Source organism: Candidatus Vicinibacter proximus (assembly GCA_016713905.1).
GTDB lineage: Bacteria > Bacteroidota > Bacteroidia > Chitinophagales > Saprospiraceae > Vicinibacter > Vicinibacter proximus.
Genome location: JADJOE010000003.1, coordinates 1,557,129 through 1,672,471 on the forward strand (window position 1 = coordinate 1,557,129; position 115,343 = coordinate 1,672,471).

Sequence of the window (115,343 nt, forward strand, 5' to 3'; positions counted from 1 at the left end):
ATCTACTTCTGGTCTGCAGCGTATTCTTACTTCCCAATTTCTATTTACCACATAACACACTTCAGGATTTGTACGAATCGTGTCATCGGTATACTTGAAAGTCAAGGAATCACAACCACACTTAACTGTTGGGTAGCCATTTAAAGAATCTGGTAAAAATGGTTTGGCGCAATCTGTAACCGTAAGATCAGGAGGTAGAACCAATTTCGGCCCAGTAGGGAATAAAACTTTGATCACCTGATTAAAATTGAAGGACTGTGCTTGTGCTCCAGTCTTACAGGTATTGCTTACCGTCCATTTACGTTGTACAATTTTACAAGTATCGTTGTTTGACTTCACAGAGTCCACATAAGTAATGCTCACATAACCACAGAAATCTTTCTTTAAGGTCGGAACATGATTCACTACAGATGTATCGATGTCACCGGTACAATTATCCACTACAAAGCTATCCGCAGGCCACATGATATCTGTGAGCTTTAAGTCAATGGACACAGCAATGCGTTGTGTTCCCATTAAGGTTCCTACTAAATCAGGTGGACAATTAAATACGGATGTCCATTTTCTATAAATGACATAACAGGTATTAGGTGTACCAAATCCAATAGAATCTTTGTAGCTATGTGTTACCATGGTACACGGACAATTTGACTTAGGATAACCATTCAAAGAATCCGGAAGTGTAGATTTTTTACAATCTGTGATGGTGATGTCATTAGGTACGATAAGTTTCGGACCATCAGGATATAAGATTTTAATCTTTTGGTCGAATTTATAAACCTGAGCCTGAGCACCGGTCTTACACACATTATTTACCCTCCATGTACGTTGTACAATTCTGCAGGTATCATTATTCAGTTTAATGGTATCTACATAGGATATGGTAACATATCCGCAGAAATCTTTTAGTAACATCGGCACATGATTCACTCTACCGGTGTCAATATTTCCACTGCAATTGTCCACCACAAAACTATCCGCAGGCCACTTGATGTCTGTAAGTTTTAGATCTATTGAAACTATAATTTTCTGAGTTCCTCTAAATGTGCCTACTACGTCCGGCGGACAGTTGTACGTAGAAGTCCACTTACGATAAATTACATAACAAGCGTTCTGCGTTCCGAATCCAATGGAATCAACATAACTGTGCTGTACAAAACTGCAAGGACAATTCGTCTTCGGATATCCATTTAATGAATCCGGGAGGATGGATTTCTTACAATCAGTCACAGTTACATCTGCCGGCACCGTGTATTTTACGCCGGTTGAATTTACCACTATCAGAGTCTGAACGAAGGTAAATGTCTGACTTCCATCTGTAACACACTTACTAAATGCAGTCCATGTTCTTTCATAAATACTGGTGTCTGCTGATTTAGAAATCAAGCGATCATTAAACATCAACATGACTTGTCCTTTATATCCACATACTGTAGGCACTTCTCCGATGTAAGCAGTATCTATAGAACCAAGACAATTATCCACAATGACGGTTTGGTTAGGCCAGGTAATATCGCTCTCTTTAAGATCAGTGGTAACCACTATCCTCTGTACAAATGAAAAATCATTGTTGTTACCCGGACATGTAAACTTAAGGAACCATGTTCTTTCAATTACGAAACATTCATTTTTACCACCACTGACTTTAACATCAGAATGTGTAATGTCTGCATCTGTACAACGACAGCTTCCTATCGTTGGATAAGAATTAAGATCACCCGGTTCGGTCAATTGCGCACAATTAGACACTGTGATATCAGAAGGCTGCTTAAAGCAATTGCAGTAATCGACATTGTTGTTGTCCTGAATGTCAATAAAAGTTTCGCAACAAGATTGCTGACCATTTGATGCAGTAACACAGAATAAAACTTCTCTCCTACCAAGGCTGTCACAGTTATAAGTGACAGATTTAATGGTAGTATCTCGTCCTATGGAATAAGTCAATGGATATCCGCAAGGATGATTACTTCCCTGATCAAAATCTTTAGCCCATATAGTAACCAATTCACCATCGATACGACCATCCCCATTCAAATCCATCGCCACCAATCCTGCAGCCAATCCTTTCAGGCAATAAGCTGTTGGTGTTTTCACATTGATGATTTCAAAATTTATTTCACAGACTTCCTTGTTTCCACACAGATCTTCCAAAACATATTTTACTCTGTGTTTACCCAAAGGATAGAATCCTGAAGCATCCACAATATTGCCAACGCCCAATCCACTTCTGTCCTCAATTCCATCCGAATTCAAGTCCACATGGAATTCATTTCTTAATTGGTTAGGTGGCGTACAATCATCATAACCTGTAGCAACCAAGTCTACCATCCTACCAAAACAAGATGTATCGTTTATCTCAAATCTTCTGTCTACACAACCACTTAAAAAGTTAGGCTTAACGGTATTGTATACTTTGATGATTTGTTCCTTCTCGTATATGATTGGTGCACCGGTAGGATTATAAAATCTACACCAGTTGATTACTTTCCATTTTCTGAGTACTTTGTAACAAGCATCATTTCCATTTACAATACGGAACACATGATCCTCATAATTAACACCTACCAGATCACATTTATCTTCGGTGATGATTGGATAACCAAAACCAAGAGGTAAATTTTTTGGATCAAGTATATCAGACGCACAAGAAGTCGTATCAAAATCTCTTGGCCAACGAATAGATTTTTCTGTGAATGGATTATTGTTGATAATAGTAATCCTCTGAACACATACATTCTGTCCAAATCCGTTTCCGGCGATAAAGATTCGATCAATATATCCTTCCCTGCATTGGTTGACGTAAAAACTATCTACTTCACGAACGGTAACATCACAATTGTCAGAAACTCTCGGTTGTCCGAACTCTGACAAATCATTTGGATTATAATGGTAATCACAATCAATGGTTACATCATGCGGACAGGATATCTGAGGAATGGTTTTATCCTGAACCTCCACTAATATCATGCATGTATTTGAGTTGCCTTCTGCATCGGTAACCTTAAACATTACCTGAACCAAATTACCGATATCAGCACAACAAAATCCAACCGAATCTGCATAAACATTAGGATTGTATTGGCATGGCACTCCGTTATCCATCCTTCTTGCCTGCATGGATGCTATGTGACAGTCGTCATAACTTCCGTCATCAAACACATGTGCCGGAATCCAGGCTTGTCCAAATCGGTCTAAGGTAACAACGGTTTCTTTATCGCATTGTACCACAGGTGCTGCCTGGTCTTTTACATAGACATTAAAACTGCATGTGCTTTCATTATGGCAATTGTCGTATGCTCTAAAAGTCAAAACGTTATTGCCTGCTGGCAATCTTAAAGTCCTTGAGGTAAAATTCTTAATGATGCCAACAGGTGAAACCAAATCAAGGGTAACCTGACTGCTGCAAGAATCGAAGACAACAGGATCAGGGATCCAGACATTTCCAAAACACTCATAAGAATTAGTGCTGGCCGTAATGTCATAAGGACACATAATTACCGGAGCAGTTGTATCCGTAATTTCGATCAACTGATTATACACTCTTTGCTCAAAAGTGGTGCAATACCAAATAATGAATCTCCAATTTCTTAAAATCTTTTGAGTACAACTCTTTCCGGTTGGAATTACAAAATCTTCATAGGAAGCGCCAAAATCACAGTATTTATTATCCTTGTTAGGCCAAATTGGTGCACCATGATACATTGGAACTCCGGTGTATGAAGTATGTGGTCTTCCTAAAGAATCTAAACCAAATGTTCCACACAACAAAGGATTGTTGGTAGCCAGACTTAAAGAATCCGGAAAAACAATTTCATCTAAATTTATTCTCTTTAAAAATATCTGTTGTGTACAGGTATCAGAAACATTACCGGAAGCATCCTTTGCTACATAATTACGGGTAACTATTTTTGAGTAAGCCTGATTGCAACGGGTATCTTCAATTCTTTCGTCAATGAGAATTTTCTGTGGTGCAGGATCACAATAATCATACACCAACGGACCCAGATATGACTGCATTCTGGTGCAATCAATTGTATCATTCAAACAAACAATTCTTGGTTTGATTTTATCTTCCACGGTAAGTGTAGCCCAGCAACTATTACCGTTGCATACATTCAACACTTTTGCCATAAGGGTTTTTCCTAAATGCTCATAAGTCAAAGTGGCATTCGGAACCAAAGACCCATCCTTATTCATGATCATCACGGCATAAGAATTGTAATCATACGGACCACCCAATAATAACATTTGCGGTGTTACCAAGGCTTCGCAGTCGACTCCTAAAGAAATCTGTGCAGCGCCAATGCAACTTACAGAACCAATCTGATCACCAATGGTCACTTCAAACCTTATTGGCTTCAAGCAAAGATCAGGATTACGCTCAATAACGGTTAAAAAATGCTTTGTTCCTACCGCACCATTCCAGGTAATATTTGCAGCATAAGTATTGGTCTGTGAAGTAAAAGAACCTCCGGAGCTTAAAATCCACTGATAAGTACTTCCGGGATGATAATCTACACTATAACGAACATTAGATCCAGTACACACGTTGTTTTGTGCTTCGATCAAGGTCGATTCATTATAATTACATCTTACATTTCCAAGACTTACTTTGTCTCCAAACTGGTTCTCCAAAACAATGTCAAATCCAACGCCATCCACATGTATTCCGCTCATCTCATAGACAGTCATTGCACCGTTAGAGATAACAGGTGACAAGAGGAATCCCATTGGTCCTGTAGTAAATGGAACGGGAAGTGCCGGAGGTGCAGGACTAGAGGTGTGATACAATCCGTTCACACTTCGGATAAACCAAATCTCTCCGGTTCTTGATTCTAATGTCAAGGTAGTGCTAAATTGACCATCATCAGGATTGCTTGCATTGTTGAGACACTCACATGCAGAGTTGACAATTTCCAACAAGATGGCACCTGCTACGTCTGAATCATCTTCATCCTGACCAGATGGATCTTCAGGACCTGCACTACCGGACTGATCTGAATCTTCAAATACCTGACCACCTTCATCATTGTCTACCACATCGTCCGGTGTTGAATCCTCATCCGGCTCTCCAAATTCATTGGATGCAGAATAAATTTCAGCTCTGTTCACCACCTGACCACTTGGCCTTGTTGGATCCACCTGAGTTTCTACAATGACTTGAATGCTCTCGCCTGGTTTCAAACCTTCTGCAGGCAATCTGCCATTTTTAATATTCATCAGGTAATAATATTTTCTCGGATCCGGATTTTGTGGATTTTGGTACCAATCTTTGCTGATCATTAATGTACCTGAAGGCAGATAGTCAAATAAAATAATTTCACTTGCAGTCACCGTGCCTTCGTTAGTAATTGTAATGGTCCATGGTACAATCTGTCCACGCACTACCGTTCTTACAGCAATTTCTTTTCTAAGTGCAAGATCAAAATTATTTGGGTTGGTGTTGGCAATATCATGATCATCCTCATCATTCTCTCCATGATCACTTACGTCGTGATTCGGTGTAGATTTATCATTGTTCTGAATGTCATCCGGCGTTGAGTCATAGTCGATCAATAGATTTCCTGCTGCATCTTTTGCCTTACTGATCTCACCGCAATTGAATATGGTCAAACCATTTTTCTTGGCTTTGATAATTAATTTGACATTGGTTTTAAATGATTCTCCCACGCCAATAGCCTGGTTGACATTAAAATAAATTTTATTGTCTGCTTTTATTTCCCAACCTGGATTTATTGCTAAAGAAAAAATAAAACTGGTATCTAGATAATCTACGATTTCGGAAGTAGATGCTACTACATTACCTTGATTCAAAACTTCAATCCGGAAGTTTACAGTATCTCCACTGTGGTAGATCAATTGTTTATTTTCCAATGTTTTTCTTAATGCCAGATCAAATACCGGCACGGTAGCAACATCATGATCATCCTCATCCTGAACCCCATGATCACTGATCATATCATCCGTGAGAGTACCTAATTCCGCACCAACATCATTTCCGGAGTTACCATCAGGAGTTGAATCAAAATCATAGGCACTAAAATTATCTCCTGCAACATTCTGCACAGATAAAACTTCTGCAAAATTTCTAACATCAAGAATGTTGGAAGTACCAAGATCTTTCAATTCGATAAACACAGATGCCGTACCTCCCGGTTGCAAAACAGAATTTGAAAGATACTCTGCAACGCCATTATTCATCACCCAGCCGGCAGCAACCGAAGCTGCACTTAGTTCAAAACCAAAAGGAATATAATCTGCGATACCGATATTTTTTACCGTAATATTTCCTTGATTGAATAATTCAATCTTAAAATTTACAACTCCTTTATACTTTAATACAGATCCTTCAACAAGAGTTTTTCTCAATGCTATATCCAATATATTCAATGCCTCCGGATCCGCATCATCTTCATCATCGATTCCATTTCCATCTAATTTATTATCCGTCACAGAACCAAAGATTCCACCTGCATCATTGCCTTCGATTTCATCCGGCTGCGAATCTGTATCTAAACCAGACATATCTATTCCGGAAGTATTCTCAGCAGACACTATTTCTGCTCGATTTAATAAATTTAATACTTGTGCATTTTCCTTTACTCTCAATTTAATTTCCTTCGTTGCACATTGACCAGGCTCTATATTGGATAAGATGCTGTTGTAGAATTTTCCACCTTTGAGCATCCATCCATTGTTGTCAAGAGGACTTAGTGCTAAACCTGCCGGGATGTAATCCGTAAAACTTACATTTTTGGCAGTGATATTTCCCTGATTACATATCCTGATCTGAAATAATACATCTTCGCCAATTTTTACCGGGGTAGTTTTTGTAGTAGTCAGGATCAGGGCAAGGTCAAAAATCTGTAGACCTGCAGGATCCTGATCATCCTCATCCAATTGTCCATCTCCGGAAATCAGGTTATCTGTTGCCGATCCCAGCAAACCTCCTGCATCATTTCCAGGATTATTGTCGGGTGTGCTGTCCCAGTCTTTGATGTCCGCATTATTCGCATCTTTCAAAGCACTAATTTCGGCAACATTTACCAATTGACGATAATCGGAAGATTTTACTTTTAATTTAATGGTTAGTGTTCTGGATTTACCCGGCTCTAGTGTTTGAATATCATGGAATGTTGCAATGCCATTAACATTTAACCAACCCGGATTTTCATTGGCTATAAATTCCAGTCCTGAAGGCAAATAATCTGAAATAGTATAATTACTAATGGCAATACTTCCCTGATTAAATATGGTAAGTTGAAAAGGAACTAAATCCCCAACTTTTACCGGATTAATATTTGTTGTTTGTTTAATTAATGCGAGGTCCGCAATAAAGACTGTTTCCCTGTCATGATCATCTTCATCCACAGTGCCATCCCCATCGAAAGCGTTATCGGTAACAGAACCAATTACTCCTCCTGCATCATTGGTAGAATTATTATCGGCTTTTGAATCACGATCCATGATTTCTACCCCTGCACTATTGGTCATACTTGAAATTTCAGCAGTGTTGATCAGTGTTTCTGCGGTAGCATTTTCTTTTATTTTTAAAACAATGTTTACTGTTTGAGTAGACCCTGTGGAAATTCCGGATGAATTGCCATAAACCGCACCTGCAGGAGTCAATGTCCATAATGGATTGGAAGCTGTTACAAACTCAAAACCTGTTGGAATGTAATCTGTAATTTCATAAGCTGCAATGTTGGTATTTCCTTGATTTTTTACCGTGATATTAAAAGTTACAAGATCACCTCTTTTAACAGGAGCTGTGCTTGCAGTAGTTTTAATTAATGCCAAATCATTTACAAAAAGTGCTTCTGCATCATGATCGTCTTCATCATCAGGATTATCCAATGTATTATCCGTTAATGAATTTGGAATACCGCCCCTGTCATTTCCCAAAATTTGATCCGGAGAAGAATCATGATCTTTCATAGGTTGCCCCTTGTCATCATACATCGCAGCAATTTCTGCCTGATTGATAATGTCTGACATGCTGACATCATTCAGCACTTTAAGTCTAATGTTAAAAATCTCTATCCCACCGGGTAGAATTGCACTTTTACTGTTGAGGTGTGCTATTGAACCTGTAATATTCCAATCTAAATTTTCTTCGGAAACAAACCCAAGTTCTGAAGGAATGTAATCCACAATTTCGAAGGATGCTACCGGAATGGTTCCCTGATTGTGCACCTCAATTGCAAACTCCACAAAATCATTTTTCCTCAAAGAGCCAAGGGTCTTAACCTTTTTAATGAGCGCAAGGTCAATGACATCTTCTTCAGGTGGTGCAGTTGAACTATCTGTTGCATATCTGAGTCCGATATCCAGATTAAATTTATTCTGACCATTATTGCCGGTGTGAATTTTGACTGCAGGTAAGCCTTTAAAAATTGAACATTGGTAAATAGGAAGAATTCTTGCATCATTGTCTCTTTGATCAGGAATACCTCCCGTAATTTGGTCAGCTATGGTAACAGACAAAGTATCATTGCCCAGGATAATAGTATTGTAATTTGTATTGTATCTTGGATCATCAATTACGATAAAATAATCTGCATCATATTCAAGACCATCCGGTGCACCATCTTTGTTTACATCTACATTTGTATTGTTGAATAAATATTCTCCATTGGTACCGGAGATAACACTTGCCACTTTGGTACAATTATTATCATACAAAGAAACTTGTACTCCACTGATTCCTTTCTCTTCTGCATCTTGAACGCCATTTTCATTTTGATCCAACCAAATTAAATTTCCGATCTCCAATGGGATGGCCTGGTTCATTACTTCAATGTCTCCAATTCCGGAAGCTTTTCCAAATACGCTGTTGGCTGGATTATAGATTTGTATGGCACCTAATTTTTTGCCATTTATGGTACTGTATCTATGCAAGCCACCTGCAAAGGATTCAAATATCGGATCAAAAACAGCGGCGATGACTTCATTCTTTTTTGCCACACTGGTCAAACCACCTAATGCAGTTTCCTGATGTAGTCCCGGACCAACAATCCAATAGTCTTCACCAAAAAACTCACCACCACCAGGACCTTCGTAATGACCCGCTCCGGTACCCAATCTTCCATTTACCACACCTCCACTCTCCAGTTGCCAGCCCTTGTCTGTCTTGAATGCCATTAATATATCACCGGTTTGATTGGTAAGTGGCTCTACATTTACACAATATGCATGACCTTTTCGGTCTGTAATGCCAAGTATCATTTCACCATTAATGGTAAAATCCAAATCCGTTAACCACTGTGAAATATTTTTTAAATCTCTCTGTTGTTTAGGCCAATAATTTTTGGCGAAATCTGTAGATAAGATTAAATTATAAACCCTGGTCAATAAATTCAATTCATATACATGAAAAACACAATCACTTTCTTTTTGACTGGTCTCTGCTGTACAGGTTACCCCAATGTATAATAGACCGTTATAGTATTTTAAAGCAGATACTGCATAATCTCCACCATTACACCCCGGATCTGGGATTTTTATTTCAATTACATTGGATTCATTTGGATTTTTAGTCGGAATAATTACCACGGATTTGTTGTGCAGATTGCTAACAAAAAGGAACTGGTCATCATCAGAGATATCGATATTACCGATTCCTACTTTGCCTACCAAATCTCCATATTTGCAATCAGAAACTGCCAATCCCTGAGTAGACCCTGTTTGGATTCCTACATCACTCAGATTAATAAAATTGGTAACGGCAGCTGCCTGCTTATTGAATACATAAATTCCTCCTGTTCCCAAAGGCCCTAAAACTGCACCCTGCTTTACAAATGCAGATGCATATAAAAGTTTTTGTGTACGGTTCCAGGCTAAGCCCCATACAGCACCGGTTTGACTCTTGGTCACAAGCTTATTTATGGGACTGATTGAATTAAAGCTTTCATCTAATTCTAGTATAGTCCTTTCTGTACCATTGATATCCAGGCTTGCACCGCCTACAAAATTGGCAACTGCCAATTTTGGATTTTCTTCCATCAAGGTCTCCACAGGCTTAAACAAACCAAAATTGGCGCTACAGGATGGAGCACGCATGGTACGAGTATCTCCAATCTGATCAAGACCCATTTTAGAATATTCATAATAAGAAGGCTTATTGATCTCAATGCTGTACATAGCATGATCGGCAAGACCACTTAGGCTGAATCCTCCGTTGAAATCGGTAAGTGCACTTGCCACCAAAAGACCTTCTCCGTTGAAAGCATTGATGGAAACAAATGCAACCCCGGGCTCCCCGGAATCCATGTTTCCATTATAGTTGCGGTCATTAAAAACACGGCCTCCAATCTTTCCAGATTCGGTGAGACATTGTGCAAAAACAGGAAAGGCTGCAGCGGAAAAGCATAAAGCAATCGCTAACCTCCCCAAACCTTCATAAAAGGATTTAAATGGGTTTTGAGCTTTGTGTGAAGCTCCAGTTTGTAAGAAACGTAGTTTCCTCATGTAACGCAGTTTTTATGTGTAGTTCGTTTTTCGGACTCGGTTCAAAACCAAAAGTCAGCCACTACGCATTGCGCTAAAGAGAAATTTACTTAATTCGGGAATAAACCGATAAAGGTTTACGGTGCAAACATATAACTAATATTTTAATATACAAAATAAATATATAGAAATATTTATATATGATTTTTTTATAAATACAAATGGCCGGCAAAAAGCCGGCCATTTTGTGTATGTAATTGGTTGTTAGTAGATTATGTTTTTAATGATGAAAAGGAACATCAATCCTTTAGGATCATTTTTCTTACTTTGGATCCCAAATGGGTCTCCAGTTTATACATGTATATCCCTGCCTGGCCAATTTCATGGCGATGCAGACTAATCTGATTCATACCCTTGTTCAGATAAAGTTCTTTCTTTTGAACCAACTGTCCTGTAGCATCAAATACACTCAACTGAGCTTTGCAGGATACCGACAGTTCAACCGGAATAAAGGTCTGCTCAGCGTATGGATTTGGAATATTCTGTCCCAGGGTAAAGTAATCTTCAGATATAATGCCTCGATTGCTTTTTAGGGCAATATCTAATACAGCCCCCTCTGCGGTATAAACTTCTGAGTGCATTCCATCAAGATCCAATTCTATTGAATTAAATGCATCTAAATCCTGCGCTTCCAAATAAAATAAAATCTGGGCCGAAGCCAATTTGATACTTTCGGTATGGTGCCAGCTGATCTTTAGATTGCCCTTTTCTAAATTATAATTATAGCTTTCTATCTTAATTGCTCCTGAAAGGGGAACAAGCTTATCCTTCGCCTGAATACTCATCTGAAATCCTTCCAATTGTATATCTTCTGTAGACTGAACCGGAATGAGGTAAGTTTGCGCATTAGGTATTGGTGTGCCAAGAATTAAACCAAAACTCTTACTCGATCTGGAAATGATTTGATTACTTAGATTGACATTTGCAGAATTGTCTACATCCCCTGTTTTTACCCCAACAAAATTCAACTTATCAAATTGATCGGAAAGATCTTTCATTTGCAATTGTTCTTTACCATCCCATGGCTCACTTTCGTCTGCAAAAGGATACTTGGTGGAGAAGAATCTCCATATCTTTTGATTAGGGAAATTATCTTTGATACCCAGCACAACCTTTCTCAAATCAGCAATGTCTCTTGCCGTAATCGTTTTGGTATTGTTTACATCCGCCGCCAGCAATTTGTAAGGAGTGTCCAATTCTTTCACACCTAAAATGTGTTTTTGGATCAGCAATATATCATGGGTGGACACTCCGTTACCGGCTTGATCCAAACGCTCCACTGCAAAATGTTCTGTTTCCTGAACCAATAAATCACTGAATGCATACTGACCATTTTGATTAGTGTTTACCAGTTTTAGCATTTGATTGTTCTTGTCAAAAGCAATGACTTCGGCAGCAGGTATGGATGTCTGATCAGCCCTGGAAATAGCACCACTTGCATTGGCAAAATTTCTTCCACAAACATTTTGATTGTCCTGTATCCTGATGCTTGTCTCGCAATAATCCTGATTACCTGCTTCATCTGTTACATACAATCTTACCGTAAAGATTACGAATGCCTGCTTATGAAGACTATCACAAGTATAAGTTATGGATTTATTGTTTACATCTTCACTGAATGAAAACCTAAGATTTTCTTTTTGTGTGCAGTTGTCAAAACTGTTTATATCCAAATCTTTAGCCCAAACAGTTATATTACCTGTGGTCGGCATAACAACCGTGTTTATGCCTGAATAACAATATGGTGATGGTTTTTTACAATCCTTCAAAATGAAAACTTGATCACAGCTGCTGTAATTGCCACACTGATCCGATACAATCCATTTTACTTTGTGGATCCCCACAGGCAATACTCCTGTCACTCTGTTACCATTGGCAAGGGGTTCGTAACTTCCATCATTACCTATATCTAATCTATATGACCATTTTAAATCTGATGTATTGGTGCAATCGTCGTCTGCAATTCCGGTGAGGTCATAATTCACCAAACAATTCTGATTTCTTGGATTATAATACGCTGAATTATCACATATCCTTGCTGTATCGCAAGTATAGATGGTAGGTGGCTCTGAATTAGAAATATAAATGATTTGATTGAATTCCCAAATTCCATCATTTTTATTTAGGTTAAACTGGCACCAATCTACCACTGTCCACTTTCTGAGAATTTTATAACATACACTGTCCAGCAAATTAAGCTTTGTGTCTGCATAATTTGCTGCAACTTGTGCACAATTTGTGTTGAGAAATTTTGGCGCACCGGTATTATTAGGATGCACAACTGCCGAACGACAAGAATTAATCGCTACAATAGTATCCGGCCATTTAATGTCTTGTATACTAAATGGTCTCGGATTCCAGACATAAATCCTCTGAGTATCTATCGATACAAAACCTTGCTTGTCTCTAGCTGTAAAAATTCTGTAAATGATACCCTGATTACAAACTAAATCATAGGTAGCCGTATCAGATACTGTCACCGAACAATTATCGTAAGCGTATCCGTCTATTCCAGCTTCATATTTTGGTGGACTGTAATAGTAATCTTTTATGATGATTGGTTTACGTTCTGCCTGACTGGTTCTAATAGTACCGAACACATTCAGATCGCTCCGATCAAATTCACAGGAGATGGTAATATCTGTTGGTGCAATAATAATTGGCGCTTCTTTTTCCTGCACAGTAGCTTCTACCATACAAGTATTTTTATTTCCATATGCATCTGTTACTTCCAATGCAATCATAACCACTTTTCCAACATCCAGGCAACAAAATTCTACATAAGGTCCAAAAAATATGTGTCCTGTTGTTGCAGGTACTGTCCATTCTCCTGACTTTGAATTCAAGAATTCCACAATTGTCGATGGACCCATCGTCAAATGTCTCTGCATAGGCTTTGGCCGTCCCATCAGAAGTTAGGGAAACTACTGTTTTCTGATCACATATTGCAATGGGTAACAAATCATCCACTACCCCGGCTTCTGTCTGGTGTTCTCTGGAGTTGCCGCACAAATCAGTCACCACATATGCAATCCAAATCCTCCCTTGAGGCGCTCCCCTCAGGTAATAACAACTGTCTTTTTTATTGAATACAATATAGTCTTTACTTTTTGGCAATGTGTCTCCAGTCTGTTCATCCATTAATTTCACATATACATCATACACCCAGTTGCCACAATCCGTGACAGAGTCTGGCCTTGGTAACTTATAATCTGTGACACAGGTATAAGGAGCCATCCCTATTGTAAAATCCTTAGGCGCCTTAAACTGAGGTGCTTCATCATCCACCACTTTGATAATCTGATTGTGTTCATAGATATCTCCGGAACACCAATCCAAAATTACCCAGCGGCGTAAAATTTTATAAGTATTTGGACAAATAGGAATTTTTAAATCTGAATAGGATGCATTCAATGTCGAACAAAACTTTGGCACAGGATGCCCGGTATAGGATGGATCCGGATTGCCATTAGGAAGTTTTGGAAAAACATCTCCACAATGAATGTAGGCATGATCAATTCCATCATAATCCCTAGGCAGGACAATGTCAATTGCGGTTGGTGTATATATACAAATTGTATCGACACAAGATATCTTATTCCCTACTGCATCGTGCGCATACCAGGTTCGATATATTTTCTTGAAGAAATTAACATTGCATCCATTTTCAATTAATTGGTCTTCATAGGATAAATATGCCAGACCACATCCATCCCAGCCAGATACTATGTAGGCATTTGGTTTGGACGGATCTTTTCCTATGAACACCAAGCCCGGTGCTACAATTGGAAAACCCAATGAATCAGGAGATATACTCCTTCCGCATCGGATGGTATCATTGCTGCAAAGTAAATTGGGCGGAAGTTTATCTTCTATTTTTACTTTCCCCAACAAGAATTCTTAGACGGGATGTGCCAGATCTTGTAATCATAAATCTTGTTAATGTCACTTGCTCCAAAAATAATATCTGGCTGTACCACACCTTTGGAGGACACCTCTATGTAATAGTCTGAAGGAACACCCTGCATATCCTCCAAAAGCATATCAGGGGATAAAGTAGCCCAACAGAGATCATCCAAGGAGACCTGTACAAGGTCATTACAAGCTAAAGGTGGCATAACCTCTAGATTCTTCAAATGTGGAGATTTCCCCGCTACTTGCTCAATAGAAGCAAAATAGAGAAAAAAGCTTAAAAAGGACAACATCCACTTAACTGGGGTAATTAATCGGTTCATGAATTAAGTTTTAAGATCATTGAGTAAACTACACGACGCACTAGTCGTCGCTCTCATGAATCAAATTATATACCAATTTTCTTTAATTTATTGATTTTCATCATATGTTTATGTAAATTTATAAACACATATCATTGATATACAACAATATACACTTTATAAAATAAAATATGTTAAAATAAATTTACATGATAAAAAATCGCCATATTTTGAATCCGGCAAGGAAAAAATGGGTATTTCAGATCATTAAACAACAGGTTTCCGCAGGATATAAAACGGTTAAAATGGGTTTAAAGGATGGACCGAATGTAAGCGGCCATCAGATCTACTCCTTTATTAAAGTGCAGGTTATTGTTAATGATCAGGTCCAAATCCTCCTGAAAAGGTTGGATGTACAATTGATATGCAGGGGCAACATGGTGTTGGTATCGATATAACACATCTTCCAAAGGATAATTCCGCTCCGCCTGGTCTCGCTTGATCCGTCGAATGATTCTGAGTTCATCTTTTGCATGGATCAGCACTTTAAGATCCAATAGCTTTCGGACCTCCTCCCTATAAAAAATAAAAAGTCCCTCTACGATGTAGATTTTTGCAGGAATGATTTGGATATCCCCGGCAGGGCCAAATCATTGTTGAAGACATATTCTTTTCGGGAAACAGATTCTTGCTTCAACAATCGATTGAGATCTCGGACAAAGGCCTCTTGATCAATGGCGTCAGGTATATCAAAATTAATTACCCCCCTTTCATCTTTTTGCTGTTGTTCTCTGGGCTTATAATAATTGTCTTCAGAAATTAACCCAAGTTCTTCTGGTCTAAAGAGTGTCCTAAGGGCATTGATAAATGCAGTTTTCCCTGACCCACTGCCCCCGGAAATACCTATCAATATGGATTGTCTGTCGCTCATTTCAAAAATCTTCGCAAATATTGAACTAATTGTTCTACTTTTCAAACTTAAAATAAGACCTGCAGATGTTAGACATTTTAAGAAGCTTACTTGGGATATTAGTCTTGGTACTGATCTGTTATGCCTTAAGTGCACATAGAAAAAAAATAGATTGGAAACTGGTTGGGACAGGATTGCTGTTACAATTAGTTTTTGCCATCCTGGTATTAAAGATCCCGATTGTAAAAAAACTATTCGAAGCGCTTGCCAGTATTTTTGTCGTATTTCTGGACTTCACAAAAGAGGGATCCCGTTTTTTATTCGGAAAGGAAATGATAGACAATATACCCGCCTATGGATATATTTTTGCCATTCAGGTCTTACCTACCGTTCTCTTCTTTTCGGCATTCACCTCCATGCTCTACTACCTGGGTGTTCTTCAAAAGATAGTTTACGGAATTGCCTGGATCATGAATCGCACGATGCGGCTTTCAGGCGCTGAGAGCCTTTCTGCGGCCGGAAACATCTTTCTGGGGCAAACAGAGGCACCATTACTTATAAAGCCCTATATAGAGCACATGACCCGGTCAGAAGTGCTCTGTGTGATGGTCGGAGGAATGGCCACCATTGCCGGAGGTGTTTTGGCTGCCTATGTAGGATTTCTGGGTGGAACGGATCCGGTCCAGCAACAAATCTATGCGACTCATCTGCTTTCTGCCTCTATCATGTCCGCTCCAGCTGCTCTGGTGGCATCAAAAATGCTGTTACCCGAAACAGAACCTGAAAAAATTAATACGGAAATACACATTTCTAAAGATAAAATTGGCGCCAATCTTTTAGAAGCCATCTCGAATGGAACATCCGATGGCCTGAGACTTGCTGTGAATGTGGGTGCCATGCTGATCGTATTTACAGCATTGATTTACATGGTAAATTTTGTACTTCAAAATTCCATTGGAGAGTGGTTCGGTCTGAATGATCTGGTGAAAGAATTTACAGCCGGAAAATATACACACTTTTCACTACAATTTATTCTAGGTATGATCTGCGCGCCGCTTGCCTGGTTGTTGGGTGTTCCATATGCGGATATGATGTATGCCGGACAGTTACTGGGAGAAAAAACTATTCTCAATGAGTTCTATGCGTATACGACTATGGGAAATTTTAAACTCAACGGACTTATGAGTGAAAGAGGTCTCATTATTTGTACATATGCTTTATGTGGATTCTCAAATTTTGCTTCGATAGGGATTCAGATCGGAGGCATTGGTGCGCTTGCGCCAAATCAGAAATCAACCCTTGCAGAACTTGGCATCAAAGCACTCATTGGAGGAACAGTAGCTTGTTTTTTCACCGCCGCAATTGCAGGTCTGATTATATAATTAAATTTTCCGGATTATAATAATTATCAAAGTTCGAGAATTCCCGAAGGCAAATTCATGTGCAGTATCTTTTTGGTTTCATCAAGATGTGTAATAAAGTTTTCGTGTATTGGTAATAATATTTCTTTATTCTGATACATTACTTTAGCCAGAATTTGAGAAGGAAATTCTTCAACAGATATTATTTTTAATTCCTTTTTTGAATTTTCATCCACGATGGTATATCCGTCCAATTCATTTAAGGCAGATTTAAAATGTTCTTTGTCTCGAATGTTGGATGGTAGGGATTTTTCATCGAGATAAATCGTAGTACCACTAATTTTTCTGGCATACTCAGGATCATTCACATCTTCAAACTTGAGAAAAAGTCTTCCTTCATCTCTATGGCTTTGTATAAAAAATGGAACCGGACAACCATCTACTTTGATAAAAACAACCCCGGCTTTAAAAACATACTTTTCAAGACCTTCATTAAGTTCGGCGAAAATTTCTCCCTTGACTCCATGTGCTTTGTAAGTCTGACCTACTGAAACAAATTTAATCATCTTATCAATTATGCTGGATGAGCGTTTGTCGTAAAATAAATCCTCTTTCGGCTTTTTGCTTCCAGCCAACTGAAGGATTGTCAATACTTGTTTTTAATAACCAAAATTCCCGGTATACCATGCCTACATTTTCGGCATACTTTGCAGTCGCATAAATATAATTATACAAATCATTATCGTAATTGATCTCCTCTACCTCGGCAACTTTTGCATATTGTTTTTCACCAACCAATACATTCTTCAATATGTTCTTATAATAATATGTGTTCCCATTCCAATATCTGAAGGGTTCAAATGGTTCCCCGTTTATAAACACGGAGTTGTTCTTTGCGATCAGAATATTTCCGTCCCATGATTTATTTTTTGAACTGGAAAAACCAAACGGATAAAATCCAAACCAAATTCCGTTTTACGCAAGTTAGATTTATTTCTGGTGATAAAACTATTGTCTATAAGTTCCCATACACCGCCAGTATCCCGTTGATGAAAAATATCAATTTCATAAACTTGTTCATTCTCTTTATTCAAAAAACTATCCCGCACCAATTCCATAATGTAAGAACTGGAGGAATCCACGACGACGCCTATGGTCTTTGAATAGTTTATAGAATCTACCTTGTAGATCCAGAATTTATCAATGGTCAGAGGATAATAAGCTGCTCCCAAAGCATTCGGATCAATAATTTCGGTTTCTTTTTTACAGGAATATAATGTGCAAAGGCAAATGCCAAAAATTATTAGATATACGCTATTTCTGATTTTTTTCATGCGCAATTCATTGAAAATGTTGATTTGCAAATAACGAATTCCGAATTATTCCACCACATATTACATCATCTCCCTCATACACGACAGCAGACTGCCCGGGTGCTATACCTTTAACTTTGGAATGAAAACTGACATTTATTTTATCTCCATCCATAATAATATTGGAAACATGTCCAGGGTCCTTATATCTCACTTTAGTCACCAGCTCAGTATCAGGAGAAACAGAATCGTATTTTAACCAGTTGATTCTGCTTACCTCCATGGCAGGCCTGGAAAGCTCTTCTTCTTCACCCAGAACCACGGTATTACTATCCGGAAATATATCCGTTACAAACATTGGTTTTCCAAATGCCATGCCAAGTCCTTTGCGCTGACCGATGGTGTAAAATGGATAGCCTTCGTGTTTTCCAAGAATTTTTCCCTGCTGATCTACAAAATTTCCTCCACTTACCTTAGTCTCTAAACCTTCTACTCTTCTTTTAAGAAAGCCTCGGTAATCGTTGTCAGGAACAAAACATATCTCATAACTCTCTGCTTTCTTGGCTAGATTATCATATCCCTGATCATGTGCCATTTGCCTGATCTCGGTTTTAAGGAACTCAGCCAGAGGAAATTTGCTGCGTCGGAGGGCATCCTGCTCCAAACCCCAGAGAACATAAGATTGATCTTTGACCAGATCTCTGGCTTTCGAAACATAGTAACGCCCCTCCAGCTGATTGATACGGGCATAGTGACCGGTCGCGATGAACTCACAATCCAGACCATCCGCACGCTTGAGTAAGGCATTCCATTTGATGTGTGTATTGCACAGGACACATGGATTAGGCGTGCGACCCGCCAAATATTCTTCCACAAAATTGTCAATCACTGCATCCCCAAACTCGTCTCTGATATCCAGAATAAAATGGTGAAAACCCATGTCCACAGACACTTTTCGGGCATCCTGCAGTGAATCAAGCGAACAGCAACCAGTTTCCTTCTTGGAGCCTCCCGACGAACTGTAATCCCAGGTCTTCATGGTAATGCCTACCACCTCATAGCCCTGTTCATGCAGCATCATAGCCGCCACCGTGCTGTCTATGCCACCACTCATCGCCACCAATATCTTTCCATGCTTGCTCATGTCCTGTAAATCACAAAGTTAATATATTAGTAATAAAATTAATATATAAATAAGCCACAAATATTTTGCCCAATTTTTAGAAAAAATTCAAGTCCGGTGTATATTTGCAATCCAATTCGGAAAACCGGTTAATGAATCGGTCGAAGAGGAACATCAAAATCCCCATTTTTGTTGAACTTTCAGCTTCACAATGGTCAAAATAGCTATTTTTTAGGCTATTTTCCTTTTGAAGAATCGGCATAGGGAATTATTATGTTAAAATTCACAAGAAAATATCACACTTTTTTTAAAACCAAGCGAAGTGACAAATGCCATACAAATCTATTAAATGAATATTATTCCAAGACAATAACTCTATATTGGGGGATTTGGTATCCCCAAATGATTGCTGAGTTGGGGACCATTCAAACCATTGAACAATTGAATCTAGATTCTTTTAAAAGAGGCTAATTTAAATTGCGGGAGTAGCTCAGTTGGTAGAGCACGACCTTGCCAAGGTCGGGGTCGCGGGTTCGAGTCTCGTCTCCCGCTCAAAGAAAATCCGCACCGCGGATTTTTTTTTGCCCAGGTGGTGGAATTGGTAGACACGCAGGACTTAAAATCCTGTGGGCAGTAATGTCCGTGCGGGTTCAAGTCCCGCCCCGGGTACAAGGTTCGGAGAAATCCGGACCTTTTTTATTTTACTCGGGTCGAACATAGGTCGAACAAATTAATTCCTTCTTTACCTTATTTATTTGCCTTAATTATTTTTTCGTATTTTTATCTCATGGAAGTCATTTGTCTTGAGGATGAAGCCTTTTATGCTTTGATAGATCGAGTAGTTTCCCGGATTAAAGAAAAAGAAGGCATCAAAGAAGATAGGTGGATTTCCACAGAAGAAGCCATGACTAAGCTTAGAATTAAAAGCAAAACTACCTTACAGAAATTGAGAGATGAAGGCAAAATCCGGTTCTCTCAACCTCAAAAAAAGATTATTCTTTACGATAATGATTCCCTTCTTGAATATTTGGAAAAGCATGTAAAACCAAGTTTATGAATAAAATTGATGAATTACGTTTCAAGGCCGGATTTAACGCCGGATATCTGCTTTCTGAATTTGAACCTGTAATGTTAAATATGATTTTGGCTAATATTCAAAATGATAATTCATTTACTTCTGGCATGCAATCAGGTCAACTAGAATACCAAACTTATTTATCTACCCAAGATTTAATTAAATTCAGAATTAATAAAAATAGAGATAAGGATATAAGAGAACTATAGACTTAAGATTTCAAATAATACCAAGTAATCGCCAATGATAATGCCTCAAATATTGGCATATGCCTACATTCGCTATCCCAAAGCTTTCGTTCCTTAGGTCTTTTAGGCTCAAGTTCAGTAAACTCTTGAATAAGAACCTGCGATATTTCATATTTGGTTGTTGCATTAAATTCCTTGAAAACATCCCGGATTTGATCGCGTGAATATTGCACATGTGTAAGATTTTCTGATTTTGCAAATTCCAGAACTTTTGAAATTAAATTTTTAGTTCGTCTGCCAGTTCTTGAAGAAATCCCTTCAGGGTCATTTAATATTAATATAGTAGGCCTGAAATATTTTAGGTCTTTAATAATTCGTGCCAATAATTTCCTATTTGAAATTGGGTTGATTCTTACAGAGCCATAGTCAATTAGTTTACGCGCATTTTCCATATACACGAATCCAAATCCTGTTGAATTAGGGTACACTGCATATACTAAGTTATTTATTGTGTTCATAATTATTTAAATGTTTAATCTTATAATAACTTCTTCAAGAAAATTAATTTTAGGGGTGTCCTTTAATGTTATTTGTTGCTTTTTTATTTCCTGAATTAATTCCTTTAAACGCGGTATCAATTTTTGCCTTACTTGCTCTGATTCTTGTGTGAAAAATGATTCAATTGGGCAGTTAAACAATAAATGATATGTGATCAATATTTCTATTGAAGGTTTTCTTTGTCCTTTTTCATATCTGGAGATATTTGAAATGTCCTTAATGTCAACAAGAAATCCCATATCGCTTTGTGTTAGAGGCGATTTCTTTCTATACATCCTTAAATAATTTGATGAGGGAGACATAAAATTAATAATTAGAAAATATTTAGTTTCCTAATGCCTTAATTCTATTCTTTATTGATTTGCGTCTGTAGAGGGCAGAAATTGCCAAATTGGCAATTTTTTTTGCCAGCTTCGATTTTAGTATGTAGTCCGAGTTTCCTATTAAAACATTCCTGGAAACTTATTGGGTTGTACTATGCCGATATTATATCACTTTCATTTCCATTTGAAATATGCATTTTGACGCAAATTTGAAAGGGATTGCTAAAAGCAATCCAATGGGATAAAAGGTTAGTATGGCGTGGATTTTAAAGCGTGTTTTGGAGTTAGGTATTAAATAACATAATATTGATAAATTGAGTTATCCACAGGTAGACAATAAATGTATCTGAACATTTGAATTGGTCTCATTAAGTAAAATTTATATGAAATGTCAGTAAATAATGACAATATGGCACAATAACAGGTCATAGTAATAAAATAACCTAAATGGCACACCTTTTGAGAGAAATACATTTACAAATTTATAATATAAGAAATGACAATTTGTACAAAATATGCCGGAAAGACTGGAATTCTTTATGGCATATTATTATGCTTTAATGGGCTTGTCACCCGATCTATTGCATACTAAATATTTCGTGGCGCAAAGGTATATAAATTTTTATATATCATGCACTAATTTTTTAAAAAAAGTTCCCGGCACCATTTTTATTATCCTGTCGATACGGGCGTTCCGAGGATATTCTAATTTTTAAATTAAAAATTATGGAAGTAAAATTTCCAAAGTATGTAATTGATTTTGCCAAAAACGGCGAGTTTATGTGGAATTTGTTTGCAACAAATGGGCAAATTATTCTTACAAGTAGTGAACAATACATTAGTAGGCAAAATTGCTTACTGAGTATTGATAAGAGTAAAAAGAATGTTGCTGACTCAGATTTTCAGCGGAAAACTGCAAGTAATGGTCAATTTTATTTCTTACAGCGAGCCGATAATTATGAAGATCTCGGAAGAAGTGAATATTATAATTCATTAATTACTCTTGAACAAGGAATTGAATCAGTAAAAAGGAATGCTCCTATTGCTAACATTGAAGACAAGACAAAGTAAGTTTATGGCAAAAAATGGAAAAAGTGGCGATGGCCACAGAAACGGCTCTGTAAAAGACAGAACTCAAGTTGAAAATCCTAAAACTGGATTATATGTCAAAAGAGACAAAGAAACAGGTCAATTTATTGATGTGAAAACAACAGGGGGGAAATTTAAAGGAGTCCGTGAAGAAAAAGATTAGCAATGATCTAGATACTATTGTTTGGCAAAATCCCGCCATGAAGTGGATATTATTCATTTAAAAGATTTCTATGAAAAATAAATACTATAGAAGTAGTTACAAATTGTGTAAAAATGAAAACTGCATCGAATTCCACGGAAAAGATGCATTTTCTAATTTACTAGGTTTTGCACTGTTAATGATTGTGATTTCTAAAATTACTTCATAAATCATTTTGCTTATTATTCATAGGGAGACATTAACTCCCTATGAATTTTTTAATCATGATAACTTATTTAAGTTAGACCTATTCACTATTTTACAAAATTAAATAACCCAAATGTTTGCAATTATATCCATTTTGTCAGATTTATTTAAAGCAAGTGAAGGTGTCCAATAAGTCACAAATGAAGTACTTGGACTTCCTCACTATATGTATATTTGTTGAAAATAATTTAATATGGCAAAAGTTACTTCAATCAAATTCAAACATGATATTCTTGAATATACAGCTGTATTTGAAGAATCAGAGATCAAAAATGAGTTTCTAATAAAGTTAGAATTCTTATTATCACAAGGAAGATTTTCTGATAATATTTGGACGGATATAGAAACATTATCTGTGATTCCTTCAGTTAAGGAATTTAGTAAAAAAATAAAAACGAATATTAATAATCCAAGTGGTTTTCAGGCTGAGCTAAAATTCAGAATTGAAATATATTCGGTAATTTCTTCTTTAGAGTCAGATAAATATACATATTAGAATAGAAGCTAAAATTGAAGTATATTTATTAATTCAAAGTATAAATTACAATTGAGTTTTTAATAATATTTGCTAAAACCTAGGATCAATCAATATTTCCCCAACTGACTTCAAAGAATTTGTCATAAAATGAGTTGAATTTAGTTTTGTTTCCTTTAGTTTAATATTAGTTTTGTTATAGGCACTTCCGTTCCCTAGTCTTGGATAACTTTGTTCCCTAGTTTCTGCCATTAAGTTCCCTGGATTTATGGAATATAGGAGAATGAATTTACCTTTCCGATCAGAGGAGTAAATTAAAGGTTTTAGGTTCTCATCACTTATTTGAATCAAACCTCGTTTAAGGAGAGAATTGAGCGTTTTAGACACTATCCTTGCCGACAATCCAGCTTTCATCATAAACTGAGTTCTAGTGATCCTATCTCGCAATTTCCTTCTTCCTGTATATCTATCAATCCAACCATAGGTTTGTCTGATAATTACTAGTAATATTTTTATCTCTGACTCTGTTAATATTGCTAACCACTTATCAAATACCTCATTTGGCACATGAGTTGTTTGTTTATATCCGAGCATAGATTTTTATTCATTGTTATCTTCTAATTCAATCTCATTTGGATATTGCTTGAAATACTCGCATACTCTTTCAACAAGTTCTGTCATTCGCTCTCGAACTTCATCTTTATCCACAGTATTTGCCTGAGTGGCAATTTCTGCTGTACATGTTCAAGGCTTAGCTTGGTCTTGTCCGTTAGGTTTGTCTAGAGGGAAGATAATACCATTGTGGCATGTTATTCAAATGAAGGTTATAAAATAAGGGTTATTTTCTTTAATTCAATTTTTTCTGAAAAGAACATAACGGAACCATTCTGAATTTCTTAAACTTATATTCTGTTCCTACCAGAACTTACTGCTAGAAAATATGAAAGAAACATGTTAAAATTTATCCATGAAGGATTTCGATTCTTGGAACAGAGAAAAGAAAAATTTGGAAAATATAGGTCATGCAACACTTTCATTTCACGAACGAGAAATTTGGTGGTGCTCAATTGGTCTCAATTTAGGGGATGAACAAGATGGAAAGAATGAATTATTTGAACGACCAGTGTTAATTATAAAAAAGTTTAACAACAAAATATGCTGGGTTTTGCCGATGACAACTAAACAAAAAGATGGAATTTATTACCATCAATTGGAACATGACGGCAAGATTTTCTCAGTTATTCTCTCCCAAATACGCTTAGTAAGTGTCAAACGGTTCCGACGGTTTATACGAAAGATTTCTCCACATCAATTTGAGAAGATCCAAAATAAACTTGCGAGTTTTTTAAAGAAAGAAGCCTAAAACGAACGAAACCCCCTTTCGGGGGCTTCTCGATTGGACTAATGTCCATTTGTATCTTTAGTATAGCAAAATGAATTTATAAGTCAAGTATCTATATTTATAATCATAATACATTGATATATAGGTATTTAATAAGACATTTAATTTATTTAAAAAAACTTATTATTAGGAAACTTAATATATAGTTGCTTTGTTAGTATAAATGATTTATACTATTTATACCTATGATTGAATTTTTAAGTAAAAATGACAAAAGAGTGTATTCCCTGATTAGGAACCGATTAATACATGGGTTAGAAAGTCCTAAATTAAGGGAAATAAACGAGATTTTAGGGAGATCATCTCCAAGGTCTGCTGTTTTAGCATTGATGCGGTTGGAAGAGGCAGGCTTAATCAGAAGAATGGAGGGTAATAAGATTCATTTGACTACCATATCCTTACAATCGGATTTATCAATCTCTACAGTTAAAGTTCCACTTGTTGGTTCCATTGCTGCCGGTAACCCAATCCTTGCTGAACAGGATATCACAGCTTATATTCCAATAACTTTTGCTATTGCTAAACCTGGTAATAAATATTTTTTATTACGAGTTGTTGGAGATTCAATGAATGAAGCAATAGTGAAGGGTGAAAAAATTGAGGAAGGATGTTTATTGCTTGTTCAACAACAATCAACCGCGGAGAACGGTCAAATAATAGTTGCTTTAATAAACGAGGAAGCAACCGTTAAAGTATTTGAAAGAAAAAATCAATTTGTATTTCTGAAGCCAAGATCAACTAATCCAATTCACAAGCCAATTGTATTATCAGAAAATTGTTTAATCCAAGGAGTTATAGTCGCTGTACTCCCAGCAGATCTTTATTAATAACTTTTAAAAAATTAAAATTATGTCTAAATCAAATCGTAATTCAGGAAAACCATGGACTTCACAAGAAGTTAAACAATTAAACTCACTTATAAAAGAAAATACTCCTACACGAGTGATTGGTTTGAAGCTTGGAAGAACAGAATCATCAATTTATACCAAGGCCAGCGATGAAAATATTTCTTTAAAACCGACAAATCAATCCCCCTACAATCGGAGTAAAAAATAAAATCATTTGTAATTATTAATTCAAACAAACTATGGTTACCCACACTACAGAAGATATCTCAGATAGAAATATTATTTTACCTCCCCTTGAATATGGCCCAATTAAACATTCTATAGGCCATATCCATCACGTTCTAGATATTGGAGGAACATACTTAATTACAGGTAATGAAGAAATACAAATTTCTTCACGTATAAAAGAAAACTTACTTCATTTATCTAATAGTTTGAAAGTTATTATTACAAAGCGAAAAAAACTCTTTCACCCTGATAGTGTCGATGGGATTATAAATATTAATGATAAAGGGCAACTAAAATGGTTATCTCATAAAAAACTTGAACAATTTAAACAGGATATCGAAACAAATGGGTTAACTTCTTTGGCAAAAGATATTTCTAATAGTTGGAAGGGACAGTTTAATTTTCAAGCAGAAGAAAAAATGCGAGTGGTGCCGTAATATCAAAAGGATTAAGACCTCCACAGATTGGTAGCTTGTATGCTATTGGATCGCATTGGAGCCTTTCTAATCTGTGCGCAACGATTGTGATGCCCACAGGTACCGGCAAGACAGAAACTATGCTGGCAACACTAGCGGCTTATTCTCCTGGGCCGATGCTTGTGGTTGTTCCGTCCAAAATATTGCGAGATCAAACAGCAAAAAAGTTTCTAACTTTTGGCCTATTACGCAGTTTAAACAACCTAGTGCCGAGTACAAGAAACCCTATAATTGGGGTAATAAAGAAAAGACCTCAATCAGAAAGTGATTTAGACATTTTTGAAGATTGCAACGTAGTTCTAGCAACAATGAGCGCATTAGGAGAAGAATCCGCTAGTAAGTTGACGGCTACTATTGCGAAAAAAGTCGGCGCTCTTATTGTTGATGAAGCACATCATATTGCTGCCGAAGGGTGGTCGGCTTTTAGAGAACATTTTAAAAATCAAAAAGTATTACAATTTACGGCTACTCCATTTCGTCGAGATGAAAAATTGGTTGACGGCAAAGTTATTTACGAATATCCGTTGTACATGGCTCAACAAGATGGATATTTTACAAAAATTTCTTTTGAACCTGTGTTTGAAATTGATCAAGAAAATGCAGATTTAAACATTGCATTAACAGCAATACAAAGACTCAAAGACGATCGTTCCAAAGAAAAAGATCATCTCATGATGGTACGGTGTTCAAATATAGCAAGAGCACATAAAATTCTAACAATTTACAAAGAAATTGCGCCTGAGTTTAATCCGGTCGTTATTCATTCTGAAGAATCTGATTCTTCAACGGCCTTGGAACAAATTAAATCACGCAAAAGTCGCATTGTCGTATGCGTTAATATGCTTGGGGAAGGATTTGACCTTCCGCAACTCAAAATAGCGGCTGTGCATGATACACACAAAAGCCTAGCTGTATTACTCCAATTCACCGGAAGATTTACTCGCACAGCAGATGATAATATTGGTGATGCAACGGTTATTGCAAATATTGCAGATCAGGATGTTTCTACAGCTTTAGAAAGGCTCTATAGCGAAGATGCTGATTGGAATTATTTGCTAAGCGAATATAGTTCAGAAGCGACTAGGGCTCATCAACAACTAATCGAATTTTTAAATAATTCTGAGAACCTGGATCACTCAAAAGATGATGAAAAGATTGAAATATCTCATCACCTATTGAGACCAACTTTTAATACTTTAATTTTTGAAGCAAATATATTTCAGCCAAAGAAATTCACTGAAGGAATTCAAAAAGGAGTTAATGTGCATCAAGTATGGTTGCATGAAGAATCAAACACTCTTTATTTTGTTACCCGATCAGAGCCAAATATTCGATGGACTAGATCCAAGAAGCTACGTGATAGAATATGGCATTTATTTGTATTGCATTACGATGCTGAGAGGAATTTATTATACCTGTCTTCCAGTGATAAATCTTCAAATCATGAGGCAATTGCAAAGGCAGTAGGTGCAACAAAAATGGTTTCCGGTGATATTATCTTTCGTGCGCTCGGTAGAATAAATCGTCTTATTTTTCAGAATGTAGGAGTTAAAAAACATGGACGTCGAAATCTTCGATTTGCTCTTTATACTGGATCTGATGTAGCAGAAGCATTAAGTATTTCCGAACGCGCGGGATCGGTCAAGTCAAATCTTAGTGGCACGGGATGGGAAAATGGAGATCACATAACAATTGGTTGTTCATATAAAGGTCGAGTTTGGGCAAGAGATCCTGGATCAATACCTGAACTTATAAAATGGTGTGAAGCAGTTGGAGATAAAATCAAAGATAATTCCATAGACACTGCCAAAATTATTGCCAACGTCTTAATTCCTGAAGAAGTAACTTCACTACCAGACAAAAAGATACTAAGTATCGAATGGCCAATTGAGTTATTAAGGCAATCAGAAGAAAAAGTTAATTTGCATAAAGGTGAAGAAGAATTACCGATCTCAATGTTTGATATAGAGATTGTTATAGTTGATGTAGAATCTAGTAATATAGAATTTTGCCTTAAAAATATTACAGAAGAACCCTGGGTGAAACTTGTATTGAACATTGGTGACCCTGACGGATTTAAAGTAACTAGAATTTCTGAACCAGAAGTCAGAGTTCAAGTCGGCAACTTAAATGTACCAATCCAGGACTATTTTTCAAACTATCCCCCAATGATACGATTTATTGACCTTTCAGAACTAGACGGAAATTTATTAATACGCCCTCAACATACTCAGGAATTAATTTTCCCTGATGAAAGATTTGAAGTATGGAATTGGGAAGGTGTTGATTTAACCAAAGAATCAATATGGAAGAACGGCGTTAAAAGAGACGATTCAATCCAAGCGCGCGTAGCGAAACAATTTGTTGAAAGTAACTTTGATATCGTATTCGATGATGATGCGCCAGGAGAATCAGCTGATCTAGTGTGTCTAAAGGAAGAAGAAGATTATATTAAATTAGTCTTGGTTCATTGCAAATTCACAAAAGGACAAACTGCGGGTGAACGTGTTAAGGATGTAGTTGAAGTTTCTTCACAAGCTGTTCGTTCAGCAAAATGGAAATGGAAGTTTAAAGACTTATGTCGGCATCTTTCAGAAAGAGAAAGAAGATTATCAACTGAATTTAGACCGACACGATTTTTATCAGGACAAGCATCAGAGGTAAATAAGTTTCTTAAATTGAGTCGATTCAAAGAAATTAAGTCGGAAATTATTATTGTTCAACCAGGTCTTTCAAAAGCAAATCATACTCCCGATCAAGTTGCGGTTTTGGCATCTGCATATAGTTATTTAAAAGAAACAATTGGAGTTAACCTCGATATAATTTGCAGTTATTAATTCTTATTTCTTTGAGAAAGTGTTTTATGAAGTCAGTTATATCTAAAATCTAAATCCGCCTTGTGGGCGGACCTCTCCAAGCCTTAAGGCGCTTTACATATAAAATATTGCAAACAATTTACAAGTCAAATAATCCCTGCTCAATCGTTCAATCATTTCCTACAAGGATTTAATTTTAATTGAATTCAGGCGTGAATTGAATGTTTCTTTTTTAATATGATTTACTGAATTCTTACAATTTTGGATTAATATTGGTTCAATCATTGTACTTCGAAGCTCAAAATGTGATTCCACTGTAGTAGTGAATAGTAAATGATACACCAAAAGTACATCTATCTTGGGCGTTCTCTGCCCTTTTTCCATACGGCATATACTTGAATCTTGAATATATTCAAGCAAAAATTTAACATCCTTTTGACTCAGTCCAGATTTCTTCCGATACATTCTCATGTAATTCGAAGGTTTGTACATAATATAAATTATACATCTCAAAATAGATTTAACTAAGACTTAAAAGCAAGAAAAAAATCAATAATTAGTTTCCTTTAGTTTAATATTAGTTTTGTTATAGGCACTTCCGTTCCCTAGACTAGGATAACATTGTTCCCTAGTTTCTGTCATTAAGTTCCCTGGGTTTATGGAATATAGGAGAATAGATTTACCTTTTCTTTCGTGGGGGTAAATTAGTGATTTGAGGTTCTCATCACTTATTTGAATCAAACCTCGTTTAAGGAGAGAATTGAGCGTTTTAGACACTATCCTTGCCGACAATCCAGCTTTCATCATAAACTGAGTTCTAGTGATCCTATCTCGCAATTTCCTTCTTCCTGTATATCTATCAATCCAACCATAGGTTTGTCTGATTATTACAAGTAGTATTTTTAACTCTGATTCTGTTAATATTGCTAACCACTTATCAAATACCTCATTTGGTACATGAGTTGTTTGTTTATATCCCAACATAGATTTTTATTCATTATTATCTTCTAATTCAATCTCATTTGGATACTGCTTAAAATACCCCATAACTCTGTCTACAAGTTCTTGCATTCTTTCTCGAATTTCATCTTTATCCACAGAATTTGCCTGATTGGCAATTTCTGATGTACATGTTCGAGGGTTGGCTTGGTCTTGTCCGCTTGATGATACAAGCTGTATCAAAGCCATATCCTGAAATGGATTACGCATTGTAATCATAAGCTTTTTACCTTCGACTAGGAGGTTCGAACTAATGATTTTTAACAATTTTCGTTTTTCTTCAACATTTCCTAGAATATACGAATTCTTAAGGTTTTTTAGTAGTTCGAAGAATAATTTAGTCTTTAGAAATATTTGATTGATTTTTTCCTCAATATGAGTTCTTCTCTCTTCCAATTCTTTCCTTTCTATAAATATATTTCCTTTTCTTTCTTCGAATGAGACTTTATCAATGTTGTTATCAATCAAAGCATCTGTTAATCTCTCTAACTTTAGGTTCAATTGACTTTCTTGAAGTCGAATTAATTTTAGCATCTCTTCTTCTGTGATTCTATTTGTGTTTTCGAGATTGTTTATTAACTCATCTAATATGCACTTTTCTGTATCCTGTAAACTAATATTTTCAAATTCTGAAATAATATTTCTTTCAATGAACTCTTCTTTTAATCCTTTAGTTTTACAACCTTTCATGTGGCATCTATAATAAACAGTTCCTTTTTGCTTTTCACCAGTCAAAGAATGTTCACATTCTTTGCATTTGATTAGTTTATTAAACAAATATCCATGCTTTAGGATTTTAGTATTTGTTTTACCTTTTAATACACTTTGTACCTTATTAAACAAAGCACTGCCAATTAAAGGTTCATGATTGCCAGGAAAGTTTTTATCTTTAATTTTCATAACTCCAGTATAATATGGGTTATTGAAAATTATTGATAAAGTAGACTTAGTTACTAAATTATTATTTAAGTTTCGAAGACCTAGTGAATTCATTTTATCTGCTAACGAAACTAAATTGTACTTTTCAGTGGCATATAGTTCAAATGCTTTCTTCACCAATGGCCCCATAACTGGATCAATTTCTTTTAGTTTACCGCTTCCTGTATTTAGATAGCCAATTGGTGCTGCAAATGGGAAGATGCCTTGTTTTAATCTTCCGTATAATCCTTTAATTGCTTCATCACGAAGGTTTCTTATATAATCTGATGCAATAACCGCTTGAATATCGGCGGCAAGTCTTCCCCCTCTTTCATTTAAATCTAAACTTTCATGAGCAAAGTGAATTTCATAACCTTCATCGATTAAATCACCTAAGGAAGCCCAATCTCTTAAATTTCTAGCACTTCTATCTATCTTATGAATTACTGTTCCGACAGCTTTTTTCTCTCTTATTAACTTAAGCATTTTTGTAAACAATGGTCTACCTTGTTTAGCTGCCGTTTCTAATTCTTCGAACCATTCTATTATCTCTAATTGATGCTTATTTGCATAGCGAATAATAGCCTCTTTTTGTTCTTGAAGTGAAACGCCGTTCCCTTGTTTAATCGTAGAGACTCTTGTATATCCAAATACTTTTTTCATAACTTAATCTTATCCCTTATTACTAATTTCGTCAAAGAAATAATTGCATTTTTCTTCCTTGATCAATCTTTCACTAATATCTTTTACGACCATAAGATATTTTGTGAAATTATATTCGGCTTCCTTTAATTCGGCCTCATTTCGACCATTGCAAACATTACTTATAAATTTGGAAACATAGCCATTTTTATTAATGTTTTCCATATATGAAAGAATATTCGAATTCCCAATTTATCGTAGAGAGCATTTAATGTCATTTCATCAATATTTACCCTCTACGATTTGAGTATTCATTCACATATCATGTAAAAATGGACAATGAAATCACATATTTTGCAAAAGTTGGTTGGAGAAATGATCAAAGAATATTTGGTATTAAACAAGCAGATCGCTTAATGCATACATATATGATTGGTAAAACTGGTACAGGAAAATCAACATGCTTAGAGACTATGATTATGCAGGACATTGAACACGGTCGAGGCTGCTGTTTATTAGATCCTCATGGCGATTTAGTAGAGAAAATTGCAAGGAATATTCCAGAGCATCGAAAGAAGGACTTAATATATTTCAATATTCCAGATCCAAATCTTAATTTGAGATATAATCCATTCAAGAAAATGTCTTATGAAAAGAGATCATTAGTGGCTTCAGGAATCTTAGATGTATTCTCAAAGTTATGGGATAGTGCATGGGGTGTTAAACTAGAGCATATTCTAAGGCATGCAATACTGACACTACTCGACCAACCAGAAGCTAGTATTGCAGACATTCCAGAAATCTTGTTAAACAAAGAATTTAGAAGAAATGCAATTCGATACGTTAAAAGTGAAAGTGTAAAGAAGTTTTGGAAAAGAGAGTTCCCGGAGTACAACAAATATGACTTACTCCCTGTAATGAACAAGATAGGTGGAATGCTTGTCCATCCAGTGATTAAAAGAGTTTTAATAGATAATACAGAGGAGGTATCACTCCGTAAAGCAATGGATGAAAAGAAGATAATTCTAGTTAATCTATCTAAAGGCCATGTTGGAGGTGATGTAGCTCATATACTTGGTGCTTTGTTTATTACTTCTATTGCTTCGGCTTCTTTTAGTCGTGTGGATACTGAAGAAAACAAAAGAGTTCCATTTATGGTGTACATGGATGAATTTCATAACTTCACTACCTTGTCGTTAGTTAATATGTTCTCTGAATTACGGAAATTCAAGGTAGGCATGATTCTAGCTCACCAATACATGCATCAACTTGATGAAGAAATTAAATGAGCTGTACTTGGGAATATTGGAACAGTTATTTCCTTTAGAATTGGAACTGAAGACGCCAAATATATGTCCGAAGAAATGTTTCCTGAATTTGAAATTCAGGATTTTATTAATCTCCCGAATTACAAGATTTATTTAAAACTCATGATTGATGGGAGTCCTAGTCGGCCGTTTAGTGCCGCTACTTTAATTGTATAATAAGTATTAATACAATTTCTCAAAAATAGGACTCAATTTTTCAAATATTCTTTGAATCAATCTTTTCTTATTTGTAATTATCTGCACTTTACCTTCTAGATTCTGATTGATAGGTAAAATTTTATTATAATCTGTTATTAGACTATCACCTATTTGAAGTTCGACTCTATAAGTTGCTACTTCATTATTAATTTTTTGAGGAATTTTAGTGAATTTATTGACTCTTGCTTTTATTCTTCCGTACTCTTCTTTTCTATATGCATATAGTTCAATACTTGCTTCTTGACCAATAGTCAGCCTTCCGAATCCTGATGAAGGAATTAGTGCATAGCATAAAATTGGATTTGGAGTTTGAGTTGGAATAATAGTTAAGTAATGTTGTCCTTGTGTTAATAGCAATCCAGGTTTTAATAAATCATTAAACTCTATTATTCCATCAGCTTCAGCGCGTATTTCAAATTGTTTTCTCCAATCTTCTATTTTGATTTTTAAAGTTATAATTATTGCTTTCAATTCACTTTCTTTTTTTTGAATCAATAAATTTCTAATATTAATTAATTCTGCTTTCTCAAGAATAAGTTCAAGTTCTTTGCCATCATTTTGATATAGATCCGAAAAGAATGAGCTTCTATTTTTTTCATTTTGAAACATTTTTAAAGAATCTTTATCAATTTCTGTTGAACTAACCACCCCATCTTTTTCTAAAAATATTTTCTTCTTAATTTCATTTTCAATTAACTTTGTTTCACTGAGGCTTATTTTTATGTTATTTTGATGTAATTTTTTTAACTTTTCTAAAATGGTTAAACGTTTGTTGATTAAATTTATTTTTAATTCGCTTGAATTATCAATTATATAATATTTCAACTCACTCAATGTACTTAATATTTTACTATAGTCACTTTGCAAAATTCCTAATTTATAGTGATCAACAAGTTGAATTTTCAAATAATCATTATTATCCTTTATATTTGAAAATTGATCAATTTGATTAAAAATTGTATCTAAATCCAGAAAATCAGTTTCGCTATTAAGAACAGCAATTCTTTCACCTTTCTTAATTACATCTCCTTCTTTAATCAGTAGATATTGTATTTTATTAGACTGTGGAGAAAATAGCTCAACAGGTGGTATTAGAGTAGTTATTTTTGCTGGACCTTCTATTACATCTGGATATTGAAGCACGAACGAAATTATTAATACTAAAACTAATGCAATTGCAATCATAGTAATTCCTGAATAAAGAATGCATCCCCTTGGTGCAGGAATAAATTGATTTAATTCCCTTTTAGGATTTAATCTAATGTCTTCGGTTAATATGTTATCTTCAAATGACAAATACTCTAATTTTTAAAATATTCAATTAACAAAATCATTAATTCCCCAGTTCTAGCTGGTGTCTAACCAATTCAAAATACTTTCCTTTTATTTTAATAAGTTCCTCATGTGTGCCTGTTTCAACAATTCTTCCTTGCTCTAGAACTATAATTTTATCAGCATTTTTAACTGTACTAAGTCTGTGAGCTACAACAACTACCGTTTTTCCATTATAAAATTTATTAAGGTTTTCCATAATTTTTCGTTCATTGATTGTATCTAAGGAATTAGTAGCTTCATCAAAATACATATAATCTGGATTTTTATAAGCCGCTCTAGCAATTAATATTCTTTGCCTTTGACCTTGACTTATGCCATTTCCATTTGCTCCAATTTTAGTATTATATTTTAAAGGTAGTTCATTGATGAAGTCTGAAATATTAGCAATCTTAGTAGCTTCATGAAGCTTTTTAGTATCAGTATAATCATCTGATTCTGCAATATTATTAGCTATACTGTCAGAGAAAATGTATCCATCATGCAATACTGCCCCGCATTTCATTCTCCATTGTTGTTTGTCTAATTGATTAAAATCAACACTTCCTACATGTATTGTACCTTTATATTCTTCATAAAATCCTAGTAGAATTTTTAAAAGTGTTGTCTTGCCACTGCCACTAGAACCAACTATTGCTGTTAGTTTACCAGATTCAATTATACAATTAATACCTATTAATACATCATCTAGTATAGGGGTATATCTAAAATTTAGATCTCGTATGTGGATATTATCAAAAGGTATATCCAAGACTTTATTATTTGTTTCTGGATCCTCATTTGGAAGACTATGAATCTCTCCAAGACGTTCAAGGCTTAGTTTTGCATCTTGACCTGATCTTACAAATTGAATTAATGATTGCAATGGTCCATTTAATTGACCAATAATAAATTGAATTGCAATCATTACACCTAGGCTTATTTTCCCATTTATTACAGCAGATGCTGAAATTATTGTAATTAAGATATCCTTAAGTTGATTAATTGCAAGTCCTCCAATATCCTGGAATTGACTCAATTTAAGAGAATTCATTTTAGCCTTAAATAACTCTGCTTGTGTTTGTGCCCAGTTCCATCTTCTTTTATTTTGACTTCCTTGAAGTTTAATTTCAGTCATACCATGAATAATTTCTATCAAATTATTTTGATTTGCAGAATATCTGGCAAAGAGTTTATAATCAATCTCCTTTCGCTTTTTTAAGAAAACAAAAATCCATATGAAATACAAAAACGATGAGATTAAAAAAATAAAAAAGATCTGAAGATTATAAAATATCAACATAGTACCCAAAACCAATATAGAGAATGTAGCAAATATCACTGATAGTATTGATTGAGTTAAAAAAGATTCTATCCTATTGTGATCTCCTACTCGTTGCATAATATCTCCAGTATGTTTAGACTCAAAATACGAAATGGGAAGTCTCATCAATTTTTGAAGAAAATCAGAAATCAATTGGACATTTACTCTGGTTCCAATATTTAGAAGGATTTGACTTTGTATTAATCTTACGATTATTTGACCAGAATACAAAGCTAATTGTCCAGCTAATATCAAGTAAATAAAATGAATATCTTTCGTTTGTATTCCAACATCAACTATGGATTGAGTAAGTAATGGCATTATTGCCTGTAGTGTTGTTCCAATTAATAGACCAAGTATTAATTGAATTATCAATCTCCTAAAAGGAGAAGCGTACGCTAGTATAAATGATAACCCAAAACTTTTTTTATCTTTTCCATCAGTCTTAGAATAAAAATCCTTATCTGGCTCCAATAATAATGCAATACCTTGATCAGAATCTGAAAGCCATCCCTTTTCAAAATCTTCTCTACTCAAAACAAACTTTCCAGCAGCTGGATCTGCAATATGTACCCGTTTGAAAGTTACTTTATATACAACAATAAAATGACTTTGATTCCAATGAGCAATTAGAGGTAAAGGCGCAGTAACTAAAGTCGCATCTTGAAGATTCTTGCCATATTCAATTTTAACAGCAAGTGTATTAAATCCAATCATTTGTGCTGCACATGCAATACCTTTCAGACTAACACCTTGTCGATCTATTGAGCATTGAGTGCGTAAATATGAAATATTGAATTTCTTTTTATGATATTCAGATACCATATTAAGACACGCAGGTCCACAGTCCATTGAATCATGTTGACTGTAAAAAGGAAATAAAATTTTCATAAGCAATTCAGTCCTCGTTCAAAATATTTGCTATTTAAATATTTTAAAGTTTATAGAATTCAATAGCTTTCTTTTTTAAAGGATTTGTGCTCCACTCACTCCATTGACCAATATAAGGATTATAGCCACATTTTAAAGGCTTACTAAAATAGTCTTCTGGGTCTTCAATAAAAGCACGGCAATCAGTGCAAACATATCTAAATTCACAATCTTTGCATACACTAATTTTATCTTTTGTAATACTCCAGAGTTCAATAAAATCATTTGAAATACATATTTCTTTTATTCTACTATTTTGTATATTTCCATGACTTTTTCGCATTGAAGGACAATTCTTGATTTCTCCATTAAAATCGATTCCTACTTTCCTGTTTAAACAAGTATTAAATTTCAACCCTTCTGATAAGAAATTAATATTCGATAAAAAAATATTTTCTGAAACCACACCACATGAAGTATGAGAATTGACCTCTTCAGATCTTAAAATTAATTCTCCATTTTCGATTCTTGGGTTAATTTTAATATCTTCTCGAAAATTGAAAATTACAATTTGCTTTAAAATATGGAAACTATTAAATAAATTATCCAATTTGCTAATCTTGCTTGGATTGATTTTTGAAATCTCTATAGTACAATTAATAACACTAGACTTATCTAATAAATTTAATATGTTTTCAACTAACTTAAAATTTAATTCATGAAATATTCTTAGTTTCATAAATTCACAACCTAGATCGGTTAAATCATCGAATACATCTTTATAAAATTCAATATGTTTAAAATTAACATCAATAATTGCATTTGAAATTTGACTGGGCCAAAAATAATTCATATCAATTGGAGGAAATTGATTAGGAATTTTTGTAATAAATATAAGGTTTTGCTTAACCAATATTTTTAATAATTTATCAATAGATCCTTTATCATACGATCTATTAATATTATAAATATTCTTGATTTTAACTCCATCAAATTTAAGTATCAAATCAAAAATATTTCTTTCAACTCTAAAATACTTCTTATTTTGATAGTCGATTACTAAACCAAACCTTACACCTTTAACTATTTTAATATTACTAAATATTTTAATATAATCATCCATATGAGCGAGATATTTCTTTGTAAAATGGAAAATCTGAAATTGTCATATTCCCTAAATTCTTCTTATTAATAACTTTATTTTGTTTATTATTCTCACTAATTTTTGTGACTCTAGATTTAATAATAATATAAGGTTCTTTTATTAACTCAATTTTCTTTTGTTGCTTTTTCATAATTAATAAATATTGTATCAGCAATAAATTTCTCAACTTGGTAATTACAGGGGTAAGATAGCCAATCAAATTGCCCACAAGGATTTAGTTCAATAAAATAATATTGATTATTAGTAGTATAAATCATATCTATTGAACCAGCTTTTAATTTTAGTTTACTAAATAGTAATTTTACTTTCTTTAGAATTACTCCTGGCAATTTAAAAGGAATAAGTCTCCATCTTGGCTTATCTAATGTAAAATTTGTTCTTACATCAATATGTTTAATTGGATCTAGAATTGCCATCGTATAGAAAATTCCATTTAAAAACAATACACGAATCTCAAATTCCTTAGAAAGCAATTCTTGCAATAATATTGGAAAAGTAATTTTCTCTAGTTTCGAAATATCTTTAGCCTTTATAACTTTTGTTCCTTGATATCCAGATATCTCTTCGCCATTAACAAAATGAAAAGTGTTACTGATTACTTTTGTAATACTTTCGTGGGATTTTAAAAAGAGCAATAATTCTTTTTTATTACTTGAAACTATAGTTGAAGGAATTGGCAAGCCAACTCTTTTTGCCATTTCTAAATCAACAAGCTTTCTTAAATTGTCAGATCCAGGATAATCTGAAAGTATACTTTCTTTACTTTCAAAAAAATAGATAAATCTTAATAATGCATTTAATTCGGTATCCAGAATTTTATTATACTGCTTATCAATGAAATATTTTGTAAAATCCTCAGAAAAAGAATATGTACCTTGATGGTTAAATAATAATTTATTAGCATTATCAAAGTACTCAATATTTTTATACTTTAAGTCAATATTACTTGATAAATTATTTATTCTAATTGATAAATCACATATTGAATCGCAGTCGTTATAAACAAAATTTAACTTGTAATAATATCTAAGCCATCTAGCTATATTAAATATGCTTATGTTTAATCTAGGGGCATGTAATAATATTTTCACTCTGTTAAATTAAAACATATTTTAATTCTATAACCTTATCAAGAATTTGAATAAATGTATTAAAATATTTATCGAAAATTAAAATTTGATAATAATAAAGACAAGCTAACTTTGACAGGTTAACTTGTCTTCATTATATAAATGTAGAATATTTTAATTACACATCAATATAGTCAATTCCTGTAACCTCGTCACCACCTCCTTCAAGATGATAATCCGTTCCATTTGTTACATTATTCGGATCTCCAAATGTCCAGTAATTAAAGTAGGTTCCTCCGCCGGGTAAAGGGCCTCTTGTATCATTTCCTCTCCAAGTAGCATCACCCAGATTTTTCCATGAGGTTATGCCACCCTTAATTTGGAGGGAATTTTGAAATTCTTTTTCTGTGAAAGTACTAATTTTCAGTTTTTTCATAATAAAATAATTTTAATAATAATTGCTCTATCTTTTTATTCGCACCATTTGACTGACTGCCGGGCAAGAGCATTTTGCAGCTAGTTTCATTAAATGATTTATATAAATAAATTTAGCAAAGATTAAAAATCTAATACTAACCAATGTAAAATTACAGCATTTTTAAGTATGGCTGTTTGGAATTTGTTAATAATTGTTCTAAAATTTAAAACTTAATTTTCTTAATACTAAATCTCAATAATTATTATTAAGAAAAAGAAACTAAATCCAATTGCTTAAGGATTATATTAATTTATTTCATTTCATTTCATTCTTCCTAATTTCGTCATTTAAGGATTTTAAATCATCCTTAAATTTTGGAAAGCCAAAATTATTCCTTCTTTCATCTAAATGATCCGGATGTCCAATTGGGAAAATAATAATCTCGCCATTTATTATTTTATATTGGGTACCAAAAAGCTGTCTCCTTTCTGTTCCAATTAGAAACCGATCAACAAAATATGAATAATTTTCTTTCCCTAATTCACCATTATGTACCGCCACTTCCAATAAATTAAAATAATTAATAAGTTTGTTACTTTGACTATGCAGTATAATAATCAGAGCATAATGTGAATACTTGAGACCGACTAATGACTTTCCAGGGTATCCGTGAATTTTTATAATAGAATCAATTTGACCAATTCGATTTAGATCATTACGATCTAGTTTTTCCGTAGCTTTTTTAAGGACAATGTCAGTATAATGTTTTTTTGATAAATGTTTATCATATTCGATCCTGTCTTTTTGATCAGCAAGATAAATTTGAATTAATTTTTCTTGTAAAGATTTATTATATGTCTTCACAATACTATCCCTAATATGAATCATATATTTATATGCTTTAGGAAAGATTTTTGGATAAATTTTGTTAATATAATTTGTGGTAGCTTTATCTTCTTCAAAATCATTGTAATAAGCATCGTGTGGCCAATTATCGTACGCTAATTTAATGTACTTATATCCAGTATCCTCTTTTCCATTTACGTATTTACCTTTATTTAGCGTTATTAGAGTTATCCTCCATTCATCAGTACTAGTATCCGAATCAATTCTTTCTTGAATTGCTTTATAAACTGAATCCATTTTATAAAGTGAAAAATCATTAACGTCTTGAGCAATTAATTTATAGATGATAGTCAGGTAAATATTAATAATAATGAATAAGAAATTTTTCATTTGTATAAAAATTAAACTTATTTTTAAATGTTTAAAACCATAAATTGTTTCTAAAAGCCTATATAAATTTCTTGCAAGTAATCTATTCATATAGTCTATTGCTGTCTTAAGACTTTCTTTTAACTTTGGTTCAGCTACATAATTAATTAACAAACTTTATTAAATTGTCAGATCCAGGATAATCTGAAAGTATACTTTTTTTACTTTCAAAAAAATAGATAAATCTTAATAATGCATTTAATTCGGTATCCAGAATTTTATTATACTGCTTATCAATGAAATATTTTGTAAAATCCTCAGAAAAAGAATATGTACCTTGATGGTTAAATAATAATTTATTAGCATTATCAAAGTACTCAATATTTTTATACTTTAAGTCAATATTACTTGATAAATTATTTATTCTAATTGATAAATCACTTATTGAATCGCAGTCGTTATAAACAAAATTTAACTTGTAATAATATCTAAGCCATCTAGCTATATTAAATATGCTTATGTTTAATCTAGGGGCATGTAATAATATTTTCACTCTGTTAAATTAAAACATATTTTAATTCTATAACCTTATCAAGAATTTGAATAAATGTATTAAAATATTTATCGAAAATTAAAATTTGATAATAATAAAGACAAGCTAACTTTGACAGGTTAACTTGTCTTCATTATATAAATGTAGAATATTTTAATTACACATCAATATAGTCAATTCCTGTAACCTCGTCACCACCTCCTTCAAGATGATAATCCGTTCCATTTGTTACATTATTCGGATCTCCAAATGTCCAGTAATTAAAGTAGGTTCCTCCGCCGGGTAAAGGGCCTCTTGTATCATTTCCTCTCCAAGTAGCATCACCCAGATTTTTCCATGAGGTTATGCCACCCTTAATTTGGAGGGAATTTTGAAATTCTTTTTCTGTGAAAGTACTAATTTTCAGTTTTTTCATAATAAAATAATTTTAATAATAATTGCTCTATCTTTTTATTCGCACCATTTGACTGACTGCCGGGTAAGAGCATTTTCCCTTTTATTTTATTAATAAAATTGAGTAAAAAAAATAAATATTTATTTGTTATGTAGCAAATTTACAGCTATAAATATTAAAGGTGTTCAGAATTTCTAAATCTGTGTTTAAATATTTTAAATTTAAGATTTCAGAAACTAAATGTTAATTATTAATAATAATTAGAAAGTGAAAATATACACATTAAGTATTGTGGATAAAGTAAATATTATTTTCAGTTAATATTTTATCTTTTTCAACAGCTTTAATGAAAATTGAACTAATAGTGGATCAAATATTTTAGATTAAAATATTCATTTTTTCATTTGATTCTTTCTAAGTTCATCATTTAAGCATTTTAATTCATCCTTAAATTTTAATAGCCCAAATTGTAATACTCCCCAAAATTGAGACCAGAGGTTTAGTATAAAAAAAACACTTAAATTTACTAAACCATATGAAACAAATACGTCGCAAATTTACTTCAGGTTTTAAGGCCCAGGTCGCTTTAGAAGCCATCAAAAACAAAAAGACATTGGCTGAATTAAGTAAGCAATTTGATGTCAATGCTGTTCTGATTTCCAAATGGAAGACAGAATGTCTTGAGAATCTAGGATCTGTCTTTGAAAAGGAAAAATCAACAACTGATAATTCAGAGAATGTAGAAATCGAGAAGCTTTATGCACAAATCGGCCAATTGAAGGTTGAGAATGATTTTTTAAAAAAAAGTTGCAAGAAACTGGGAATATGAAGCAGCGAATAGAGATGGTATCTACGAAATCACAAAAGCTGAGTATTCGTAAGCAGTGTGATTTAATGAATTTTATTAACTTAACTTAATAAACTTTTGGTACAACAAATGGGGAGTATTACATTAGTGTCAAATTCATAAATTTCTTACTTATAACTTTAAATTTCTCCCAAGGAATGTTTTCATACAGTCTATAGCAGTTTTAAGACTTTCGTATAATTTTGTATCAGCTTCATTTTTAACAATATCTTCTTCAATGTTAAGTTTGATTTCAGGTAAAAAAGTTGTAATTGGGATATTTAGTAATAAACTATATGCCTTAAGATGTTCTACATTAATTTGTTGCTTACCATTTTCCAATAAACTTATGGTGGATTTTTGTGTATTAAGATGATCTGCAACTGCTGAAACGGTCAATTTACTAATTTCTCGTTGTTGTTTCATCCGACTAGCAACTAATTGATTATAGTTCACAAGTGTAATTTAAATGTTTAATCAAGGGAAAGAGATATATTTTTAAAATAATTACTTAAATAGGCTCAACATTTTTATAAACTAATTTAATCTATGAATATAATAAATATTTCATATAAAAGAATTTTACGTCTCATGGAAACGAAACGGTTAATGAATAATAAAACCTACAATTCTTAATGATAAAAAATACCATAACTTTACAGATTATTTTCATTATTAAAAGGCCATTTTAAAACATTTTCATGGTTTATCGCGGGCTTTATTAATTATCTAAAATTGTTATTGTCTAATTGGTGACACAAATTGATTGAGAAAAATCATTGCACAAATTATCTTAAATTCAGGGTGCTTACGGGCATCTTAATCCAAATCTAAATTAACAATTTGAAATTACCTAATATTTATTAATTTATTTTAAAAAATATTTAAGCTTTTTTCTAACTTCTAATAATTCAATGAATTACAAATTATCAATTTAACTAAAGACCCAGTAGTTCAAACAAATGCTGCCTTGCGATTTTAAATTTATTGCTTGAAAGCATTTTTAATTTTGATTACTGAATCTTGCGTAATTTATAAACTAAATCTGAAATTGCATCAATCAACTATGAAAATTCAGTAGAAACCCTTATGTTAATGGGTATTTGTTGCAATTAAATTGCAACAAATATGCACTTCAGCAAATTGCCAATCTGGCAATTTCTACCCTCTACACCTTAATACCTACTTCACATAAACTAGGAAAGAAATATTCTTTAACAATTAAAATCTTAGTTTATGAAAAAATCAATTGATCACATTGAGTCAAATCCACTATGGCAAGTAGCTGAAGTCAAAGTCTCGTATTCAAACAAAAGTAAAGTAGTTGAACTACCCATTATCAAATCCTCCAAAGACTCAGAAGCTATCCTTCGAGAGAATTGGGGGAACAATATGGAGCTACTGGAGGAATTCAATGTTTTGTTTCTAAATCGAGCTAACCGAGTAAAAGGAATCTTTAGGCTCTCAAAAGGTGGAACTTGTGGAACTGTAGTAGATTTCAAGATCCTATTCTCTGTAGCCCTTAAAGCTATAACATCAAGTTTGATCCTAGCTCACAATCATCCTTCTGGAAGCCTTCAACCGAGTGATAATGATATTGCCTTAACAAAGAAGGCTAAAGAGGCTGGAAAACTAATCGATATCAATATTCTTGACCATCTAATATTGGTTCCTAATTCTGGCTACTACTCATTTTCAGATGAATGCTTGTTCTTTTGATTCACCTTAAATCTAATTACAATGAAAAAAGTAAATAATACAGAAACAGTTCAGGTTGTTACTAATCAGAAACTAGACCTGTATCAAGAAGTGACCAATAAGATTATCGCCATGCTAGAAAATGGTGTTATACCTTGGCGAAGACCTTGGAATACCTATGGCTTGGCACGAAATTATTTTTCAGGCCATAAATATCGAGGTATCAACTACATCTTGATGAACTTTTCAAGACATAGGATTCCATATTTTCTAACCTTTAATCAGATTAAGGAATTAGGAGCAGTATTGAATGCAGGAGCGAAAGCGGAAAAGGTTATTTATTTCAATCTGACTTACAAGGATTTGGAAGGTAATAAATTGAGTGAAATTGAGGCACAGAGTATTATTAAGGACAAAATGAAAATAGATGTAATTCGAACCATTAAATACTATCCTGTCTTCAATATTGAAGACACAAAAGGTATTCCTATTGAAATGCTAGATTATGAACTCAATCCTAATGAGAAGATTGAAAAGTGTGAAAGTATAGTCGAGAATATGCCTAATAGGCCGGAGATTAAGCTCATAGATTCCGATCATGCCTATTACTTACCTTCAAAGGACTTTATCAACATGCCAATGCTGGCGCAATTCCAATCAAGCTTCGCTTATTATGCTTGCTTATTTCATGAGTTAGCTCATTCGACCGGACATAGATCTAGACTTAATAGAGAAGGAATTGTAAATTCTGAAACTTTTGGAAGCGTGGTTTATAGCACGGAGGAACTTATTGCTGAGATTGGAAGCTCCTATTTATGTTGTATAGCACAAATTGATAATGATCCCCTTTTGCAAAGAAGTTCTTCATATTTGAACGATTGGTTGAAAGTTCTAAAGGAAGATAATCGATTTATCTTTAAAGTAGCTTCACAGGCTCAAAAAGCGGTTGAGTATATGTTAAGCAATGAAAATCTGAACTCATAGGATAAGTGAATACTTATTTCAACGCTTTATATTTCAAATATTCCCTGCAAGGCTTTTGCCTTGTGGGGATTTTTTAAAGTATATTAGATTCAACTAAATTCCCTTTAAATTCTTTAGCTTTTACTCTCATTAACTCTCTTTTTGCTTGAGCTTTTAAAAGTAGATTTCGAAATTTAACAAGTTCCATTTCTTCCTTGTAAATTTGTTGTAATAATTCAAATCTCGATTCTTCTTTTTGATCCAATAATTCCTTCCAAGTTATCTCCATACAAGATTTTATAAGTAAGTTAATGTTAATTCTTCAAATTTATCAAGACATTTTGATTTATATGACGCGACAGAGTTCTTTTGCAAATTCATGAATTGACCTATTTCTTCATTAGAATATCCTTCCAAATAATATTTTATTATTTTACGACAAGTTGGTTGCATTAAACTTAAAATGTGTTCAATATGCTCTAAAGCAATTTTTGATTCAATAATATTTCTAGTTCCTACATTAAAGACTGGACTAACATTTTGGGAAATATCTGTATTTTTCCTTTTTCTCTCCTTTTCAGCAAGGTTTAAGGCGTTTCTTTTAAATATTTGATTTAAAAAAAAGGATTTTAAGTTTGAAATAATTTGACCTCTACTATTGATTTTCCAAACTTCTTCAAGCGATTCATTAAATAAATCATCTAAATGGTGATGTGGCAACCCAGTATTTTTAATTATAAAACTCATAGTTGCCAAATTATCGTAGTAAAATTTATTTACTTGATCCTGGGATTGTAAAATAAATACTTCCAAAGTTTATATATAAAATATTTATAATTCAAATATAATAAAAAGTTGAATTTCAATACTTAATGGATAATAAATTTTTATAAATTATAAAATAATTTAATATAAAGTGCTGAAAATCAATAGAAAAAGTAAAAAATAGTTGGTATTTAAATAAAGAAATGAGGTTCTCACCGGATATAAAAAAAGCTGGTCCCACAAAGTAGAACCAGCCTTGGAATTTGTTTATCGGCTGAAATTTCTGACGATTACACCGATATACAAATGAACGAGGCAAATTTAATGCCTTTCGGGTTAATTCTAACTCTTTTGAAAGGTTAAAGTCAAGTTTTTCTACTGCATGTGGGTATTCGGCATATAAACTAAAAAAATATGCATATGCAAAAGATACCGTCTAATTCCTCTACAAATTCCTTGTTGACTGAACAAATGTTCAGTTTGCTAATTGCAAACCATGCATTCGATGATTCATTGAAAAAATTCAATGAGATTTCATCCTCTCGACATTTAAAACTCAATATCCTAATTCGGGATCAAATAATTGATACTCGGAATAATGACTCCTGTGAGAATCCTTCACCACCATTTAATAATATTTTTTAACATAAATACTTTAAAATTATGAAAAATGACATGTTCTCATTTCAATTTGGACTTCGAGTAGTAGAAATCGAAAATTTTATCACAGCAGAAATCCAAAAAATTAAAGCTAAAGCTCATCAAGATATTGATATAGCAATATCTCAAGGTATTTTGACTATTAACCTACTGCTTCTAGAAATCACTGCTTTCTTCGAAGTATTGAAAGAACATGTAAACCAGAGACTCAATCCTGAGATTGAAAAACTCACTGAAGAAATTTCTCAAACAAATATTGAGGAGTTAAAAGAAATTACAAAATCCAAACAAGATGCAAATCAAAAGAAAATAGGGACTCTGGAAGTTGATGTTAAACGGACTAAGCTCTCTTATGATTGGAAGAATTACAAATGGATCAAAATTGCAATCCTTTCACTTTGTTCTATTGATGCTATGGCCAATTACTCTAGTTTGCAAGTTTTAGTTAGCAATCTATTAGTCGCAATAATTTTGGCATTGGCAGTTGCAATTGGTCTAGCCTTCGGAGCACATATTCTAGGATCCAAAATTAGATTTGCCAAAACATTAAAAGAAAAAGCAATATGGCTTTCAGTTGGATTTATAGGAGCTAGTGCAGTTTTCTTTTACTTAGGAATGCAAAGGCAGGTATTTTCTGATGATGGCTCAACATTTTCTAATTCACCAATTCTTTGGATGTTGTTCAATGACTTCTTCTTTATAATAGCCCTACTCCTCGCTTCAACGAAATTACCCACGAGAGAACAGGTGCTTGAGTTCAATGAGTTCAATGATAAAAAGAATCAAATATTACAATTAAAACACCAAAATGCAGAATTGGATAAAGCCCTTCAAATTGAGGAAAGTAAAGTCAATGAGAATAAACAAAAGCTTGAGGCATTTAAAAAATACAAGGAAGGCCTATTAATGTCATTGGACAAAGAAAAGGAACTACAGCATGCAACGTGCTTAAAAGAGCATGAATTGAAAAATGGAAGAATATTGTTAAATAAAAATTTAAATAATGAAACAAAACTTGCATAGTGTAATATTTATTTTAATCTTTTTAATTGGTCAGTCTTCTTGTAAGACTTTAACTTCGGAAACTATCATAATACTTGATCTAACTGAGGAAACATTTAATCATATTTCTATCAATGAATACAAAATCATTTCTAGTCTAAATGACAATGTATTTAATGGTGAGGTGGTTCGAATTCAGCCTATCACTGAAAATGGATTTAATACTGTGGAATGCCACAAAATTGAAAGGGTGGCATCATCAGCTCTGGGAAATGAATATCAAAGACGTAGTGAATTAAAGAAATTCTATACCTCCATTGATTCAAGTTTACAACTTTTAAAACAAGGTAGAGCCAAGCGAAATGGATCAGTGATTTTCAAAATACTTAGTGAAGAATTGAATCATTTAAATAAGTCGAAAGCAGATAAGAAGATATTAATTATTAATTCTGACCTCATGGAAAATTCATTTATTGATTTTACTACTTCCAGCAATATTGAGAGGATTAGAAATAATCCGAATGAAATTGAAAAGCTTTTAATAGAGAAATATCCTGTTGCCAATTTAAAAGGTATTTCTATATACATCATATACAAGCCAGTTAATAAATGGGATAGCGAGAGATTTGAGATAGTATCTAATTTCTACAAGAAACTATTTGAGTCTAAAGGAGCAATTGTTAATGTAGGTGGAAGTTTAAATTAAGTATATGACAAATCCAATTGTTCAAAGAGTCTTAGAATTGTCCAAAACCTTATTAATTACTGCTTTTAAAATTGCAACATTGCTATTTGCTTTTTCCTGTAAAATACTTGGCTCGATATTAATCAAGACTGGAGAATTGGTTGATAAAATGGTAAGTAGATGATTAGGGTTATTGGATTTGTTTTTGAGATTGTATTTGAATTACTGTCTGAAATAATGACGGGAATATTTGAATTCATTTCTGCATTGTTTGATCAGGAACGGAAGACAGAATTTGATGCTACATTTGTTCCGCCTCATGAAATTATGAGAAAGCAGGATAAAGGATTCTGCTTAACTGGTGAATATTGTCTTTCAATTTCTGAAAGTTATAAAAACGCAATTGCCTTGGGTGGCTCTGGTTCTGGTAAGAGCTCCACAATATTGATCAATAGTGCTTTATTGATGTCAAAAGGAAATTCCAGTTTAATATTTAATGACCCAAGCCATGAAATTCGATTATTAGTTAGTGGAGCCCTTATCGAACTTGGTTACGAAATAAGGGTGATTAATTACAGTAGTTTGAATTCTGAATGCTTTAATCCCTTAAAACGATGCAAGACTATCTCAGATATTCAGAAGCTAGCATCAATTCTTGTCAGAAATGCATTAGGTGATGCTAAAGATCCTTTCTGGAACAAGAGTGCCGAGGCCATTATTTCTCTATTCATCCGCTATCTGATTTTTTATGCTGAACCAGAATTCAGGACTTTATACAATGTTTTGCATTTGATCAATGTATTTGCAGGAAATCCAGAGAAGATAGACAGGTTAATAGTTATAGCGAAGGATGAAAAATTGTTATCAGAATATAAAGCTTTTGTTGCCTACGGCGACAAGACCCTGTCATCAATACTCGCTACAGCCAAAGCATCATTAACTCTATTCACAGACGAAACAGTTGCAAGTATAACTTCAATTGATGCTATTGATTTTTCGGAGTTTCGAACTAAAAGGGTGGCTTTGTTTATAAACAATTCAGTTCCGGATATGCACTATTATGGTGCTTTATCATCTCTTTTCTTCCAGCAATTTCTAAATGATTTATTGATACGAATTCCGTCAAAGAATGAGAACAATATCTTTTTTCTTTTAGATGAAGCATCTTCCATGTATCTACCAGGTCTGTCAACAACCATATCGAATATCCGGAAATACAATAGCGGAATACTTCTGATCTATCAGGATTATCATCAATTGGAACACGTATACGGAACTTATGAAGCAAAAAACATAACAGCCAATTGCTATGCAAAAGTCTATTTGCCCGGACAACCAATTGAAACATGCAAAATGCTGGAAACCACACTTGGAAAGTTTGAGTATGAAGATGAAAATGAAGTACGGCATATTCGCCAATTGATGACAGCAGATGAGATTAGAATGTCTGATAGAGCAATTGTATTGATCGGAAATAAGCCACCGATTCATGCAAAGCTTAGACCTTTTTACAACGATTGGAAGTTAAGCTCATTGACTAACCTACCACCTTATGAGCCTTCTAATAAGCTACCATTTGATATTCCTCCCTTAATTCAGTTGGATGAAAAGAAGAAAGCTTAATGCCAAGAGCAATTTATTTTCCTTTCTTAATTCCAGTGGCATCCTTGAGAATGGTACACATGATCAAATTCAAAAAGTAAGAGCCGAGTTTTGGAGAGAGTATAAAAGGAAGTGGAGAAATGCTAAACGTAAATCGGAGAAGGAAATTACTATTTCATTTACCCTAGATGAATTCAAAGAAATAAGCATTGAATCTAAGCGACATAATCTTTCTCGAACTAAATTTATTAAGAAAGCTTGTTTCGCATATATTAATAATATTTTCCTTGTGCCCGATTCAAAGGAAGTAAAAAGAATTGCTCAACAATTATCAATGACATACAACTCAATTCAGGAATTAATAGAAGAAAATAGTATTGAATTCAAATCAGGTAGATCAATTTTGGAAGCCATTATTAAATTGGAACGAGAAATACTACCGGTATTAAATAATCCAAAGTCTTTAGAAGCATTAATTAAAGAGCATTTTTTGAAAAATCCGAATAATAAAAACGTATTGATTGAATACATTAATTCAATATGATTCTAAAGAATCTCACAAGAAGATCAAATACCGGCCAATTAGTAAATTATCTTTTCAAACAGGAAAAAGATAACAAACCCAAACCCGTTCTAAAACATAATTTAAGAAGTCGAACAACCAAAGGCTGGACAAAAGAATTGGATAAAAATTTTGAATTAAGATTAAATAGACGGAAAGACAACATCCGCCTTCATCATACAATCATCTCGTTTTCGAACAAGGATAAAAAACAGATCAATACGGAATTGTTAAAGGACATAACCAAAAAATACATCGAACTTCGAGGCAAAGACAACCTCTATCTCGCTTCATCCCATCATGACAAAGAGCATATTCACCTTCATATAGTTATGTCCTCTACCAAATTAATCACCGGTGAATCCAATAGAATTTCAAGGCAGGAATTCAGAGAATTGAAACTCGCTTTGGACGAGTATCAAAAAGTAAAATATCCTGAACTTGTAAATAGCCTGCCTGCTCATGGGAAATCACAAAAACTCCAGCTTACAGATCCGGAGCAGAAGCTTCAGGATCGGGAAGGAAAATTATCACAAAAGCAAGTGCTTTTGGAAACCGTGCAAACGGTTTATAGCAGATCCAAATCGCTTGATAATTTTCTTTCTGAGCTAAAATCGGAGGGGTATAATTCTTATAGTAGGGGTGGCAAAATATATGGAGTGGAAGATGAATCCGGAAGACATTACCGCTTTAAAACTCTCGGTTTTGACCTCAAGAAGCTGGAGGAAATAGACCGGCAAGCTCAAGAAGAAGCAAGACAACTTCAAGAGCTTGCCAATCTAAGGGATGCAAAAAATTCGGATCGGGAGCAGGATAATGAAGGGTATGAACGTGAGATTCAAGAGGAAAATGAAGACCAGACTGAAGACCCAGAATCAGACTATTCAAATGAAGAAACCGAAATACAAGGACAAGATGACGAAGATGGCTAGGGCGGATACTGTTTTGGTGAGTTGCAAGATTGCATTTCGCCATGGCGATCGCTAATCTGCCATATGGCGAAATGCAATCTTGGCGGGAGACCCGCACCCCTTGGTATTGATTCATTGCTTTCGTAGCTATGATATAAAATTATTTTGCGCGAATATCCAATATCACCATTTCCTTGGCACTTCAAGTTCTTTGACATTCAAAATTGAAATTTAGAGAGAAAATATTTTTTGTTAAATTTTATTAACTTATAATTTTTTATAAATATCTTTGTATGAACGAATTTGGCAAATTCATCATGACACAAATATTTTTCACCAAGTAGTAGTTTTGTTACTAAAATACTTATTTATGAAAGCTCTACCCACACCGCTTTTTATCCCGAACAACGGAGTTCAAGAATTATTGCGTTCCTACGATAAATTTCGAATTGTACGCATTATTGTAATTTTTTTACTATTCGGAGTTAGAACATTTACACAAAACCTAAATCCATGTGATGAAGCTGACTATCCTTTTACCGGCACACCGGCAACAACACTTTGTGAACAATACCCAAATTTTAATTGTAACATTGAAATTGGTGAAGGAACACAAGTCACACATTCTTCACAAATAGGAAGTAGTTATACAGGAAATGTATGTATAAAGGGTGATTTTTATATAAATAACATATTTACATTTTTGAATTGTGTAATAAAAATTGATCCTGGTGTTTCAATATATGTAGTCTCGCCACATTCCTTAATTAGTCGTCCTTTTGGAATTAAAGGATCTAAGTTATTTGCATGTACTGAAATGTGGAACGGAATTATATTGTCAAATAATACCACAATATTTACACAAAACTCAATAATCGAAGATGCTTTAACTGCAATTCAGGCTAAAAATACAGTCCATAATACATTGAGTATAGTAAGTACAACATTTAATCGTGATCTAGTAGGGATCCATTTAGAACAAATAACAGGAACATCTAATGCTCCTATGTTTTATCAATTCAATAGAAACACTTTTTCATGTTCAGCGCCATTAAATGGGACAACGGATAAAATTACTTTTGCAGGTATAAAAACAATAAATGTGCCCATGACAATAAACCCTATTATTGAGTCTTATTATAACACATTTCAAAAAATACAATATGGGATATTTTCTGAAGGCGAAAATACGGTAATAGCTGGTCGATTTTTTAGATTTTTCGAGATAAAAAGAGATGGTATATTTCTCAATGAAGGATCATTGTTTCTTAAATCATCAACATTTAGAAATTGTGAAGAAAACGGAATTAATATTAACAAAGCTCAAATAATTGATGTAAAAGAAGGAATTAGCTGTACTATAAATCAAAATTGCCCTGAACGACCATCTATTAAGGGTGTTTATATTAAAGGATTTGCATTAAGCTCAGAAACTCATATTAAACTTTATTTTGTAGCAGATACAAAGGGTAAGAATACTAAAGTAACAGGAATTCAATTGGACGGCGGCAAGATTGAAGATGGTTCTAATATTGTTATTAGCGGATCTACATTTAATATTTCTGCAAGATATGGATCTGGAGTATTTTTAAATGGCAATTTCCCGGTGACATCACATTCTGAATTGTACAATAATAATTTTATTACTGGCAATCCAGATGAAGTAGGTGATATGATTTATGCTTTAAATTTAACGGGGGATAAAAATAATTTAGATATTATTGGCAATAACTTTACAGGGACGGGTTACTGGAATTGGGCAATATACGCAAATGGCTCACGTGGTGTTAATAATCAAATCTCCTCTAATTATCTAGAAGGCTCTACCGGGTATTATCAAACTGGAGGAATTAATTTTTTTATAGGTCTATATGTTAAGGATTTTCAAAACACTACATACTGTAACAATACAAATAATAATGGCTCAAATAGAGGATACGATTTTTACGGAACAAATACAGGAACTGCATTTAAAGAAAATAAAACAATTTTAACTCCTGGTGGATTATTTATTCATACTAATTCGACCATTGGGGGCCAAAAGCATGAAGGAAATGAATGGTTTTATTTATTGATAGGTAATACTCTTATTATTGCCGGTAATCATGCAACATGTGAATCACCAGATTACGCTCAGTACAATAGATTTGTTGTGCATACTCCGCAGAGTGTTCGTAATCCTAATGGTGGTTATTCATATTATTCAAGTTATTATCCCGATAATATTACTCCAAATAGTCCTTTGTATGAATTTTATAAAACTGACTTAAATGGAAGTCCTTCGAGTTCATGTGTTCAGGAATTAACTAATCCAGAAGATCCTGAGTTATTGGAAATGCAACTAGCTGATGAAGTTTATCCATTTCCGGAAAATGATACGGTTACAGAATGGAACCTCAAAAGCTATTTGTATAAGAAATTAAGAAGAGATACAAGTTTACTTAATACTTATTCATCTTTTGTAAATTTTCTTTCAGAAAATGAAAATACTAATATCGGCTATTTTTATAATTTGTCAAAAAAGATCGAAGAAGCATTTACTGCGCATGACACAATCAAAACACAAAGCAAGTATATCCTCGATGAAATTATAGAAATTGTAGATAGCCTTAGTATAGTTGATAATCAAATCGAAAATGATTCTGATCAAACTTCAATATTAATTTTAGAATCTTTAAAATTGACTAATATCAACCAAATTATTGATTTACTTAATAATTATTTTTATAGAAATCAAGTTTATAAGACTAATCAAATATTAAGATTGGAAGAAGCTGATTTATTGGTTCAATCTATTAATCCCTTGACAACCTTGGAGATAAATGAATATCAAGTAAAACGAACTTACTTAGAATTGTTACTGAATAATCAAACTCAACTTAATTCAACGCAAATTCAAATTTTAAAGAATATCGGAGTGCAGTGTCAATCGACAGGTGGACTTGCGGTTATTGAAGCGTTAACATTATTGCCAGAATGTGAATTACAAATAATGGACCTATGCCCGAATGCCATATTGGCCGATGTAAATCCAATTACTATTGAATTACCAGAAGAAGAAGAAATGGTAGGTCCTACAGAAAAAAATCGAATACAGTTATCACTTTCAAAATCAACACCCTTGGAGTTTTTTGTTACAATTCCGAATGGTAATACAGCACAAGTTTGTGTTTTTGACATTAATGGGAAAGAAGTATTTAAACAAGTTATTTCTACCAATAATCAATCTATTAATCTGGACAATTTAGTTCAATTTGGTATATATTTCGCCAAAATACAACTAGAAAATGGAAATTTTATTACAGAAAAACTGGTAGTGAATTCTAAATAATATTGTATTAATCTATATTTTATTGTGTTAAGAATTAGTTCAGATAATTTCATTTTAGTTGTTCTCTTTTTTATTCTTACTTGGCTAACAGTCAAGATAAATATGATTATCAATGGGTAATTGGTTATGATACTACTGTATCTAAGCAATATGGCAATGGTATCTTATTAAATTTTAATGATGTTCCAGTTAATGTCTCATTGCTAAAAACTATTAATAATTTCAGTATGGAGGGCTCAAATACAAGTATATGCGATGAAAATGGTAAATTATTATTTTATTCGAATGGTTGTAATGTTTTAGATGCAAGAGGTATGATTATGGAAAATGGAGATTCTATTAATCCAGGTCTTGTCCAATCTAGCCACTGCCCAAGTGGAAATCCAGCCTCTCAAGGTGTTATAGCATTACCTGCACCAGGAAGTAAAAACCTTTATTATCTTTTCAATTTGGATTTAGATATACCCTATTTTATGATGCCTCAATATGTTGGAATAGCCCCAGAAAGGATTTATTACTGCATGATTGATATGTCCTTAAATTCTGGCTTCGGGAAAGTTGTATTAAAGAATCAAATTGCATTAAAGGATACTTTTGGGCGCTCAAATTTGCAAGCTACGAAACATGCTAATGGTATTGATTGGTGGCTAATTGCCCCAAAATCACATACAAATTGTTATTTTCTAACCTTATTAAGTTCAGCAGGAATTCAACCCAGTGTTTTAAAATGTTCAGGAGAAGATTTTAATGATGCTGATCTTCAAGGTCAAGCCGTATTTTCGCCTGATGGAAAAAAGTTTATTCGGTTTCTTCCAAGAAATGGCCTTAATATATATGATTTTAATAATGAAACAGGAGATTTGACAAGCCCTGTTAGGATTTCTTTTGATCAAGATACATTTCATGTTGCAGGAGTTGCAGTTTCAGCAAATTCTAGATATTTATATGCATCCGCACTAAAAAAAATATATCAATTTGATCTCCATGCAAGTGATGTAGAAGCAAGTAAATTATTGATAGGAGTATGGGATGGATACGCAGACCCTTATCCAACAGTTTTCTATTTGTCAGCATTGGCGCCTGATGGAAAAATATATATAGCAGGAACGAGTACACATAACTATTTACATATCATTCATCAACCAAATTGCCAAGGTCAGAATTGTAAATTTGAACAAAGGGGCTTAAAACTACCTGGATATAATTTCATTTCTATTACAAATATCCCACATTATAGATCTCAAAACATAACTCTTCCATGTGATTCCATAATGGTTTCAAGTAAAGGGATTAATAATTCAACCTCAGTATTTTTGTATCCCAATCCCGCACAAGAATATATAATAATAGATGCTGAAAATAAATTGCCAGAAGCAACAATTGAAATTTACGATCTTTTAATGAGAAGGATTATACATAGAAAAATAACTGAAAATATTGTAAAAATTGATTTAAAGAATATTGAAAATGGAATTTATACACTATTAGTAAAATCGAATGATGCAATAATTGCTGTTGAGAAAATAATTATTGAAAAGTGAATTTAAATGCTAAAAAGCTATTATAATTCAACAAATTAAATAAGCGGTTAGCTACCCTGCAGAACGAATTTAAGAAAAACTATTCTTTCTCCTCTATCTCTAATGAACAAAAGTATTTAAGTAGTTTTTTTTATTAGAAATCTGAGAAAGTATTCTTCTTAGAAATTAATAACGGAATCCAATGCCTCGTCAGCGTCTTTAGTTATGAAATTAGATTGGTATCCAATTGTTGTAGTTATTGATGTATGTCGATATAGTTTTTGAAGCATCTGAATTGGAATCCGATCTCCAGAAAGATTACCGAAAGTATGCCGAGCAATATGCATGGTGAGTTTTTTATTAATGTCTAGTTCAAAGGCGAGCTTCTGCAACGCTTCATCTATAGTCTTTGTAGCATTAGAAATTTTCTTCTGCACTTCAAACAAATCGGACTGATTACGGACATTCTCCAGATTTGAAAAAACGAATCCGGTTTTATTTTTCGTCTTGGGCTTATAAAAAGTCAAAATTATTGAGGCCTTTTCTGGTATTTTTAAAGAGCCCCCTTTTGCGTTTTTACCCATAGTATAGGTTAGTCTGCCATTATCAATATCTGACCATTTCAATCTAAGCAAATCAGAAATACGCATTCCTGCAAAGTAAAATGACAGGAGCCATAAATTACGAACATGATTCAATGAAGATTCCGCTGAAAATTTAGCATTCTCGAGTTTTTTAACTTCTTCTATAGTGAGACTGACTTTTTGTGAATCTGGAAATTTTATTTTTATCTTGTCCTTTCCAAATGGATAATACTTTGGATCTAGAAGATTGCCTAAAATTGTTTGAGAAAATATAGAGCGGATTACAACAAGATGGTTTATAATTGTCCTATCCGTTATCTCCCTTGTAGATTTTAAGTAAGCTTTAAATTTATTGAGTAGCGGAATTGTAATTTCCTGAAAAGTAATATCTCCACCTTTGGTAAATTCATAAAATCTATTGATTCGTGGCTTATCGGCTGAATACCTATTATATTTTCCTTCCTTTTTTAAATTGTCTAAATATATTTCAGCTTGGCTTTTAAAGGTGGTGTTATCGTTATTAGTTAATTTTTGCTTTATGGATTTAGCGGAAACTACTTCCTTTTCAGTGGCCAGCTCTAGGTATTTGCCATTAGCTTCCGTTAACTTTCGTAGCAGATACTTATTTAACTCAGAATGATTCGAATTAGTCTTCTTTACTTTTTGATTTGTCTCATCCCAATCAATTGCATCGATGTACTGGCCAATATGAATTAGTGATGCTTTCCTATTTTTAATAATCTGAATACAAATTGGAAACTTTCCTTCTTTGTTTGCTTTCTTTCTAAGAATAAGTTTAAGAGATGCCACTATACAAAGATAATATATTTAGGTCGAACATAGGTCGAACATTTTTTGTTTTTATATGGTTTTATCTGTATTCATATAAAATTTAATACTTTGTAATATAGCTATTTACATATTTATAAAACCATATGAAATCATAATTGGCAGGACTTAAAATCCTGTGGGCAGTAATGTCCGTGCGGGTTCAAGTCCCGCCCCGGGTACAAAAATCAGAGCGAGAATCAGAGCGAAAGCGAAAGATTATCGTTCTGATTTTTTCTTCGTTCTCTTTCTGTTTCTCACTCTCTACCCAGAAAAATCAGAGCGAGAATCAGAGCGAAAGCGAAAGATTATCGTGCTGATTTTTTCTTCGTTCTCTTTCTGTTTCTCACTCTCTACCCAGAAAAATCAGAGCGAGAATCAGAGCGAAAGCGATAGATTATCGTGCTGATTTTTCTTCGTTCTCTTTCTGTTTCTCACTCTCTCCAGAAAAATCAGAGCGAGAATCAGAGCGAAAGCGATAGATTATCGTGCTGATTTTTTCTTCGTTCTCTTTCTGTTTCTCACTCTCTACCCAGAAAAATCAGAGCGAGAATCAGAGCGAAAGCGAAAGATTATCGTTCTGATTTTTTCTTCGTTCTCTTTCTGTTTCTCACTCTCTACCCAGAAAAATCAGAGCGAGAATCAGAGCGAAAGCGATAGATTATCGTGCTGATTTTTTCTTCGTTCTCTTTCTGTTTCTCACTCTCTACCCAGAAAAATCAGAGCGAGAATCAGAGCGAAAGCGATAGATTATCGTTCTGATTTTTTCTTCGTTCTCTTTCTGTTTCTCACTCTCTGACCTGAAAAATCAGAGCGAGAATCAGAGCGAAAGCGATAGATTATCGTTCTGATTTTTTCTTCGTTCTCTTTCTGTTTCTCACTCTCTACCCAGAAAAATCAGAGCGAGAATCAGAGCGAAAGCGAAAGATTATCGTTCTGATTTTTTCTTCGTTCTCTTTCTCACCCTATACACTACACTATGTTTGATTTCCAACAACTGGAAGTTTATAAGAAAGCAAAAGCTTTTCATTTCGAAATGCAACAAATCATCCGTTTGGCTTCATTGCACAGATCTATCTCTGATCAACTTTTTAGGGCTTCTTTAAGTGTTCCGCTTAACATTGCTGAAGGTTCAGGGAGATTTTCTAAATCGGATAGAAGGAATTTTTTTATCATTGCCCGGAGTTCAATTTTTGAGACAGTTGCTATCTTAGATATTTTACATGACTCTAAACACTTATCCGAACAGCAGTTTAAAAATTTATTAAGTAATAGTGAAGAACTTTCTAAAATTTTATTCGCTATGATCAAAAATCTTGAAAAAACACATTAATAAAAATCAGAGCGAGAATCAGAGCGAGAATTAGAACGAGAATCAGAGCGAGAATCAGAGCGAGAGCGATAGATTATCGTTCTGATTTTTTCTTCGTTCTCTTTCTCACCCTATACACTACACTATGTTTGATTTCCAACAACTGGAAGTTTATAAGAAAGCAAAAGCTTTTCATGTCTAAATGCAACAAATCATCTGTTTGGCTTCATTGTACAGATTTATTTCTGATCAAAGTTTTTATTCACTCTGATGCTCACTAGGAAAATTAATTATCCTGCTAAGTGAATTCGCCTATTTTTTACAATCTGATAACGCTTTAATTTTTCCGGATTTTTTAAACGGTATGTTAATTATACGCCAGGAGGATTTACCGGGTTCTGCAAGGGTATTGCTGCTGATGGTAACGATCTCTGCATCTTCTCGAGTGATGTTCATTTTTGATACAGGACCAAGACACGATAATCCATCGATGTTGGTTTTTAATATGCCAAAATTCAATATTTTATCATAATAAATTCCAAAATAATCTTTACCTGCAATCATATCAATCACCTGCTCATAAGGTGTCGATGGGATTAAATTATTCCATTTGATTTCACCATCCGGGCTGACTGCTGCACACATCATCCCGCCGGAATGACCATAAGCGTCTGCCACAAATACCAATCCACCTTTGGAATCTGCAACAGCCGTTTTGATATCAAAATGTTGATCCGTCTTGTAAGTGTAAGACCAAAACATCCTGCCTTCCAAATCAGATTTTATGATCAACAAATCTTTCCTTTTTGATATAGTCTCCACCGATCCTAAAAAATACGAATAACCCTGATCGGATGATAATACTTTATGAATGCTGATTTCGGAAAATTTAGCACGATCGGCATGGAAATGAAACTGACTCGTAATTGTGCCTTTTGGAGATAAGAAGAGTACAGGAAGAATGAAATATTTTTTTCTTGTTTCTGCATCAATGTAAGCGCCCTTTTGCAAATAGTGCATGAGAAAACTACCATTGCTTAAAGTAATAAGTTCGGTCATATCATCCACCAGCCTAACTATTCTGGTCCATTTTATTGCACCAGTTGGATCAATAAAAGTAAGATATGCATCGTACGGGGAAACTGCCGGATTCCTGTGTGCCATTAAAACACTGCCCGATGGATCGGTAATCATGGATGGTTCTTCAATACCTTTTAAGGAATCGGAAACCAAAGACCACATCGGTTCCATCCCTTTACCATAACAAGATATCACCGCTTGCTTTTCTTTAAATCCATATCCTGAAAAAATCAAATTACTTCCGGACATGGCCACTTTTTCCCACCTGAAATCATGCATGCCATCACCCATTGCATAGGCCTCAAAGTTCTCACTCCCGAATTTTCCAAACGCTACGAAACCATCTTTCTGGCTACTACCGGATGAACGCTCCGCATATTTTCCACTCTCCCCACACATCACAAACCGATCATCACCCAAACCTGTTGCATCGCAGGTGATACCTTTATTTTCAAGGTGGTTCGCATTTTGACCACCGGAATCACTGGCACACGAACTCATAAACACTCCTAAAAAAATAATTCGTGTTAACACCCCATATTTCCATTTCACCTTTTTCAATTTTATTTATTTTAAAATATTCTTCGATATCAGTTCCATCACACCCCGCCAAAGTCAGCTCTGCAACCCTCACTAGCTCATTAACTAATTAGCTCATTAACTAATTAGCTCATTAACTAATTAATTCAACTACCTCACCACACTAACATCCCCGGACAATGTAACCGTCGTCCCATCTATCCTCGTTGCTTTGACATAATATACGAAAACACCCGGATTCACTGGTTCCCCTTTAAAGTTGCCGTCCCAGCCCGCCTGCAGATCATTCACCATAAAATTGCCGGATAGAAATACCAGGTTGCCCCATCGGTCATAAATTCTGAATTCGTCCACTTGTTTGATGGAATGATTTCCAAACACCGTGACAAAATCATTTTGCTGATCTCCATTCGGAGAAAAAACATTGGGCACCCAAATTTGCGTATTGTTGTCCACACGGATCTGAACAATAGCGGTACTGGTGCATCCCAGACGATCAGTTACGGTGAGTGTATAATTTTTTGATCGTAGAATATTCACTTCAGGATTCAAACAATCACTGCAACTCAAACCATCCGAAGGAGACCAAAGAATGGTTATCGGATTGAAGTTCAATAAAGGTTTTAGAATTATTTTATCACCCAGGGTGATGTCAATTTTATTTTCAAGCTCTGTTTCCAATTCGATGGGAACAATCAAACTGAAATACTGAGTGTCGATGCAATTCAATGAATCCTTGATCAAAACTTTGTAATCACCAGGAGGCAAATTGCTGACTGAATTCAATTTTCCAAAATTCCTGCCGTCGTCAAAACTGAATAAAAATTCAGGAATTCCTCTGATCGCCCGTGCGCTCGCTCCCCCAAATTGCTCATCATAACAACGAATCGAATCTACCGTAAGTGCAGCCGTTACCTGATCTACAATTAAGCGGGTATTGATCACACTGTCACATCCATTGATGGTATTCAGGGTATCTACAAATACTCCTGCCTGATCATATTTTTTGGATCCTACCTGAATGAATTGACCTTCGCAAATCATGCGTGGATTTTGTAAAGCAAATATAGGATGCACCGTTAACGATGTTCTGATGATGCTGTCGCATCCATTAAAAGTCTGCAGCGTATCCAAATAGCTTCCGGCATTGGCATAAATTTTATTTCCTACCTGTACACTTTGGCGATCACAGATCACCGGTTGGAAATTCATATCATAGACCGGGTTAACCTGTAAGGAAGTTCGAATGATGCTGTCGCAATTAAAAATGCTTTCCAACGTATCCAAATAATTTCCGGTGTTCCCGTAAAATTTATTGCCCACCTGTATGCTTTCTCCTGCACAGATAATTTGGTTGTTGACCTGATCAAATACAGGTCTTACTATCAATGAAGTGTTGATGATGCTGTCACATCCGGAAACGGTGGATAAAGTGTCGGTATAAATTCCTGTTGCGGTATATTGCTTGTTACCCACCTGAACAAAAGCACCTTCGCAGATTTGTTTGTTGTTGGAAAAAATATAAACCGGCAAAACTTGCAAATCGGTATGTATGATGCTGTCACAACAGTATCGATTGCTAAAAACGTCTTTATAACGTCCCGATTTGGTATATACATTATTGCCTACCTGATGACTTGCTCCCTCACAAATATTTACTTTTTGCGTATCGTTTTGCACCTGTGTTAAATCAATAATTTCAAAAGTCAGGGTATCTGAAACACATCCAAATTCATCCCTGGCATTTGCCTGGTGTAATCCGATTGACAAGCCACTGAACAAGCCATCTCCTGTCCAACGGTCGCCATCCAAAGAATAGTAATAGAGCGGATAAGAACCGGTTGCCAGAAGGTTTACAAAAGGTGTAGGATGGCAACAAGATTTATCCAACTGCGCAGAATCTATTGTAAGTGTAATCACATGTTGGTAATCCCCAATTATCAATTGCCGACTCACCATGCAATTACGTTGATCACGGATGTTGATGGTATAACTACCCGGATCCAAAGGATCAAATATGCCCTGACTCAACCAATTACCATTGTTGTTCAACTCATATTGATAAGGTGGAATTCCGCCTACCCCGATAATGACAATACGACCTGAATCTTTACAACTTCTTGCACGAACCATCAACACACTATCCTTCAAAGCAGGAATTGCCGGTGGGAGTTTTTGGACATAGGGCTTAATGCACTGCCCAACTTTTGAATATATGGTGATCAAAGAGGAAGGATTGTATTTAAAAATAGTGTCTTTAGTAAAATTAATTCCATCTCTGGAATATAAAGTAATGCTGTCCGCTGCACCTGTATGAATACTCAGAATGGTAGCAGACTTTGCATTGCAGGAATCTTCCAGACTCAGGCTTACATTGAGCTCAGGATCCAACACTGTGATGCTAAAAGTATCATAGACTTTCATGTTGCATCTGTCTCCCAATTCTACAAAATAAGTGGTGGTGCTGTCCGGAGTAATGATGGGATTGAAAGTCGTCGGATTGTTGATGCCATTGGAAGGTTTCCAGGAATAAGTTGCAAATTTAGAAGGAACAGAAACCTGAATGGATTCCCCTTTACAAATGATATAATCATCTAGCACCGCAATTTCGCTTACATAATCCAGACAAAACTGTTGGACATTGATTGCACCTCCTGTCGCAGCGGTAAAACCAAAATACACCAAAGGATCTGATCTGAAAATTGTCTCAATAATATCTCCCCTGTACTCCAATCTCAACTGACAATCCACATATATCTGAAAAAGATTGCTCTGAGGTGTCCACTTTACTCTGCAATTATGAAATCTGCAATCCTCTGCATTTGCCAAATTCGGAAAAATTCCCACCGGACCGGCCAACTGATCAGGTGATGCATGACTCACGTTTCCATTTCTCATCAAAGACATATGATCATATACCGGATCACTATAATTTCCATTTTCCCAGGTGTCAAATTCAATCGCTAAACTTGGTCTGATCCCTTGATATCCCAGGCCACCACCAGATACACCAATGGAAGTTGAGATCGGTTGAAGAACAAATGCTATACCATCTGCGCCGGCTCCATCGATGCAACCAAGATTAAGCTGAAAGTAAATGTCAAATGGTCTTGTTAGATCTATTTTATCCTCGTACCATACACTACCCGTTTCATAATTTTTTTCTTCTGTGAGTAAATAACAATCATTCCCTAAATACGTCGCATCCTGATTCAGCACAAACTTTTTATTCTTTGTGCTTTTACAACTGTCCGGTATTTCAAAACTGCTGATCAGTGTACAATTTTTTTCATCTGTAATGGTGACATTATAATTTCCTGGTACCAGCAACTGGAACAGACTATCCGTCTGGATGTAGGTTTTGTTACTGATCAGATATCGATAAGGTGGTTTGCCGCCTTCCACTCTTATTCCGGCTGTTCCATCGCTGATGCAATGAGATGGTGTAACATCGATACCAATCAACTTTAGGGGTCGGGTTACTTCCACTTGAATTGAAATACTGTCGTTGGATGAATCAAAATCAGTTCCATTATTTGGATTGGAAAGCAAGAAAGTAACGGTATGCATTCCATTCGGAACAGACAAACAATTAAAAGAAATATTCTGACTTTGTCCGGCAGCAAAACTGCCACTCCAATTGTTATTGAGTACTAAATTCCCATCGAGCAAAAATTGAATATCCAATTTGGTGATGGTACTGATGCCTTCATTCTTTACAACCAAAATTGGACATAAACTATCCCCGCAAAGGTCTGATTGAAAACGGATATCCTTGGCTGCTACATCAAGATTACCGACTGGTTGGCATCCGCGGGAACTGATCAGATAATTTCTTCTGGTTTCCAAAGTGGCAACCATCCTGGTCTTTTGACCCTGTGAAAAATGCACCGGTTGACAGGAGGAATAATCCATGTAATTCGTATTGTCATCAGGAAGATCCGGTGCATCAGTATTGCAGGAATTTGTATTGCAAGGGGCAAAAGAAGCGGAATTGTCTGGAGGCGTATCACAGACCCTGTCTCCGTCCAGCAGGCAGTTGTTGTTTACACATCCTCCATTAAAAGTATGGTCCAGTCCAAAGTAATGTCCCATTTCATGAGCCGTAACAGTCGTACCGCCCACAGAAGTCCAATACCTGGCCTCTTGCATAATTCCATCCACCGTACAAGGAGCACCCGGAAAATAAGCAAAGCCCGCAAGACCACAACCAAAATTGGCATTGAACAAATCTGTCACCAACCAGATGTTGACGTACTGACGGCAATCCCAGGAAACCAAACTTTTAATGGCCGCATCGCTGGAGGCATCAGTTCCGGGAGAACACATGGGTTCATTGACCAGATTGCTAAAGGTGCGGGTGATGCCATTGGTAGGTTTGCCGGCAGGATCCCTTCTTGCTAAACAAAATCGGATTTCAACATCGACTCCTGAATTTGTTTTAAAAGGTCCTTCATTGGAAAAGGATTGATTTAACAAATCCAAACCATTCTCCACCTGTTGATTGGTAAGATTATTGCCTTGCCCGATTGGCGTTCCCGGAGGAACCACCAAATGTATGACTACGGGTATAGTGTAAACGATTCTTGAAAAATCGGTATGCGGGCCATTTTGATCCCGACGGACCGTATATTCATAAATGTCCCGCTCCATCTCAAGGAATGCTTTCCTGTATTCCGGGCTGGTTCTTAGCAGTTTTTGGTGAAATTCCTCGTGGGCACAATACGGGCTGATGCCCTGTCCAAAAACGAATTGGACAAGGATAAATAAGCCTGAGAGAATAAGATATTTATGCATACTTCGAAGATCCTTTCGTAGAGTTAAAAGCTGCATGAGCCCCTTTTGGTACATTTTGAACCCTCAATATTATGCCAAAGTAAGGATTCCGTAACTACCGGAGGGTAAAGTCTTGCATTTCAATTTTAAATAATTTGCAACAATTGACCAAAAAAGCCGTTTTTTCTATTCGGAAACTGATAACGAATTTGGTTTTTAGGTATTTAGATTTGAATTTGGTTAAATCAGGGTTAAAAAACTACTGATAAAACCAATCACAAAATCATTTATTGTAGTTTTGTCTTTGTAAATTATTGATCCACCATAACTTTTAAAAATGCTTCAATCTCTTTTCTCAAAATCTTCTGTTCTGATGCTGGCAATTGTAATTTCTGCCAATCTTATTTCATGTGCCCAGACTCCGGCCAAAGATGCCAACAATGGCTATAAAGCAGAGCAAGAAGGGTGGTTAGTCAATCTCGATGAAGCCTATGCACTATCCAAGAAAACCAATAAGCCCATCATGGCAAATTTTACCGGTTCAGACTGGTGCGGATGGTGCAAGCGTTTGTCCGCAGCAGTCTTTGTTAAAGATGATTTTAAAGCATGGGCAAAGAAAAATGTGATTCTGTTGGAATTAGATTTCCCAAGGGGAAAAGCCATCCCGGATGCCATCAGGACCCAAAATGCTAATCTTCAGCAGGCGTTCCAAGTTTCAGGATACCCTACGATTTGGGTATTTGACCTGGAGAAAGATAAGAAAACCAATCAATACCAGATCAACGCGCTTGGCAAAACAGGATATACCGCCACTGTTCAGGAATTTACTTCCGGCGTAGACCAAATGATAGCCAAGAGAGCTGCAAAGTAGATTTTTTTTAAACAGTTTTATTCATGAGGCAGTCTTTACAAGACTAGGTGGATAAATGCAAATTGAAGAATTCCTTTACCGAATCTTCATGACAGGTTTTACTTGCTGAAGTTGTTCATTCTGTATTCTAATATAATATATTCCTTCAGGTGCATCTTCTAGATTGCAGTCTACATCGTATTTGCCAGGAGATAATATAGTATTAAGAACTGTTTTTATCTGTGTCCCTTGATTATTTAAAATTTCTATCATAACGAATCCACCAAACGTCTCAAATTTGATTTTTGTGCTTTCAACAAAAGGATTTGGATAGGCGTATATCATATTTTTTCCCAGCGAATTATTTTTATCATGGGTCGCCGTGTTGAGGCAGTTGTTAGGATTAATAAAAGACAACTTCTGATAATTCTTAAAGAGTATTTTATCTATATCAGATGTAGGGACACAGAACCAATCTTCCAAAATAGATGCATACACAGATCTAAAATCATACTGCATAGGTAGATTTGAATTGACATTAGAGGCTGGATCAATAATCGGATTATTACCTAAAACGCCCCCATTTACTATTCCTCCAAATACAAATAATGGTTGTGCGGCACCATGATCTGTTCCTGCAGAGGATGTCGCAATAATACGTCTTCCAAATTCGGAAAAAGTCATACCTAAAACTCTATCCTCATGTCCCATCAACTTAAGATCATCCATAAATCCGCCCACCGCATCTGAGACTCCTTTCAGTAAATTGGCATGTACTCCGATGGTATGATCTGTTGCATCTACTTGCGCTGCATGAGTATCAAATCCTCCTGTACTCAACCAAAATATTCTTGTCTTACTTCCACCATCGATCAATTTGGCTACCATCGACAATTGTGTGCCCAATGTATAACCCAATTCTGAAGACTTTGGGTATTTTGTTGAAAGGTTGCGTCCTTTATCTCCCGCAGCCTGTACTGCATCTCCAAATTTGTCTGTTTGCCTAAGCACCTCCCTCGCATAAGCCAATTCCTTTCCCATATAGTCTTGTGTTACAGGATCAGAAAATAAATTACCCGTGAGATTCAGTGGATCTTTAGTATTATAAATCGATATTCCCATTGAGACGCCTAGGTTTTGTAATCCAAGAGTAATGGTTCCACCTAGTCTTATTGCCAATGGATCCGGCATTGTTGCATTTGGAAATCCAATAGGGTAATTAGGGTATTCATAGGATAAATAACGAGCCGCCCAACCTGAGTTTAATAGTTCATTGGCGTTAGCTCCGGATATCCAAATGTCTGCTGCACGAAAATGCGAATAGCTAAATTGAGGATAGCCAACACTTTGAATAATGGCCAATTTATTATCTAGGTATAAATTATGGAGAGCCCCAAGCGATGGGTGTAAACCTACCATGTCATTGGTTCCAGGAAGTTTTAAAACCTTAGATTCTGGAATTAAAATACTTTGTCTAATATTTGATTTAGATAAGACAGCATATTGATCTAAAGGAATTACGGTATTCAATCCATCATTTCCACCATTTAGTTGTATGATGACCAATACCTTATCCGATTCCAATAGCGATAATGTGATATCTGACAGCAATGGATTAGAGGCATATGCAGACATGGTGATACCACCTAAAGTAATCGGTACAGATTGTAAAAATTTTCTCCTTTTCATTCTTAAAAAAATTGCGAGAATTAAAATAAATTAACACAAATGATATTCAGCAGCTGACATCAAGTAATTAAATAAATTTTGCAACATCATGGGAACTTGTTTTGACTCTGGATCTGAAGTATTGGGGTCTGCTATATATCCATTCCAGGCATCTGTCCAGTAAGCATCACTGGATTGTCCCAACAATAAAAAGTTAGTCTTTAATGCTTTTTTAATGGAATCTGATATCGGAGGGGCTAAAATTATTTGCACTGCTTCATCTATTAATGCATTGGGATCAGATGGATTGTCAAATTTTTTAACCGTTTCAGCAAAATTCATTTTTACTAAAAATCCATAAGAAGGATTATTTGCAGGATCATAAGTGGCTTTTTTATCCAACGCAAAATTACTCCTGGTGATGGATTCATAAATCCCGCGCCTAAATGGATAACTTGTCGTATCAAACCACATTTCATGATACACAGGTTGTTGATAATAAGCAGGCCAACCCGCTACATCGGGAGGATTATTTATATCAAAACCCACATTCACCAATCCATTTCGAATGACAGACCACATGTAATACTGTGCTTCCAACTGATTGCTTTTTGGAAATGGAAATTCAATCTGTCTTACCATGCCCACACTAAAATCATTTGGACTTTTAATCATGCAAGCACGATGTATCGGTTTGAAAAAATAATCTGAACTGAAGAGAGCTTGCATTACAAACTTCATTTGCTCAGGATGATTTATATTGTTTCTAAAATCTCGGCAAGTGGTTCAATAACTTCAACTTCTATCTCTGCATTAATATCATAGTACACAAAAAAATTCCAAAGTCTCCTGCAAATATATTTAGACACCTCATCCTTATTAAAGATCATGTCGATCAATTGATCCAATTCACGCAATGATCTGTCTTTATCGGATAATATAGAACTATCCGGTGTGATTTGAAAATTATTATAAAAAGATGAAAAAGATTTAACTCCGGTATCGTGATTTTTTTGAATAAAATTCAATTGAGGTATGATATTCGTTTGAACACCATTGACATTTTGACTATATGTTACTGTCCACCCTGTAAGCACCCTGGCAGCGGCTTTCACATCATCCTCAGTGTAATTGGATGCCGGACCTTTTCCTAAGGTGAAGAGCTCCTGTAATTCTCTGGCGTAGTTTTCGTCGGGCGCAGTTTTGGTATTCTTTTCTCCGTTTAGGTATTTCAGCATTCCCGGATCCAGAGTAATTTCTTTGACCAACTGCTTGTAATTACCAAAAACATTTTGTCTATATAAGTTTTGTGTAAGGTACATGCTGTTGGCATTCTCCAATACTGCATCTTGTGTTACCAATAAGGTCTGATAAAACATGAGCATTTTCTCACTGAGTGTCCTGTCCTGATGAATCTGGAGACCGGTCCACCAGTTTTTAAGATTGGCCCTGCGATTATTGCCGGAACCCATTAAAAAATTAGTTTGTAGTGCTTTGTCGACCCACGTCTCGCCAAAAGGAACAACTGTCACTATTGTCCCCTTATCGTCGTATTTCTCCATCAAATCCTTACTGGGATCAGTATTTCCATAATAGGTTCTCAACGGAGGTTTGGGCAGCGGAGGAGTACCAGGAATTAATACATCTATTACTTCATTCAGGCTTTTACCTTTATAAAAATCAAGATCTGGCTTGCTCACTCCAAATAAAGTTCTCCGCAATAAATGCAGCAGCTCAGCTTTCTCAAAAATTCCGGTATACGGTTTGATTGTAGCCATAATTTGCTTTTCTTTAAATTTGACAGAGTATTTTTAAAAATTGTTGCCTATCCTCTAATTAATTTTGGAAATACTTCGCCAAATGGTGCAGCGGGGATTAACATTAATTTACGAACAACCGCTTTTTCAACTCCAATATAGAGATAAAACTTAACCCTTACTGGTTTTTTCAGATACTGATAAATTTAAAATAAAGAATAAAGAATCCTCACTCAACAATAGACCCGTTAGAAACCATGGGTATTTAACTTCAAATAATTATTTCCTATAATTAAGGGATATACGGAACTTAACAAATTCACGCAACTTTCCATTATATCGTTATCTTTACTCAATATGTTAACCATTATAAAGTTTAAAAATCTTAATCCCTAAATCTTAAAAAAATATATAAATTGAAAAAAACTTTTATTCTATTTTGTAGTCTTGCAATGCCAACCATTCTTCTGTCACAAGACTCCGTTTCAGAAAAAGAAGCAGAGGTACAGCAAACGATTGTTAAATTTTTTGAGGCCATTTCAAATAGGGATTCAACGAACCTCAAACATTACATTACGGATGATATCCTATTACTGGAATATGGGAGTTTATGGAATGTTGACACACTGATACAAAAAGCAATAAAATCAAATACATCAATTGACTTTAGCAGGAAAAATAATTTTAACTTTTTCCGAACGAATGTACATGGAAAAACCGCATGGGTAAATTACCATCTCTATTCTGACATTTTAAAAGATCGCAAACAATCTTCCGTGCATTGGTTGGAGACAGTTGTGCTGATAAAAGAAAAGCAGCGTTGGAAAATAAAACTTTTACACTCTACATTGATATCCCGAACATAAATCACAATAGATTATAAATAAATCATTTTTTTGAATACGCAAATTCACCAGTGTAAATTTATCTCATGTTTCGCATTAGGGTTTCGGTATGTAAAGTAAATGTCTAAATAAGACAGGTGCTCCCATGAATGGACGATCTTTGATTACCATCAAAAAGACGAAGAGCAATTCATTAAGTGAATGATTTTTCTGACCATTTACGGACATGTTTGATAGTGGGACAATTCTGCCTGACTGCTTGTGACATGCAGATGAGAAGGAGGGGTATCGGTTTTTGTTCTTGTATTTGAAAATATTTTACTTGCAATAGAAATTGCAATGTATAAAATGGGATAAAGATTACCTAAATTATCGTTAGTGCCAAACCAATATATAATGCACCTTTAAATAGGTTAAAAAATTTAAAATATGGCAACCAACGATTTGGACATCATTTATCTTACTCAATAAGATTAATCCGGAGTCCGAATTTTTTTACATTTTTGTAACTAAATCCCGGATTTTGGAAAACAAGAATATTGGCCATAAGCACCCCTTCAATATGATCGTCATCGTAGCTGCGCTGGGCTATTTTGTTGACATCTATGATTTAATCCTATTTGGTATTGTCAAGGATCCTAGTCTAAGAGACCTTGGAGTGGCTGATGGGGACATGTTCTCTGTGGGTTCATACCTCCTGAACATGCAAATGATAGGTATGCTACTTGGCGGGATAGTTTGGGGTATTATGGGGGACAAAAAAGGGAGATTATCCACTTTGTTCCTGACCATTCTGATGTACTCCCTTGCCAACATCGCCAATGGATTCGTTCAGACAGTAGAACAGTATGCCTGGGTGAGGTTTATTGCAGGGTTAGGATTAGCTGGTGAACTTGGCGTTGGCATTACATTGGTTTCTGAGGTAATGACCAAGGAAAGACGCGGCATGGGTGCAAGCATTGTATCCGGCATTGGGATTATAGGAGCTGTTTTGGGATTTTTAGTAGCCGATGCATTTGATTGGCGCATTGCCTATTACGTAGGTGGTGGATTGGGTCTGGCCTTACTGGTACTCCGGATCAGTGTTTATGAATCGGGCATGTTCCATCGGGCCAAAGAAGAGAACGTAAAGCGAGGTGACTTTTTATCCCTTTTTACGGACAGCAAGCGGTTTCTAAAATATTTATTGTGCATTCTTGCTGGAGTGCCGGTATGGTATGCGATAAGCCAATTGGCTATCAATGCCTCAGCCTATGCCAAAACAGGTCTGGTGAATGGTACTATTGTCGGGGCTCAAGCGGTGACATTGCATTATATTGGTGCTTCTATTGGTAGCATATTGTTTGGCTACATCAGTGAGCGTTTTAGATCCCGCAAAAAAGCCCTGTTGCTTTCTGTTGCACTCATGGCTGCATGCATGCTGACTTATTTCTTAAATACCCAGACAAGCCCCGGCATTTTTTATTCAGTCATAGGATTGATGGGAGTATCCATGGGAGGATTGTGGTCGATCTTCATGGTTTCTGCCTCTGAACAATTCGGAACAAATTTAAGGGCGACTGTTACCACCACTGCACCAAATTTTGTGCGCGGCACGACCGTACTCATCAGTATTTGTGTCTCGACTTTGGTGCCGTCTATAGGACTGTTGTCTGCAGGATTTTATGTCGGGATAGTTTGTGTGGTGGTGTCGTTGTTAGCCATCTTATATTCAACAGACACCTATGGTAAGGACCTGGATTATCATGAACTGAGTTAGGTAAAAAAATCTTGAATATTCAGAACCGCAGCCTCCGCGCTGCGGCGTGTAATAAATATTTGCGCATTCTTTAATTATGTAAAATGCAATTCATCGTATGGTGGGATGAAAATCGTGACCAACGTCACGATTTAATGAAGGATCCACAGCCTCCGCGCTGCGGCGTGTACTCTGTTTATGAAAAGATTTAACGTAGAAAAAGTAAGGCTTGAAAAATTCTTGAATAAAAAAAGCCTTTAACTCAGTTAAAGGCTTTTCCACAAGTACCCCGTAGATGACTGAACGATCATCACACCAGCCAATTCATTGGCTGGTGTGATGAAAATCGTGACCAACGTCACGATTTAGTGAAGGAACCGCAGCCTCCGCGCTGCGGCGTGTACTCTGTTTATGAAAAGATTTAACGTAGAAAAAGTAAGGCTTGAAAAATTCTTGAATAAAAAAAGCCTTTAACTTAGTTAAAGGCTTTTTAAGTACCCCGTAGGTGACTGAACGATCATCACACCAGCCAATTCATTGGCTGGTGTGATGAAAATCGTGACAAACGTCACGATTTAGTGAAGGAACCGCAGCCTCCGCGCTGCGGCTTGTACTCTGTTTATAAAAGATTTAGGAGTAGAAAAAGTAATAAGGCTTGACAAAGCTTTGAATAAAAAAAGCCTTTAACTTAGTTAAAGGCTTTTTAAGTACCCCGTAGGGGAATCGAACCCCTCTTACCAGAATGAAAATCTGAGGTCCTAACCGATAGACGAACGGGGCAGATTTTCTAAAAGAAGGGCAAAGATATGCTTTTATCAAAATTGTGGTAAACTTTTTGCAGGAAATTGAATTCTATAAGCATAAAAAATATTGAATCATTTCCCAATTATGAAAAAAAGAATAGCCATTAATGGTTTTGGACGAATAGGACGACTGACATACAGGGCTTTAAGAAACCGACCCGATGTAGAAGTGGTCGCCATTAACGACTTAACCGATAACCCTACCCTCGCTCATTTACTTAAATATGATACCGCCCATAGAAAGATGAATGCCATTATCTCTGCGGGGGAAAATTACATAGAAGTAGACGGCTATAAAATTCTGGCATTTGCAATTAAAGATCCTCTGGCTCTACCCTGGAAAGATCTGGATATTGATATTGTGCTCGAATGCACTGGGATATATCTTACTTCTGAAGCAGCAGGGGCTCATCTAAAAGCCGGCGCGAAAAAGGTTATCCTTTCCGCTCCTCCTAAGGATGATTCCATTCCAACTTTTGTTTTTGGGGTAAATGATCATGAGCTTACCGCAGAGCATAACATTCTATCCAATGCCTCATGTACCACCAATTGTTTTGCCCCTATTGTTAAAATACTTAACGAAACCTGGGGATTGCAGTTTGCCAACATGAACACCATACACGCTTATACCCAGGATCAAAGATTGCAGGATGCGCCCCACAAAGACCTTAGAAGAGCACGAGCTGCTGCTTTGAATGTGATACCAACGAGCACTGGTGCAAACAAGGCAGTATCTGAAGTATATCCACCCATTAAAGGGAAATTATTTGGCTCGTCCTATCGGGTTCCTGTGATTACGGGTTCTATGATCGAGGTATTTTGCTCTTTTGAAAAAAATACGACCGCTGATGAAATTAATCAGAAATTTAAAGAACTGGCTGAAGGTCCACTAAAAGGAATATTGGAATACACGACTGACCCATTGGTATCCAGCGACATTATCGGGAACAACCATTCGGCCATTTTTGATTCAGAGCTCACCGAATGCAAGGGCAATTTGGCTAAAATTGTAGCCTGGTACGACAATGAAAATGGTTATTCAAACCGACTGGCAGACATGTGTGTTAAACTTGCTTCATTAATTTGATGGGATATGAAAAACTGGAAACTGGAAGGTAAAATAGTTTTGCTTCGCGTTGATTTCAACGTGCCCATTGATAAGGGAATCATCACCGATGATACAAGGATCGTAAAATCATTGATCACGATCAAACAGCTTTTGGAAGGCAATGCAAAATTGGTGATCATGTCACATTTGGGACGGCCGCTAAAATCCTTACTTCCGGATGGCCAATTGGACAAAACCAAATTTTCATTAGCCCCGGTTGCTAAAAGATTGAGTGAACTTTTAGGCCGGGATGTATTATTTTCTTCAGATTGTGGCGGGGCAGATACAAAAGAAAAATTAAGTTTATTACAAGCGGGCCAGATTCTGTTGCTAGAGAATACCAGATTTTATAAACTGGAAGAAAAAGGTGATCCCGCATGGGCAGAAGAATTGGCACACATGGGTGATTATTATATTAATGATGCATTTGGTGCTGCGCACCGAGAACACGCCACTACAGCCACCATAGCCCGTTTCTTTGATAAAAATCACAAAGGCTTTGGATTATTGATGGATGCAGAACTTCAAAATGCAGCCAAAGTCATACAGCATCCTGAAAAACCACTTACAGCTATTGTCGGCGGAGCTAAGGTTTCTGATAAAATCGAACTCATTTCTAATCTAATTGACAAATGCGACAACATTTTAATTGGTGGTGGAATGGCGTATACTTTTTTTGCAGCTCAGGGACATTTCGTGGGAAATTCCATATGCGAAACAGACAAATTGGAATTGGCTAAAGAGCTTTTGGAAAAAGCAAGGTTAAAAGGGGTTAAACTATTGTTACCTCTGGATTCCATAGCGGCTGATTCATTCAACAATGAAGCAAAAACCATAACCACCACCGATGCCAATGTACCGGATGGATACATGGGTCTTGATATTGGGCCGGAAACCATTAAATTATTTAATAAAACCATCCTGGAATCCAAAACCATTGTTTGGAATGGTCCTATGGGTGTTTTTGAAATGTCCAGTTTTGAAACCGGGACTCGTAACATTGCAATAACTGTTGCGGAGGCAACCAAAAAAGGAGCATTTTCACTTATTGGAGGTGGCGATTCCGTTGCTGCCATCAATAAATATGGACTTGATGACGAGGTCAGTTTTGTCTCCACAGGAGGCGGAGCGATGTTGGAATTATTGGAAGGCAAAGTATTGCCCGGGGTTGCTGCGATCCTGCAGGAATAAGACTTTTATTGAAGGTAAATTTCTCTTCACGGTTGGTAATTTTACATCATTCCTTTACCAGTTGAATTTTTGGTCTCGAATTCGGTTTTGAGTAATGAAAATATTAAAGAATCAAATATCTGATCCTTCCAGTGATAATGTTGTCTCAGATAGCCCTCCTGCTTAAATCCGAATTTCTGTAAAATCTTTAATGAAGCCACATTTTCAGGACCGGTACAAGCTTCTATTCTGTTTAAATTCATTTTTTGAAATCCATATTCCAAAATTGGTTTGACGGCTTCTGTCATGAATCCTTTTCTCTTTGAATCTTCCTCATGCAAATGGTATCCCAGTTCAGCTCTGAAATGAACAGGATTCCAATTGTGAAATCCGGCACCACCAAGAATTATATTTGAATTTTTTTCAATCAATTGAAAGTGTACCAAACTACGGTTGTACATGGAATATCCTTGCTCAAATTTTTGCTTTTCCTTCAAAAATTCCTCATCAGAATGTAGACCCAGTTCTTCTTGTATTTTTTGCTTTGGGAAATTTTCAAAAATAAATTGGTAATCTTCCGGAGTCAGTTTTCTAAGAATTAACCGATCGGTAAAAATTTTTTCAAACTCCATCCAAATTAACTATTTGTTAAAAAAAAAATGAAAGGCAATTTTGAAAAATAATCAACGAATCAAGCTTACCGTTCCAACTTTTTTATCATTAATAACACCCGGACAACTTCTGATACTGGCCTGAATAAGATAGATGTAACTTTCCATCAGATCGTCATTTTTAGGAATCCATGCCTCGCGGTAATTATTGGATTCATACATTTTATGCCCCCAACGATTGTACACTAAAAATTTAAAAGAATTTATTTTACTTTCAAATTTAGGATCTATAACTGGCTTGAGATGATCGTTCAACTGATCTCCATTAGGAGTAAAGGTATTGGGCATCTGAAAGATTTCATTTGCGGTAAGCTTGTCCAACACTAAAACAGTATCGACTACTGATTCACACACATTGCTCACAGTAACGATGTACACTCCGGGACTGTCAACTTTAATTACATTGGTTCTTGCTCCATTGTTCCAGAAATAATTATTTTCAATGTTCTCAATTGCCTCAAGTTTAAGTCCGGCAATAAAACAGGTATCTTTGGTATCAACCTGATTTTGATTCAATGGTGCAATTTCCCTTACTAGTATGGAATCTGTGACTGGGCCGCATTCACTTTCTGCATTGATTACATACCATCCGGGTACACTTACCTCTATACTGAATGTATTGTTTCCATTGTTCCATTTAGGATTGTTAAGGCCGGAAGGATTTACAGCAATGCTCTGAGATCTACCCTTGCAAATGGATATTTCATCTTCAAGCAGGTTACTCAGCTTTTCTTTTTGAACTACTTGCATACTGTCTCTTATGGGAGGGCAATCTTTTCTGACTTTAGTCTCTACCCAAACTAATGAATCTGTACTTGCAATCTCAATACTGTCAGCAGTGCTCCCGTTGCTCCATAATACTTGTCGGCCAACGGCGCCGGCAGCAATTCCGATCTTTTGTTTTCCACCTGAACAAATTTCCACTTTATCAGGCAACAGGTTGGCAATTGGATTGATTAAACTGATCACCACATCATCTACAATGGCGTAACAATAAATGGCGCTCCCGGATCTTTTCTTGCCCACAAAGAGCGTGTCACCTTTTGATAAATCTTTAAATCTTCCGATCACTAAATGATCCTCTCCACCACAGGCTATGTAGCGAAATTTATATTGCTTGTATTTACCTAATGGGAGAAAATCTTGATCTGCAGTGACCAATTGAGGGGTGAGTTGTTTCAAAGGTTCTGATTGTTGATACAGAGGGATTCCTTGCTGAAAGTAAAAACCTATTTCATCTGTAGAAAATTCTGAATCTCCGGAAACTCCGAGGTAACAGCTCAGTTCATATTCCGCTCCCGCCTGAAGTGGTGCATCCAATACATTTCCCAGATATTCAAATTTGCCAAAATTATAAAAACCCCCATGCCTTCTGCCGGAATGAGGAGTCTCCTGCCGGATGTCCGAAGTGCCAAACGTTACCCCAAACCAATCCACAGGTTTGTTTGAATTGCCGGTAAAATTAAATTCCACTCCGGAATTTCCAAATTGACCGCACTTATCGCATTTCTCAAATCCGGGATTACTTATCAGATTTTGTGCGCAAGCAAATGCCATAAAGAAAACGAGGAAAAACAAAGTGAAAATTATCCTCATATTATAATTAGTATTAATATGTATAAATTAAGTTGCCATGCAATGTTACTGAATATTTTGGTTTTGTTAAGGGATTTCTATCTTTGGCAAATGAAAAATCCAAATCGTGGACATCTTGTTGAAGGTAAGGCTACTCCAAGGGGTAAATTTCCGCACATCAGAAGAGCCGGAGATTTTCTATTTGTGTCCGGGACCAGCAGCAGGAGACCTGACAATAGTTTTGCAGGTGCAGAAGCGGATGAATTTGGGACAACCAATCTCGACATTCGGATTCAGACCCAGGCGGTTATTGAAAACATCAGAGACATTCTGAAAAGCGAAAATGCTGAATTAAGCGATATCGTTGAGATTACCACGTTTCTGGTTTCTATGAACGACTTCAAGGGATACAATGAAGTGTATAACTCTTTTTTTTCCTATGATGGCCCAACCAGGACCACTGTTGCGGTACACCAACTTCCACATCCTCATTTACTCATCGAAATTAAGGCGATTGCCTACAAACCTTTATGAGCAACGAAAAAAAATACACTTCCATTCACTATGGTTCCTACCTTGGATTGGATAAAATTTTGGATGCACAACACCCACGTTCGAAAGAATTGGGAAAGGAAGCACACGAAGAAATGTTCTTCATTATTATTCATCAGGTATATGAATTATGGTTCAAGCAAATTCTGCATGAAACTGAATCCGTAATGAATTTATTCCGTACCAACAATGTGGATGAAAAAAACATCGATGTTGCCGTATCCCGCCTGGAAAGAGTGAACGAAATTCTCAAACTGCTCATCCAGCAAATCAAGGTATTGGAAACCATGACGGCCATTGACTTTCTGGATTTCAGGTCTTACCTTTTTCCGGCTTCGGGTTTCCAGAGTTTCCAATTCAGAAAACTGGAAGTCATGCTAGGACTTAAAATTGAAAAGCGAATCAGCTATACTCCTTACAAATATTACCATGAGTTTGACGAAGAGCAACAAAAGCAAATAGAGCATTTAGAAAGTGCACAAAGTCTTTTTAATCTGATCGAATCATGGTTAGAAAGAACACCATTTCTTAATGCAGAAAACTTTGAATTCAAATCAAAATACCAACAGGCAATCAGCAACATGTTGCAAAGAGAACGTGAAGCCATCGCGCAATCTGATTATCTAAACGAACATGAAAAGGCGATGAGGTTAAAAATGAATGGTGATACTGATACCTACTTTGCAAATATTTTCAACGAAAATTTTCATAATACCCAAATGGAAGAAGGTAAGATCAGATTGTCTTTCAAAGCTACCATTGCCGCTTTACTCATCAAACTTTACGGTACAGAACCGATACTTCAACTCCCATCCAGATTAATTGATGTAATTACCGAAATGGATGAATTACTGACCAATTGGCGCTACCGACATGCGCAAATGGTGATGAGAATGCTTGGGCGAAAAACTGGAACGGGCGGATCTTCAGGTCACGAATACCTAATGGAAACCGTAAAAAAACATCAAATTTTTATTGACTTTCACAACATCTCTACTTTGCTTATCCCCAGATCAGAGCTGCCTGAACTTCCAAAAGATCTGAAAAGAAATCTTGGTTTTTACTACAACCATTCTTAAAAAAATAGTTTTGAAAAAAATTGACATTCACACCCACATCATGCCAGAGCATCTCCCTCCCTGGGCAGAAAAATTTGGATATGGTGGATTTGTAAAATTGGAACATCACGCAGCTTGCAGGGCCAAGATGATGATTGACAATAATTTTTTTAGGGAGGTGCAGAGCAATTGTTGGGATGCCTCAACTAGATTAATAGATATGGATCAATACGGAATTCAAATCCAGGTACTCAGTACCATTCCGGTATTATTTTCTTATTGGGCCCAACCATTAGATGCTTATGATATTTCAAGGTTTTTAAATGATCATTTGGCAGATGTGGTCAGGAGGTATCCGGAAAGGTTTATTGGTCTTGGTACATTGCCAATGCAGGATCCATCTTTGGCTATTCAGGAAATGGAACGATGTGTGCATGAACTTGGACTTGCCGGAATTGAAATTGGCTCACACATCAACGATTGGAATCTGAATGATCCCGCTCTTTTGGAATTTTATGCAGCAGCAGAAGAAATGGACGCATGCTTATTTGTACATCCCTGGGATATGGTGGGTAAGGAAAAAATGCCTCGTTACTGGTTACCCTGGTTGGTAGGTATGCCAGCTGAGACTTCCCTTGCGATCTGTAGTATGATTTTCGGTGGAATTTTTGAAAAATTTCCTAAACTCAGGGTTGCATTTGCACATGGTGGAGGGGCTTTCCCGGGTTCATACGGTAGAATTAAACACGGTTTCGAAGTAAGACCCGATTTAATGGCCATTGACAATCCTCATCATCCGGATAAGTATCTGGGAAAATTTTGGGTAGATTCACTTGTGCATGATGAAGACATGCTCCTCAAACTAATCCATCTTTTTGGTATAGACAAGGTTTCTCTAGGTTCAGATTACCCATTTCCTTTAGGCGAGCTTAATCCTGGCAAACTCATCTCCACTTCCGGCCTGAATCTGGATGAAAAATCCTGGCTCAACTATCGGGCTGCAGAAGCCTGGTTAGGGGTTTCGGATGTCTTAAGTGCATATTAAACTTTAGTAATAATTTCTCAGGCAGGTTTTTTCCAACCCCACTTATTCAGAATCTCTTGTACATAGTGCATTTTTACCGGTTCTCTGTGTTTTTTTGAAAATTCAGTATGAAACCTGTGTTTACTTAAAAAATTCACCTGGAGACGATCCCATTCTTCTTCATTTTTTATGACCTTATAAGCTAAAAATTCTTTATAAAGAGTGTCGCCAATTTCATAAAATTTATCCGTCCCAACATAATCAAGGTCTGCATCACAAAGTATTCTTTCCAAAATTGTATGCGGCTGCTGCGGAATTTGTGTAGCCATGATCATACCTTTTATAATTTGTAAATCTGCTTTACTATATCCCCATTCAGGTAAAATCTTTTCTGCAAATTGAAACGATTCTGCTTCATGATCATTGTAAGTTCTGGAAATACCAACATCATGGATTAACGCAGCTGTTCTCAACAGCAAAGCATCCTTTCCCGTGATCTTTAGCCTCCTCAAATGTTGTTCGCAAACTTCCATTACATGCAAAGTGTGATGCACTCCATGATAGGTAAGATTACCTGGGAGCTCACGGTTTAATGTATCCAAAACATATTCTTTTAGTTTTTTTATATTCTTCATGAAAACCTAATAATCGTATAACAGTGATCAAAATAATAACTAATAAATTTCAAATAAAAATCAATAATTACTTCTCTCTTAAAACTTATAACATCTTATTTACTTTAATAGTAAAAAATTAAAAATTTATACAGACTCAGGTGATGATTTATCTACCTTCGATGGATCTTCGTCCAAATGAAAACCACCCAATCCCCATGCCTCAAACAATTTGGCATCTATAAAAAAATCCTTCTTTCGATCCGGAGTTTTTATAAAGTTACTTAAATCTCTTTGATGCAATTGGCTGAGAATGGTTTTTGAGAATGCAACTAATGGTGGTTCATTTGGGTGTTTTTCAAGAAATGAAGTAAGATCGAATTTATATCTAAGAAATGCATTTCCCAATTTATTGACCCAATTACTTATAAATCCGGACGCCTCCTTTTCGCTAAAATTTCTCCATTTCTTACCTGCAAAAAACAATTGAATAACTGAGGCCAAAATTCGAGCCCCCACACTTGGCGTATGTAAGCCCAAGGATTTGAAAACCTTAGAGTCATAGATGAGATATAAGGTCAAATCTTCTAAAGTAGTTTGCTTCAACGGCATTCCGGTAATTTCATTCATCGCACCCAATAAAGCCTTGGTAAGATCCGGGCCATATGCATTATCCTCTGACACATTTCTATCATAAATGGCTCTGTACAAATCATGGGCATCTTCCAGACTGTCCGGCATCAATTGCTCGCTGATTCCTAATGCCAGGCCAATCATTTTCCAGGTGTGTACAAAGGCCCTACGTTCTGCATCTGTAAGATTAATGCCAAACTGATCTAAACCTTCAATGATTGCAACAGAAAATAGCAAATTGGTAAATACCAAATCCTCTTGATTGATGGGAATGCCAAAAACGCTTTGATCCCATTTTCGATCAGGATTGGTATTGTTCAATAATGCATATCTCATACCGGCATGCATGAGTCTAACTTTCTGAATACTTTCTATTCCTTTTTTATCCGGCATATACCAGTCGGGAGTGCTGACTGCAAATATAAACTGCGCGGTTTCCATCACTCTTCGCGCAGCAAACTCCTCGAGCAAACGAGTGCTGTGCAAAACTTTACTTGGTTTAGGACACATATATCCTGTCGGCAGTGATTTAAAAAACAAAAGACTTACTATCACAAATCCATATTGTTCAAAGACTTTTGCATAAATCTCAAATTGCTTCTTATCCTCTTCCGTAATTGCAATGTTAAGCCGATCTGTGGATTTGAAATAATATTCAAGTTTGGCCAAATCCTCATCACTAAAATCAATATGCAGACCTTCTACCAATGAAATATCTACTGGCATATGATGATTCTTGCTGATATATTTTATATCGTCTATAATGTTTCGATCCCTGTTCTCCCATAAAACTTTTGCCGCCGTATCTGCGACAGGATCACCTTCCTCTCGCATCAAATTAAGAAATTCATCGTTCCATTTCAAACTGGCCATAGTCTTTTATTTATTTTAATTTTAAAATATATATTTTTTCTAATATCAACACAACCAAATTACTTTTAAATCTGTACGTAATACATGTCCAACTCATCTTTGTATTTCATTTTAATCTTACCTCGATGTTCACAATTAAAATGATCTTTGATCAATTCGAATGTAGTTTTTGAAAGATTGACCTTGCCAGGCTCACATACCGTCTGAAGTCTTGAAGCGGTATTCACAGAGTCTCCCCAAATATCATACGCAAATTTATTTAACCCAACCACCCCGGCTACTACCGGACCTGTGTGCAATCCTACTCTGATTCTGCAAAAAGGTTGTCCTGCCTTTAAGTGCTCAGCATTGTATTGCTCAACAAATTGAACAATTTCAACAGCAGCTTTTACCGCGTTAATTGCATGTTCCGGATTATAATTAGGCAGACCACTGACACACATGTAGGCATCCCCTATTGTCTTTATTTTTTCAATATTGTATTTATCTATGATGCGATCAAATGCTTTGTAAAAATAATCTACAAATTCAACAATTTCTTCAGGACTAAGAGCCTCTGACATCATCGTGAATTTCTCAAAATCCGAAAACATAATGGTGACACTTTCATGTCTTCGCGGCTTACTGCTTCCGTGAGATTTTAGCTCTTGTGCAATTTCATCCGGCAGGATATTCAGTAATAAAGCATCCGTTTTTCTCTTTTCTTCTTCAAGCTCTAATTTTTGTTTTTCAATGGTTGAAGTTCTTTCCAAAACTTTTAGTTCAAGATTTTGGTACAATTGAGCATTCTCAATTGAAACTGCCATCTGTCCACTTAATAAATTCAACAATTCCAATCTTCCTCTGGTAAATGCATGGCTGCTGTCCTTATTATCCAAATATAGAATTGCGGTCATTTCTCCTTTACTCAAAATTGGCATACATAGCAAAGATCTTGTGCCCAATAATTTAAGTTGGGCATCATTCGAATACAGTGGATCTTGTCGGACATCATCCAGAATGATTATTTCTTTGGTGTTATTTACTTTACGCACAATTGCCCGGGAAACAAAATCCACTTCATCAATCAAGTAAGATTTAATTTCACAAACATTCGCATTGATCATTCGGCTACTTGCATCCAAATAGATCTGATTATTGCGGTGTCTAAAAAGAAAACCATTCTGAGCCCCTGCATTTTCTATAACGATAAGCAATAATTTTTCAAGCAAATTTTCCAGAACGACTTCTCCGGAAAGTGAAGAGGAAGCTTTCAAAATACTTTCCAAATCAATCATACTGGAACTAATAACCGAACTTTTCTCTTTACTATGGATATCCAGAAAAGGATAGTTTCTAAGCAACGACCGAACTTTCCCAACAGCTTTCCAATTCTGATATTCTATTAAAGCCAGATGCATTAATTTTTCGAATGGCTCAGTTTCCTTCAATCTTAAATGCATCGCCGCAGTACGTTCATAAATAATTGCAGACATATACCTCACATCTGCATCCTGTGATGACTTTAAGGCTTTAGAATAATATTCCTTTGCCTGTTCCACTTGGCCTTCAATGGAGCTGAGTTCAGCCATTGCCAACAAGTATCTAGACTCATAATTTTCAGGTGAGGCTTTTGCCCAGTTTTCAAGAACTTTCAAATTTTTCCTCCCCTGATCTTTTTGTGATTTGCTAAGGTGTCGTGAATCCAATACACAAGCAAGAGAAGCCAGGCAACTAAAAACAGTATGTTCTCCCCACTCAGGAAGTCCGGGTACTGACTTGAGTAGTGGCTGCGCTCTTTCTGCCCAAGAGGCAGACATGCTGAAGTCCGACATAAAGTAATGGTACATCGATTTGGCAATGCAATAATTTGCCATTGGAAGCGGCAAGTTTTGTTCAGAAATTAATTGTTCATAATATTTTTCCTGATCCAAATCTTTTACATAAGGCCCAAAAACTTTTTCCTCTGCCCTGAAATCCCCCAAATCAGTAATCAATCTGGCCCAGGCCAACATCTGGTGGGTGGACACAATGGATTGAATTCTTCCCGAAAATTGTAAATAGCCAATTAGTTTTTCATATACAGTATCCAAATCCTCCCCCATTAAAAACTGACTTCTGTTCAAAAAGGAAAGAGCATATCCTGCATAAATAATATCATTTGACTCAAGCCCAACATTATATCCCTCACGCAGATTGTGAATCGTATTTTTAAATGACATTTGCCAATGCTCTACACAACCCACTGCAATGACCAATACTTTGGACCGGAGACTCTTGTCTTGAAACTTTTCATTTAACGCAATTCCCAATTTGGCAAAATTGTAGCCGCCTTTATAATCCTTCAACTGTGCGCTTAATACGTATCCATAAAATGCATATGCAAGTGCCGATTCTATAGAATTACCATATCTAACAGATAAGTTGACCATCCGTAGAATTTTGAAGGCCAATAAATTTTCTTTCTGCAATAAATAAACAGGCCCCCACAGGTTCATGAGAATTTTCATCATGAGCTTTTTCTCCGGAGATTCCATATCCCGGTTTTTCAAAAGGTCATCAGTGGATTTGTTGCGCAACAGAAATTTTACGGTCAACAATTCCTTCATAACATGAAAGGTATTCGCATTTAACGGCAGATGCATTCCCAAAAGTTTTAGCCCTTGTTGGGCTGCTTCCAGCGCCAATTCATGCCTTTGTGTATTCTCATACAATGCCATTTTTTTGCAAAGTATATCTGCCTTGTTCAGGTTGGAGTTTGCATTTTGAAGAGCTTTATTAAACAATTCTTCAGAAGCTTGATAATTGCCTATAAGATATTCCACTTCAGACCTACCAATCAACAAATCTTTAAAAAGTTCAGTATTCTGATCTCCGGAAATCATATCCATTCCTATCGTATAGTGATAAAGCGAAGGTCTTAAAGCATTATTTTTGGCAGCCTTCGTCGCTGCTTTAAGATTAAATTCCGCCAATTCCTTGCGTTCTCTTGCTGATGTGATCAAATCACGGCCTGTGTTGATGTGATTAAGCACATCGAAAAAATTCTCTTCAAATTCATCATCTTTCAATTTTGCCAAGAGCATTCTTCCAATCCACAAGTGGGTTGATTTTTTTTCTGTCTCGGGAATCATTGCATAAGCAGCCTGTTGAATTCTGTCATGCTGAAATCGGAATCTAAAATTACTATCCGGCTTTTCCGCAAGTGAAAATTCCTCCCATAATGTATCGTGATGATACTTGATCCACTGTCCGATTGGATTGATAAAATCTGCATTTACACTTTCCCATAACAATTCTGCCAACTCATTCTTGGTCCTCTCCGATATAATGGAAAGTGTATCTAAATCAAATGTATTGCCTATACAAGCTGCAAGGCTGATAATTTCCTGGGCTACATCGGATAATTTTTTTAATTTTAATAAAATCAGATCCACCACATAGTCCGTAAGTTCCAAGGCAGCGATAGATTTTAAATCCCATATCCAGGATCCTAAATCCACATCAAAGTATATGCGTTTTTCCTCCACTAACTTTTCAATAAACTGCTTGACAAAAAAAGGATTACCCCTCGTTTTAGTCATGATCAGTTCGGTGAGTTCTTCAGTAGTTTTTGAATTCAGGTGTAAGGAATCTGAAATAAGATGATTGATGTCTTCAAAAGTCAGTTCATGAAGCTGGAGTCTGGTGATTCTATGCGCAGATTCCTTCTCAAGGAATTTCAAAGTCATCATCAAAGGATGTGATTCATCCACTTCATTATCTCTATAAGCACCAATCAAAAGAATATTTTTCAAAGAATGGTGCATCATTGAGGATATCAGATCAAGAGATCCGCTATCGGCCCATTGAAGATCATCGATAAAAATTACAATAGGTTGTCCCTCTTCTTCAAGAATAGATAAAAAAGAAATAAATGCTTCGAAAAATCTCTTCTTTCCTTCAAGTGGGCCCAACTCTAAAAGTGCTTCCTGAGGACCTGTGAGTTTTTCAAATTCAGTAATGATCCCGGTGAGTACTGCACAATTGTCTCCTAAGAAACTCTTGATGGCATTTTTCCAACGATTAATGTCTTCGTCTTTGCCAGATAACATTTGTTGAATCAACATGTTGAAAGCTGACCCAAATGCACTGTATGGACTTTCGCGGTTGAATTGATCAAATTTGCCGCTGATAAAATATCCATTGGATTCCAGAACAGGCTTCCTTATTTCATTGATCAATCTGGTCTTACCTATTCCGGAATAACCTGCCACAAGAAACCACTCCATGGGATTTTTCCTAACACCTTCCCAGGCTTTAACCAATAGAGCTAATTCCTGATTCCGACCATACATTTTTTCCGAAAGTATAAACGAACTGGACTGATCCTTACTGGCAAGTGAAAAATCATCTATTCTCCCATTTAATTGCCATTCCTTAGTGCAATTCTCCAGATCAAGAATAATTCCCTCTTCACTTTGGTACCGGTCCTCAGCATTTTTTGACATTAGCTTCATTACAATGTCATTGATTACCGGAGGTATTCCGGCTTGTATATGCTTTGGCTCTATGGGTTTTTTTGCAATGTGTGCGTGAATAAGCTCTAACGAATCTGTAAAATTAAAAGGTTTTCTCCAACATAAAATCTGGTAAAACATGACTCCAAGCGAATAATAGTCAGCACGGTAATCCACTGTTCTTCCTATTCTTCCGGTTTGCTCCGGGGCGATATGCCACAATGGTCCATAATATACAAACTCTGAACCAAACTCTAACCGCTCTCTGTTGAGTCTGCTGGCCGAACCCAAAGAACAAATTCTCATTTCCAATGTCTCGGGAGAAACCAAAATATTCTCCAAAGTAAATTCTTTTATGATCAGCTTATTGTTATGTAAAGTCTTCAGTAATTTAGTTAATCTGATGGCCAACTGTAAAAATAGTGGAATACTGAATTCCTTGGAAAGTAGATATTTCTCCAGTGGTATTCCATTAAAATATTCTTTATAAATCATGAACCCGTCATCCGTACGGACCATTTCCAAAGATTTTAGAATTCCGGCACTGGCTATTGATCTTCCAATCTCAAAATCATTCTTTAAATACACCATGTCATCAATAGAAGGGAATTCGTTTTTTAGAATGCCCACATAAACTTTAGTGTCTGAATTTTCAGGTAACCATTCAAAATAATTGCAAAAGAAAGTTTCAAATTTTACCTGAGACTTAAGAAATGGTCTGTTCATGTTTATGCATTTTCTTTTTTAACAAACTTCATAATCCGGTATGTACTTAGGTTTTTTCTAAAGCAGTGGTATTGATAATAGGTGGACCATACATTTTGTCCATGTAATTTATTTCTTCGGCCAAATGCACGCAAAACACTATGACATATTATCCCCGGAAAAAAACAATAATAAAGTCTGTTAATGGTTTTCCGGACATTCAAGCTGATGTCTTTGTCCACTTCCACTTCTAATCCCAGCTTTTCTGCAATTTGAATGAAGTCTTCATGAAAAGAGAAGGATGGAACCGCCCAAGAATTGGCCCAGTTTTGTATAAGCTTTTCATCTTCCAGATCCAGTAGGGGTTTTGATTTAAAAAAATCTGCAACCACTAATCTGCCTCCCGGTTTTAAAACTCTGGCAGCTTCTGCTAGAAAATCTGCTTTGTTTTCCGCATGACAGATACTTTCAATGCCAAAAACACCATCAAAAAATTCATTTTTAAAATTAGTATTACAAAAGTTTTGGACAGAAAAATCCACAGTCCCCTTGAGATTAACTTTTTGGAGTGATTTTTTTTGGGCTTCGTTCATTTGATTTTGGCTAAGGGTAATGCCGAAAACTTCCGCCTTATATTTCAGAGCGGTGTATAAACTTGTACCCCCTACCCCACAGCCTGCATCCAAAATCCTGTTTCCTTCCTTGACTTCTAAATGTTCCAGGACCAGGTCATTCATATTTCTTAGCGCTTCCCGCAATAACCTCGTGTCGTGTTTCCAATAACCATAGTGAAGTGCGGATTGATCGTCCAAATGCCAAAGTAATTTATAATCCCTCTCGCACTGATCATAATAAGCTACAATATCCTGCTCGCTAATGCCTGATTGCATACAAAATGGTTTGGTATATGGTGGTTAATCCGGCTTTGAAACCAAATTCTTGTAAATATAACCTTTTTAGGATTTATTTATCTGGTTTTGAAATCTGATGGTATTCTTTTAAAATCCATCAAGCATGGTTGGTACGAATATTAATGTTTCTTTTTGAGTTTTACAATCCCTCCGGATACCTCCTTAATGCTGTTTATGTATATAAATGCGGTTGGGTCTATGGCATAAATCGCCTTTTTCAAACGATGAATCTCAAGTCTGGTAACAATGGTGACCACAATTTGTGTAGGATGACTGACCTCAAAACTTCCGGGTAAATATCCTCTTTCGCCGTGATATACCGAAATGGCTTTATTGTAATCATTTACAATGCAGGACTTAATTTCTTCATATTTAGCACTGAGAATTGTTAGCGCAGTATACTCTTCAAAACCATCTACAACATAATCTGAGGTTTTCATGGCAGTAAAATACGTCACCAAACTGTACATCCCAGTTTCAATTCCAAAGAAATAAGCAGCTGCCAGAATGATTGCAGAATTGATTAACATAACTACTTCACTGGTGGTAAATCCTATTTTACGCGTGGTATAATCCGCAATCACTTCCATCCCATCAATAACTCCTCCACCCTTTATGACAAACCCTACACCTAGTCCGATAAAAAAACCACCAAAAATAGCAATCAGAACTTTGTCGTCGGTAATGGCTGGAATTTCAAGAAAATTCATACCCCCTATCAATAAAACCACAGCCATTGTAGTCTGTATGGCAAAGGTTTTTCCAATCTTATAATAACCAATATAAATGAATGGAATATTCAAAACCAATAGGATTAACCTGATATCCAAATGAAAAATCTCATGAAAGAGTATAGACAAACCAATAACACCTCCATCCAGAAAGCGGTTTGGAATCATAAATCCCTTGAAGGCTATAGTCGCCATGAACACCCCAAGAAAAATAAAAAATAAAGAGTGCAAGGAAAATATCCTTCCCCAATCTATCTGATCTTCCAAGCGGATCCTGTTCTTTTCCTGAGTCTTCATGCAACACAATATTAATTAATTTTTTCTATGATTGCGAATATTAAAAATGAAAACTTGAATACCATTTCCTCATTTTGAGATAGTCACTATTTTTTTCATTCAAATAGGCCTCTCTTTCAAAACAAATGTTCAAATAAGCTTCATTAGCCTTCATGCCATTCCATCGGTTGATCAGATAGGATCCAAGATAAATCAAATAAAAAAATATCAGCAACAACTCCAACTGTTGACGTAGGTGGATCCGTTCGTGATTTAGCAATACCAAATCATGCCCGGAAGATTTATCACCTAAAAAAATAAATGGCCATAAGGTCAAGGCTATTGTTCCGCGAGTCGTAAAATATTTAATAAATGAAGGCCAAATTAAAATCATAACAATAAGGTATCAGTCCACACCAATCTTTACTCTGAAGGTGTGTTATTTTTTGAATTTTTTTCATCTACCTTATCCATGGCTTCTTGTGTCTTTTCCCAAAATTCACTAAAAAATGGTTTAATTGAGGCAAAAAAATGTTTTGATTGGTCCGGCACTTTTTCAAGAATGGGATAGGTAATCGAACTGGACTTAGTTTCCGGACTAATAACCCTTATTTGATTCAGAAACCAAACTAATGAACTAAAAATAACTAAAGTCATCAAAGCAGAACTCAGGCCACCTGCCATCTGATTTAGAAAATTTATGTGCGCAGTTTCCAGAATTTTCTCCAGCCCATTACCAATCATCCGAATCCCGACCAATACCAGGATAAATGTGGCAACAAAACCTAGGATAATGGTCATTCGGGGATCAATATCCATCACTTTTTCCAAAAGGGAGACCATCCAATAAGAAAACTTTAAGGTCACCAAAAGACCGATGAAAATAGACAGTATCCCAAAAACTGTCTTTATAATGCCTTTCGAATAGCCTAAGTAAAAACTTCCTGCAAGTAAAATTCCACATACTATATCCAGTATCATTGTCGCTTAAAATTTATAAACAACAAACATAAGTCTGCTTCTATAAATTCCTAAAGATTGAACTAATTTTTAAGCCTATAAACCACATTTTTTATACTATTTTGACAAATTGCTTATAATATCTTAGTTTTGTAGGATAAATGAACTCTTTGTTTAAATTCATTCTTGCGGTTTTGATTTTGGCAGTGGTGGAATTTGCCATGATGGGCCAGTCCGGTGGAAATGCCAAAAACAAAGATCTGGCAGTATTGCCTAAATCTTTCCTTATTGGAGAATATGAGCCTATCTATGAAAACTTACTGACCAATTATGATGTATTGCTGATTACTTTGTGCAACAATGATCATGAAAAGGCATACAGGCTTTATTCCAATTTGTTATTAGACATGCAGGATTATGCCCATCAGGTTAATTTTGACTTGAATGGTATAAAATTGTGGCTCAACATTTTTTTCAATGCAGACGGATCGCTTCAACATATAGTTTACTTTCCCAAGCCAAATTCAAAAAATTTGTCTTACGATGAACTTACTGCTTTTTTTATAAGTTTTTGTAAATCATACCGTCTTAAAGAACCACTTAGTTCAAGGTGCTTACTCAACACAACTGCCTCCTTCCCAGTTTTCGGAAAAAGATTCTAATGCAGACAGCAAAATTTTATCTTATTTTCTGGTCAATCATACTGGTTTTTTTTTCTTGTACCGAAACTGAAGAAATCTCTTTTACTTCTTATGACTCCCAAACTAACGATGAACTTACTGGTATCTATTTTTGGCATCCCGGAGAAGGTTTTGTGGTTGGTGGATCTACCTGGAACAGGGCCATAAGATTATCTACATATGATGGCGGACTAAGGTGGCAAAGAGATTCCTTGTTTGATAAACAGATTTTTAGTTTGGGTTACAACACCCAGGGCAAAGTTTTTGGGCTCGGAATAGAATATATGGTTTATGAATTTTTACTACAATCTACAGACAGACAAAGAATCGGTGACTATCGCTTTTTTAGGAGTCTTGACTTTGTCCACCCTGAGCAAATTCTCGCGGTAGGTGGTGAATCTTTTGGCCAGGGATATCTTGAAAAAATAAATGCACTTACCGGAACTACCCAACAAATTTTAAAAATAGATCATGAACTAGATGCCATTCTGGCGGTGGATCAAAATCATTGGGTGATGGCAGGGTATGGGGTTGTTTTTTATTCAGAAAATGCAGGAATAAATTGGGACACTTTGGGTGTGTCAGGTGACCACTATCGGGACATTTTTTTTGTGGATGAGACCACAGGGTTTATTGTTGGCATTCAAGGAAGTATTTTGAGATCTGATGATGGAGGCAGAAATTGGAAGACGCTTAGAAACCCTCGCAGTATTTTTGTCAAAGATAGAAGCTTTAGAACTGTCTGTTTTAAAAATAAGCTTGAAGGACTAGTCGGTGGCGAAGATGGAATTTTATGGCAAACCAAAGATGGTGGAGAAAATTGGACTATATTGGATGGAATTCCAAAGGTTAGTTATCTGGATATCTTTCACGATGGCATCAAATATTGGATCTGTGGTTCAGAAGGAACTATCATATCCTTTGAATAATTCACTTCTCACTCTTGGGTTTAAATTTACTCAGATCAAGTATCTTCTGACTGTCCTTTTCTGCTATTAAATCTTCAATGTCTAAATTTTTGGACCTGTTCATAAAAGCGTCGATAATGTGGTAACCAATATATGCTCCAGTCATTCCCGGAGCGTCGTCCGGCATTCCGGGAGAATCTGGACTTGGATTGACATATTTGTTGAACTTAAGTGTACTTGTATTATACAACAATTGTTCTGCGGTAAAGTAGGACCATATTCCTGTTCGGTTTTCATTACACCATTTAAGCTGCGCGGGTGTAAACTCAAACAAAACAGTATCCTGTATCTCGGGAATCAATCTAGATAATATGTATAGTTTTTTACCCCTATGAATGATGTAATCTAAAAAGCGATTGGAGGGTTCGGGTCCAAGTTTATCATCCACCCAAACCTCCCATGTTTTTTTAATCAAATGATCTTGATTAAAACACCGGGTAAGATAATCTGAAAACATTTGATTCTGGGGGTCTAATGATTTATAGTTAAAATCTTTACCAAGAAAAAATTCAAGACCAATCCCAAGACCTTCCCTATTCCCCTTATCCTCAAAAATAAAATTACCAACCGTAAAACCACTAATCAGAGTATAAAAATTTGGAATTTCCAAAGATGGAAAATAGTGCTTCATATAAAGTGCACTTTGGTGAAATTCCTTTTCTATCGCTTCGGTGGATTTGTAATTCTTTTGAACCAGTTCATGAATCGACCGGATGCTGCTGTCTCGCAGAAATAACTTTAATTCTTCGTAAAATTTTGGCGTCAAGGAATCATATTGGTCTGCCATTCCGCTCACCTGTTCAAAAAAAAGAGGACTTAGTTTGGGATAGTTTTTATCGAGTTCGATTAATCCTTGTTCAAGCTGGTTAGTGTCTAATGCAAACAAATCCTGATCAAAGCGTCCCATTTTGATATCTCCTATTTGGAGCTGATCCATATGTGTTGGTTTGCGGTCGTTTTGACGACAACTCAAACAAAGAATAAATATAAAAGCCAATAAATGCCTCATTTTGTAATTTTACCACCACAAAGTTGAGCTAATTCACTTTAAACAAAAATCTTTATGAAAAAAATATTGGCTATCCTGATTCTTTTTATGCCGCTATTCGTCTTTGCCCAGTTTGAAAACATACGTGTTTCCATACTTAACGGACCTACTTTTAGTTGGATGACCACCGATGACAACACTATAGAAACCCAAGGTGCCAGAATTGGCTATAAGCTTCATGTGCAAGGCGAGTACCTGCTCAATGACCGTTTTAGTTTGACCGGGGGACTTGGATTGTCCCTTGCTCAGGGAGGCCAATTGCTTTATACCAAAGGTGGTAACCTCTGGTCAGAATCCAAATTGAATATTCCCCGAGGGGATTCTTTGCCCAATGGGGTTGAGTTAGGTTACAGAGTTGCATATGTAGATTTTCCGTTTGGCTTCAAAATGAGGACCAACGAATTTGGTAGATTTAAATTCTATGCTCAAATGCCCGAATTTTCTTTAGGCATAAGAACCAACGCTAAGGGATCCATTGAAGGAATTGGTGTAAGCACATCAGATGAACAAATTAAAAGCCAAATACCATTTATCAACATTTCGTGGGGACTTGGCATAGGTACGGAATACCGCATATCGGATAATATTTCCCTTACCGGCGGCTTGCGCTTTTTCCAAAGCATCACCGATGTCACGGATGATGATGGAAGATATTTTGATGGATCCAAGGAAAACTCAAAAGGTAAATTCAATAACATTGACCTCAGAATTGGGGTGCTTTTCTAAGAAAGAATTTCATGAATATCCAAGAACTCGAGAACTTTATCAGACTGGCTCTTGATGAAGACATTAGGTCCGGTGACATCACTTCGTTGGCTTGTATTCCTGAAGGAAGCAGATCCAAAGCCAAATTATTGGTTAAAGAAGAAGGTGTTCTTGCAGGTGTAGCCTTTGCAGAAATGGTGTTCAAGTGGGTGGACCCTACCATAAAATTTGAACAACATCTGTCGGATGGTGCTTTCATCAAATATGGGGATGTAGCTTATCATGTGGAGGGCAATACCAGGGATTTATTGAAAACCGAGCGTCTTGTCCTTAATGTCATGCAAAGAATGAGTGGGATAGCAACTCTTTCCGCCAGATTTGCTGCTGAGGTAGAGGGTCTACCTGTTAAGATTCTAGATACCCGTAAGACAACCCCATTGAATAGAGCCTTGGAAAAATGGGCTGTCAGATTAGGTGGTTGCTATAATTACAGAGATGGGTTGTATGATTGGTTTATGATTAAAGATAACCACATTAAAGCTTGTGGATCTCCTTTAAAGGCCATAAAGGCTGTTCAGAAATATCAATCGTTACATGGCCTGGAATCCTATGGGATCACTGTTGAAGTCAAAAATCTTGTTGAATGTGAAGAAGTCTTGACCTGCGGAGGTGTTACAAGAATAATGTTGGATAATTTCGACCTGGAATTGTTGCGGGAAGCGGTGGCGCTGATCAATAAGCGCTTTGAAACCGAAGCTTCCGGTGGAATAAGCCTGGAGACCATCCGAAAAGTCGCCCATACAGGCGTGGATTTTATCTCTGTAGGCGCACTCACACATAGCGCCGGAAGCCTCGATTTAAGCTTGAAGATACAAGATCAACTGTCTTAGGCAGGATAGGTTATTACTAAAAATGCTAAAAGCACCACAGTAAATACCATTACCAACCAAAATCGCGAATCCTTGTAAAAAACCACTGGGGTTTGGTCTGTCTTCATACGCCCTCTGAATTTGATTTATAAAAAAAAAGATTAGTTTCACATTGCTCCCTTTTTGGGGATTATTACTATCGGCTTTCCGGGAAGTAATCGTACCATAGATCATCATTGTCAATCATTGGCTAAGACAGTTTTGCGTATCAGTCGGTCGGTAATCTAAGTTCAAAAACGATGCCATATGATAAACAAATAATATGACCCGATTAATGGGCATTTCAGCGGATATGCGCCATTTTTTCATTATATGATGTGACACAAAACTTCAATATTGTGAGAAAAAACAAAAAATACACTTTTATAGGTAGGGATGATATATAAAAATACCCTTATGCCAAACAATGGATTTTCAAACTTTGATCGAAATGCCCAATGAATATGCCCTTAATGAGGTACAGATTTTCTATTTCAAATTAAAGTAACTCCAAGTACTTTAAAAACCTTTTTCAAAATATCCTGACTTCTTCCTACTATTGGCCGGTAAGCAGGGCGCTACAAGAGTTTATACACCATGAATAAACTTAGCGATGCTTTATTGGGTAGTATTCTGTTCGTTCATTCAAGGGAGCGCTTGTCTTTTTGGTTTTTACCTATAATCAGAAAATATTTATGGCCAAAATGGTTTGAAAGATCATTCCGGATTCAATCTGACATTTTTTTACGAATTTTACCCTGCTTTATTATCAAAAAGTGCTTGATTTTCCATAGATTTGGATGCAGAGCTTCTCTATCAAAATCAACCAAGAAATTTTTATTTAAAAAGAATTGAATGATCCAACAGGCAGAGGAACTTAATCTTTTAAATTTTGAAACACCCTTACTGAATAAAATACTAGAAAATGGGCAAATCAGGGAATTCAAAGCAATGGATTCCATCATTGATACTGGTCAAATCATTAGTTATATGCCTATTGTTCTTTCAGGTTTGGTAAAAGTCAGCAGGGTAGATGAAGAAGGAAGAGAGTTGTTGCTCTATTATATCCACCCCAATGAGGGTTGTGCATTTACCTTCAGTTGTTGCACCCAAAGATCCCCAAGTGAAATCAAAGCAGTCGCAGAAGAAAATTCTAAGCTCCTCATGGTTCCTGTACATCTAATGGATGAATGGTTGACCAGGTATCAGACCTGGAAAGCCTTTGTGATGCAAACGATGTCGGCAAGATTCACTGAACTGCTGAAAACCATAGATCAGGTTGCATTCCAAAATCTGGACATAAGGTTAGTGAATTACCTCAAACAAAAAACAAAAAGTACCGGGAGCAGTTTGGTCAATCTTTCACACAAACAAATTGCAGAAGATTTAAATACCAATCGGGTGGTCATTTCCAGGTTGCTGAAAAAACTGGAAGACCAAAAAAAGATTTTGTTGTACAGGAATCAAATAAAAATTTTGAGGGCATTGTAACCAAGGTTACACTGTGCGGGCTTAGAACTCTTTAACTTCGTTTCATAAATTAAAACTTATGAAAAAAAATATGGGTTCTGTAGATCGGTTGGTGCGGGTTGTAGTGGCAATAGTTATTGCCGGGCTTTATTTTGCTAACATTATTTCAGGGACAATTGCAATTATAGGTTTGCTGTTTGCAGGAATTTTTATAGCCACTAGCTTTATGAGTTTTTGTCCGTTGTATGTACCATTTGGGATATCGACAAAGGAAAAGGAGCAGATTTAGGGTAATGGGTTTTCTGTCGTGTGTTGTTAACCAGATTTCCTTCGTAAATTTTCACTTCTAGAATTGGGTTTTGCCGTAGTTGAATTTAAAACTTGAATTGATTTAGATCGGCATTGAATATAAAAATGAATCCTTTATCCGCTTTATTGAAATAAGGTAGAATGAAAGGGTTGTCACAAAAAAATAATTAAAATGGAAATTCATTCTTATTCATTAAATCTTACCTGGGAATCTGCAAAGAAAGGAGTTCTCAGTTCTAACGAATTTAATCCTGAAATAGAGGTGGTGACGCCTCCTCCATTTAATGGCGGTATACCTGGGTATTGGTCACCAGAACATTTATTTGTAGCCTCAGTGAGCAGTTGCCTGATGACAACTTTTCTTGCCATTGCTGAAAATTCCAAATTTGAATTCGCCGGGTTTAGCTGCTCTGCTACAGGAAAATTGGAACAGATAGAAGGAAAGTATTTAATTACTGAAATAATTCTCAAGCCGGAACTAAAAATAAAGGATGAGTCCCAAAAGGAGAAGGCTGAGCGGATTTTGATTAAAGCAGAAAAGGCATGTCTGATTTCAAATTCCATCCATTCTAAAGTGACCATGATCCCTCAGGTGATTGTAGAAAGTGTTGGTGTATTCTAAAATAAAAAATATTTTATGAGCAACAATTTTAAAGAAATTATTCAAAGCAGCAAACCTACTCTGGTAGATTTTTATGCAGATTGGTGTGGTCCATGTAAAATGCAAGGACCTATTTTAAAAGAATTTAAAAACAAAGTGGGAGACCGGGTGGCCATCTTAAAAATCGATGTAGATAAAAATCCTGCTGTTTCACAACATTATAAAATAAGATCTATTCCAACTTTAATGCTTTTCAAAAATGGACAGGCAGTCTGGACCCAGTCAGGAGTTGCTTCCGAAGCCACGTTGGAGCAAGTCTTGAAAAAGTTTGAATAAATTTTTTGGTCAAATTCTCTAACACTCAACCAAATTCACTGCAATATGCAGAGCGAGTCCACCGTCAGAGGTTTCTTTATATTTGGTGTTCATGTCCAGTGCCGTTTCCTTCATCGTTTTAATCACTGCATCCAGAGAGACCAAAGCTTTTGAAGGATCAGATTCCATAGCAATCTGTGCAGCGGTTACTGCTTTTATAGCACCCATGGTGTTGCGTTCAATACATGGAACCTGGACCAATCCACCGATCGGATCACAAGTCATGCCCAGATGATGTTCCATGGCAATTTCTGCAGCCATCATAGCTTGCTCAAAACTTCCTCCCAACACTTCTGTTAATGCGCCTGCAGCCATGGCAGAGGAAACCCCGATTTCAGCCTGACATCCACCCATTGCAGCCGAGATGGTTGCACCTTTTTTAAACAAACTGCCAAATTCTCCTGCAGTCAATAAAAAACGAACCACGTCATCATCTTTTGCTGTCTCGTTAAAACATAGATGGTACATCAACACTGCCGGAATCACTCCGGCTGCTCCATTAGTTGGTGCGGTAACTATTCTTCCAAAAGCAGCATTTTCTTCATTAACTGCCAAAGCAAAACAGGATAACCACTTCAGCGTATTGCTGAAACCATGATCTCCTTTCTTAATGTTTTCTATCCATTCCTCAACATTTTCATATTCTTTGCCTTCCATCAGTTTCCCGGCCAAAGCTTTGGCCCTTCGCTGGACATTTAATCCACCAGGTAACTCACCTTCCTTGTGACAAGATTCATAAATGCATGTCTTCATCACATGCCATATTGCAAAAAGCTCAGACTTAATTTGCTCTTCGCTGCGCAAAGAAAGTTCATTTTGGAAGACCACTTCGCTGATTGTAAATCCAGTCTGTATGCACCAATTTTGAAGATCCTCTCCTCGATCAATTGGAAAGGGCATTTGAACCGTCGGCTGATGTTCAAAATCCTCCCCCTCTTTCACTACAAAACCGCCGCCAATTGAATAAAAAGTACTGCTGTACGAGGTCTCGTCCTGAAAAAAACAACGAAAGCTAATTCCATTGCTATGGTATGGCAGACTTTGGTCCATATGAAAAATAATGTCAGAATCTGCCTTAAAGGGTATGTACTTTTTACCACCAAGATTGATTTGACTTTCTTCCAAAACAATCTTAAAGGCAGATTCTACCTCTTCCAGTGGAATAGTCTGTGGAAGATAATTTTGCAGGCCCAAGATGACTGCTAAATCAGTACCATGGCCCTTTCCGGTCTTTGCAAGAGAACCAAAAAGTTCTACATTCAAACCGACAATTTCTTCCCAACGCCCGGAAGTTTCCAGTTCGGAAATAAATTCATTAGCAGCTTTCCAGGGGCCCATAGTGTGTGAACTCGATGGGCCAATTCCAATTTTAAAAATATCAAATACACTGATGCGTTCCATGGCTTTAGGTATAGACCTGCAAAGCTAATCGTTGGAGGCTTTCTTTTTTACAAAATCTGATTACTATAGACTAGTCTCTAAAATCGTGAAAAATCAACCCATCGAGTGTTTTTAAAGATAGGAACTATAAAAGGTATACCTTAAAAAAAGGCTTGCCGGAAATCCGACAAGCCTCATAAAATTAAATCTGATCAATGTTATCTGGTCCTGCAACGCTCATTCAAAGCCTTGAGATCGGCTTCATTCGCGATGGTAAGAATTTCTCCGGTTTCACGAAGTTTTACATCAAAAGGAAAAACAATGGTGGACTTTCCTGAGGTTGTTCGATCACCTTTTAAGGCTCGCTCCAATTCTTCTGGAGAATTTACCGTGATCAATTCACCGTTTGATTTTTTCACCTGTAATGGAAACTGATATTCAAAACACACTTTAAATACTGGACCTCCAGGATTTTTTCTTCCTCTGCAGGTTTCTTCAAGTGCTTTAAGATCTTCAGAATTAGCAATGGTTATAACACTGCCATCTTTCAGTTTAACATCATAAGGAAAATCAATTACCGGTTTTTGACGACCGCCTTTGGCTGCCCATTCACGGATTAATTTATTTAATGCATCTGCACTTTCTACTTTTACTTTGGTACCATCTGGGAGTGAAACAGTAACAGGGAAAACAATGACGTAGCAAAGTACTCGTGGGGTATCAGGACCAACTCTTGTTTTACAATCCTTCAGGATTTTTTCAAGATCTTTTGGAGAATTGACGGTTACCACACTGCCATCCCTCAAGGTTACATCGTATGGGAAAAGCAATACAGCATGATTTCTATTTCCAGTAGACAAGCCTCCCCTCTTTAGCAGCTTATCCAATTCCTCTTGGCTTTTCACTTCTACCTTTGTGCCATCCGGCAATTTAACCGTAACCGGAAATACTATGGTATAACAAGGACCAGCTCCACCTTCAGGATTATCGACTGTAATTAAATAATTATTTACTTCGGAAGTACTCAACTCACTGGTTGTAATTTGACTTTCTTCCTTTGCGCAAGACCACATAGTAAGCAACAAAGCGGCGAATGCCAGAAACCCGGATAATTTTTTGAAAACTTTCATAAAACAATTTTTATCAATGAATAAATACAATTTACAAGAGGAGAAAGGAAGCTTGATTAAGTTTGTACTCAATCCATGAAAAAAAAATTAGAATTGTCGAAAAAAGACCTGATTTTTGAGACAGAATGAAGAGTGATGTTCAGGAATGGGATAAACTAAGAGCCGGCGACCAGGCAGCACTTAAATATATCTATGAGGCCTATTTTAGTCCTTTAATCAATTATGGTCTAAGGATCAGTCCTCACCTGGAATTGGTCGAGGATTGTCTTCAGGATTTATTTGTCGAACTCTGGCGACTACATGCTACTCTCGGGCAGACGGACTCTGTAAAAAATTATCTAATGGGGTCCCTTAGACGAAAAATCATCCGAAGACTGCAGGAGAAAAACAAGTTTGATTCTTCAGAACCCCAACTAGAATTACAAGCCAGCGATGAGCCAAATTTCTTGGTTTCCCTGATTGAAGATGAAGAGGATTCCCATAAGAAATCCAAACTTGCAAAAGCTATGTCACAGCTGAGCAACAGACAAAGAGAAGCCATTTATCTTAAATATGCTGAGGGACTGGATTATGACCAGATCTGTGAACACATGGAGCTTCAATACCAATCGGTAAGGAACCTGGTTTCTACAGGAATCAACAGACTAAAAGAAATTATTGTGTTGCTTATCATTTTTTTTATAAAATTTGAGTACAAAATATAGTTTAGTGTACTTTGCCCATTAGACCATAGATATGAAAAAGGATTACCATAACTACCAAATGCAAGATTTTCTGGACGATGACTCGTTCAGAAATTGGATTTTGGATCCAAATCCTGAACTTGAGGCACATTGGTCTAGGATTTTGCAAGAATACCCACAGGCCTACGCTGAAATCAAATCAGCCGCCAGATTGCTTAAAGAACTGCGTTTTAAAGATTTGAACCCAGGTTCGGGTGTTCAGGAGAAACTTTGGGAAAGAATCCATGCAGAGGTTAATGTGAAAAAACAGGTTCCTGTGTTTAGAAAAATTCTCCCTTGGATTGCTGCAGCTGCCTGTATTGTCTTATTGTTATGGGTAAACTTAAAAACCAACGATTCCTGGACCACAGAAACTACCCAATTTGCACAAATTGAGGAACTTAGTTTACCGGATGGCTCACAGGTTAAACTAAATGCCGGGTCTGAGTTGCGTTTTCAGGCATCAAAATTTAAATCCAATCGTGTTCTTACCTTGAATGGTGAAGGATTTTTTAATGTTCAAAAGGGTCAGTCTTTTATCGTAAAGACAGATCTGGGCGAAGTTAAGGTATTGGGTACAAGCTTTAATGTTTATTCCAGAGGAGATTTTATGGAGGTGAGTTGCTATACTGGCAAGGTAAGTGTTAAATTTAATGAGTCGGATTCAGAAGTCATCCTGATGCCCGGACAAAGGATATCTAATACCGGTATATCCAAAGAAACAGAGACTTTCAATCCAAATGAAACTAAAAATTGGACAGAGGGGTATTTCTATTACAACGATGCCCCATTGATTAGGGTTATGGAAGAATTACAGCGTCAATATGCCATCCAATCTATTGAATTGCCCGAAACCTTAAGAAATAAAAGTTATAAAGGATTTTTTAGAAAAAATAATTTAGAGGAAGCCATTGAATCCATTTGTCTGCCTCTTCATTTAAAAGGTCAAATAGAAAATAAAAAACTGTACATCAAAAAGGTGGAATGAGATTTATTCTCTTCTGTATTGCAACATTGGTAAGCTATTGCTTTGTCCAGGGACAAGGGCATTATCCTCTATTGGCTAAGAATGAAAAAATCAAACTTTCTGATGCTTTAAAATCCATAGAAGTTTCCCGAAAGATCCATTTTGCTTTTGATCCTCAGGCTTGCAGCCAGTATGTTGTGCAGGTAAAATCACCAGATTTGTCTACAGATGAATTGTTGAATGAACTCTTGTTTAATCTGCCGATATCCTATGCCAAACAAGACCTAGAACACTATTTAATATTTATAGATGAATACAAAAAAAGTAAAATAGTCACAGCTGGGACCAATACCCGTAAAATTGAAATCAGCGGCAAAGTTAAAGATGTATTTACAGGTGAAGCCATTATTGGCGCTACCATAAGTCTCATGCCATCACAAGGAATGACAGAAACTGATTTAAATGGAAATTTTAGAATCAGTGTTGAAAGCAATTACAGTCAACCCTGGCTTGAAATCCGTTATCTCGGGTATCAAATTCAATCCATAAAAATTCCATCCGACCATTTTCAAGGTATTCAAATCCAGTTGCACCCCAGCACAGAATTTTTGCAGACGATTACTGTCAGTGCGCCTAAAACAATTAATTCATCCAACCACCATAACATTTTAACCAATAGCTATCGTCTCAATCCTGCTTCTCTTTCTCCACTGAATGTCTTCAGAGATCCTATCCGGAGTCTGCAGCAACTTTCAGGAGTGAATGCGACGGATGATCTATCCACCGGTATTCAAATCAGAGGAAGTGGTTCAGATGAAAACCTAATTTGTCTGGATGGTCTGACTTTATATTCGGTGGATCATTTTTATGGTGTTTTCAGCAACATTAATCCATTTATTTTAGATAATTTGCAATTCTATAAAAGCTACTTTCCTGCCAATTATGGAGGCAGAGCATCTTCATTAATTCTTATGAAGTCAAAAGATGCAGACAAAAAAATAACTGGCGCAGCTGAATTAAGTTTATTGAACTCAAATTTAAACCTCAACATCCCTATTTTAAAAAACAAAGGGACACTTCTTTTTGGTGGCAGAATCACCAACCAAAACCTGGGAGGCACCGGAATTTTTAGTACCCTTTTTAAGAACGGGTCCTCCAATCCGGTGAATATAAGCCGTGACACAAACACTTTGTTACCTGTGAATCCTGAATTCAACTTCTATGATGTGTACACTAAAATCAGTTTTGACTTGCATCGAAACACTAAAATAAGTGGTGGTTTCTTCTACTCGAAAGACAAACTTCAGTCAAAGTACGAATCAAAATACCTGCTCAGAAATTTAAGCATTACAGAAAATTACAATGACTCTTCGGTATGGAACAATAAAGCCTGGTTCGCCAGCTTTGATCAAAAATGGCGCAGAAACTTAAATTCACATCTTGTTTTTTCAAACTCTGATTTGATGTTGGACCAAACAGTTGTTGCAGAAATCATTACCAGGGAGAACAACAACATTAGACTAACTAAAGAGAAAACAAGTTTTAGAAATCATATAAATGTTAGCCAATTCAAATGGGAAAATAATTACCAATCAAAATATTTTGACGCTGGTCTGGGTTTTGAATGGAACAATTACAACACCTTCTTCATCAATAAAATTGAAAGGCCTTCACAGATTAGAATTGACAGCCGCATTTTGTTTAAGGACAGTTTGAATAATGGTAATGATTATAACCTTTTCTTCCATTCTCAAATAAAATCTATTCGATCTCTCAAAATAGAACCGGGATTAAGAGTAAGCAGGTACGACAGAAAAAATCAACCGGACTGGTCCCCTCGTATAAATGTAAGTTATGAATGGGATAAGCATTTTACCACTTCTGTACGGTGGGGTATTTATTACCAATATCTTAGACAAACAACCTTTGAAGACAGATTTGGAAGAGTTTTTAATTTTTGGTTACAACCGGATCTGAAAAGATTTGACATTTTGAAATCCACCCAACTGGAAATACAGCAATTATTTAAATGGAAAAAAACAACATTTTGTGCAGAGGTTTATTACAAAAATCTGGATGGACTAATCGAACAAATTTTTGAAACACCCTCTATAATTCCTGCGCCTGGTGAACCCATTAAAGAAGCCAAGATTTTTATTTTTTCGGGAGAGGGTCGATCCTATGGATTGGACCTGAGTGCCGATCAACAAATAGGTAAATACTTTTTCAATATTTCTTATTCCTTTAATCATTCCATAAATCGCTTTCCACAAATTAATAAAGGAGATTGGTATGCACGACAATTTGTACGTGAGCACCAATTGAAAAGCCTGCAAAACATAGAACTAAAGCACTGGTCATTTAATCTGTATGGTGTGTACGGAAGTCCGCAACCTTATACAGACCTTTCTTTAATCAGTGACCGCAACAGGAGGGTTATTGACATTAAAGAAAACAGTAAATTTCTAAAAGATTATCTACGTTTTGACAGCGACATACAGTATAAATTCAGAATTACAAAAGTCAACTGCAGAGCTGGAATTGCAGTACTGAATATCTTTGACAGAATCAATGTAAAGTATGTTCAGTACATCTATAATCTACCAGCCAACCAAAACCCTAATCCGGGAAGCAGCCCTAATAAAATAGTGGGAACAGAGGTCAATTTATTGCGCAGAACCTTTAATGCCAATTTGACTGTTTTCTTTTAGATTATTATCCATAACTTATATTCTACAAATTGCAGAAAATGAAATTTTGAAAATTGACTTTTTAGAACTATCCTATCTTGAGCCCGGTCATGGAGATCGATCCCCCAATCAGGCTATCGTTAAAAATTTCCTGGGCCTCCTTTTCATTTTGAAGTCCCAAAATATACAATAATGGATAAAAATGATCCGGAGTAGGAATAGCAAGACTTGCTGCCTTTCCAATTTTTTGATAGTGCAGAAAATAATGATGATTTTTATCCAAAAGATTCTTTCTGATCTGCTCATTCAATTCAATAGCCCAATCATAACCGCCCTCTTTCATGCTGAAATCCATGATTCCAAGATTGTGAATAATGTTCCCACTTCCTATGATAAGGACGCCCTGACGACGAAGGGGAGCCAATGCTTTTGCCAATTTATAATGGTAATCTGATGGTTTATGATAATCAATACTCAATTGCAACATGGGAATATTTGCCTCAGGATACATCTGACGAGTAACACTCCAGCTTCCATGATCAAATCCCCATTGATAATCCAAACCAAGCTCAATTTCATTCATCATCTGCTTTGTCTTTTCTGCCAATGCTGGATATCCAGGTGCCGGATACTCTACTTCAAATAATTCCCTTGGAAAGCCTCCAAAATCATGAATGGTCTTTGGCTTGTCCATGGCAGTAATGAAACTACCATTGGTCAACCAATGGGCTGAAATGCACAAAATGGCCTTGGGCGCAGGGATCTGGGCTGCAATTCTCCTCCATTCCCTGGAATATTTGTTGTCTTCCAAGGCGTTCATTGGTGAACCATGCCCTACGAAAAGTACTGGCATCTCTATGTCTTCCGATGTAACGTTATCTTTTAATTTGAGCCATTCGTTAATTCCAATCATTGTGCCAGTGCTTAAACTCAATCCTATAAATGTCCTTCGATTCATTATACGAATTAACATCATTTCGATTAAAAACACTACGATACTCGTTTAAAAAGCTGGATTTCATAAACTGGATTAATAGATTGCACAAAAAAAGCTTTTTGCACAGTTGCGAGGTATCTTGTACTTTTGTCTAAAATAAGGGATCATGAAGAATCACGAAATAGATTATAAGCTTTATGGCGAAGAGTTGCAATATGTTGAAATTGAACTGGATCCCGGAGAGACCGCAGTAGCAGAAAGCGGCTCCTTCATGATGATGGAAGATGGGATTAAGATGGCAACAGTCTTTGGGGATGGAAGTGGACAAAGTACTGGTGGATTTCTGGGAAAAGTCATGAGTGCCGGAAAACGATTGTTGACCGGTGAAAGCCTCTTTATAACAACATTCACCAATGAAGGCTATGGCAAATCCCGGGTGAGTTTTGCAGCCCCATATACAGGTAAGATCATTCCTTTGAACCTATCAGACTACAATGGAAAGATCATCGCTCAGAAAGATGCTTTCCTTTGTGCTGCTAAAGGTGTTACCATTGGCATTGAATTACAGAGAAAGTTAGGAACCGGAATTTTTGGTGGAGAGGGTTTTATCATGCAAAAACTTGAAGGTGATGGAATGGCGTTTGTCCATGCAGGAGGATATGTCAATAAAAAAGAATTAGGTGTCGGTGAAATACTCAGGGTAGATACCGGATGTGTGGTAGCCTATACTTCGAATGTGGATTTTGACATTGAATTCATCCGTGGTGTGAAAAATTGGGTTTTTGGTGGAGAAGGTCTTTTTTATGCTTTACTGAGAGGTCCTGGCACAGTTTGGATTCAGTCCCTGCCAATCAGTAGACTGGCTGCCAAAATGATGCAATACGGAGGATTTAACAGACGTGAAGAAGGCAGTATTCTGGGTGGACTCGGAAACTTACTGGATGGTGACAGTTGATGATTTATTTCAAGGTAAACGGCATAATTAATTTTAATCTAATTTATAATCAATAAGCAAACAATGAAAAAAACTATTCTATTATTGGCATTTATTACTGTTACGCTAACAGCAAATGCTCAAAAAATCTATGCCTGGATGGACTGTGGCTTAAAAGCATCCTATGGCTTGACAGGATTGGTAAATACTAATCTGTTCGATGACCGCAATTATGAACATCACCTCAGCACAGGATATGGTCTTGGTGGGAAAGTTGGATTGTATTTCGGCTTATTTAATGGGATTACTGCCGACTTTATGTTCTCCACAAACAATCAAGAATTTGATTATTTTAGGGGGACACCGGCAACAAACTTTACTCACAATATCAAGTGGTCCAACTATGATCTGGCCTTACTTTACAGATTGCAAAAAGATGGCATTTATGTCGAACTCGGCCCACAATTATCCTTACTGAGATCAGTAAAAAATGCGGATGATAATGATACTCGCACGGATGTAAAGGCATTTTATCAAAACTATTATTCCGGTTTATTTGGTGTGGGTGGATATATTTTCAATTATGAAACTTTTACCACCATGCTGGGAATCAGATTGGGTTACAGTTTTACGGATTTTGTAAGTGCATCCGGAAAAGAAGCAGACTTCCCTACTCCGAATCAAGTAGCTCAATATGACTACAAATCCACGAATCCGGCATTTGTACAATTAGTATTGGAAGCTAACTTCGCATTAGGATATTATGGTCGAACTTCCTGCAGTAAAAGAGCAACTATTTTTAGCTTCGGCGGGTAAAAACATAGATTTAAAAATTACTTTAAAACCGTACAGTGTCCCTGTACGGTTTTTTATTTTGTTTAATTCCTGAAAAATACTTAATTCCCACCCAAGATTGTAGAAATATCAAGCACTCTGTCAATACTGCCCTGTCCTCAACATAACTAAAGTGCACGCCTCGATCGTCTCAATACCATGCTCATTGGCCAGCTGACTTAAGGTCACATTTTCTGTACCTGGATTAAAAATTATTCTCTGGGGATTTAAAGCAAGAATGTAAGAAAAATAAGCCTCCTGCCTGGATGGGTTCAAATACAAAGTAATAGTATGAATGTTCTTCTCAATGGGTGGAACAACCAGTATTTCTAAATCTCCAATTTTTCCACTTTTGTTGCCCACAGGTATAACCGTATGGTGATATTCTTGAAGCATTTTGCTAGCTATGTTGGAGTACCTGCTCTCATTACTACTGGCACCCAGAACGAGCGTACGTTTATTCATAAACTCTTTTCGTTAAAACAGTCTATTCTAATTTAAGTTGAGTATTGATCTTCAGTGGAACTTAATTAATGTACTCAATAAATAGACATTTCCGAATTCTAACCGCTTAGTTTTTGATATTCTCGGCAGTTGAAATTACCCGTTGAATCAAAAAATCAGTGTGGTGCGGAAAATCAATTTGTGTTCCTTTTTTATCTTCTAGCCAGCATCTGATTTTATCTTCCAATCTATCGTCAATTTTATACGCTACAACAGCTCCCAATTTTTCTGCTGCAGCTGCATTACAGGCTTGTTCATATTGATTCTTAATTGGAAAAAGAAACATTGGCTTTCCCAAATAAAATGCCTCAGCAGGAGTTTCAAATCCGGCATGCGCAATCAAACCGTTTGAATGGAGCAGACTCTGATTAAACATTTTAGAATTTGCTGGTTTGAATTCAATGTTTTGTTTATGCCATGCAACTTCTACATCGCAATGAAAGACTTCAAACTTGTACTGTGAAAATTTACTAAATAACTTAAACAAATTATCCAGACTAAAAGAAGAGAGATAAACTGTAATGTGACCCGCGTTTTGCGCTGTTACATTTCTCAATTCATCCTTTATTACTGGGGTAAATATAAATTCATCATATGGTTCGAAATGTAAACCAATATTGTGCTTTGTTCTGGCATAAGTTTGCATGATAGACCATGCCAGATAATCCTTTCTGCCAGGTGGCATGGGTACTTTTGAAGATAAAAAAGAAGCGTGATGGCTAAATGAAATACAGGGAACCTTCTTTTGCTTACAAGCCCGAACAGTTACGGGTTCGAAATCATTAATCACGAAATCATATTGATGAACCGGAATTTCATTCACCTCCTTAAAAAATTGTTTTACACTCAGGCTTTTAAAAGTCTTGAGATAATCAATCCCACCCTTATTGTCGTATTTGAAAGAAACGCCATGGCAATGGTATTTCATTTTAACCGGAAAATCCAAACAATAATTTCTACCGCTTATTAAATAGTCAACCTGTCCATATTTCGCCAGGTAAGGTAGAATACTTTTGGCTCTGCTTAAATGTCCATTACCGGTACCCTGAATTGAATATAATATCTTCATACAGTTCTTTCATTTTAGGGATTCGAATATTTTCTTTAAAATCATTTTCAAAGTTGAGGTCCTTTGGCTTCTTAGGACTTACTGCATATTCGTGTTTGTGCAAAGTCCATTTTCCCTGGTGATATTCCAAACTGGTCGTGTGCTCAATCCAATCCCCACTGTTCATATAAATGATGGATTTTTCATCCCTAACTATTTGACGAATTACCGGATTGTGAATGTGGCCACAAATGACCACATCATATTCTTTTGCCAGACCATGACTGATGGCAGTCTCTTCAAAATCGTCAATGAACTGTACCGCTTTCTTAATGCTGTTCTTAATCTTTTTGGATAAGCTGTATTTTTCTCTACCCATCAATTCCAGAAAATAATTTACAGCCTTATTCATCAAAATTAAAAGGTCATATGCTTTTCCGCCAAGCTTGGCCAACAATTTGGTATGCTTTATGGATAGATCAAACACATCCCCATGAAAAATCCAAACCTTTTGTTTGTTTATGGATAGTAAGAGTTTGTTTCGGATACAAAAAGGTCCCAGATCAAAACCAGCATATCTCCTGAGTGCTTCATCATGATTTCCAGGCAAATAATAGACCTTTGTTCCTTTGGTTGCCATTTTCAATAATTTATGGATAACCTTAAGATGATGCTCGGGAAAGTACCTCTTGTTGAAAGACCAGATGTCGATGATGTCCCCATTAAGAATCAGGGTATCCGGTTGTATTTCATCAAGATAATCACAGAGTTGTTTGGCCTGACATCCATAGGTCCCAAGATGAATATCTGAAATTACAACTGCTTCAAGATGTCTTTTAATTTTTTCGCTCATGCGAGATCATGCTGATCCATACACGAAATTAAAGGGCCCATGTAAATTGAATATTTTCTAAATATTGTCTTTGTGTTAAATCATGAAATCAAATATTATTAGACAATTCTAGTAATTTCAATTTTTTATATTTTAAATGCACCCCATAAGCAGAGCGCCAACAAATCCAAAATCCAATTCTACCATCCAGAAACCCTGCTTTTAGCAGATACATTTTTACAAATTTCCAAATCGGTGAAAAATACATTTTTACAAATGAACTTTTTATACCTTTTGCATCATACTCCGATGCGAAAAAATTTGCAAAATTTTCCAATTGCTTCAAATGATCTGCGACGGTTCTATAACTGTAATGATCCAAATGCCCATTTAATTTCAATACTGCCTGCGCGCTGTCCATTGGTTCTACTGTCTCATGTAATTTATTACTGTTCCAGCCAGCATGAACCTTGTGCCATAATCTTAATTTAAAATCAGGATACCATCCACAATGTTTGATCCATTGTCCGCAATAATAGGTTTTCCTGTTGAGCAAATACAAGTTTTCCAGTCCCTTTTTCTTTTCTGCAAGAATCGCTGAGACCAATTCATCATCCAGCACTTCATCTGCATCTACAGAAAGGATGTGGTCAAAACGACAAAGTTTCACCGCATCATTTTTTTGTGATCCGTAATCCACAAACTTTTGTTGATAAAACCTTACCCCTTTACTGGCACAAATCTCAGCAGTCCTGTCTGAACTGAAAGAATCGAGGACGACAATTTCATCGGCTACTTTTAATAATGCATTTAGACATGATTCTATGATTTCCTCTTCATTATAGCAAATGACTACGGCAGATAGTGGCTGAGAAGGAATCATAGGGTAAAAATATTTGTATCTGGTAAATTTTAAAAACTAATATAATAAATTTAACATGGGAACATAAATCAATTTCTCAAATGGCTATTATATTGATAACTACAAATACAAAAAATAAATAAATTATAAACAACATACATATCAAAAAAAAAAATCTAATAATTTAATGAATATTAGAAAGGTATATACTTGATTTTGTAATAGACAAAGCTATATCTTTACCCCGTATTGAACACCAAATCTCTGCTCTAAAATAGATTTACCCAATGTTTCCGTCTTGTTCTGTTTAGAAAAAGACAATCGTTTTGTTATGCAAAAATATTTCATACCTCCTTACCTATTCAGGCTGGGTTTCTTGTTGACATTGCTGTTCAACCAAAATCTGTATGCCCAACCTTTATCTGCAAAAATTTTATCCGCACCGGATATAACCACAAAATTACTGGATTGTACCTCTCCTCCTGTGATACAGTGTCCAGTAGACCTTACCCTCTGTCCCGGAGCCACTGAAGATCCGGTTGCAACAGGCTGTGCTAAAGCCTACCCACCAAGTACTCAGTGCAATCCGCCAATAGTAGCTTTTGTAGACAGGGTGATTTCTTCCGGACCTTGTCAGGGAGAGAAGACCATTCAAAGAATTTGGACTGCAACGGATGCGGAAAACCCTGCACTCCGCAGTTTTTGTATTCAATATTTAAGATTTGAAGATAAAACATCTCCTGTCTTTAGCCAATGTCCAAAAGATACGTCGGTAATCTCTAATGATAAATGCGTCGCTCTCTTCCAATGGCATCCACCGGCAGTTTCCGACCATTGCGGTTCCGTTTGCGTCACGAGTTCCCATGTCAATGGAAGTTTATTTAATGAAGGACCAACAGTCATTACCTATACAGCAAACGATGCCTGTGGTAATACAAGTTCATGTAGTTTTACGGTAACCGTAATTCCTCAATGTTGCCTGGCAAATCCAATATTAACCTGTCCGGCTTATTTTTCGGCTTGTCCTGATTCGGAAATTGATCCAGCGACTACAGGCAGGGCGACAGCTGAACCTGGAAGTCAATATTGTGCAAAGCCATTGATAAGTTTTAAAGACGATACCTTAATCAATGCTCTTTGTTCGTTGACCATAGCCAGAACCTGGACTGCTTGGGATCCTAACAAACCCGAACTCCGTTCAAGTTGCATTCAGACTATTGAGCTTAAGGATTTAACCCCACCCACCATTGTTTGTCCTCAGAATATTACCGTTAGTTCAGAACCAGACTGTTTAGCTACGGTAAATTGGAATGTTCCACAAACATCAGACAATTGTACATCAGTAACTTTAGTGAGTTCACACGGAAACCCTGCACGTTTCCCGGTAGGAACTACCACCGTGTTTTATACCGCAACCGATGGATGCGGGAATCATACCGATTGTCATTTTACAATAACTGTAGAGGCTAATTGTTGTAATAAACCACCGGTACTCTCATGCCCTGCAGATTTTAACAACTGCCCTCAGGGAATTGATCCCTCTGTCACAGGAACCGCTACAGCTACTCCGGGTCAAGTTGGATGTCCTCAACCAGTGGTCACTTATAAAGACGATACGATTTACAATCAAGCATGCTCATTGAGGGTAATCCGAACCTGGATAGCAACTGACCCAGTTCAATCCAATTTATCCGCATCTTGTGACCAGATTATTAATCTAAAAGACGAGCAGGCACCAAGTATAACCTGTCCGGCTAATATTACCGTACAATCAGGACCAGATTGTACCGGCACAGCTTCATGGAATGATCCCATTACTTCAGATAATTGCTCATCGGTAAGTTTATCCGGTTCACATGGAAATGGCACTTCTGGATTCCCAATTGGTACTACAAACATTTATTATACTGCATTTGATGCATGCGGCAATTCCAGTAATTGCAGTTTTACTGTTACGGTAGAACCTAACTGCTGCAATAAACCACCTGTACTCTCATGCCCTGCAGATTTTAACAACTGCCCTCAGGGAATTGATCCTTCTGTCACAGGAACCGCTACAGCTACTCCGGGTCAAGCTGGATGTCCTCAACCAGTGGTCACTTATAAAGACGATACGATTTACCATCAAGCATGCTCATTGAGGGTAATCCGAACCTGGATAGCAACTGACCCAGTTCAATCCAATTTATCCGCATCTTGCGACCAGATCATTAATCTAAAAGACGAGCAGGCACCAAGTATAACCTGTCCGGCTAATATTACCGTACAATCAGGACCAGATTGTACCGGCACAGCTTCATGGAATGATCCCATTACTTCAGATAATTGCTCATCGGTAAGTTTATCCGGTTCTCATGGAAATGGAAGCTCCGGATTCCCAATTGGAACTACAAATATTTATTATACTGCATTTGATGCATGCGGCAATTCCAGTAATTGCAGTTTTACTGTTACGGTAGAACCTAACTGCTGCAATAAACCACCTGTACTCTCATGCCCTGCAGATTTTAACAACTGCCCTCAGGGAATTGATCCTTCTGTCACAGGAACCGCTACAGCTACTCCGGGTCAAGTTGGATGTCCTCAACCTGTGGTTACTTATAAAGACGATACGATTTACCATCAAGCATGCTCATTGAGGGTAATCCGAACCTGGATAGCAACTGACCCAGTTCAATCCAATTTATCCGCATCTTGCGACCAGATCATTAATCTAAAAGACGAGCAGGCACCAAGTATAACCTGTCCGGCTAATATTACCGTACAATCAGGACCAGATTGTACCGGCACAGCTTCATGGAATGATCCTGTTACCTCAGACAATTGCTCATCGGTAAGTTTATCCGGTTCACATGGAAATGGCACTTCTGGATTCCCAATTGGAACTACAAACATTTATTATACTGCATTTGATGCATGCGGCAATTCCAGTAATTGCAGTTTTACTGTTACGGTAGAACCTAACTGCTGCAATAAACCACCTGTACTCTCATGCCCTGCAGATTTTAACAACTGCCCTCAGGGAATTGATCCTTCTGTCACAGGAACCGCTACAGCTACTCCGGGTCAAGTTGGATGTCCTCAACCAGTGGTCACTTATAAAGACGATACGATTTACCATCAAGCATGCTCATTGAGGGTAATCCGAACCTGGATAGCAACTGACCCAGTTCATCCTAATTTATCCGCATCTTGCGACCAGATTATTAATCTAAAAGACGAGCAGGCACCAAGTATAACCTGTCCGGCTAATATTACCGTACAATCAGGACCAGATTGTACCGGCACAGCTACATGGAATGATCCCGTTACTTCAGATAATTGCTCATCGGTAAGTTTATCCGGTTCTCATGGAAATGGAAGCTCCGGATTCCCAATTGGAACTACAAACATTTATTATACTGCATTTGATGCTTGTAACAATTCTAGCAATTGTAGTTTCACTGTTACAGTTGAACTTAACTGTTGTAATAAACCTCCAGTACTTAACTGCCCGGCCGACTTTGAAAGTTGTCCAGGAAGCATAGAACCTTCTCGCACTGGCCAGGCAAATGCTCAAAAAGCACATGCTACATGCGGAGATCCGATTATTAGCTATAATGATCAAATATTATTTCAGCAATCTTGCTCTCTAAAGTTAATCAGAACATGGTATGCAACAGATTCCAATAATTCAAATCTAAAAGACTCTTGTCAACAAAACATTGATTTAAAAGATGACCAGGCTCCAATAATTTCAGCTTGTCCTGCGGACATTACGATCGATCCAAACTACAATTGTGAAGCCTATCCAAGCTGGGTTATACCTACAGCAAGCGATAATTGTACTTTAACAAACTTTACAGGCTCTCACCTTCCAGGTGAACTAATGCCTTCCGGAAAAACTACAGTTATCTATACTGCTACCGATGCATGTGGACTTATTTCAAGTTGTTCGTTTGTTGTCACAGTCACAGAAAATTGTTGCAACAGACCTCCTGTCATGATCTGTCCTGATAATTATTCTGCTTGTCCTGGCACTTCATTGGATACAAACACTACTGGTGTACCAAAGGTTACAACTGGAAAATCAAGTTGTCTGGAACCGGTGGTTAGTTTTCATGACAATGTTATTTCTAGAGGACCATGCAGTGGTGCAATCACCATTGATCGCACATGGAGGGCTGTGGATCCCAACCTACCAAATTTGTTTGCAGAATGTATCCAACGTATAGAACTGAAAGACAATTTAGCACCTAGATTTACTTCCACTCCTACAAATATTACAATAGATGCTCAGGGAAAATGTGAGGTCCCTGTTCATTGGCTTGCTCCGGTAGCAACGGATAACTGTGGCCTTGCATCACTTACCAGTAATATAAATTCCGGCAGCAATTTTAATGAAGGAACAACTTCTGTAACCTACACTGCGACGGACCAATGCGGTAACACTGCTTCAACAACCTTTACAGTGACTGTGAATGGCACAGTGGTCGGAATTGAGTGTCCTCGTGACACATTGATTTACAGGACTAATCCATATCTTAATGGGTCATACTTAAATTGGCCACTTCCAAATGTCACTTATTGCACCCCATGTCAAAGCAGTATCCGAGGATTCGTATATATGGGTGAATACAATGGAAGCAGGTACTTCTGCTCCCTTGGCCCTGAAAACTGGGAGACTGCAAAAACAATCTGCGATATAAATGGTGGAAAACTTGCGGTCATAAACGATCGGGATGAAAACCAATTTATAGCCAGTAAATTAGCCGGTCAAACAGCATGGATCGGAGGAACAGATGCACAGGTTGAAGGTAGGTTCGATTGGGTGGATAAAAGCCCATTTCTCTATTCCAACTGGTTGCCTGGTCAACCAAATAATTTTGGACCAAATGAGGATTACATTGAACTCGCTCCAGATGGCACCTGGAATGATCAAAATGGAGATGAATCAAGAGAATTTGTACTTGAGATGCCATGTTATGATCTCAAACAAATAAAAGGACCTAAAAGAGGAAGCCTGGTTAACTGTGGAACAAATACAATCACTTATGTGGCAACAAAAGATG

91 protein-coding genes, 4 tRNA genes and 2 pseudogenes (2 of these 97 cut by a window edge) are annotated in these 115,343 nt (G+C 36.1%); 47 read left to right on the top strand and 50 right to left on the bottom strand.

All coding sequences use genetic code 11. The features are described from left to right. The 4 genes and pseudogenes from IPJ83_14775 to IPJ83_14790 form a co-directional block, all read right to left on the bottom strand. A protein-coding gene (locus tag IPJ83_14775; GenBank protein ID MBK7881805.1) for a DUF11 domain-containing protein crosses the window boundary here: on the bottom strand, positions 1–10,470 show its 5' portion. It extends 2,829 nt beyond the left edge of the window; the window shows 10,470 of its 13,299 coding nt (coding positions 1–10,470); the start codon lies at positions 10,468–10,470; its stop codon lies off the left edge, out of view. A 278-nt stretch (positions 10,471–10,748) separates the two neighbouring features. Further along, positions 10,749–13,355: a T9SS type A sorting domain-containing protein gene (locus IPJ83_14780; GenBank protein MBK7881806.1), complete on the bottom strand. Its 2,607-nt coding sequence runs from the start codon at positions 13,353–13,355 to the stop codon at positions 10,749–10,751. Between the two features lie 1,032 nt (positions 13,356–14,387). Continuing rightward, entirely contained in the window at positions 14,388–14,744 is a 357-nt protein-coding gene (locus IPJ83_14785) for a hypothetical protein (GenBank protein MBK7881807.1), read from the bottom strand. Between the two features lie 290 nt (positions 14,745–15,034). Beyond that, positions 15,035–15,654, bottom strand: a pseudogene (locus tag IPJ83_14790) (uridine kinase). 65 nt (positions 15,655–15,719) lie between these two features. Here IPJ83_14790 and IPJ83_14795 point away from each other — a divergent pair. Next, positions 15,720–17,015 carry a Na+ dependent nucleoside transporter gene (locus IPJ83_14795; GenBank protein ID MBK7881808.1) on the top strand — a complete coding sequence of 432 codons (1,296 nt, stop codon included), beginning with the start codon at positions 15,720–15,722 and terminating at the stop codon, positions 17,013–17,015. Between the two features lie 26 nt (positions 17,016–17,041). On the opposite strand, the gene IPJ83_14800 is transcribed toward IPJ83_14795, so the two are convergent. Genes IPJ83_14800 through mnmA form a run of 4 tightly spaced genes read right to left on the bottom strand, consistent with a single transcriptional unit; the run spans position 17,042 to position 19,451 of the window. Further along, the gene (locus IPJ83_14800; protein ID MBK7881809.1) at positions 17,042–17,560 is read right to left on the bottom strand and encodes a hypothetical protein; all 519 of its coding nucleotides are present in this window, start codon (positions 17,558–17,560) and stop codon (positions 17,042–17,044) included. A gap of 4 nt (positions 17,561–17,564) precedes the next feature. Further along, on the bottom strand, positions 17,565–17,876 hold the full coding sequence (locus tag IPJ83_14805; GenBank protein MBK7881810.1) for a hypothetical protein: 312 nt from the start codon (positions 17,874–17,876) through the stop codon (positions 17,565–17,567). A gap of 17 nt (positions 17,877–17,893) precedes the next feature. After that, a complete protein-coding gene (locus IPJ83_14810) occupies positions 17,894–18,328 on the bottom strand; it encodes a hypothetical protein (GenBank protein MBK7881811.1) in 435 nt (144 codons plus the stop codon). 7 nt (positions 18,329–18,335) lie between these two features. Beyond that, the gene (mnmA, locus tag IPJ83_14815; GenBank protein ID MBK7881812.1) at positions 18,336–19,451 is read right to left on the bottom strand and encodes a tRNA 2-thiouridine(34) synthase MnmA; all 1,116 of its coding nucleotides are present in this window, start codon (positions 19,449–19,451) and stop codon (positions 18,336–18,338) included. Between the two features lie 458 nt (positions 19,452–19,909). Here mnmA and IPJ83_14820 point away from each other — a divergent pair. The 4 genes from IPJ83_14820 (at position 19,910) to IPJ83_14835 (ending at position 20,714) form a co-directional block, all read left to right on the top strand. After that, positions 19,910–19,982: transfer RNA gene (locus tag IPJ83_14820), tRNA-Gly, on the top strand. A gap of 31 nt (positions 19,983–20,013) precedes the next feature. Beyond that, positions 20,014–20,099, top strand: a tRNA-Leu gene (locus tag IPJ83_14825). Between the two features lie 118 nt (positions 20,100–20,217). Then, positions 20,218–20,487: a helix-turn-helix domain-containing protein gene (locus IPJ83_14830; GenBank protein ID MBK7881813.1), complete on the top strand. Its 270-nt coding sequence runs from the start codon at positions 20,218–20,220 to the stop codon at positions 20,485–20,487. Beyond that, positions 20,484–20,714 (top strand): hypothetical protein, encoded by a 231-nt coding sequence (locus tag IPJ83_14835; protein ID MBK7881814.1) that lies wholly within the window; start codon positions 20,484–20,486, stop codon positions 20,712–20,714. Before IPJ83_14830 ends, IPJ83_14835 begins: the two co-directional genes overlap by 4 nt. A 2-nt stretch (positions 20,715–20,716) precedes the next feature. On the opposite strand, the gene IPJ83_14840 is transcribed toward IPJ83_14835, so the two are convergent. Beyond that, on the bottom strand, positions 20,717–21,211 hold the full coding sequence (locus IPJ83_14840; GenBank protein ID MBK7881815.1) for a hypothetical protein: 495 nt from the start codon (positions 21,209–21,211) through the stop codon (positions 20,717–20,719). Positions 21,212–21,217: 6 nt separating this feature from the next. Beyond that, entirely contained in the window at positions 21,218–21,526 is a 309-nt protein-coding gene (locus tag IPJ83_14845; GenBank protein ID MBK7881816.1) for a helix-turn-helix transcriptional regulator, read from the bottom strand. Between the two features lie 774 nt (positions 21,527–22,300). Here IPJ83_14845 and IPJ83_14850 point away from each other — a divergent pair. The 3 genes from IPJ83_14850 to IPJ83_14860 all read left to right on the top strand — a co-directional run bounded on the left by IPJ83_14850 (position 22,301) and on the right by IPJ83_14860 (position 23,568). Beyond that, complete coding sequence (locus tag IPJ83_14850; GenBank protein ID MBK7881817.1) at positions 22,301–22,645, top strand: YegP family protein; 345 nt, start codon at positions 22,301–22,303, stop codon at positions 22,643–22,645. A 4-nt stretch (positions 22,646–22,649) separates the two neighbouring features. After that, positions 22,650–22,826, top strand: coding sequence for a hypothetical protein (locus tag IPJ83_14855; protein MBK7881818.1), 177 nt, complete (start codon positions 22,650–22,652; stop codon positions 22,824–22,826). Between the two features lie 439 nt (positions 22,827–23,265). Beyond that, positions 23,266–23,568: a hypothetical protein gene (locus IPJ83_14860; GenBank protein MBK7881819.1), complete on the top strand. Its 303-nt coding sequence runs from the start codon at positions 23,266–23,268 to the stop codon at positions 23,566–23,568. Between the two features lie 72 nt (positions 23,569–23,640). Here IPJ83_14860 and IPJ83_14865 read toward each other — a convergent pair whose 3' ends face one another. Further along, a complete protein-coding gene (locus IPJ83_14865; GenBank protein ID MBK7881820.1) occupies positions 23,641–24,141 on the bottom strand; it encodes a replication protein in 501 nt (166 codons plus the stop codon). Positions 24,142–24,514: 373 nt separating this feature from the next. On the opposite strand from IPJ83_14865, the gene IPJ83_14870 reads away from it, so the two are divergent. From IPJ83_14870 to IPJ83_14885, 4 genes and pseudogenes are all read left to right on the top strand, one after another. After that, positions 24,515–24,910, top strand: a complete 396-nt coding sequence (locus IPJ83_14870; GenBank protein MBK7881821.1) for a type II toxin-antitoxin system PemK/MazF family toxin — start codon at positions 24,515–24,517, stop codon at positions 24,908–24,910. 224 nt (positions 24,911–25,134) lie between these two features. Then, complete coding sequence (gene lexA, locus IPJ83_14875) at positions 25,135–25,776, top strand: repressor LexA (protein ID MBK7881822.1); 642 nt, start codon at positions 25,135–25,137, stop codon at positions 25,774–25,776. A gap of 22 nt (positions 25,777–25,798) precedes the next feature. Next, positions 25,799–26,005: a hypothetical protein gene (locus IPJ83_14880; GenBank protein ID MBK7881823.1), complete on the top strand. Its 207-nt coding sequence runs from the start codon at positions 25,799–25,801 to the stop codon at positions 26,003–26,005. A 31-nt stretch (positions 26,006–26,036) separates the two neighbouring features. Beyond that, positions 26,037–29,338 (top strand): annotated as a pseudogene (locus IPJ83_14885) (DEAD/DEAH box helicase family protein). A gap of 159 nt (positions 29,339–29,497) precedes the next feature. On the opposite strand, the gene IPJ83_14890 reads toward IPJ83_14885, so the two are convergent. Genes IPJ83_14890 through IPJ83_14905 form a run of 4 tightly spaced genes read right to left on the bottom strand, consistent with a single transcriptional unit; the run spans position 29,498 to position 32,101 of the window. Continuing rightward, a complete protein-coding gene (locus IPJ83_14890; protein MBK7881824.1) occupies positions 29,498–29,809 on the bottom strand; it encodes a helix-turn-helix transcriptional regulator in 312 nt (103 codons plus the stop codon). A 57-nt stretch (positions 29,810–29,866) separates the two neighbouring features. Beyond that, positions 29,867–30,301: a replication protein gene (locus IPJ83_14895; GenBank protein ID MBK7881825.1), complete on the bottom strand. Its 435-nt coding sequence runs from the start codon at positions 30,299–30,301 to the stop codon at positions 29,867–29,869. Positions 30,302–30,307: 6 nt separating this feature from the next. Beyond that, a complete protein-coding gene (locus IPJ83_14900; GenBank protein ID MBK7881826.1) occupies positions 30,308–31,897 on the bottom strand; it encodes a recombinase family protein in 1,590 nt (529 codons plus the stop codon). Positions 31,898–31,906: 9 nt separating this feature from the next. Next, positions 31,907–32,101, bottom strand: coding sequence for a hypothetical protein (locus IPJ83_14905; GenBank protein MBK7881827.1), 195 nt, complete (start codon positions 32,099–32,101; stop codon positions 31,907–31,909). Positions 32,102–32,208: 107 nt separating this feature from the next. Here IPJ83_14905 and IPJ83_14910 point away from each other — a divergent pair, with 107 nt between their 5' ends. Then, complete coding sequence (locus IPJ83_14910; GenBank protein ID MBK7881828.1) at positions 32,209–33,165, top strand: type IV secretion system DNA-binding domain-containing protein; 957 nt, start codon at positions 32,209–32,211, stop codon at positions 33,163–33,165. 201 nt (positions 33,166–33,366) lie between these two features. On the opposite strand, the gene IPJ83_14915 is transcribed toward IPJ83_14910, so the two are convergent. The 8 genes from IPJ83_14915 to IPJ83_14950 all read right to left on the bottom strand — a co-directional run bounded on the left by IPJ83_14915 (position 33,367) and on the right by IPJ83_14950 (position 41,743). Beyond that, positions 33,367–34,698, bottom strand: a complete 1,332-nt coding sequence (locus IPJ83_14915) for an HlyD family efflux transporter periplasmic adaptor subunit (GenBank protein ID MBK7881829.1) — start codon at positions 34,696–34,698, stop codon at positions 33,367–33,369. Positions 34,699–34,735: 37 nt separating this feature from the next. Further along, positions 34,736–36,928, bottom strand: a complete 2,193-nt coding sequence (locus tag IPJ83_14920; GenBank protein MBK7881830.1) for a peptidase domain-containing ABC transporter — start codon at positions 36,926–36,928, stop codon at positions 34,736–34,738. Positions 36,929–36,971: 43 nt separating this feature from the next. Continuing rightward, positions 36,972–38,030, bottom strand: a complete 1,059-nt coding sequence (gene gwsS / locus IPJ83_14925; protein MBK7881831.1) for a grasp-with-spasm system SPASM domain peptide maturase — start codon at positions 38,028–38,030, stop codon at positions 36,972–36,974. A gap of 146 nt (positions 38,031–38,176) precedes the next feature. Further along, complete coding sequence (locus tag IPJ83_14930; GenBank protein MBK7881832.1) at positions 38,177–39,163, bottom strand: hypothetical protein; 987 nt, start codon at positions 39,161–39,163, stop codon at positions 38,177–38,179. Positions 39,164–39,320: 157 nt separating this feature from the next. Then, positions 39,321–39,578, bottom strand: coding sequence for a hypothetical protein (locus tag IPJ83_14935; protein ID MBK7881833.1), 258 nt, complete (start codon positions 39,576–39,578; stop codon positions 39,321–39,323). Between the two features lie 297 nt (positions 39,579–39,875). Beyond that, a complete protein-coding gene (locus IPJ83_14940; protein MBK7881834.1) occupies positions 39,876–40,886 on the bottom strand; it encodes a hypothetical protein in 1,011 nt (336 codons plus the stop codon). Between the two features lie 52 nt (positions 40,887–40,938). After that, positions 40,939–41,328, bottom strand: coding sequence for a hypothetical protein (locus IPJ83_14945; GenBank protein ID MBK7881835.1), 390 nt, complete (start codon positions 41,326–41,328; stop codon positions 40,939–40,941). A 157-nt stretch (positions 41,329–41,485) separates the two neighbouring features. Further along, entirely contained in the window at positions 41,486–41,743 is a 258-nt protein-coding gene (locus IPJ83_14950; GenBank protein ID MBK7881836.1) for a hypothetical protein, read from the bottom strand. 514 nt (positions 41,744–42,257) lie between these two features. On the opposite strand from IPJ83_14950, the gene IPJ83_14955 reads away from it, so the two are divergent. Further along, positions 42,258–42,551: a transposase gene (locus IPJ83_14955; protein ID MBK7881837.1), complete on the top strand. Its 294-nt coding sequence runs from the start codon at positions 42,258–42,260 to the stop codon at positions 42,549–42,551. 150 nt (positions 42,552–42,701) lie between these two features. Here IPJ83_14955 and IPJ83_14960 read toward each other — a convergent pair whose 3' ends face one another. After that, positions 42,702–43,025, bottom strand: a complete 324-nt coding sequence (locus tag IPJ83_14960) for a helix-turn-helix transcriptional regulator (GenBank protein MBK7881838.1) — start codon at positions 43,023–43,025, stop codon at positions 42,702–42,704. Between the two features lie 780 nt (positions 43,026–43,805). Here IPJ83_14960 and IPJ83_14965 point away from each other — a divergent pair. Both IPJ83_14965 and IPJ83_14970 read left to right on the top strand, forming a co-directional pair. Beyond that, positions 43,806–44,288, top strand: a complete 483-nt coding sequence (locus IPJ83_14965; GenBank protein ID MBK7881839.1) for a JAB domain-containing protein — start codon at positions 43,806–43,808, stop codon at positions 44,286–44,288. Between the two features lie 21 nt (positions 44,289–44,309). Further along, on the top strand, positions 44,310–45,251 hold the full coding sequence (locus tag IPJ83_14970) for a DUF1738 domain-containing protein (protein MBK7881840.1): 942 nt from the start codon (positions 44,310–44,312) through the stop codon (positions 45,249–45,251). A 73-nt stretch (positions 45,252–45,324) separates the two neighbouring features. On the opposite strand, the gene IPJ83_14975 is transcribed toward IPJ83_14970, so the two are convergent. Further along, positions 45,325–45,519: a hypothetical protein gene (locus IPJ83_14975; protein MBK7881841.1), complete on the bottom strand. Its 195-nt coding sequence runs from the start codon at positions 45,517–45,519 to the stop codon at positions 45,325–45,327. An 8-nt stretch (positions 45,520–45,527) separates the two neighbouring features. After that, positions 45,528–46,043 carry a sigma-70 family RNA polymerase sigma factor gene (locus IPJ83_14980; GenBank protein ID MBK7881842.1) on the bottom strand — a complete coding sequence of 172 codons (516 nt, stop codon included), beginning with the start codon at positions 46,041–46,043 and terminating at the stop codon, positions 45,528–45,530. Between the two features lie 615 nt (positions 46,044–46,658). Between IPJ83_14980 and IPJ83_14985 the strand changes: the two genes are divergently transcribed. The 7 genes from IPJ83_14985 to IPJ83_15015 all read left to right on the top strand — a co-directional run bounded on the left by IPJ83_14985 (position 46,659) and on the right by IPJ83_15015 (position 56,289). After that, complete coding sequence (locus IPJ83_14985) at positions 46,659–47,678, top strand: hypothetical protein (protein ID MBK7881843.1); 1,020 nt, start codon at positions 46,659–46,661, stop codon at positions 47,676–47,678. Next, a complete protein-coding gene (locus IPJ83_14990) occupies positions 47,659–48,363 on the top strand; it encodes a hypothetical protein (GenBank protein ID MBK7881844.1) in 705 nt (234 codons plus the stop codon). The genes IPJ83_14985 and IPJ83_14990 overlap by 20 nt, the downstream gene beginning before the upstream one ends. Positions 48,364–48,522: 159 nt before the next feature. Continuing rightward, positions 48,523–49,965, top strand: a complete 1,443-nt coding sequence (locus IPJ83_14995) for a type IV secretory system conjugative DNA transfer family protein (GenBank protein MBK7881845.1) — start codon at positions 48,523–48,525, stop codon at positions 49,963–49,965. Beyond that, on the top strand, positions 49,946–50,488 hold the full coding sequence (locus tag IPJ83_15000; GenBank protein ID MBK7881846.1) for a hypothetical protein: 543 nt from the start codon (positions 49,946–49,948) through the stop codon (positions 50,486–50,488). Before IPJ83_14995 ends, IPJ83_15000 begins: the two co-directional genes overlap by 20 nt. Then, positions 50,485–51,438, top strand: coding sequence for a relaxase/mobilization nuclease domain-containing protein (locus tag IPJ83_15005; protein ID MBK7881847.1), 954 nt, complete (start codon positions 50,485–50,487; stop codon positions 51,436–51,438). The genes IPJ83_15000 and IPJ83_15005 overlap by 4 nt, the downstream gene beginning before the upstream one ends. A 349-nt stretch (positions 51,439–51,787) precedes the next feature. Further along, positions 51,788–54,748, top strand: a complete 2,961-nt coding sequence (locus IPJ83_15010) for a T9SS type A sorting domain-containing protein (GenBank protein MBK7881848.1) — start codon at positions 51,788–51,790, stop codon at positions 54,746–54,748. 80 nt (positions 54,749–54,828) lie between these two features. Beyond that, on the top strand, positions 54,829–56,289 hold the full coding sequence (locus IPJ83_15015) for a T9SS type A sorting domain-containing protein (protein MBK7881849.1): 1,461 nt from the start codon (positions 54,829–54,831) through the stop codon (positions 56,287–56,289). A gap of 158 nt (positions 56,290–56,447) precedes the next feature. Here IPJ83_15015 and IPJ83_15020 read toward each other — a convergent pair whose 3' ends face one another. Next, on the bottom strand, positions 56,448–57,665 hold the full coding sequence (locus IPJ83_15020) for a site-specific integrase (GenBank protein ID MBK7881850.1): 1,218 nt from the start codon (positions 57,663–57,665) through the stop codon (positions 56,448–56,450). A 117-nt stretch (positions 57,666–57,782) separates the two neighbouring features. Here IPJ83_15020 and IPJ83_15025 point away from each other — a divergent pair. Then, positions 57,783–57,862 (top strand) — tRNA-Leu (locus IPJ83_15025). 797 nt (positions 57,863–58,659) lie between these two features. After that, positions 58,660–59,013 carry a four helix bundle protein gene (locus IPJ83_15030; GenBank protein ID MBK7881851.1) on the top strand — a complete coding sequence of 118 codons (354 nt, stop codon included), beginning with the start codon at positions 58,660–58,662 and terminating at the stop codon, positions 59,011–59,013. Positions 59,014–59,304: 291 nt separating this feature from the next. Here the strand turns inward: IPJ83_15030 and IPJ83_15035 are convergent, their stop codons facing one another. Next, entirely contained in the window at positions 59,305–60,633 is a 1,329-nt protein-coding gene (locus tag IPJ83_15035) for a hypothetical protein (GenBank protein ID MBK7881852.1), read from the bottom strand. Positions 60,634–60,762: 129 nt separating this feature from the next. Further along, positions 60,763–65,445, bottom strand: coding sequence for a gliding motility-associated C-terminal domain-containing protein (locus IPJ83_15040; protein ID MBK7881853.1), 4,683 nt, complete (start codon positions 65,443–65,445; stop codon positions 60,763–60,765). Positions 65,446–65,761: 316 nt separating this feature from the next. Here IPJ83_15040 and IPJ83_15045 point away from each other — a divergent pair, with 316 nt between their 5' ends. After that, positions 65,762–66,259, top strand: coding sequence for a thioredoxin family protein (locus tag IPJ83_15045; protein MBK7881854.1), 498 nt, complete (start codon positions 65,762–65,764; stop codon positions 66,257–66,259). 75 nt (positions 66,260–66,334) lie between these two features. On the opposite strand, the gene IPJ83_15050 is transcribed toward IPJ83_15045, so the two are convergent. From IPJ83_15050 to IPJ83_15060, 3 genes are read right to left on the bottom strand one after another with little or no spacing between them, the layout of a single operon-like run. Beyond that, a complete protein-coding gene (locus IPJ83_15050) occupies positions 66,335–67,927 on the bottom strand; it encodes a DUF1501 domain-containing protein (GenBank protein MBK7881855.1) in 1,593 nt (530 codons plus the stop codon). Between the two features lie 30 nt (positions 67,928–67,957). Continuing rightward, positions 67,958–68,635, bottom strand: a complete 678-nt coding sequence (locus tag IPJ83_15055) for a DUF1800 family protein (GenBank protein MBK7881856.1) — start codon at positions 68,633–68,635, stop codon at positions 67,958–67,960. A gap of 26 nt (positions 68,636–68,661) precedes the next feature. Further along, positions 68,662–69,684 carry a DUF1800 family protein gene (locus IPJ83_15060; GenBank protein MBK7881857.1) on the bottom strand — a complete coding sequence of 341 codons (1,023 nt, stop codon included), beginning with the start codon at positions 69,682–69,684 and terminating at the stop codon, positions 68,662–68,664. A gap of 395 nt (positions 69,685–70,079) precedes the next feature. Between IPJ83_15060 and IPJ83_15065 the strand changes: the two genes are divergently transcribed. Together IPJ83_15065 and IPJ83_15070 are read left to right on the top strand one after the other, a co-directional pair. Next, entirely contained in the window at positions 70,080–70,529 is a 450-nt protein-coding gene (locus IPJ83_15065; GenBank protein MBK7881858.1) for a nuclear transport factor 2 family protein, read from the top strand. A 541-nt stretch (positions 70,530–71,070) separates the two neighbouring features. Beyond that, the gene (locus tag IPJ83_15070; GenBank protein ID MBK7881859.1) at positions 71,071–72,267 is read left to right on the top strand and encodes an MFS transporter; all 1,197 of its coding nucleotides are present in this window, start codon (positions 71,071–71,073) and stop codon (positions 72,265–72,267) included. 687 nt (positions 72,268–72,954) lie between these two features. Here the strand turns inward: IPJ83_15070 and IPJ83_15075 are convergent. Further along, positions 72,955–73,026: transfer RNA gene (locus IPJ83_15075), tRNA-Glu, on the bottom strand. Positions 73,027–73,134: 108 nt separating this feature from the next. On the opposite strand from IPJ83_15075, the gene gap reads away from it, so the two are divergent. Both gap and IPJ83_15085 read left to right on the top strand, forming a co-directional pair. Beyond that, positions 73,135–74,136, top strand: coding sequence for a type I glyceraldehyde-3-phosphate dehydrogenase (gene gap, locus IPJ83_15080; GenBank protein ID MBK7881860.1), 1,002 nt, complete (start codon positions 73,135–73,137; stop codon positions 74,134–74,136). A 6-nt stretch (positions 74,137–74,142) separates the two neighbouring features. Further along, positions 74,143–75,348: a phosphoglycerate kinase gene (locus tag IPJ83_15085; GenBank protein ID MBK7881861.1), complete on the top strand. Its 1,206-nt coding sequence runs from the start codon at positions 74,143–74,145 to the stop codon at positions 75,346–75,348. Between the two features lie 41 nt (positions 75,349–75,389). Here IPJ83_15085 and IPJ83_15090 read toward each other — a convergent pair whose 3' ends face one another. Beyond that, positions 75,390–75,959: a GNAT family N-acetyltransferase gene (locus tag IPJ83_15090; GenBank protein MBK7881862.1), complete on the bottom strand. Its 570-nt coding sequence runs from the start codon at positions 75,957–75,959 to the stop codon at positions 75,390–75,392. Positions 75,960–76,010: 51 nt separating this feature from the next. Beyond that, complete coding sequence (locus IPJ83_15095; protein ID MBK7881863.1) at positions 76,011–77,594, bottom strand: gliding motility-associated C-terminal domain-containing protein; 1,584 nt, start codon at positions 77,592–77,594, stop codon at positions 76,011–76,013. A gap of 90 nt (positions 77,595–77,684) precedes the next feature. Here IPJ83_15095 and IPJ83_15100 point away from each other — a divergent pair, with 90 nt between their 5' ends. The 3 genes from IPJ83_15100 to IPJ83_15110 are packed head-to-tail and all read left to right on the top strand — an operon-like array spanning position 77,685 to position 80,228. Next, positions 77,685–78,107: a RidA family protein gene (locus IPJ83_15100; protein ID MBK7881864.1), complete on the top strand. Its 423-nt coding sequence runs from the start codon at positions 77,685–77,687 to the stop codon at positions 78,105–78,107. Continuing rightward, on the top strand, positions 78,104–79,204 hold the full coding sequence (locus IPJ83_15105) for a hypothetical protein (protein MBK7881865.1): 1,101 nt from the start codon (positions 78,104–78,106) through the stop codon (positions 79,202–79,204). The genes IPJ83_15100 and IPJ83_15105 overlap by 4 nt, the downstream gene beginning before the upstream one ends. Positions 79,205–79,244: 40 nt before the next feature. Continuing rightward, positions 79,245–80,228 carry an amidohydrolase gene (locus tag IPJ83_15110; protein ID MBK7881866.1) on the top strand — a complete coding sequence of 328 codons (984 nt, stop codon included), beginning with the start codon at positions 79,245–79,247 and terminating at the stop codon, positions 80,226–80,228. 17 nt (positions 80,229–80,245) lie between these two features. Here IPJ83_15110 and IPJ83_15115 read toward each other — a convergent pair whose 3' ends face one another. The 7 genes from IPJ83_15115 to IPJ83_15145 form a co-directional block, all read right to left on the bottom strand. Next, positions 80,246–80,842 (bottom strand): HD domain-containing protein, encoded by a 597-nt coding sequence (locus IPJ83_15115; GenBank protein MBK7881867.1) that lies wholly within the window; start codon positions 80,840–80,842, stop codon positions 80,246–80,248. A gap of 126 nt (positions 80,843–80,968) precedes the next feature. Next, positions 80,969–82,327 (bottom strand): DUF2236 domain-containing protein, encoded by a 1,359-nt coding sequence (locus tag IPJ83_15120; protein MBK7881868.1) that lies wholly within the window; start codon positions 82,325–82,327, stop codon positions 80,969–80,971. A gap of 65 nt (positions 82,328–82,392) precedes the next feature. Then, entirely contained in the window at positions 82,393–87,531 is a 5,139-nt protein-coding gene (locus IPJ83_15125) for an AAA family ATPase (GenBank protein ID MBK7881869.1), read from the bottom strand. 2 nt (positions 87,532–87,533) lie between these two features. After that, positions 87,534–88,400 (bottom strand): class I SAM-dependent methyltransferase, encoded by an 867-nt coding sequence (locus IPJ83_15130; protein MBK7881870.1) that lies wholly within the window; start codon positions 88,398–88,400, stop codon positions 87,534–87,536. Between the two features lie 140 nt (positions 88,401–88,540). After that, positions 88,541–89,449, bottom strand: a complete 909-nt coding sequence (locus IPJ83_15135; protein MBK7881871.1) for a YitT family protein — start codon at positions 89,447–89,449, stop codon at positions 88,541–88,543. 40 nt (positions 89,450–89,489) lie between these two features. Then, positions 89,490–89,822 (bottom strand): hypothetical protein, encoded by a 333-nt coding sequence (locus IPJ83_15140; GenBank protein MBK7881872.1) that lies wholly within the window; start codon positions 89,820–89,822, stop codon positions 89,490–89,492. A 29-nt stretch (positions 89,823–89,851) separates the two neighbouring features. Further along, positions 89,852–90,409 (bottom strand): CvpA family protein, encoded by a 558-nt coding sequence (locus IPJ83_15145; GenBank protein ID MBK7881873.1) that lies wholly within the window; start codon positions 90,407–90,409, stop codon positions 89,852–89,854. 149 nt (positions 90,410–90,558) lie between these two features. On the opposite strand from IPJ83_15145, the gene IPJ83_15150 reads away from it, so the two are divergent. Both IPJ83_15150 and IPJ83_15155 read left to right on the top strand, forming a co-directional pair. Then, complete coding sequence (locus IPJ83_15150; protein ID MBK7881874.1) at positions 90,559–91,050, top strand: hypothetical protein; 492 nt, start codon at positions 90,559–90,561, stop codon at positions 91,048–91,050. After that, the gene (locus IPJ83_15155; GenBank protein ID MBK7881875.1) at positions 91,050–91,997 is read left to right on the top strand and encodes a hypothetical protein; all 948 of its coding nucleotides are present in this window, start codon (positions 91,050–91,052) and stop codon (positions 91,995–91,997) included. Before IPJ83_15150 ends, IPJ83_15155 begins: the two co-directional genes overlap by 1 nt. A 1-nt stretch (position 91,998) precedes the next feature. Here the strand turns inward: IPJ83_15155 and IPJ83_15160 are convergent, their stop codons facing one another. Next, a complete protein-coding gene (locus IPJ83_15160) occupies positions 91,999–93,045 on the bottom strand; it encodes a hypothetical protein (protein ID MBK7881876.1) in 1,047 nt (348 codons plus the stop codon). A 54-nt stretch (positions 93,046–93,099) separates the two neighbouring features. On the opposite strand from IPJ83_15160, the gene IPJ83_15165 reads away from it, so the two are divergent. From IPJ83_15165 to trxA, 6 genes are all read left to right on the top strand, one after another. Continuing rightward, positions 93,100–93,810, top strand: coding sequence for an outer membrane beta-barrel protein (locus IPJ83_15165; protein ID MBK7881877.1), 711 nt, complete (start codon positions 93,100–93,102; stop codon positions 93,808–93,810). 11 nt (positions 93,811–93,821) lie between these two features. Next, complete coding sequence (gene nadC, locus IPJ83_15170; protein ID MBK7881878.1) at positions 93,822–94,679, top strand: carboxylating nicotinate-nucleotide diphosphorylase; 858 nt, start codon at positions 93,822–93,824, stop codon at positions 94,677–94,679. A gap of 876 nt (positions 94,680–95,555) precedes the next feature. Next, positions 95,556–96,188: a Crp/Fnr family transcriptional regulator gene (locus tag IPJ83_15175; GenBank protein MBK7881879.1), complete on the top strand. Its 633-nt coding sequence runs from the start codon at positions 95,556–95,558 to the stop codon at positions 96,186–96,188. A gap of 58 nt (positions 96,189–96,246) precedes the next feature. Then, positions 96,247–96,456: a DUF2892 domain-containing protein gene (locus IPJ83_15180; protein MBK7881880.1), complete on the top strand. Its 210-nt coding sequence runs from the start codon at positions 96,247–96,249 to the stop codon at positions 96,454–96,456. 192 nt (positions 96,457–96,648) lie between these two features. Next, a complete protein-coding gene (locus IPJ83_15185) occupies positions 96,649–97,098 on the top strand; it encodes an OsmC family protein (GenBank protein MBK7881881.1) in 450 nt (149 codons plus the stop codon). 15 nt (positions 97,099–97,113) lie between these two features. Beyond that, positions 97,114–97,413, top strand: coding sequence for a thioredoxin (trxA, locus tag IPJ83_15190; protein MBK7881882.1), 300 nt, complete (start codon positions 97,114–97,116; stop codon positions 97,411–97,413). Between the two features lie 18 nt (positions 97,414–97,431). Here trxA and IPJ83_15195 read toward each other — a convergent pair whose 3' ends face one another. Beyond that, complete coding sequence (locus IPJ83_15195) at positions 97,432–98,853, bottom strand: L-serine ammonia-lyase (GenBank protein MBK7881883.1); 1,422 nt, start codon at positions 98,851–98,853, stop codon at positions 97,432–97,434. Positions 98,854–99,050: 197 nt separating this feature from the next. Beyond that, positions 99,051–99,962 carry a hypothetical protein gene (locus IPJ83_15200; GenBank protein MBK7881884.1) on the bottom strand — a complete coding sequence of 304 codons (912 nt, stop codon included), beginning with the start codon at positions 99,960–99,962 and terminating at the stop codon, positions 99,051–99,053. A 125-nt stretch (positions 99,963–100,087) separates the two neighbouring features. Between IPJ83_15200 and IPJ83_15205 the strand changes: the two genes are divergently transcribed. Genes IPJ83_15205 through IPJ83_15215 form a run of 3 tightly spaced genes read left to right on the top strand, consistent with a single transcriptional unit; the run spans position 100,088 to position 104,362 of the window. Beyond that, the gene (locus IPJ83_15205; GenBank protein MBK7881885.1) at positions 100,088–100,666 is read left to right on the top strand and encodes a sigma-70 family RNA polymerase sigma factor; all 579 of its coding nucleotides are present in this window, start codon (positions 100,088–100,090) and stop codon (positions 100,664–100,666) included. 31 nt (positions 100,667–100,697) lie between these two features. After that, positions 100,698–101,672 carry a FecR domain-containing protein gene (locus IPJ83_15210; protein ID MBK7881886.1) on the top strand — a complete coding sequence of 325 codons (975 nt, stop codon included), beginning with the start codon at positions 100,698–100,700 and terminating at the stop codon, positions 101,670–101,672. Further along, positions 101,669–104,362 carry a carboxypeptidase-like regulatory domain-containing protein gene (locus IPJ83_15215; GenBank protein ID MBK7881887.1) on the top strand — a complete coding sequence of 898 codons (2,694 nt, stop codon included), beginning with the start codon at positions 101,669–101,671 and terminating at the stop codon, positions 104,360–104,362. The genes IPJ83_15210 and IPJ83_15215 overlap by 4 nt, the downstream gene beginning before the upstream one ends. 67 nt (positions 104,363–104,429) lie before the next feature. Here the strand turns inward: IPJ83_15215 and ygiD are convergent, their stop codons facing one another. After that, positions 104,430–105,254: a 4,5-DOPA dioxygenase extradiol gene (ygiD, locus tag IPJ83_15220; GenBank protein ID MBK7881888.1), complete on the bottom strand. Its 825-nt coding sequence runs from the start codon at positions 105,252–105,254 to the stop codon at positions 104,430–104,432. A gap of 190 nt (positions 105,255–105,444) precedes the next feature. Between ygiD and IPJ83_15225 the strand changes: the two genes are divergently transcribed. Both IPJ83_15225 and IPJ83_15230 read left to right on the top strand, forming a co-directional pair. Beyond that, on the top strand, positions 105,445–106,233 hold the full coding sequence (locus IPJ83_15225) for a TIGR00266 family protein (GenBank protein ID MBK7881889.1): 789 nt from the start codon (positions 105,445–105,447) through the stop codon (positions 106,231–106,233). Positions 106,234–106,296: 63 nt separating this feature from the next. Beyond that, complete coding sequence (locus IPJ83_15230; protein MBK7881890.1) at positions 106,297–107,028, top strand: hypothetical protein; 732 nt, start codon at positions 106,297–106,299, stop codon at positions 107,026–107,028. A 120-nt stretch (positions 107,029–107,148) separates the two neighbouring features. On the opposite strand, the gene IPJ83_15235 is transcribed toward IPJ83_15230, so the two are convergent. From IPJ83_15235 to IPJ83_15250, 4 genes are all read right to left on the bottom strand, one after another. After that, positions 107,149–107,511: a CoA-binding protein gene (locus IPJ83_15235; protein MBK7881891.1), complete on the bottom strand. Its 363-nt coding sequence runs from the start codon at positions 107,509–107,511 to the stop codon at positions 107,149–107,151. Between the two features lie 106 nt (positions 107,512–107,617). Beyond that, positions 107,618–108,619 carry a glycosyl transferase gene (locus tag IPJ83_15240; protein MBK7881892.1) on the bottom strand — a complete coding sequence of 334 codons (1,002 nt, stop codon included), beginning with the start codon at positions 108,617–108,619 and terminating at the stop codon, positions 107,618–107,620. Continuing rightward, positions 108,585–109,439: a UDP-2,3-diacylglucosamine diphosphatase gene (locus tag IPJ83_15245; GenBank protein MBK7881893.1), complete on the bottom strand. Its 855-nt coding sequence runs from the start codon at positions 109,437–109,439 to the stop codon at positions 108,585–108,587. The genes IPJ83_15240 and IPJ83_15245 overlap by 35 nt, the downstream gene beginning before the upstream one ends. Before the next feature lie 100 nt (positions 109,440–109,539). After that, the gene (locus tag IPJ83_15250) at positions 109,540–110,313 is read right to left on the bottom strand and encodes a glycosyltransferase family 2 protein (protein MBK7881894.1); all 774 of its coding nucleotides are present in this window, start codon (positions 110,311–110,313) and stop codon (positions 109,540–109,542) included. 310 nt (positions 110,314–110,623) lie between these two features. Between IPJ83_15250 and IPJ83_15255 the strand changes: the two genes are divergently transcribed. After that, positions 110,624–115,343 carry the 5' portion of an HYR domain-containing protein gene (locus IPJ83_15255; GenBank protein MBK7881895.1) on the top strand. Its footprint extends 857 nt past the window's final position, so 4,720 of the gene's 5,577 nt are visible here — the first part of the coding sequence; it begins with the start codon at positions 110,624–110,626; the stop codon falls past the right edge of the window.

What these genes read in the sequence shown, in the direction of transcription:
- IPJ83_14785 (MBK7881807.1), bottom strand. Translation starts at nt 14,744, where the DNA reads ATGAACCGATTAATTACCCCAGTTAAGTGGATGTTGTCCTTTTTAAGC.
- IPJ83_14795 (MBK7881808.1), top strand. Translation starts at nt 15,720, where the DNA reads ATGTTAGACATTTTAAGAAGCTTACTTGGGATATTAGTCTTGGTACTG.
- IPJ83_14800 (MBK7881809.1), bottom strand. Translation starts at nt 17,560, where the DNA reads ATGATTAAATTTGTTTCAGTAGGTCAGACTTACAAAGCACATGGAGTC.
- IPJ83_14810 (MBK7881811.1), bottom strand. Translation starts at nt 18,328, where the DNA reads ATGAAAAAAATCAGAAATAGCGTATATCTAATAATTTTTGGCATTTGC.
- mnmA (MBK7881812.1), bottom strand. Translation starts at nt 19,451, where the DNA reads ATGAGCAAGCATGGAAAGATATTGGTGGCGATGAGTGGTGGCATAGAC.
- IPJ83_14830 (MBK7881813.1), top strand. Translation starts at nt 20,218, where the DNA reads ATGGAAGTCATTTGTCTTGAGGATGAAGCCTTTTATGCTTTGATAGAT.
- IPJ83_14835 (MBK7881814.1), top strand. Translation starts at nt 20,484, where the DNA reads ATGAATAAAATTGATGAATTACGTTTCAAGGCCGGATTTAACGCCGGA.
- IPJ83_14840 (MBK7881815.1), bottom strand. Translation starts at nt 21,211, where the DNA reads ATGAACACAATAAATAACTTAGTATATGCAGTGTACCCTAATTCAACA.
- IPJ83_14845 (MBK7881816.1), bottom strand. Translation starts at nt 21,526, where the DNA reads ATGTATAGAAAGAAATCGCCTCTAACACAAAGCGATATGGGATTTCTT.
- IPJ83_14850 (MBK7881817.1), top strand. Translation starts at nt 22,301, where the DNA reads ATGGAAGTAAAATTTCCAAAGTATGTAATTGATTTTGCCAAAAACGGC.
- IPJ83_14855 (MBK7881818.1), top strand. Translation starts at nt 22,650, where the DNA reads ATGGCAAAAAATGGAAAAAGTGGCGATGGCCACAGAAACGGCTCTGTA.
- IPJ83_14860 (MBK7881819.1), top strand. Translation starts at nt 23,266, where the DNA reads ATGGCAAAAGTTACTTCAATCAAATTCAAACATGATATTCTTGAATAT.
- IPJ83_14865 (MBK7881820.1), bottom strand. Translation starts at nt 24,141, where the DNA reads ATGCTCGGATATAAACAAACAACTCATGTGCCAAATGAGGTATTTGAT.
- IPJ83_14870 (MBK7881821.1), top strand. Translation starts at nt 24,515, where the DNA reads ATGAAGGATTTCGATTCTTGGAACAGAGAAAAGAAAAATTTGGAAAAT.
- lexA (MBK7881822.1), top strand. Translation starts at nt 25,135, where the DNA reads ATGATTGAATTTTTAAGTAAAAATGACAAAAGAGTGTATTCCCTGATT.
- IPJ83_14880 (MBK7881823.1), top strand. Translation starts at nt 25,799, where the DNA reads ATGTCTAAATCAAATCGTAATTCAGGAAAACCATGGACTTCACAAGAA.
- IPJ83_14890 (MBK7881824.1), bottom strand. Translation starts at nt 29,809, where the DNA reads ATGTACAAACCTTCGAATTACATGAGAATGTATCGGAAGAAATCTGGA.
- IPJ83_14895 (MBK7881825.1), bottom strand. Translation starts at nt 30,301, where the DNA reads ATGTTGGGATATAAACAAACAACTCATGTACCAAATGAGGTATTTGAT.
- IPJ83_14900 (MBK7881826.1), bottom strand. Translation starts at nt 31,897, where the DNA reads ATGAAAAAAGTATTTGGATATACAAGAGTCTCTACGATTAAACAAGGG.
- IPJ83_14905 (MBK7881827.1), bottom strand. Translation starts at nt 32,101, where the DNA reads ATGGAAAACATTAATAAAAATGGCTATGTTTCCAAATTTATAAGTAAT.
- IPJ83_14910 (MBK7881828.1), top strand. Translation starts at nt 32,209, where the DNA reads ATGGACAATGAAATCACATATTTTGCAAAAGTTGGTTGGAGAAATGAT.
- IPJ83_14920 (MBK7881830.1), bottom strand. Translation starts at nt 36,928, where the DNA reads ATGAAAATTTTATTTCCTTTTTACAGTCAACATGATTCAATGGACTGT.
- gwsS (MBK7881831.1), bottom strand. Translation starts at nt 38,030, where the DNA reads ATGGATGATTATATTAAAATATTTAGTAATATTAAAATAGTTAAAGGT.
- IPJ83_14935 (MBK7881833.1), bottom strand. Translation starts at nt 39,578, where the DNA reads ATGAAAAAACTGAAAATTAGTACTTTCACAGAAAAAGAATTTCAAAAT.
- IPJ83_14940 (MBK7881834.1), bottom strand. Translation starts at nt 40,886, where the DNA reads ATGAATAGATTACTTGCAAGAAATTTATATAGGCTTTTAGAAACAATT.
- IPJ83_14950 (MBK7881836.1), bottom strand. Translation starts at nt 41,743, where the DNA reads ATGAAAAAACTGAAAATTAGTACTTTCACAGAAAAAGAATTTCAAAAT.
- IPJ83_14955 (MBK7881837.1), top strand. Translation starts at nt 42,258, where the DNA reads ATGAAACAAATACGTCGCAAATTTACTTCAGGTTTTAAGGCCCAGGTC.
- IPJ83_14965 (MBK7881839.1), top strand. Translation starts at nt 43,806, where the DNA reads ATGAAAAAATCAATTGATCACATTGAGTCAAATCCACTATGGCAAGTA.
- IPJ83_14970 (MBK7881840.1), top strand. Translation starts at nt 44,310, where the DNA reads ATGAAAAAAGTAAATAATACAGAAACAGTTCAGGTTGTTACTAATCAG.
- IPJ83_14975 (MBK7881841.1), bottom strand. Translation starts at nt 45,519, where the DNA reads ATGGAGATAACTTGGAAGGAATTATTGGATCAAAAAGAAGAATCGAGA.
- IPJ83_14985 (MBK7881843.1), top strand. Translation starts at nt 46,659, where the DNA reads ATGAAAAATGACATGTTCTCATTTCAATTTGGACTTCGAGTAGTAGAA.
- IPJ83_14990 (MBK7881844.1), top strand. Translation starts at nt 47,659, where the DNA reads ATGAAACAAAACTTGCATAGTGTAATATTTATTTTAATCTTTTTAATT.
- IPJ83_14995 (MBK7881845.1), top strand. Translation starts at nt 48,523, where the DNA reads ATGATTAGGGTTATTGGATTTGTTTTTGAGATTGTATTTGAATTACTG.
- IPJ83_15000 (MBK7881846.1), top strand. Translation starts at nt 49,946, where the DNA reads ATGAAAAGAAGAAAGCTTAATGCCAAGAGCAATTTATTTTCCTTTCTT.
- IPJ83_15005 (MBK7881847.1), top strand. Translation starts at nt 50,485, where the DNA reads ATGATTCTAAAGAATCTCACAAGAAGATCAAATACCGGCCAATTAGTA.
- IPJ83_15010 (MBK7881848.1), top strand. Translation starts at nt 51,788, where the DNA reads ATGAAAGCTCTACCCACACCGCTTTTTATCCCGAACAACGGAGTTCAA.
- IPJ83_15030 (MBK7881851.1), top strand. Translation starts at nt 58,660, where the DNA reads ATGTTTGATTTCCAACAACTGGAAGTTTATAAGAAAGCAAAAGCTTTT.
- IPJ83_15040 (MBK7881853.1), bottom strand. Translation starts at nt 65,445, where the DNA reads ATGCAGCTTTTAACTCTACGAAAGGATCTTCGAAGTATGCATAAATAT.
- IPJ83_15045 (MBK7881854.1), top strand. Translation starts at nt 65,762, where the DNA reads ATGCTGGCAATTGTAATTTCTGCCAATCTTATTTCATGTGCCCAGACT.
- IPJ83_15050 (MBK7881855.1), bottom strand. Translation starts at nt 67,927, where the DNA reads ATGAAAAGGAGAAAATTTTTACAATCTGTACCGATTACTTTAGGTGGT.
- IPJ83_15055 (MBK7881856.1), bottom strand. Translation starts at nt 68,635, where the DNA reads ATGCAAGCTCTCTTCAGTTCAGATTATTTTTTCAAACCGATACATCGT.
- IPJ83_15060 (MBK7881857.1), bottom strand. Translation starts at nt 69,684, where the DNA reads ATGGCTACAATCAAACCGTATACCGGAATTTTTGAGAAAGCTGAGCTG.
- IPJ83_15070 (MBK7881859.1), top strand. Translation starts at nt 71,071, where the DNA reads ATGATCGTCATCGTAGCTGCGCTGGGCTATTTTGTTGACATCTATGAT.
- gap (MBK7881860.1), top strand. Translation starts at nt 73,135, where the DNA reads ATGAAAAAAAGAATAGCCATTAATGGTTTTGGACGAATAGGACGACTG.
- IPJ83_15085 (MBK7881861.1), top strand. Translation starts at nt 74,143, where the DNA reads ATGAAAAACTGGAAACTGGAAGGTAAAATAGTTTTGCTTCGCGTTGAT.
- IPJ83_15090 (MBK7881862.1), bottom strand. Translation starts at nt 75,959, where the DNA reads ATGGAGTTTGAAAAAATTTTTACCGATCGGTTAATTCTTAGAAAACTG.
- IPJ83_15095 (MBK7881863.1), bottom strand. Translation starts at nt 77,594, where the DNA reads ATGAGGATAATTTTCACTTTGTTTTTCCTCGTTTTCTTTATGGCATTT.
- IPJ83_15100 (MBK7881864.1), top strand. Translation starts at nt 77,685, where the DNA reads ATGAAAAATCCAAATCGTGGACATCTTGTTGAAGGTAAGGCTACTCCA.
- IPJ83_15105 (MBK7881865.1), top strand. Translation starts at nt 78,104, where the DNA reads ATGAGCAACGAAAAAAAATACACTTCCATTCACTATGGTTCCTACCTT.
- IPJ83_15110 (MBK7881866.1), top strand. Translation starts at nt 79,245, where the DNA reads ATGCCAGAGCATCTCCCTCCCTGGGCAGAAAAATTTGGATATGGTGGA.
- IPJ83_15115 (MBK7881867.1), bottom strand. Translation starts at nt 80,842, where the DNA reads ATGAAGAATATAAAAAAACTAAAAGAATATGTTTTGGATACATTAAAC.
- IPJ83_15120 (MBK7881868.1), bottom strand. Translation starts at nt 82,327, where the DNA reads ATGGCCAGTTTGAAATGGAACGATGAATTTCTTAATTTGATGCGAGAG.
- IPJ83_15125 (MBK7881869.1), bottom strand. Translation starts at nt 87,531, where the DNA reads ATGAACAGACCATTTCTTAAGTCTCAGGTAAAATTTGAAACTTTCTTT.
- IPJ83_15130 (MBK7881870.1), bottom strand. Translation starts at nt 88,400, where the DNA reads ATGCAATCAGGCATTAGCGAGCAGGATATTGTAGCTTATTATGATCAG.
- IPJ83_15135 (MBK7881871.1), bottom strand. Translation starts at nt 89,449, where the DNA reads ATGAAGACTCAGGAAAAGAACAGGATCCGCTTGGAAGATCAGATAGAT.
- IPJ83_15140 (MBK7881872.1), bottom strand. Translation starts at nt 89,822, where the DNA reads ATGATTTTAATTTGGCCTTCATTTATTAAATATTTTACGACTCGCGGA.
- IPJ83_15145 (MBK7881873.1), bottom strand. Translation starts at nt 90,409, where the DNA reads ATGATACTGGATATAGTATGTGGAATTTTACTTGCAGGAAGTTTTTAC.
- IPJ83_15155 (MBK7881875.1), top strand. Translation starts at nt 91,050, where the DNA reads ATGCAGACAGCAAAATTTTATCTTATTTTCTGGTCAATCATACTGGTT.
- IPJ83_15160 (MBK7881876.1), bottom strand. Translation starts at nt 93,045, where the DNA reads ATGAGGCATTTATTGGCTTTTATATTTATTCTTTGTTTGAGTTGTCGT.
- IPJ83_15165 (MBK7881877.1), top strand. Translation starts at nt 93,100, where the DNA reads ATGAAAAAAATATTGGCTATCCTGATTCTTTTTATGCCGCTATTCGTC.
- nadC (MBK7881878.1), top strand. Translation starts at nt 93,822, where the DNA reads ATGAATATCCAAGAACTCGAGAACTTTATCAGACTGGCTCTTGATGAA.
- IPJ83_15180 (MBK7881880.1), top strand. Translation starts at nt 96,247, where the DNA reads ATGAAAAAAAATATGGGTTCTGTAGATCGGTTGGTGCGGGTTGTAGTG.
- IPJ83_15185 (MBK7881881.1), top strand. Translation starts at nt 96,649, where the DNA reads ATGGAAATTCATTCTTATTCATTAAATCTTACCTGGGAATCTGCAAAG.
- trxA (MBK7881882.1), top strand. Translation starts at nt 97,114, where the DNA reads ATGAGCAACAATTTTAAAGAAATTATTCAAAGCAGCAAACCTACTCTG.
- IPJ83_15195 (MBK7881883.1), bottom strand. Translation starts at nt 98,853, where the DNA reads ATGGAACGCATCAGTGTATTTGATATTTTTAAAATTGGAATTGGCCCA.
- IPJ83_15200 (MBK7881884.1), bottom strand. Translation starts at nt 99,962, where the DNA reads ATGAAAGTTTTCAAAAAATTATCCGGGTTTCTGGCATTCGCCGCTTTG.
- IPJ83_15205 (MBK7881885.1), top strand. Translation starts at nt 100,088, where the DNA reads ATGAAGAGTGATGTTCAGGAATGGGATAAACTAAGAGCCGGCGACCAG.
- IPJ83_15210 (MBK7881886.1), top strand. Translation starts at nt 100,698, where the DNA reads ATGAAAAAGGATTACCATAACTACCAAATGCAAGATTTTCTGGACGAT.
- IPJ83_15215 (MBK7881887.1), top strand. Translation starts at nt 101,669, where the DNA reads ATGAGATTTATTCTCTTCTGTATTGCAACATTGGTAAGCTATTGCTTT.
- ygiD (MBK7881888.1), bottom strand. Translation starts at nt 105,254, where the DNA reads ATGATTGGAATTAACGAATGGCTCAAATTAAAAGATAACGTTACATCG.
- IPJ83_15225 (MBK7881889.1), top strand. Translation starts at nt 105,445, where the DNA reads ATGAAGAATCACGAAATAGATTATAAGCTTTATGGCGAAGAGTTGCAA.
- IPJ83_15230 (MBK7881890.1), top strand. Translation starts at nt 106,297, where the DNA reads ATGAAAAAAACTATTCTATTATTGGCATTTATTACTGTTACGCTAACA.
- IPJ83_15235 (MBK7881891.1), bottom strand. Translation starts at nt 107,511, where the DNA reads ATGAATAAACGTACGCTCGTTCTGGGTGCCAGTAGTAATGAGAGCAGG.
- IPJ83_15240 (MBK7881892.1), bottom strand. Translation starts at nt 108,619, where the DNA reads ATGAAGATATTATATTCAATTCAGGGTACCGGTAATGGACATTTAAGC.
- IPJ83_15250 (MBK7881894.1), bottom strand. Translation starts at nt 110,313, where the DNA reads ATGATTCCTTCTCAGCCACTATCTGCCGTAGTCATTTGCTATAATGAA.